The organism is Desulfosporosinus burensis, from assembly GCF_054657535.1.
Window position 1 is genome coordinate 57,417 of record NZ_BAAHYN010000001.1, and the last position, 115,343, is coordinate 172,759.

Genomic DNA, 115,343 nt, shown 5'->3' on the forward strand with positions numbered 1-115,343 from the left:
CTGGGACTAAAGGGTTTTCCCATATAATCATCAGCCCCTGTTTCTAAGCCGAGGATTCTGTCAACTTCTTCATTCTTCGCCGTCAACATGATGATAGGAACTGTAGAAGACTTCCTAATCTCCTCACAAACTTTAACACCGTCAATTCTTGGCATCATTACATCGAGGATAATGATATCCCAAGGTTCAGAGCGGAACTTTTTCAGTGCTTCTTCGCCATCTACAGCTTCACCGACTGTAAAACCTTCTTTTCTTAGATATATACCAATTGCTTGGCGTATTTTCTCCTCATCATCGGCAACTAGGATTCGTAGATGGTTCATGCTGAAATTCCTCCATGCATCTTCTTTTCCGTTAGCAAGATAATCGTAAAATATTGTTCCTTCAACTAGTTTACTTCAGACACTGATGTGGCCCCCATGGGTTTCTATTATTCTCTTGACAATTGGATAATCCCAGTCGCCTATAATATTCTTTTCGACTTATTATCTACCCTCTGGGACAATTCTAATCGGTATGCGTCTACATAAAGTTTGAATAATGGCCCTCCTTCACTGTCTAAGATTCAAAACTTCTGTTACCAAACGATCAGTTTCCTTAGAAATATTGTTAAATAGGCTTTCCGCTCTTATTAAAAAAGTCGGTAAAACTACCGACTTTCGGAATTACCAACGTCTGGAGCTGCCTCCTCCTCCACCTGAACCACCGCCGCCACCGAATCCACCGCCTCCGCCGCCTCCTCCTCTGCCCCGGAATAACATTCCCAAAATTAAACCGAAGAAGAAACCCTTAAACAAGCGCTGGTCGACATAAAACAACAGGATGATCAGGATAAAGAAAATAACTTTAGCCCAGGTTGGCAGGGGCTTATTCGCTGCGGATAAAGATGGATCGGGGAACGCTTTTGGCGAATTGATTTCTAAGATTACTTGATACTCTTTAGCCACCTCCTGAGTTAAGGCACTATATCCATTCAGGATTCCCTCGTTATAATCATTCTTTTGAAAATACGGGATCATATACTTATCCTGAATCTGGCCAGTCTTAGCATCCGGCAAGGCTCCTTCCAGCCCGTACCCGACCTCAATCCGAGAGACTTGATCCGTTGGAGACACAAGAATGAGCAGACCATTGTTCAATTTCTCATCACCGATCCCCCATCCCCGCAGGATAGCTAAGGCATATTCCTCAGGTGATGTTCCGTTGAGGCTGCTTACCGTGACAACCACGATCTGAGCTTTCGTTTTTTGCTCCAGCGCGGCAGAGGTTCGAACAATCATCTGTTCCGTAGTTTGATCCAGAACATTGGCCTGATCTAAAACGAAAAATTCACTGCTCGGTTGAGGGATGGAAAGGTTTGCTGCCCTTAAAGGGGATGCTATGGTAAGTATTAATAAAACTAACACCGCAAGAAGGGGTATCCTCTTCATGGGGCTTCATTCCCTTCGTAAAACCTTCTTTAAAATTTAACCGCTGGGGCATTGTTTACATTGACATTCGGTTTGAAATAATCTCTTTGCCCAAAGCCAAAGATTCCGGCATAAAGTGATGTGGGTAACGTCTTGATTATGGTATTGTAGCTCTGAACAGAATTGTTGTAGTCCATTCGAGCAGTAGCGATGCGGTTTTCTGTACCAGCCAGTTCATCTTGCAAGGCACGAAAGTTTGCATCCGATTTGAGCTGCGGATAGCTTTCGGATATGGCTAATAATCTTCCTAGAGCACCGGTTAATGCCTGATCGGCCTGAGCCGCATCTCCCACAGTTGCAGCACCCGCTAATTTTGCTCTTGCTTCAGCGACCGCAGTAAAAACTTCTTTTTCCTGTGAAGCATATCCCTTCACGGTCTCCACCAAATTGGGAATCAAATCTGCTCTGCGCTGCAACTGGTTTTGAACCTGACTCCAGCTCCCATTGACATTTTCTGAGATCTTTACTAGGTTATTGTAACCAGAGATCAGCATCACTGCCAAAAGGACAATTATACCTACTGGAATTAACCATTTTTTCATCATGAAAGCCTCCTATTTGTTCTACCCAGATTTCCTCTAGTTTAACATTAGAACAAAATTTTCATTCATCAGTGGTGCCGCTATGCGGCATGGGGGTCTGATATATTAAAGAAAACTTCCCCATGGGAAGTCGTAGAGCGCTCAGTTAATAATAACTGGGCGCTCTATATCGGGAGAGTAACTATTGTTAATGCTATTCAATCTTACGATTGGGATTTTTCAGGCGGCATTTGCAACACATATTTCTTTAAAAATAAGGTGTTACGGCTCGAAGCAAGTACTTTGGTCCGAGTTTATCCAGTGACATTGGCATTCTCCTTGTTATCTTCTTTTATATCACTGACTACGCTGTCCTTAGCCGTTTTGAATTCACGCAGAGCTTTCCCCACCGAACGACCCACGTCAGGCAATTTGCCTGGTCCAAAAATAATCAGAGCCATCACCAAGATAATCACCAATTCCGGAAAACCTAGACTAGGCATGATCTATACCTCCTTATTTTCATCTACCGAACCCTACTACACCGGGATGGGTGGCAATAAACTCCTTATCAATTCCTTTCTCCGGACTGATCACATGTACGGCACAACCAGTGCACGGATCAAAGGAGTGGATAATCCGTAACAGTTCGATCGGTCGCTCCGGATCCGCTACTTGAGTGCCGATCAAAGCCTGCTCTAAGACACCGGGGACTCCCTTATCATCCCTGGGGGATGCATTCCAGCAAGTAGGAGTAATTACCTGGTAGGAGCTTATTTTTTGGTTGCTAATGCTTAGCCAATGACCGAGTCCCCCCCGGGGAGCATCCGTTAACCCAATGCCAGTACCTGAATTAGGTGGAGTAGTAATCTTTTGATAAGCACTAGGCCCAGGAACAAGCTGATTCATCCATCCCGTAAGGGCTTCCGCAATCTTTTGGGTTTCCAGAGCCCGGGCTTTAATCCGGTCCATAACAGACACCTTGCCATTGTAATAACCGTTAATATTCATCCGGGCTAAGGGACCAAGTTCATACACCTGGTCTTCATAACGGGGTGCCTTTAGCCAAGTATAAGCTCCGCTTTTACCGTAAGCAGGAGTTGTCTGGCCCTTTGCCGGGTTTAATCCACTGGGGCTGGAATAGTACGAATACTGTACATACTCACTAATTTTATTGGGATCCACACTTTCACTTACACCTTTAATGAGTCGTCCGCTCTTAAACAGCACATTACCGTCTGCCTGATCAAAAACACCATAACTGAGGAAATTGCCCGGGCCTTGACCAATAGCGAAGTAATCGCTGTACGCGCTGGTTAAGGTCTCTACATCCGGCAAATATTTATTGTTTATGAAGTCCTTGACGGTTACCAAGTAGCTCTTCATTTGACTTATCAGCCCGGCCTCGAGGGGCATCGTTACGCCACCGGGTGCTATACTCATAACGTGAGGCACCCTACCGGCCAGGATAGCCACCATTTCCTGTGCCTGACGACGGACTTTTAGGCCTTCCAGGTAATTAGTGATTAGGCGTTGAGTGTCCGTACTATTGATCCGCATGTCTACATCATATCCGGGTGACCAAGGATTCAGTTGGGGACCAATAATATAATCCATTAAACTCAAATGATAAAAATGCAGGATATGGTCTTGTAAATAGTTGCCTGCCTGAATGATAGAACGTTGCAGAGTGGCTTGTGAACTAGGTGTAAAACCCATGGCTTGTTCATTGGCTTTAACCGAAGCAATGGCATGCGAGACAGGGCAAACCCCGCAAATCCGTTGCGTAATGTGGATCGCATCCCAAGGATGTCGATCCTTCAAAATGTTTTCCATATCCCTAAACAAGTTACCTGTCATATAGGCCGTAGTAACTCTATTGCTGCTGTCCAGCTCTACCTTTACTTTTAAGTGACCTTCTACCCTGGTTACCGGGTCTATAGTAATAGTATTTGGCATAATTCTGATTCCTTTCTTAACTTAAGTTAAGTTACCAATTATCTAGTTTTATACTTCTACAACTTTGACTTAGACCTGATTGTATTTACAATGCCGGAGCTCTGGTTGGAACTCGTGCCACCGGAATCCATTCCACCAGAGCCTGTTCCGCCAGAGTCCATGCCACCAGAACCCATTCCTCCAGAGCCCATTCCTCCGTAATAAAAAGGCCCTTCTGGAAAACTCGGGGAAGCGCAACTTATGCACTGCATGTCAGCCTTATCAATGCACCAGTTCACACCGTTATTCCATTTAAGGAGAGGACAACTGAAAGTGGTTTCAGGTCCTTTACAACCGATACCTCTATAGCAACCAAAAACACCGTATTGATCCACCATTTCTGTATGACGGCGAGGACAATTATTATGGACTGTCGTTGGATAATATTCGACCGGCCTACCATAACTATCTAATTTAGGAATGCCTTTGGTTAACAAAGTTACAATCGTTCCAACCATGGTTTCCGGATGAGCTGGGCAAGCCGGTAAATTTATGATTGGTTTTTGTGTTTTCCCATTCAAAACTTCTTTAACTGTCTTAATACCTGTGTAAATTGACGGTTTAACTACTCCGCCAAAAGAAGCACAGGTGCCTATGGCCAGAACATATTTTGCTTTTGGTCCTAATTCATTCACTGCATCGACCATAGTCCAATTTTTTCCTTTTTTGTCTGCAATAACACAGTAATTACCATTTGTGCTTGTTGGAATACCGCCTTCGATACAGAGAATAAATTCCCCCTTATAAGCAGTAGATGTGTCAATGATTGAAGTAACTGCCAGATCACCTGCTGCGGTGGCCAGATTAGGATGATACTTAACGCTGATTTGGTTCAACAGCACATCGTCGATTGTGGTCGGCTGGGTTGCGTTAAGTAGAGAAATAGAACAACCCGTACACATGGAACCTTGCAGCCAGATAACCGGCGGGCTGGTACTTGCAGCCAAAACCTCCTCAACTTTGATTAGATCTAAAGAAGTAAGACCTAAAGCCATAGCAGATCCGGCAGCCCACTTCATAAAATCTCGTCGACTAATTTGCATACTATAACCTCCATTTTATAAGCATTTATTAGACTAATTTGTTTTTTATCTATCTGTAAAGCTTCTTAGGGTCACCTCCCATCCATATTTAGATAATAGACTATTAGTTTGAATATCCTTTGAACAAAAGTTCACGTTTTTGTAATAATTGAGTGATTGTTACGATTAATCCTTATACATGCCCTAAAATGGAAATAAAGTTATAAGAAAAGTAGGCAAAGCTAGTTTTTTTACACAATTTTCAATAAATATATAAAGTGGCTGAGTCGCTCTGTTGAGCATAAAAAAACAGACAGCATTTAATGCTGCCCGTTCTCTTTAGCGGGGACGTTACTTATTTTGCAGTATGTCACGACGACGGTGATATTCTTCTGTATCAATTTCACCACGAGCATACCGTTCACGTAAAATGTCCAAAGCATTCCCCCGGTCACCAGTCTCATTTGGGGCATGTTTGCCTATACGCCGAAATAGATAAACCCCGAGGACGAACAAACCTACCCAAAAGATCATTTGAATTGCCATACCGATTAAGCCCATCCACCAATAACCTCCACCATAAGCACCATAAGTGCCATAGCCACCCCATCCATTCATCATAGTTTGCATCCTCCTTTATTTAACCCTAAAACTATCACATGAATTAGGCCTGCACATTATAGCTTATTTTTTACAAAGTTAACTAAGAAAATGCAGCCGATCAAAATTAATCAGGCATTTTCTAGATGCAAAACCTTCCAGAATAAGTATGAGATCCCCCAGCTAATGATGAACAAAACAACCAGCACATAACCCATATTGCCAAAGTTCAAATCCATAACCCACTTCCATTGGCCGTAGTTTAACCCTAGTTTAGCGATAAGAATTTGCCCCAACTCAATAATTCCAATAAACAAGGCAGCAATAACAGACAGTCCGGTGACTGTAAGGTTGTAATAGATTTTGCGCAGAGGAGTGGAAAAGGCCCAGTTATAGGCTGTGGTCATAAACACTCCATCAGCGGTGTCCATTAAACTCATACCCGCCGCAAACAGAATTGGCAGAGCCAAAACTGCACCCACAGGGATCGATTGAGTAGCCGCGTTAGCTGAGATTGCAAGCAAGGCCACCTCTGAAGCCGTGTCAAAGCCCAATCCAAATAGAAAACCAAGCGGGTACACATGCCAACTTTTAGTGATAAGGCGGTAAAGTGGTCCACAGAAACGGGATATTAGCCCTCTGCTTAAAAGAAGTTGGTCTAAGTTATTATCATTATATTTACCTTCACGCATTTGGCTAAACAGCCGATAAAGATCGGCCCAAATGTACAGGTTTAAAATTCCGATGAGAATCAAAAAGCTTCCTGAGACAGCTGTGCCGATCAGACTACCTACTTCCTTCAGTTGAGGAATGTTTTGTTGTGCCCAGTTCATCGATACTGCTGTGACTATGGCCATAACCAAGACGACTGACGAATGGCCCAGCGAGAAATAGAAGCCTATTCCTGTAGGGTCTGATTTTTCCTGGACCATTTTCCGTACTGTATTATCTATAGCGGCAATATGGTCTGCATCAAACGCATGCCTTAGTCCAAGAGTATAAGCTAAGAAGCCAAGTCCCAATAATTGCGGATAATTGCCAGAGTTGAAAAACAGTAAACTCAGTCCTAGTATGTGTATTCCTAATACGGCACTGCCGTAGCGGAGCCACTTGGCTCTGCTTATTCCGTCATATTTGCGATCAGTCATGATATTATCCCTCTTTCCCGCTAGTTTAAATGCTTCTGTTATTTCTTAATAAAAAGACCATGAAGGAAACACCAGGCTTCAGCCTGTTTCTCAACCTTCATGGTCTTAGCTTCTTGGTATATAGTTTATCCAGCGCCCTGTTTTTATCCTGGGGACCGTGTTCAGGAAAGCAAGCTTGCGCTTCAGGCTACTGCCTCTTTTTCAATTAAGTCTATAACCTGAGGCAGCATAGTTACCATTTCCACTGACAGCCCCAGAGATTCCTTAATCTCCTTTGGTTCAATGCCAATGATGATAACCTCGGGATTTTTCTCCATCAATCCAGCGAGTCTGACCAAATCAAGGATTTGTGTATCATGCAGGGAGATATCTGAACTGGTATAAGCACCTAACTGTTCGGGCTTAAGGCGATATACCGTACCCGGGGGATGCCCCCCAGACAGACTGTCCACAACAATGACCCGCTCATTGGTCAGAAACAAGTCTAACATATCCAGGGTGGAAGTACCCCCATCGACTAAATCTACATGAGGTAAGGATCCTTTCTCCTGCAGTGCCTGAACCACCCGTACACCTATCCCGTCATCTCTTAAGAGAATATTTCCTATGCCGAGGACTGCCGTCTTTTTCATCTGCCACCTCCATCTTGATGTTATGGGTAATTCAAATCGATACACGAATTATAATTAATCCATATGAAGAACCCTTGAATTAAAAATCACGTTTTTGTAACATAGTTTTTTCTCCTTGAATTTTAGGTTTAAAAGCAAATGACCTTATATCCTTGTTTTAGGATATAAGGTCATTGCGTAACCCCTATGTGTCTATCTAGTTTTGTGACTTTTATTCACTACTTGGTTCCAAATTTTAATATCATACTTCCTGTACAAGTGACTGTTTTTTTCTTGCGGAAACTCTTTCATAGCTAGAAATCAGCAAAATGCTCAATTCGTATAAACCGAGTACCGGAAGACTGGCTGCAACCAAAGTGAAAACATCCGGCGTCGGAGTAAGTAGAGCAGTAACTATGACAACCGCAAGGAATGCCACTTTCCGTTTTTCTTTCAGTGTTTTGGAACTAATGATTCCTACTAATGCCAGAACGCCCATGATTAACGGTAATTCAAAGACTGCCCCCATCGCTAGAATCAGCATGATTACAAAGGAAAAGTAGAGGCTAGCTGATAAGGTCGCCACCATATACTGTTGACCTGTGTTCAATAAAAACTTTAATGTCATGGGAATGATGATTATATAACCAAACAAGACACCCGCTGCAAAGAGAAGTGTGGCGACAGGGATTACCCAATAAACGATTCTCCTTTGAGCTTGGGTGAGTAAAGGGGCTGCAAGACGGATGGACTGCCAAAGGATTAATGGGAAGCACACGATGAAGGCACTGAAAAACACCACCTTTATTTTGGCCATGAACCCTTCCACAGGGCTGAGAAAAACCAGTTCCCGTTGGCCCAGAGGTTGGGTTAACAACTGCACCAAAACATCAGCCTTAAGATAGAACAACACCGTGACCACCATCAGTGCCAGCATAGACAAGGCTAAGACTTTGCGCGCCCGCTCCAACCGATCAATGATTTTAACGTAATTAATTATCAGCTCTCTCACCCCACTTTTGTTGCTATAGTTCAATAATAGCCTATTAGTTTGAAAATCTTTTGAATAAAAGTTAACGTTTTTGTAATAGTTGGTTGTAGTGAATAGCACCGAAGTCCCGATGTTCCAGCTTTAGCTGAACGAGTTCACTAACCCATGATCCTTTTCTTCACCGCCGGAATGACAATCGGCATAAAGACAATCATACTCAGGATGAAAACCCAAATCATGCCGCCAATTCGGGCCACGGCAGTGTAGGTATTTCCGTTCACCCACGTGATGCCTAGAAAAATAAGGGTTATTGCCAGCGAAAGTGCTGTATAGACCACTGAAGACTGCCTGGCGGCTTTTGCTTCTAACTCGTTCATAGTAGTATAACCTCCTCCTTAGCGTGCTGTTTGTGGTTGGGGTACTGGGTGCGTACTGGTTTTCATCTGTTCCCTCCGGAACGATGGTTGGTAGCGTTTTAAGAGTAGCGTGTTCATCGTCACGGATACCGAACTCATGGCCATAAAGAAGGAAGCTAGTTCCGGACTAACCAGAAGTCCTGTGAAGGGATACAGGATACCAGCAGCCAAGGGAATTCCAGTGATATTGTAAACGAAAGCCCATACTAAGTTCTGCTTGATCTTGCGCATGGTAGCCCTGCCGATTTCAATGGCTCCTACCACATCACGGATATCGTCCTTGATCAGGATAATGTCACCTGTTTCTTTGGCAACGTCGGTTCCAGAGCCAATGGCAATTCCCACGTGGGCCTGAGCTAAGGCTGGGGCATCGTTGATCCCATCCCCGACCATGGCTACCTTCAGACCCTTTTCCTGCAGCTTGATCACTTCGGCAGCCTTATCTTGGGGCAGCACTTCTGCCAACACTGTCTTAATCCCCACTTGCCGGGCTATGGCTTCAGCCGTTCGCTGGTTGTCCCCGGTAATCATCGCCACTTGCACACCCATCTGCTGCAAGCGCTCCACGGCTACTTTGGCGTTTTCCTTCAGGGTGTCAGCCACTGCGATGATCCCGGCTGCCTTACTGTCAACAGCGATCAACATGGCAGTCTTGCCTTCTCCCTCAAGCTGCTCCATTTTTTCACTCAAGTTTCCGATATCGATCTTCTGTTGCTGCATCAAACGGCGGTTTCCTAACAGAATTATCTGTCCTTGATAAGTCGCCCGCACACCATGTCCGGGTATAGCCTCAAATTCGTCCGTATCTCCAACAGACAGTCCTTCCTCCTTAGCCCCTCGTACGATCGCTTCACCTAAGGGGTGCTCAGACGGCTTTTCAGTGATCGCTGCCAGTCTGAAAACATCATCCCGGGCAAAGCCCTCGGTCGTATATACATCAGTCACAGAGGGTTCCCCTTTGGTCAGCGTCCCGGTCTTATCGAAAACGACCGCATTTAGCTTGCTACTCGCTTCCACGGCATCAGCTCCTTTGAACAGAATGCCGTTCTCCGCACCTTTGCCTGTCCCGGCCATAATAGCACTGGGGGTAGCCAGGCCGAGAGCGCACGGGCAAGAAATGATCAAGGTCGTCACTGACAAGAGAAGGGCGAAACCAAAGACACCTACTTCCGCTAAGCTATAGGGAGAGAGAATAAACTGGCTGGCCGGAGAAAAGAAAGCCCCGTAACCGACAAAGAACCAGAAGAAGAAGACAATCAACGCGAGGACATGCACCCCAGCGATGAAGTGACCGGCCACAAAATCAGCCAGTTTTTGGATAGGCGCCTTGGAAGCCTGGGCGTCTTCCACCATTTTAATAATTTGGGCCAGAGCGGTTTCGCCGCCAACCCTGGTTGCCTTGAATTTAAAGGAACCCGTCTTATTGATAGTGGCGCCCGTGACCTGGGAACCGGCGCGTTTTTCCACCGGCATGCTTTCTCCGGTGATCATCGCTTCATCAACTGCAGAATAACCTTCCGTAACTTCGCCATCCACGGGTATGCTTTCCCCGGGCCGCACTACCACAATATCCCCGATCTCCACCTCATCGGCGGCAATCTCCACTTCTTCAGCATTGCGGATCACCCGCGCTGTTTTGGCCTGCAAGCTCATCAGATTGCGGATCGCCTCCGAAGTCCGGCCCCGGGTAAGCGCTTCCAGAAAGCGACCTAAGACGATGAACGCCGTAAGCAAAGCGGCTGACTCGAAAAAGGTGGCTCCCCGCCCGCCAAAACCGGCATCGGGCCAAAAGGTGTTGATGGTGGCAATGATATAGGCGGCACCAATCCCGGTCGCGTAGAGTAGATTCATATCGGTCGCGCCCCGTTTTAGTCCGTTCCAACTGTGTTTAAAAAACTGCCAGCCGGGAATAAAGGCGATCGGCGTGGTCAAGGCCCAAAGAACATAGACATTCCCTAAGAATTCCGGAACAAAATAGGGAAAGATCCACATATCTCGGAACATACCAATCATCACCAAACTGGCTAAGGGCCAGGCAATCCACATATTGCGGGTTTGGAACCGGAGTTCCTTTTGACGCGCCTCTTTCTCCCTGTCTAAAGCTTCCTGACCTGTCACCTTTTCGCTGGCCTCATAACCCAAAGCTTGGATCTCTTTCTTGATCCGGGTTTTATCCACGGCTCCGGGGTAAAACGTTACCTTGGCCGACTCCGCCGGTAAATTAACGACAACAGAAGTGACTCCCGGCATTCCCTTCACGGTCTTCTCGACTTTAGCGACACAAGCCGCACAACTCATGCCGCGCACAGTGAGCAAAACTTCCTCCTCCGGCACCTCGTAGCCGATGTCTTGAATTAGTTTCACCATCTGGGGTACTCCGGTCTGATCACTCGCATAAGTCACAGCCGCCTTGCTCGAAAGCAAATTGACATGAACTTCCTGCACACCGGCCATGTTTTTTAGGGTTTTTTCCACTTTTGCCACACAAGCGGCACAAGTCATACCCTCTACCGGCAAACTTACCTGTGCCAAATGTTCGCTTCTTGTTGTTTCACTCATAACGTTTACCTCCAATCGGTAATCTGATTCAGATTCCCTTTCGCTGTTTATTCTTTACAGAAGATTATCTGATCATGCGGAACACCGTTTTCAAGACTTCGTCCACCACCTCTGTGTCACCAGCTTCCAACCGTTCCCTCACGCATGATTTCATGTGTTTTTCCAGAAGCAATTTAGAAACCCCATCGAGGGCAGACTGGGCGGAGGAGATCTGATTTAAGACGTCATCACAATACACTTGGCGCTCAATCATTCCTTTAATGCCCCGGATTTGACCCTCGATCCGGTTCATTCGGGCGATAAGCTGTTGGATCGTTTTTTCTTCATGATGACTCCTGAGGTTACCTTCTTCTTTCGTCCTATCCTGATTACAACAAATTACTTTAATCGGTTCGTTCATTGACTCACCATCCTTCCTATATAGCATAGGGGTCTACCCTATATTCCTTGTTAAAAAAAGAGACCATTAATTGGCTCTAAAAAAATCGCCTGACATGTTCTTTCTGTACCTTAGCTCCAAAATCAAACATTGTTTATTCTTGTTTACAATTTTCTCCATCTGCTACATCTTGATGTTTGTGATTATGAGACATAAATTTCATCATTACTAAATGTCCCAATGGACAAGCCAATATTAATAACACCGATAATCCACTTTTCAGACCCGAACTCTCCAAGTTTAACGATGGCAGTGCTGCTAGTAAAACAATCGGCACCAAACAGCATAGTAACATTAGGATACCATGTGATAAATGTCCACCTTTATTTTTCATTTTAAGATCCATTCCTTTCGCTGTGCTCAAGGCACAAAAATTTAGTAAATGCTCATCACTTCAATGTGAATTCTTTTGTCTCAAGCATAGTTAACATTGTCTTTCTTCATCTTGTTTTTTTCCATAAAGAAAATAATCCAGATGCTCAATTCGTAGAGAAGAAGTACTGGGGCACAGATGGCCACTAGAGTTAATACATCTGGGGTAGGTACGATCAGACCAATGAGGAGAAGGATTCCAATGTAGCCATACATTCTCGTATTTCTAAGCTTTCTGGATTTTACTAAGCCTAGCCGGCTGAGGGCCATCATGACGAGGGGAATTTCAAATAACATACCCATAGCAAATGTTAATAATAATAGGAAGGAAAAATATTTGACCCCAAGAAGCATAGGGTTAAGGTAACCCTCACCAACCCCCATGAAAAATCGTAGTACCAAAGGGAAAATCACTTGATTACCGAAGCCAGCTCCTAAAGCAAAAAGGATCAAAGCCGGTGGAATGGCAAAGAAAATTGTCTTCCGTTCTTGTCGAGTACAGCCTGGCATAATAAACGCTATGGCTTGGTAAATAAGCACCGGCAGGCTAACCATAATCCCCCCTACGACAGCTATTTGAATCGTTGTAAAAAAACCGTCAGCAGGACCGATAAAATACAGTTGCTTTCCACTTAAAGGAGCCGTAAGCCACATGATAACTTTATCCATATTTAGATAAATCACGGTGGCTCCGGCGAGCAGCGCCACCGATGAAATAATGAGACGGTATCTGAGCTCCCCCAGATGATCTGTCACTGTCATCTGCTTATCCATATGCCCCTCCTTTTCGAGGAAATTTTTCTAATGTATTTACCGAATCTCCTGTGGTTCTATGCCGATGATGGTAACCTCAGAATTTTATCGATACTTGAATTATAAATGACCAATTTGAAGAACCCTTGAATAAAATTTAACGTTTTTGTAACATTCTCCTTGATGTTTTTTAAGTCCGTTTCCTTTTCTACATTACTTGGATTAGTTTCAAAGACTAATAACCTTATATCCTTGTTTTATCAGGATATAAGGTTATTAGGTAAATATGATTCAAGCTTGTTTCTAACAAATACGCGGCAGTTGATCAGCTACAAGGACATCAACAATCCTCTTACCACCAATGCCTGTCTTAAGGTACACTTTACCGACAGGGCCATCCACCACATCACCAATTACCGCAGCATCCTGTCCCAGCGGGTGTTTTCGAAGGACATTCATAGCTGCCTCAACCTGCGGTTGCGGCACCACGGCCAGAAACTTACCTTCGTTAGCCAGATATAGAGGATCTAATCCTAAAATATCACAGGCTGACTTCACGTTTCCTTGAACGGGCAGAGAATCCTCAACTAAAGCTATACCCACACCGCTCTGCACGGCAATTTCATTGAGAGTCGTCGCTACTCCACCCCGAGTAGGGTCCCTTAGCACCCTAATACCTGGTACATCCAACAATAACTCTTGGATTAACCCGTTGAGCGGAGCACAGTCACTGCGGAGATTATTGAAATTAAGTTCCGAGCGTTTGGCCATTATGGTCATGCCATGGTCGCCTATCGTACCATTAATGATGATCTTATCCCCTGGCCTGGCGTTACTTCCTGACACATCTGCTCCAGGAAGTATGACCCCAATACCTGCCGTGTTGATAAAAAGCTGGTCAGCACAACCTTTAGGCACGACTTTCGTGTCGCCGGTAACAATTAGCACACCGGCTGCTTTAGCCGTATCCGCCATAGACTGGACAATCTGCCTAAGCCTTGCCATTGGGAACCCTTCTTCGATAATAAAGCCTGCACTCAAATACAAGGGTCGGGCACCGCTCACAGCTAGATCATTGACTGTTCCACAAACGGCCAGTTTCCCGATGTCTCCGCCAGGGAAAGTCAGGGGAGAGATTACATAACTATCTGTGGTAAACGCGAGTCTCTCCCCGGGTGTCAAAAAACTAGCTGCATCGTTCATCTCGTCGAGTAAGTCATTACGAAAATAGTGATGGAAAAGCTCTTTCACGAGTCTTTGGGTGTATTTGCCGCCGTTACCATGACCGAGCAATACTTTTTCTTCTTCCATACGTTCCCATTCCTCCTTGTAAAAACTAGTAATACCAGAACACTCGTCTGTGTCCACTTTAATGATGGTACTTATAATAAGCACCACAGGTACCCTCTGAGGAAACCATGCACGGCCCTACAGGTTTTTCTGGATTGCAGACGGTTCTAAATAAAGAGCAATCGGGAGGAGTCTTTTTCCCTTTAAGAATCTCGCCGCATAGGCAACCTGCTGGACCGGCGTTTTGGCTTTCCTCCAGACCAAAAACTAAGCGCGCATCGTAGTTCGAGTATTCCGGCTTGAGTACCAGGCCGGAGCTAGGTATTGTTCCTATACCACGCCAGGTGACGTCTGCTAAAGTAAATACCTTTTCGACCAAAGCCTGGGCCCGGATGTTTCCTTCTTCAGTCACCAATCCCCCGTACACATTGACTAACGAAGGTTGTTTATTCGCCGCCAGGGTACTAAGTTTTATTAAAGCCGCTAACATCTCGACGGGTTCGAAACCTGCCACGACAGCCGGAATTCGGTATTCCTCCCGAAGGAAGCTAAATAGGCCAAATCCTGTAACAGTAGAAACATGGCCTGGTAAAAGAAACCCATCCAAGGATATTTCCGGGTCATTCAACAGGGCTCTTAAGGCATTCGGCACTACTTTATGCGCAGTCAGAAATGTTAAATTCGCGAGACCTTGCGTCGCTGCCCGCTCGATCGTAGCCGCTACAGTAGGAACCGTCGTTTCGAAACCAACTGCTAGAAATATTATCTTTTTGGCAGGGTTTGATCTTGCTATCTCAAGCACATCGAGGGGCGAATACACAATTCTGATATCCGCTCCATTCGCTTGGGACTCAAGTAACGATCCTTTACTCCCCGGCACCCGCATCATATCTCCAAAGGTCGTAATGATCACATCGTTGTAGCTGGCTATTTCCTGAGCCAAGTCGACATAACCCGGCGGAGTTACACAAACAGGGCAACCCGGTCCGGAGATGAGTTTTATTTCAGGCGGCAACAGAGACCGGATACCACTGCGAAATAAGGCATGGGTATGAGTTCCACATACCTCCATTAGTGCTACAGGCCTCGTTAATTTAAGCTGACGGAACTTTTCCCCAAGTTGTGCTCCTACTTCCCGAGCCTGTTGTTTGCTAATTATGCTCATTTATTGCCAACTCCTTAATAAGCTCCCAAGTTAACGAGGCCTCATGTGCATCAATGACTTGAACAGCGAAACCGGCATGGACCAACACGTAGTCCCCTACTCTTACCGGAGAAACCAAATCTAATCCCACTTTGATTTGCGTATCGCCAATTTTTACGGTTCCAATAGTCTCATTAATTTCAATGATCTCGCCCGGTACTCCTAGACACATTAAAACGACACCCCTTTCCTTATCTGCCCGGCGATGACTGCTTGACCTAGAGAAATCCCTCCATCATTAGCCGGTACCTTACTGTGCGTATAAACTTGGAATCCATCCTTTTCTAAGCATTTCACAGATTGGTCTAAGAGCAGAAAGTTTTGAAAAACCCCACCGCTTAGAACGACATTATCGATTCCTGTATCCTCCCGAATAAGCTTACAGGTTGCCAAGATTACATCAGCTAGAGTTTGATGAAACCGCGCAGCCATAACCTCTATAGCTTCGTTTGCCAAAATTTCACGGATGAGCTCTTCAAACATGGGCTTAAATTGGATAGTCCAAGGTTTTGTGACTCTATTGAGTATGAACCTGTACCCGTCACAATGGAGTTCAGGTAATGCCAGTTGCTCCAATTCAATCGCCGCCTGGCCCTCATAGCTGATTTCCTGGCGCACTCCCACTAGGGCAGCTACCGCATCAAAAAGTCTACCGGCACTAGACGTCAAGAGGTTAGTCCTGCCATTTAGAATTAAATCTTTAACAATGCCCAGCTTGTACGAATCAAGATCCTGAAAAGGCGGCAGTGGCATTTGCGTGATGTTTTGGTCAAACATAGTCAACAGATAACTAAGAGCCATGCGCCAGGGTTGTTTTATAGCAGCACTTCCTCCAGGTAATGGTACATACTCGAAGTTCGCCCTACGAACAAAACCATGATAGTTTCCGGTGAAAAACTCCCCTCCCCAAATTGTGCCGTCAGTTCCATAGCCGCTGCCATCAAAAGCAACCCCAATGACATCACTCACCACCCCATTTTCAGCCATACATGAAGCGATGTGGGCATGGTGATGTTGTATAGGAAACTTGTCCAATCCATCGATATCTTCAGCGTATTTAGTGCTCAGATAGTCAGGGTGTAAATCATAAGCCACAGCTTGCGGGGTAAGGTTAAATATTGTTTGTAAGTGATCAACGGCTTGTTCGAAAGCAAGCATATTACTTAGATTCTCTAAATCTCCGATATGCTGACTTAGAAATGCTGAATTTCCTTTCGTTAGACATACAGTATTCTTCAACTCAGCCCCTAGAGCCAAGATATTATCGATCTCAAATGGCAGTTTCACAGGCAGAGGAGCGTACCCCCGGGAACGCCTAAGCAATCTTTGGCGCCCTTTGAAAAAACGGACAACCGAATCATCCGTGCGGATATGAATCTCCCTGTTATGGGTTAAAAAGTAATCAGCGATGGAACCGAGATTTTCGAGTGCTTCATTGTCTCTGTATTCAATGGCTTCCCCGCTGCTATTCCCGCTAGTCATGACTAAAACTTCCGGACCGTTTTGGAACAACAAATGGTGCAACGGCGCATAGGGTAACATCACTCCCAAGTAACGGTTCTTGGGTGCTACATCAAAGGCTACCGCCGAATCATCCTTTTTTTTCAACAAAACAATGGGGCAACGTTCGCTTATTAGAGCGATTTCTTCCTCGTTTGTTACATCGCAGTACTTCTTAACAACTTCAATATCAGGCATCATTACCGCAAACGGCTTTGCGTCCCGATTTTTCAGGTTTCTCAGCCTTTGCACGGAAGTCTGGCTTAAAGCATCACAGACCAGGTGGTAACCCCCCAACCCTTTGACGGCTAAAATATACCCTTGCTTAAGCAATTCTACTGCTTTCTCTGGTGCATCCTGAGCTGCAACCTGCTTGCCTTGACGGTCCAACAAAACAACTTGCGGGCCGCACACCGGGCAGGCATTCGGCTGGGCGTGAAAACGGCGATTTTGAGGATCATCATATTCTTTGCGGCAATCAGGGCACATAGGAAAGTTGGCCATGGTAGTGTACGGCCGATCATAAGGGATATCTTGAATGATAGTAAAACGAGGGCCACAGTTCGTACAATTGATCAACGGATAGCGGTAACGCCGGTTCTCAGGATCATTAAGTTCAGCCAAACACTCAGGGCATATGGCCACATCCGGAGAAACAAGCGTGAATTTTATTTCTCCCTTCGCGCTGTCCTTAATCACAAAATCCTTATAATCGGATGGTGGTAACTTCGTTAACATAATTTCTTCGATTACGGCTAAAGGTGGGGCCTCAGAACTGATTTGTTTAGCAAAGCTTTCCAGAAATACTTCGTTTCCTTCTGCTTCGATTTCCACACCCTGGGCAGAGTTATTAACCCACCCTGTTAGATTTAATGTTCTCGCTAGGTTATAAACAAAGGGACGAAAGCCAACTCCTTGGACTACCCCTTTGATCGTCATATGAATCCTAGTTCTATTAGGCATCATTGACATTTTCTTTCTTCTTTATCTGTTCTAAGAGATATTGAGCTAATTCTGGAACACCCTGACCGGTGCGACAGGAAAGAGTAAATGCTTCGAGGCCGGGATTAATAGTCTTGATGTCTCCCAGGGCTTGTTCGATGGAAAAATTAGTCTGCTCAATAAGATCTATTTTGTTAATAACTACTACTTTGGCCCTCTGGAACATGGCCGGGTACTTAATAGGTTTATCATCCCCTTCAGTTACACTCAGAGCTACCATTCTAATCTCTTCACCCAAATCATAGCTTGCCGGGCATACCAAGTTGCCAACGTTTTCAATGATCAGCAGTTCAATTCCATCCAAAGGAAAATTATCGAGGAGTTGTTTAATCATGGTACTATCCAAGTGACAACCACCACAGGTGTTAATCTGGATTACCGGTATTCCCTGCTGTTCAATACGTTCTGCATCCTTAGAGGTATAGAGATCCCCTTCAATGACTGCCATTTTAACTTTATCTTTGAGTTCTTTAATGAGGTTTTCTAAAATGGATGTTTTCCCTGCTCCAGGTGATCCCATAAAGTTAATAACATAAACTTTTTTACTTTTAAATTCCCTCCTTAACTCTGCAGATAGCAGGTCATTAGCTTTCAGAATATTTGAAACTACTTGAATTTCTTTGCTCGATTCACTCAATTCTATCCCTCCTCACTTTCTCCGGTTACTGTGTTTACATATAATTCATTACCGGTCAGCATCTCGTACTCCGGTCCTTCTTGACATTTACAGTTTAAATTCACGATACCTTTCAATGACTCTCCACAACGGACGCATCTCCCAGTCACCGGCACCTGGGTAATCGTGAATTCCGCCCCTTCCGCTAAAGAACCTTGGGCAAAATAATCAAAGGCAAAGTCTAGTGCGGCAGGTTCTACGCCGGAAATTTCCCCTGCTATAACATTGATCTTGGTAATAGTTCTTAAACGATGTTTGGCAGCGTTATCGATTATGATATCGAAAATGCTCTGCATAATAGAAAGTTCATGCACTGGTGACATTCTCCTTGTTATCTTCTTTTATTTCACTGACTTCTACAGCATTGACTACACTGTCCTTAGCCGTTTTGAATTCCCGCAGAGCTTTCCCCACCGAACGACCCACGTCAGGCAATTTACCTGGTCCAAAAATAATCAGAGCAATCACCAAGATAACTACTAATTCCGCAATACCTAAACTAGGCATAATCTATTCCTCCTTGTAAAACTGTTTGTTTGTTTCACTCCAGCAGGTAGGGCCTCCATTTATAAGCTGTTTGTCTTACTAATTTGTTTTTATCGATCTGTAAAGATTAGCACCCCCCCATCCATATTTAAATAATAGGCTATTAGTTTGAATATCCTTTGAACAAAAGTTAACGTTTTTGTAATACTTAGGTGACAAGATCAATGCAATGTAAAGAAAACTTGGCTGGCACCCGAAGACACTGTCTTCGCACGGCTTAGCTTAGCGGAGAAGCCGCAGGCGAAGGCGGCAGCCTTAGTTGCACTTATGCTTAGACGAAGACACTGTCTTCGCACGAATTAGTCTTCTTGCAGTATATAACGCAAGTTTATACTTTCTGATAGTACAAAAAATAACTGGGCTGTCTCTATTGTTTCAGCCCAGTTAAAACTTATTCAGTAGATTTTATCATGGCTACTGCCCATTACCATTTACTACTCTGGCCTTCCATCATTCCCGTATCCACCACCGTATCCGTTACTTCCCTGACCTCCCATCATTCCGTATCCACCACCGTATCCGTTACTTCCCTGACCTCCCATCATTCCGTATCCACCACCGTATCCGTTACTTCCCTGACCTCCCATCATTCCGTATCCACCACCGTATCCATTACTTCCCTGGCCTCCCATCATTCCGTATCCGCCATTGTATCCATTACTTCCCTGGCCTCCCATCATTCCGTATCCGTTATTGTATCCATCGGAATCCGGATTAGGAATAGCCGCATTAGAGTTGGTATTTTGGGAAGATGGCGTTGAAGTTTCATTCGGTTGACTTGTCACAAGTTGATTTTGGGGTGTATTAACGACAGGAGTCCCCGTGGTAAGGGCAAAAGCCGTACCCGTAAGTGCCATTATCCCTGCAATTGAGAGACCTACAATCCATTTAGTCTTTTTCATTATTTTTCCTCCTTTAATTTTACACAATACTATTCTTTCAACCTTCATATCTCAAATTATACCCAACCAATTAGACTATGCTGTGAATGAGTTATGAATTTCTTATGAATTTGAGAGAATGTTGTAGATAGACTTTATAGTCAAAGAGATGGGCTAATGAAAGACGAAAGGCATTGTCATGAAGACATCGAAAAAAGCCACCATTCTTTACACTGCATAAAATCAAATATCTTGGACAAAATAACTCTGGATAATAATTAGGGAGGTGCATGATTATGGCTCCTAAAATAGAAATAAAATGTAGCGTAGACACCTGTCATTACTGGAAAAGTGATTACTGCCATGCCAATAACCTGGAAGTAAACGCCCAAGGCGATGGCATAGCAAATTCCAGTGACGGAACATGCTGCACAACCTTTAAAAAAGCTTAAAAAACGGGGAGGCAATTTAAAAATGTCTCCCCGTTTTTTTTATAGTTTTGGATATCTCCAAGCTTAGCTAGACTTGAGAATGGAAAATACCATCGATGGCTAGCTGAATTTGAAAATAACGAACCGTTTTTTGTCCTATCTCCGTGGAATCAGAACAATTTAGTTAATAACGAGTATGGGAAGTTAAATAACCCGATTCTCAGTGATTATTGAGAGTCGGGTTATCTTTTTTACATTGCAAATGCTCGACATTCCATGGCACAGTGCAAACAGATGTGGGCACATTTTTGAGACTCCTTGTCGGTAAATCGTGCACATTCATTGCCACATGCTTCACATATACTCGCGCAAAGGCCTGCTAGTGCTTTGCTAAATGAGCTATAGCGGGCAAGGTATTTGGCAGTCAGTGTACAAACGTCAGCACAATCTCGCAGTAGTTGTAATTGTCTATGCCTTAAATGGAGATCTTGGGAATGCATAAGAAGATGAGTAACCATGTGTTCACACGTTACTTCACAATCTTGAACAGTTCTTGTGATATTAGTATGGTGCATTTGATGTGTATTCATAGGAACCATCCTTTCACACTTCTCTGATTAGATTATGATTTGCACTATTATTTGTGTATGTACAATTTAGTGGTTATCGAAGATTTAAATCATAGTTGGATCGATTTAGCATGTTATTAGGACTGTGTTATTGGTCTAGACAAATATCCATTTCTGCAGTATTCTTCAGTTATGATTCATATCCTAGTATTTCTCTATGTTTATAAGTCTTAGACTGTGAATAAAGTTTGGGCAGTGAATTATAATGAGCTAAATGTAACGTACCAACTGAAAATTTAAAGGCTCTCCTGAGTTACACACCCAGAGAGGTTCACAAGATATTCACATTTAATTCACAGGTTATTTAGATGAATGATATATATTAGTTAAATAAGTCCTTTACCTCTCCTCTTTTGTATAAGGCTTTCTTCGGAAAGCCTTGTCAATTCTCAGAAATAAATTTGAAAATGTTACAAGGAGGCGACCATTTGAAAATAAAAGTAATCATGGGCGTACTGATCCTGCTGTTAGTAGGCGGTGGCTATTGGGGTCTGAATGCAGTAGAACAATTGAAGCCTGATAGAGCGGTAATGGTATCTAACAATTATTAATGGAGTGAAATATATGAATAAAACAAAAAAGCAAACAAAATCTTTTATTTATTATTCTGTAGTCGCAATGCTGATTTTGATGCTGTTCAATGCATTTGTATTTCCAACATTATTGGAACAACCGGTCACGCCGGTTGACTACAGCACCTTTCTAAACCAAGTAGAACGTGGAGCTGTAAGTGAGGCAAAAATACAGGATACTCAGATTATTTTTACTGCCAAAGATGAAGCTGAACAGAGCATCACATATTCCACAGGAACTATCAATGATCCGGATCTGGTTAATCGTCTGTACAGTGCAGGCGTAAAATTCTCTCAGGTCATTCCGAAAGAGAATTCCCCTCTGTTTAATTTCCTTTTGACATGGATACTGCCCCTAATTCTCTTTATCGGAATCTGGCAACTGTTAGCAAGTCAGATGCAAAAACGTATGGGCGGCATGAAAGGCATGGCTTTCGGTAAAAGCAATGCTAAAATCTATGTTCAGGCCCAGACAGGCAAAACCTTTGCCAATGTAGCCGGACAGGATGAATCGAAAGAGGCACTCGCTGAGATTGTCGATTTTCTTCACAACCCCAAAAAGTATTCTGAAATTGGTGCAAGTCTGCCTAAGGGCGCATTGCTTGTAGGCCCTCCCGGAACAGGTAAAACTCTACTGGCAAAGGCTATAGCCGGAGAAGCAAAGGTTCCCTTCTTTTCGATTTCAGGCTCTGAGTTTGTAGAAATGTTTGTGGGTATGGGCGCTGCTAAAGTGCGTGATCTATTTAAGCAAGCCAACGAAAAAGCTCCCTGTATAGTATTTATTGACGAGATTGACACGATCGGCAAAAAACGGGGTAACGGCGGAATCGGAGGAAACGACGAACGTGAACAGACCCTAAACCAGTTGCTCACCGAAATGGACGGTTTCGATGGTAAAAAAGGTGTTGTCATACTCGCTGCTACCAATCGCCCCGAAACTTTAGATAAAGCACTGCTGCGTCCGGGCAGATTTGACCGCCGAATCCCAGTTGAACTTCCTGATCTTGCAGGCCGTGAGGCAATTTTAAAGGTTCACGCTCAGACGATTAAAATGGAAGAGACTATCGATTTTAAGGCTATTGCACGTGCAACCTCAGGTGCTTCGGGTGCGGATCTGGCTAATATCATCAATGAAGGGGCACTGCGCGCAGTTAAATATGGCAGAACACGTGTCGAACAGGATGACTTAGAAGAATCTGTTGAGGTTGTGCTTGCAGGTTATCAACGTAAGAGCGCGGTGATTTCGCAAAAGGAAAAAGAGATTATTGCCTATCACGAAATTGGTCATGCTCTGGTTGCTGCAAAGCAAACTGATTCAGCTCCTGTGCATAAGATTACCATCATTCCAAGAACATCGGGTGCACTTGGCTACACCATGCAGGTGGAGGAAGGCGAGCGTGTGCTGATAAACAAGGAAGAGGCGTTTAATAAGATTGCCACCTTTGCCGGAGGTCGCGCTGCTGAGGAGTTGGTTTTTGGTACTTTTACATCAGGAGCGTCTAATGACATCGAACAGGCAACTAAGATTGCTCGCTCGATGGTCACCCGGATGGGTATGAGCAAAAACTTTGATATGATGGCCCTGGAGACTGTGAATAACCCATACCTTGGAGGTGATACTTCCCTTACCTGTTCTGCTGAAACGGCGGCAAAAATTGATGATGAAGTACTAACCATTATTAAGAGTGCTCATAAAAAGGCAATCAGTATTCTGAAAGAAAATACAGATAAGCTGCACGAGTTGGCGCGTTATTTGTTGAATAAGGAAACCATTACTGGAGAAGAATTCGTGGAGATTCTTTCACGTTAATTTTTGTCGACACAGCGAATCCTATAGAGAATAAAATATTATTGGACACGTAAATATTGTAGAACTCTGCCACACAGTGCAGAGTTCTTTCTATAAGGATTGCCAATGTTCTTCACTAAGTTGCAACAACAGATGTTTTACGGTTCTGCCACGATTAGCTTCAGTATCTTTACATTCTGGCTCTCCATATTCTTAATGTTTAGCCCTGCTGCCCTAACATTCTCTACTGTCCGGCGGTTGATATGTGGGCCTATCATCCGCACAGTTAAGGGATCCAAAATATCCATTATCTTACCCAGGATAGGGTTATCGCTTCGGACATGTTCTAAAAGAATAACTTTGCCGTTAGGTTTACATACCCTTTTAATCTCCTTCAGCCCCATAATGGGGTCTGGTACAGAACAAAAGACGCACGTAGCGATGACTGTATCGAAAGTATTGTCCGGAAATTTTAGATTCTGCGCATCCATTTCCATCAGTTTAACAGGTATTTTTGCATCCGAGACTTTTTCTTTCGCTTTTTTCAACATACCAGTACTAAGGTCGATAGCGGTCACTTCACAACCGGGTGGGTAAAAGGCCAAGTTACTTCCGGTTCCCACGCCTATCTCCAAAACATTTCCGGAAGCTTGCCCGATCACCTTCGTACGCAAATTAGGTTTAATCATCCGATCCATCAAGTCGTAGAACCGGGAAGTCCGGTTGTAACGTTTTCTAGTCAATTCAGTTTCTTTATCCATACTATCCCTCGAATTACTCTTTTTTTCATTATTATCTACCCTCTTGATTAATTCTAATCTTCAATAGTGAAATTCTTAAACATCGAAGTACTTAAATGATAACGAATTCCGCCAAAGGCCCTACTCCAGGCTACTTCTGCCCGACCGTTGTAAACACTTAACTCTTTACGATATAGAGGGTTATTCCCGCTCGATTTTCTACACGGTAATTGTCCAGCGGACGTCGTGATGCCCAAGTTCCATGTCTGAGCTTAGTAACGTGCCCCCTCAGCATCCAGCCAGAGTGCCGTTGCAAGATTGTTATCTCTCCGCCTTTACTTTGAATGTTGTCCATTCCTTAATGCCCCAGATTAGAACCTTGATCCGATAGAGTGGCTTAAACACAGGAAAAGAGGGATAGGAGGCTACCCTATCCCTTGGTCCAAAATTTTTATACCAAAGCATCACGAAACATGAACTTAGGCTTATTTACTCTTATGACCACCGCAGCAACCCGCATCACCTGTACTTTTACTTTTAGTCTGTAGATCTTTCTCAGGACTATCGTGCCGTTGCCCATGTTTCTTCCCACCGCCACAACAACCCGCTCCTGACCGATGCATAAAGAACATTATCGCGATGAACAAGAAAATCCACCAGTTTTGACTAATAAATTGCCACATTTCAATTCCTCCCAAAATAATTTAATTCCATTAAACTAAACCCACTATAAGAAATAAGCGTTCACATGCCCAGAGGCAAACGAGGCAGGAACTTAGCCAAGAAACCCGTCAGTTGAGTCAATTTGTCAGCGTAAATCACATACGAGATATAAAGCATTAGGAGGCCGGCTAGCCGTTCAACAACAATTTGCCAGCGACGCACCCTCTGCAAACTCTTCATAACCCAATTAAATGACATCCCTGCGATCATATACGGAATAGCCAGCCCTACGGAAAAAATAAACATAACTAACATTCCGCTGAACGGATTTTGAGTAGTGCCTGCTAAAGCTAGAATAGAGTAGAGAGTCGGGCCAATGCAATGGGAACAAGCAACGGCGAACAACAAGCCGACAACAAAGGATGACCAAGCACTGTATTTAGCCTTATTCCTTAACTTTTCGTAGAAGGCTGGTTCCCAGTGTAATTTAGCAAGAAACGACAGATTAAAAACGCCAAAAAGCTTAAGCGCTAAGATAAGGACAACTGTGCCACCCAAAATATTGAGCACGAACTGCCATTTACTGAGAATTGCGCCAAGCTCTCCCGCAGCGGCTCCGGCAGCAGTAAACACCAGAGCAAAACCGCCGATAAAGGCTAGGGTATTCTTCAGTACTCGACGGCGCAGAAGAGCGTCCATAGCCGTCTCTTTAAGTTGATCAGAAGTCAGCCCTGTAATCAGAGAAAAATAGACTCCTAACATCGGAATGATGCAGGGCGAGAGAAAAGAAAGAATTCCAGCAGCAAAAGCAATTGCTAATAACGACGTAGTCAAAGAATCACCCTGCTCTCGGTTTTAGTAAACCCATGTGAAGTTACGCATCGGAACTCTGACTAAATTCTTAATGACAAGTGTAACCTGGCTGCCGGGTTTCAGTTCGCTTAAATCTGTACTTTGTACTCCTATTTCAGCCGAAACGTGATGACCCTCTCCGCTTTTGTTTAAAACTTTAACGACAGCTGGCACAGTGGTTCCACTAATCTTTAGTTCAGTATTCTCAGTAAAATCGAAATCATCCAGATTGGTCATATGATTGCTCATCGATACCGCAAATTTCTGCATCGAAGAATTTGAACCTTCTTTTTCCCAGGTAACGGTAACATCTACTCCTCCTTGGGTATCAAATAGCGGTGCACTCTCCGAGCCAGCGACCGAAGGGCTGGAAGAACCGGAGTTGTTAATACTGGTTGTATCAGGAGCTTGCTGCGCTTGATTTTGCGTAGCTTCAACTGTTTGGAGACCCCACCAAACACCTGCCCCTAAAATAATAATTAACGCAGCTGCAAGTACTCTTACCTTCAATCGTCTCTCCCCTTTACGAATAACAAAATTCCTACAGCCAAGACATTTCTCCCTAGCAACTTGTCTTACTATCCCTAATAATACTTACACAATCCGACTAAGCTGTGAATGAGTTGTGAATTTCCTATGAATAAAATAACTATTTTTTGTTTGATTTGTTCTAGACATAACACATAAATAATATAATGCTTACTAAATGCCAAAAGGGCAGTTTCTCCCTGTGAAGGAACTGCCCTTTTCTAGCCTACCCTCTAGGGGCCTGCTGACCTCGTGACTTCCAAGTTAAGACAACGCCACAGATTAGCGCTAGAATAATCATCGCTGCACTGCTCCATTGTGCAGCCGTCCAATTTAACCAATAGCGCCCCCCATCCCCGCGCAAAAACTCCAAAGTAAATCTACCGAGGGAATATAGCGTAATATAGATCAAAAACAAAATCCCTTGAGGCAATATACGCCAACGAGAGATAATCAGAATCAAGGCAAAAACAACTATGTCCCATTGCCCTTCCCAGATCTCTGCCGGCCATAAGGGTTGGTTCCCGTATACCTCATAAGCACTGGTCCCCTGGGGATAAACGATACCAAATCCGGAATTTGTCGGAGTACCAAAGGCATCCCCGTTGAGAAAACAGGCAATTCTTCCGATACCCTGGCCAAAAATGAGGCCGGGTGCCGCCAAATCTGCCAAGCGCCAAAAATTGAGACGATGCACTCTTGTGTAAATCAGGCCAACTAGGAAAGCTCCAACCAACGAGCCTTGAATGGCCATGCCGCCGTGCCAGAGCATCAAGATCTCCGCGGGATGTAGGGAATAATACCCCCACTCGTAAAAAAAGACTTGCCAAAGACGGGCGCCGATAATTGCGCCAAGTACCCCGTAGAGCAAAACATTGATTAAATGTTCACGATATTCTTTGTCAGATGTTAAAAAATAAGCTACGCCTACACCCAACAGGATGGCTAAAGCCACAATCACACCATAGGAACGCTGAGTGTACCCGCCGAGGGTAAAAAGAACTTGCGCCATTCTTCAATCTCCCTTTTTAACACAAATCTTCATTCAATGGCTCCAACCGGTAATTTGATTCAGATTCCGTTTCGCTGTTTATTATTTACCAAAAATTATCTCATCATACGAAATACCGTTTTTAAGACTTCGTCTACTACCTCTGTGTCACCAGTTTCTAACCGTTCCTTTACGCATGATTTCATGTGTTTTTCCAGAATTAACTTGGATATCCCGTCGAGGGCAGACTAGAGCCTTAAAATGTGTGGATAACTATTCACATAAAACCCGATTCTCAGTGCTTATTGAGAGTTGGGGTTCCCTTAAATTACTAGTATAGAATTCCTAAAAGGATTGATACTAGTAAGGAAATTTAAGAAAAGATGGAGGTAGGTTTAATGCCTATTGCTACCAATGCCACGGAATCGATGCAAGCTTGTATTGATGCTTGCAATGCCTGTATGCAGGCATGTGAAGAATGTTATACTGCTTGCCTAAATGAACCAGATGTTCAAGCCAGAATGCATTGTATTCAGCTACTTCGTGATTGTGCCGATATTTGTTCCATGTCTTCACAGTATATGGCTAGAAACAGTGAGTTTGCTAATCAGATATGTAATATCTGTGCAACAGTCTGTGATGCTTGTGCTGTTGAATGTACAATGTTTAAGGATACTCACTGCCAGAAATGTGCTGATATGTGCCGTAAGTGTGCAGATGAATGCCGTAAAATGGCTGGAAAAGCCTTAGCTGCCAAATAAAGTAGTCTTACCAAGAAGGAGGACATAGGTGCCTTCTTCTTTTATTGTATTCTAAAGTGCCTAAGCAGTGTTGAAATTACTGCATGAGTTATTCATAGCTAACCGGAATATATTACCAAATACCAGACTTATTGGGAGACGGCGATTCATCCCCTCCCTAAAGAGGAAGGGGACTTCTCACGAACTAGGTTAAAAATTCCTCCCACAGAAGAGGGAGGAATGCAATAAGTCTCAAAGCACATTAATGCCCGTGGATATCTTTCTGTTGTTGCTGAGATGGTGGCATGACGGCTGAGATCGCTTGCGGCAAGGATGTAATAACCAAAATAATCGAGATAATGGAAGATATAAGATATACCCATGCAGCAGGACGGTCATAACTCCACTTACGTTTAGCAACGCGAATAAACCACGCTGAAATAACAAGGGAAACTAGTAAAAAGATAATCTTTGTTGACGGAGATAGAGATAACAGACCTGAGCTTAGAGTGGTTAGACCCAATGCGATCAAAAGAGTATGAACCCAGTGGTGGGAAGAAGCTATAATTGCAAAAAGAACTGAACCAATTGCTTTGATTATGCCTCTATCCTTTTTTGCTTTTACGTTCTGAACTACTTCGCTTTTGCTCATATGTGACCCTCCTTAGTAACTTCTACATCCTCAGTGTAACTCTCTGATTCGAGGATCTCATGAAAAAGTTATGAATTTCTCATGAAAATTACTGTACCACCATTTTCTTCGGCAAGATAATCGTAAATATTGTTCCTTCACCAGGTTTACTCCAGACACTGATGTGGCCCCCATGGGTTTCGATAATTCTCTTGACAATGGCTAATCCCAGTCCAGTCCCACCCTGAGATCGACTTCTGGATTTGTCTCCTTTATAAAACCTCTCCCAAATCATCGGTAAATCCTCGGGTGCAATCCCTATGCCTGAATCTTTTATTTCAATTAGCACATTATCAGCCTTGTGAGCTATGGTAATTACAATTTCTCCCCCTTTAGGAGTATGGCGGACCGCGTTATCCAGAAGATTGATAAATACTTGCTTAATCCTGTCACTATCTCCCCAAACAAGCGGAGTTTTTCTGCTGATGTGAAATGTCAACTTGACTCCTTTTTCTTCAACCAACGTACTAAAATTACTTTGCACGGAAGAAGCAAGTAATTTTAGGTCAACATCATTCATTTTAAAATCTTCATATCCCTCTTCCATTTTCTTTAAATCTAAGATATCTGTGATCAAACGTTTGAGACGTGCAGTTTCTTCATAAATATTATTTAAGTAAGAATTTTTTTCATTGATATCAACTGCAAGGTCATCCTGTAAAGCTTCTGTAAAGGCTTGGATAATGCTTAACGGAGTTTTCATCTCATGGGAGAGATTGGAAACAAACTCCCTGCGCGTCTGATCTAATCTTTCCAGCTGGGCCAGCTTTTCCTTGAGTTGACCGGAAACAGTATTCAACGAATCGGCCAGAAGGCCGACTTCATCATTGGTGTTAATAGTTATCCGACGGGAAAAGTCTCCGTTGGCCATCGCCAGAGCAACCCGGCTCATGCTGCGTAATGGCTCGGACACCTTTTTCGAAAAGAGGTAACTGAGAGTTATTCCGAGGGCGAGCCCACCCACAGTCGAATAAATTGTGATCGTCTTAAAAACAGCCAGTTGCCCGGCCAATGGTTCGATTGGAACATGAATTACGACCGCCCCTATCGAACTTTGGGGATCCGTCACCGGAACACCTACCGTAAGAACCTGGGTATTGAAGAAGGGGTTATTACCTTTGTGAGTAACCGTTTCTCCGCTCAACAGCTCTTTTATATCATCTTTAGTTAAAGGACTATAAGTAGGATCAGTACGTACTAAAGATGTGTCTTTGGTACTTTTAGCAAAACCCTCAAATGTTTGGACAATACCATTCTTGTCATAAACCATGATATTTCCTTCAATTAAGCCAGAAGCTAGTTTTACTTTTAAATCCATCGCCTGACTGTCATTTTCAGTGCTAGCAAAGTTGGCCACCTTTTTAGCTAAAGACGTTAATTGTTTAAATTGTACATCGTAGTAAATTTTATCCATAATGCTCATATGAAGAATCCCAGCTACCCCAATGACGATTAATGTGAGGATATTTATCACTATCCAAAGCTTTGTTACAATGCTGTTTGCCTTCATCCTCATCCCCACTTCATCAATCTTCGTCTGCACTTTGAGTTCGAGCTTGCCAAAGTTTATCACCTAGGTCAACATATTCCATCAGCATTTTCAACTGTCAAACTCAATAACGTTCGAACATCGTTTTTTTTTAATCCTCGTAGTACTTAAATGATAACGAACTCCACCAAAGGTTTTTCCCCAGGGTTACTTCAGCCCGACCATTGTAAGCACTTAACTCATTATCGATATAGAGGGTTATTCCCGTTCGATTTTCTACACAGTAATTGTCCAGTGGACGACGCGGATGCCCAAGTTCCATGTCTGGACTTGGCAACGTGCCTCCGCAACATCCCGACAGGGTGCCGCGAAAGATTATTATTTCTCCACCTTTGCTTTGAATGTAACGTGCCGCTTCCGGCGCAACATCGACTTTCAACACTGTTTTCCCTCTCTTTTTACCAAACTGATTCGCTAGTGATAAGTTTTTCCCAGAGCATTATATTCTAACCTCCACCTATACCTTTAACTTCCCACTAAAACATAGTTCTATCTTTGAACTAGAATTCGTCTAAGCCATAAAATCAGATATGAGTAACTCATGAAACATGCCTCCGGAACCTTTCCCTTTGGACTCAACGACACAATAATCCATCATGTCTTCCCCCCTCGCCTGGATGCTTGTTGCAGGGCTACAGGCTATTAACCATTTTTAATACTTGAGATCTTTTCCTATCCTGCTTAGGTCCAAAACAAATGACCTTATATCCTTGTTTTTTTTGAATATAAAGTCATTTCGCAAATCCCATTTGTCTTTTTAGTTGATTTGTTATTCTCTCTAAGTTAGCACCAATCTCGCCGTGTGCATTGTGTTCGCGACTCCTCAACAGCCTATGCCGAAAACAACCGTCTTTTTCACTCGTCAACCACAGATACACTGGAATGGGTGGTAATAAACTCCTTATCAATCCCTTTCTCCGGACTGATCACATGTACGGCACAACCAGTGCACGGATCAAAGGAGTGGATAATCCGCAACAGTTCGATCGGTCGCTCCGGATCCGCTACTTGGGTGCCGATCAAAGCCTGTTCTAAAGCACCGGGAACTCCCTTATCATCCCTAGGGGATGCATTCCAGCAGGTAGGGGTAATTACCTGGTAGGAACTTAATTTTTGGTTGCTAATATTTAACCAATGACCCAGTCCTCCCCTAGGAGCATCCGTCAAGCCGAAGCCGGTACCGGAATCAGGAGGGGTAGTTATCTTTTGATAAGCACTTGGCCCAGGAACAAGCTGATTTATCCATCCCGTAAGGGCTTCCGCAATCTTTTGGGTTTCCAGAGCCCGAGCTTTAATCCGGTCCATAACGGACACCTTGCCATTATAATAACCGTTTATATTCATCCGGGCTAAGGGACCAAGTTCATACACCTGGTCTTCATAACGGGGTGCCTTTAACCAGGTATAAGCTCCTTTTTTACCGTAAGAAGGAGTTGTTTGACCCTTCGCTGGGTTTAAACCACTAGGGCTGGAATAGTACGAATACTGAACATACTCATTAATTTTATTGGGATCCACACTTTCACTTGCACCTTTAAAGAGTCGTCCACTCTTAAACAGCACATTACCGTCTGCCTGATCAAAAACACCATAGCTGAGAAAATTGCCCGGGCCTTGACCTATAGCGAAGTAATCGCTGTACGCGCTGGTTAAGGTCTCTACATCTGGCAAATATTTATTGCTTATGAAGTCTTTGACGGTTGCCAGGTAACTCTTCATTTGACTTATTAGCCCAGCCTCGAGGGGCATCGTTACGCCGCCGGGAGCTATACTCATTACGTGAGGAACCCTACCAGCTAGGATAGCTACCATTTCCTGAGCCTGACGACGGACTTTTAGGCCTTCCAGGTAATTATTGATTAGGCGTTGAGTGTCCGAACTATTGATCCGCATGTCCACATCATACCCGGGTGACCAAGGATTCAGTTGGGGACCAATAATATAATCCATTAAACTTAAATGATAAAAATGCAGGATATGGTCTTGTAAATAGTTACCGGCCTGAATGATGTTACGTTGTAAAGTGGCTTGTGAACTAGGTGTAAAACCCATGGCTTGTTCATTGGCTTTAACCGAAGCAATGGCATGCGAGACTGGGCAAACCCCGCAAATCCGTTGCGTAATGTGGATCGCATCCCAAGGATTTCGATCTTTCAAGATGTTTTCCATATCCCTGAACAAGTTACCTGTCATATAGGCCGTAGTAACTTTATTGCTCTTGTCTAGCTCTACCTTTACTTTTAAGTGACCTTCTACCCTGGTTACTGGATCTATTGTAATAGTTTTAGGCATAATTCTTATTCCTTTCTCTTATTTTCCGTTCGCTACATCTCAACCCAATCCGACCTAATCCGTTAGAACACGTAGAACTTATGCTACCTTAGCTTATTTTTTCGGAACCAATACCGCCAGAACCCATCATTTCCTCTTCGCCATTGTAATAAAAGGTCCAAATACCATAATGATTGGACTTTCGCTTAGCATACTCTGAAGCTGTTTGGCTTATTCGCATGCTAGGGGTCGTATTCTTGACATTCCTCATTCAGATCTTAGTGACACAGTATGGTGGAAACGTCTTTAAAACAGCGCCTCTCGAATTTGATTTGTGGATGAAGATCATTGGATTCACATTTAGCGTTGTGATCTTTAGTGAATTGCTAAAAGTTATAATGAGAGCCTTTCAAGGAATCGTTCCTAACACTAAAGAGAATTAGAATTCTACTGGTTTCAAACAGTGCTAGATTTAATGCGCTGAAGAGAAGACATTCTCTCTAGCGCATTTTTGTTTGTCCATAGGTCAAACATCCAATCCTACCAGGAAGATGCCAATGACCTTACCCCAGATGTCCCAAAATTGACTAATTGGAAGTGGGTTCGTCCCACGCCCGCATTCCACCGTAAATCCAGGGCGTCGCCAGTCTTGAATAAACCAGTCCTTGTACCCGGCATCACTTTCGATATACCTAATAGACTGGTAGCCGCTAACCTCAACGAATTGTTGTACAATACGAAGTGATTCGGCCGGTTCTAACCCTCTGTAGCCCCAATAGATTTCCTCTCCTTGTGTATGAAAAGCGATCACTAAGCGAAAATTGTGAGAACGGGTAAAGTTGGCCATCGCTCTTGATTCCGGTTCTGAGAGGGGCGAAGGCCCCGGATAGTCGCGAGGAGCTGGGTCCGTGGCTGCCCGCCTGGCAACCTCCACTTCCCATCTTGCTGGAAACTGGTCATTCAAGTCAACACCCCGGAGATTAGCTTTCCATCCCCTAAAATCGCTGGAACCTCTGTTTATCCTCATGACTGAATCATAAAATGGATCAGTTGGCTGAATGCCGTTTTGCACAAGTTCTACCCCGTCTGGATTTACCATAGGGACAATCCATAAAGAGGTTTTCTCAAAGAGATTCTTAATATTAAAATGTCCAATGTATCGTCCTTCTTGATAGGCTTTAGCATAAACCTCTAAAAACTTCATTAACAGCAACGTTGTTATCGATTCATTGGCATGGAATGACCCGTTATAATGAACTTCCTTTTTGCCTTTACCAATCTGAACTGCAGGAATGGAACGTCCTGCCACTGTTTGCGCAATAGTGCTTACTTTAATGAATGGATAAAACTTTGATAGAGCATCCAAATCAGACATCATTTCATCATAGCCATAACTCTCTTGAGGGACTACAATGGTTTTACTAGGAACATTTATTACCTGCCCGGGCATGATTAGAGATGGATTCTTAATATTGGGATTGGCAGCTAGCAGCACATTAACAGTTAGTCCATATTTCTTAGCAATTTGATATAGAGTTTCCCCGCGCTGCACAACATGCTTAATTGTCGGGTTCATAAACATTCCTCCTCCAGTAGCATCTTATTCATGCTTTGAAGGAATGAGTTTATCTAACAGATGTTTTAAAATTGTTATCCAAATAACGTTAGCGCAAGCGAAAAAAGGCCAGCGATAATTTGTAAGGCTGACCCTTTTCGTTACTTTTACACTTTTATCTTTTACTGAGCTTCTGGAGTTTCAGGTGTTACCTCTGCTTCTACTACCGTGACACTCACTGTTTCACTCATGGCCTTGTCTGGTGCTTTGGCAATGATCGAAAGCTCATCGCCTTCGGCTAGGATTACTCCTTCGTCTAAGGTTACCGTATAGGCACCTGCTTCATCTGCTGTCGCTGTGCCAATGACAGTTTCGCCTCTCTTGACGCATACAAATGCCCCAGCTTCAGTAGTTCCTGAAATCGTGGAATCTCCAGCTCTGACCGTTCCTGTTACTATCGGTGCTGTTGTCAGCTCTAGCGGTGCGGCTACTGTGACACTCGTGGCGTTACTCTCGCTCTTGTCTGGTGCTACGGCAGTTATCGAAAGCACCTCGGCTTCGGCTAGGGTTACTCCATCGTTTAAAGTCACCATGTAAGTGCCTGTAGTTTCATCAGCTGTCGCTGTGCCAATTTCGATTTCGCTTCTTTTGACACTTACCGTTGCCCCTGCTTCAGCAGTTCCTAAAATCATAGTTTCTCCAGCACCGACGGTTCCCATGACTGTCGGTTGTGTTGTTTGCGCTTCGACTACTGTGACACTCACCGCTTCACTTATGGCCTTGTCAGGTGCTTTGGCAATAATCGAAAGCACTTCGTCTTTAGCCAGGATTACTCCTTCGTTTAAGGTCACCGTATAGGCACCTGTTTCATCAGCTGTCGCTGTGCCAATGACGTTTTCGCCTCTCATGACGCAAACCTTTGCCTCAGCATCAGTAGCTCCTGAAATCATAGTGTCTCCAGCCCTGACCATTCCCGTTACTGTCGGTCGCGTTGTCGGGTCTAGCGCTGCGGCTACAGTGACACTCGTGGCATTACTCTCGGTCTTGTCTGGTGCTGTGGCAGTTATTGAAAGCACGTCGGCTTCGGCTAGGGTTACTCCGTCGTTTAAAGTCACCATATAAGTACCTGTGGTTTCATCAGCTGTCGCTGTGCCAATTTCGATTTCGCTTCTTTTGACACTTACCGTTGCCCCTGCTTCAGCAGTTCCTAAAATCATGGTTTCTCCAGCACCGACTGTTCCCATGACTGTTGGTTGTGTTGTTTGCGCTGCGGCTACCGTGATACTCGATACGTTACTCTCGGTCTTGCCAGGTGCTACGGCAGTTATCGAGAGCACTTCGTCTTTGGCCAGGATTACTCCGTCGATTAAGGTCACCGTGTAGTCCCCTGTGTTTCCATCAGTCGTCGCTGCTCCAATTTCGGTTCCGCTTCTCTTGACACTTACCGTTGCCCCTGCTTCAGCAGTTCCTGAAATCATGGTGTCTCCAGCTCTGACCGTTCCCGTGATTAAGGGTTGTTCTGTTTTTTGAATGACCTCTCTATCTCTATCACGAGTCGTTCCACTTCCATCAGATACAACTGGGATATCGCCTGGTTCTGTAGGAGTATCAGTCGTTGTTTTACCGTTTACGGTTCCACCGCCACTTACTTTAGTACTCCCAGTCGCAGAACTCAAAACCGTAACTTCTACACCGCTTTTTACGACAATTTCGGATGTTCCCTTTGTCTCCAATTTTTCGATTTTGCCTGATAGTACGGTAATTGACGAGTTATCATCAATAGTTACACTAGGGAAGTTACCTGCTAACTGAATTAAATCTGGAGTCGTCGCCCCAGTCACCTTAACAGTAGGAACAACCGCGCCATCTGCGGCCGTTAGCTTTACGCTCCCGCTCAGGGAAACATCGTTAGAGAATGTTCCTTGGAGTTGTACATTAATGGATGCTTCTCGTTGAGGCTGCGCGACCAATGACCCTACGTTCGCTCCACTTTGTGATTCTACCGTAGCAGTGGATTGAACTAATGTAGACCCTAAAATTGTTCCTGTTTCTGCCACTACATGGACATCAGAGAAACTTGACACGACTAGACTATCTGCTTTAGTTTCTTTCAAGTAAATACTGCGGTCTGCACCCGAGAGAACAACAATTCTAGTGGCTTGCACACCGTCTAGAGTAGCAGAGCCGTCCTTGCCTGGATCAAGAAATAACGTACCCTTGATACGGATATTCTGTAACGTAACGCCTTCTGCATTGACTAGAAGGTTCCCGTTGACTGTTTTATCCCTAAATGTTGCATTGGGAGTGCTTAATTCCACAGCCCCGTCTAAAATGTCAGACTGACCGGGCTGGACATATCCTAAGCTTTGTATGGCTGAATCCGACATTACAGCTGTTCCACCTAGAACTACTGGATTCTTTAGGGCTATGTTTGTCTGGATATACCCTTTAGTACCGTCTGGAACTGCTTCTTTATTGGACAAGACAATTGCACCGCCCAATTTGGCTGCCATCGGAGCACCTGTCAACGAGTCAATAAGGCTTGTATCGTTCCCATTTGCGAAGAACATGCTGCTACCGATAACAAGGTTTTCGAATTTCTTTAGCACTTCTGTGTTTGTATCAAAACGATCATATCCACCGAGTCTCGTCGCGTTTGGCAGTGTATCCTTTACAAAGTCGGATACAACCGCGGTTCCGCCAATAACATAAGTATTTTTTATTCCTGATGATTTGATGAAATCCGATACAACTTTTGGAACGGAATCCTTGTTAACGAGCAGAACTGGGATACCTTTGGCAGCCGCAATTGGGGCAATAGAAATTGCGTCGACATTTGCAAATGCATTAGTTACTACTACTTCTTGAAAGGGTTTAATCGTTTGGATTTCCTTTGCGATATTTACAGCCGTTTCATACCGATCATAACCACCTATCCGCACAGCTTGAATACCGACAGCGCTAAGGTCACTCTCTACTTTAGCCGAAATGACTGCTGTTCCACTTACCAAATAAACTTTTTTTACTCCTAGCTTTTCTAATTCTTTCATTGTGTCAGAAGGTACTGAGTCTTTGTCTGCAAGAAGTACTGGTCCATCGACTGCTTTGGCAAGACTTGACGAAGCAAGTGCGTCTACCATGTTCAGATCACCAGACGGTGCTAGGACTGCTGTGCTGGCCGACTGCCACCCATAGTCTGCGATCTGAACTGCTGTGCCATACCTGTCATACCCACCAAGACGAGTAAGAGTATTGATTAAGCTCTGAGTGGATTGAACATTGTACGTTGATTTTACTTGCGCCTCGCTTGCCATAGCAACTACAGGAGTTAATCCCGCAGTTACTGTGAGTGCTGTGATAGCTAGTGATGCGACAAACTTATTAGGATAAAATCTTGACACCTAATTTCCTCCTTTTTTTCTTATCTTATCTATATCCAGAGAGATTCCCTAGATATGGCAATTTTGTCTTGCCACTGAGTAATGATACCTAATCAATTCGACAAAGCTACGAATTTCTTGTGAATTTCTTGTGAATTTAAAATTACAATATTGTCATTTTCTTAATCCACAAATGGGAGTAAGATTTACCTGCATTGCACATAAACTTTACTATCTCCAAAGCGCAAATAAGCGCACGCGCAAAAAGTGGCTGAGATTTTATCCTCAGCCACTTTATATAACAATGTCAAAGGGCAGTTTTTCCCTGTGATGCCACTGCCCTTTTTTATCAATAGATTCCCTTCTATTTAACCGTCTCCAAATCTTTTTTCCGGCTTTGATACTCCGCTGAATCTATCTCGCCACACGCATACCGTTCACGCAGGATATCCATTCCACTATACTTACCTAGCGTTCCTGTATGAACCTGTGAGGCACTGCGACGAAATATATAGATACCCAATAGAATTATCCCAATCCCTAAGATGAGGAACATTCCCATACCCATCCACCCATATCCACTGCTTCCATAACCACCGTATCCCCATCCGCCCATCATGTTACCCCAGCTACCCATTAATGAATTCCTCCTTCAAACTGATTTTCTATAATACAACATTAGATATCGACTTTCATCCTACATTTTCTAAGTTCTCCCCTCTCACTCCCGTTCCTAAGCAATAAACTGATTCAATTATTCTTAATAAAAGAAACGACGCGGTTAAGTTAGGTCGGAGAAAATTTGGCTTGGTTATTAAACATCCTCAGCATACAAGTCATCACAACATGATCACCCTCTACCAGGACCAGTTCCTGATCTACTTGATTCTGCGCAAGATATCTTTGAGCGTCGGAAAAGATCTTTCGAGCATCGATTATACTTTTGTATTTTCCAACGATGCCGTTTGTCTTCTTTCCCTTCAAGATAAGCATAAATAATCGTCCTTTCGTAGGCTACCTTTCGAATTGCTTCTGAGCACCACTACACCGTAAGATCTTAGTGAAAATCCCCCAATGCTAAGTGAATAATATTTGTTGCCTAATTCACGTTCCCCCTCTGAGAATAATAATCAAACTTGTAAATTACCATGTATAAATCCTACTATATCAATTGGATTATTTGATGAATAAACTGTGAATATCTTATGAAGAAGGAACCCTAATTGATGTGCTTGCAGATCATTCCCTTAACTCTAAGGACCATTTGCTGCCCAGAATAAAACATCTTTTTCTAATAGCTGCTTCCCGAACAACAAATTTACTTGAACAAATGCAGGATATTTATTTTGGGCGCAGAATAATACAAAATTAAAGAGATTTGTAGAACATAAAGGAGTGAATTGTTTGAAATTGGAGAATAAAGGGCTGGGCTTTCAGGTCACAGTCTTGATGCTGTTTATTGCTTTGGCAGCAGGGGTTGTCGGAACCATCGGAATTTACGGGATGTATCAAATGAATGATACTTCGAATATGGTTTATGAACAAGATGTGGTTCCATTAAACCAACTCTCGTATATACGTTACGATGCCCAGGTCTATCGGTCGGATGTCGCATTAGCAGTCGGCGCGCGCACCCCCGAAGAACGGCAAATTTTCTTAGCTGATATTAGCGAGAAAAGTAAGGATATAGAAGAACATATGGGCCAGTATGAAGCTATTTCAAAATCTGCCCAGGAGTCAGATTCTTGGAAACAGTTTAAAGCCGCCTGGAATGATTATGTAGAGGCATCTAAAATTACCATTCAAGCTGCAGAAGAAGGTCGGATGGACGATGCTAAAACCAATATGTATGAGGTCGCTGGAACCAAACATCAGTTAGCTGGGGATATCCTTCAAAAGATAGTGGACTCCAAAATGGATGCAGTAAACATGCACAGTACTATGACCACAAACGAGATCTTCAAGAAGGCAACACGCATTTCAGTCATTCTTGTCGTAATTGATGTCTTAGTAAGCTTCGTCATTGGCTGGTTTTTGAGCCGGGCCCTCGGCAATATGATGCGTAATTTTGTACTCAATGCCAACGAAATCGCCTCGGGGGATATTGGTCGGAAGAAGAAGGCCCCTTGGAAAGCTTGGAACCGTGAAGGGGCTGAACTTCTAAAAGCCTTTGGCGATATGGTGATCTCCTTGAGAGATACTATTACGAAAGTTGTCGACATGGCCAGTCAATTGGCACGAACTGCTCAGGAAATGCGCTTAGGCGCCGAACAATCAGCTCACGCGGCAGAACAGGTCGCCTCCTCGGCAACTGAAATTGCAACCGATGCTGAAATGCAAGTCCAAGAGATGACGCAAAATCATGAACGGATAAGTCTAATGATCGATGAGCTAAACCAAACAGAACAAGATGCCGAAAAAGTAAGCCTAGCATCCAGTCGTTCCGCTGAGCTTTCGCGCAATGGAAATATCGCCCTCGGACAAGTGGTCAAGCAAATGGATGAAATAGAGAGTCAAGTTCATAGTCTGAGCCAAGTGATTGGAGACGTGGATGAAAAGTCCGAGGAGATCGCTAAGACGGTGCAAATCATCGACAGTATTGCGCAACAAACCAACCTCTTAGCATTAAATGCTGCGATTGAAGCCGCACGTGCTGGAGAAAACGGTCGCGGATTTGCGGTTGTTGCAGAAGAAGTCCGCAAACTTGCCGAGCAAGTTCAAACAAGCTTAGTTGATATTTCTCAGCGAGTACAGGAAATGCAACGGGCTTCCCGGAGCGCCCATCAAGGGATGAAAACTAGTGTAGATAGTGTAAATCAAGGAAGTGCCTACTTAAAAGAAATTTCCAATCAATTTACCGTAATCCTCGGTTCAGTGGAAGAGAGTGCTGGATTGGCTCAGGACATTGAAACCACTGTGCAGAAAGTACAACAGGACGGTGAACAAATAAAAATTGGCATGCAAACCGTCGTAAATCAAGCTGAATCCACCTCAGCAGGCACACAGACCACAGCTGCCGCTGCAGAGGAACAAAACGCCTCTGTCGAGGAATTGTTCGCCTCGGCAGAAAGCTTAGACGATTTAGCTAAAGATTTGAAGAAGTTAATGGATTACTTTAAACTATAAAACCTATCAGATTTTAAGACTTAATGAGCATTTTGCATTGTCTGAGAAGCCAGATATCCCATGATCTTTTTCTTTAATGCCAGAACTCCCGAGTCCTAGGTTTCTTTCTGTTCCCTAACCGAAATAGCAATCTTATAGAGGATTGTAAGGAGCAGCATCCCAATCGCATAGACCCCCAGTGTCACAAGTATCTCGGTGTAAGTTATCACATATTCAGTGACTCTATCAAAAGGATTTGGAATAAATCCGCCAATCACCAAACCCATTCCTTTGTCAATCCAATTAGCTGCAATGATCGCTATAAGGGCCACGGGCAAGATTTTGTCATTCTTTCGTGTACTCGGAAAAAGCAGCAATCCGATTCCTACAAAGGCTAGAATAGTGGCTGTCCACATAAAAGGAACCAGTTTTGTATGGCCCTCAAGCCCGACGAAGAGATATTTAAGAGGAGCCTTGGCTTCGGGTATATTACTATAAAAGGCTGTGAAAAACTCAAGCCCGTAAAAGAAAACATTTGCTATCATAGCATAGGTAACAATTTTGACTAGCGCTTGAATGGCACCAACGCCCGGGTCTGGGTCAAATCTACTGACTCTTCTTACCAATAAACACAAAAGAATCAGAATTGCTGGGCCAGCTGCAAAAGCGGAGGCCAGAAATCGTGCTGCCATAATTGCGGATAACCAAAGATGCCTGCCCGGTAGACCAGCGTATAAGAACGCTGTCACCGTATGAATACTGACTGCCCAAGGGATGGAAAGGTAAATGATCGGTTTTACCCACGCCGGCGATGGACTTCCTTTGCTCTCAGCGCCTAGTGTCGTCCACCCAATCACAATGTTAAGCACGAGATATCCAGATAAGACCAACATATCCCAAAACATCATGGAATGGGGGCTTGGATACAAAATGACATTCAAGACTCGCAGTGGTTGACCCAAATCGACAATAATAAATAGCATACTCATAATCACAGAGGAGATCGCTAAAAATTCACCGAGGATGACCATCTTACCGAATTTCTTAAAGTCATGAAGATAATACGGCAAGACAAGCATAACGGCAGAAGCAGCGACACCCACGAGAAACGTAAACTGGGCGATGTACAACCCCCACGAAACATCCCTACTCATGCCCGTTACTCCCAAGCCGTAGCTATATTGCTTAAAGTAAGAGTAGAAGCCTACCGCGATGACAGCAAGTAAGAAAAAAACCCATGTCCAGTATCGTCGACTACCTGTCAAAGCTCTTTCAAGCAAGCTCCCCACCCCCTACTAGGTAGTACACGCTTGGTTGGGTACCCAGCTCAGGTTTACGCCGAATCGTGTACTGCGAACTAACAATTTTTTGCACCTCAGATTTGGGGTCATCTAAGTCTCCGAAAATTAACCCTCCGTTGGACTCTTCCACACACGCTGGCATTAGACCTTTTTCCAATCGCTCCACGCAGAAATTACATTTTTCCACGACCCCCTGTGTTCGTGTGGGAAAGTCTGGATTTGTTGTCTTGATAAAAGGCCTTGGATCCCTATAATTAAAGCTTCTCGCTCCGTAGGGACATGCCGCCATGCAAAATCTACATCCAATACAACGATGCATGTCCATGTCGACAATCCCATCGGGTCTCTGAAATGTAGCCTCAGTGGGGCATGCCCTAACGCAAGGAGGATTCTCACAATGATTGCACAAAATTATAAAGGGATAGTTTTTTACACTTTCTTTCATATATCTGCTATTCTGACTAGGAAATGCATGTTCATAATCCTCATTCCATATCCATTTGATCTCCTCCTTAGGATTTCCTAGGGATGGAACGTTATGGACACTATGACACGCCTCAATAACTCGATTATAGTCTTCTTTGGTTTTAAATTTCCTCATATCTACAACCATAGCCCAACGTTTCGCTACCAGACCTTGTTGAGGTGCTTCATATTCGGAAGCCTCCACTTTCCTGTGGAGTTCGGTAATAACAAATGTTCCCCCAATTCCTAATGCAGTAACCATACCAGCTTCTCTTAAAAATCGCCTTCTGCTTATACTCATTTCGTGGGGTCCTTTGGCCAAATATGACAAATCCAACAGTTCGGATTTACGGCTGTATGTGTATGGCATGAAACACAGAATTGGTCAGACTCTTTTGAAGCCGGATCAAAATGACAGTTCACGCACGTTTGAAGACTATTTTCGAATGACTTTCCTTGACTATTAATATATACCGTTTTGCCATTGCGCACGGCTTCCTCTCTCCATTGGCTCAGAAGTTTCATATGATTGGGCCTCATCCATTCCACAGGCTCGACACACTGCTTAACCGCTAGTTTCTGTATAGCTGGAGTATTCAGATTTACTACAGGTCCCTTGTTGGATTTCCCTATATTATAGAAGAACGGTAAGCTCAGTAAAGCAACAAAGACAACAAGCGACGCAATTATTTTTCCTCCTTTGTACATTATCCATTACCCTCCTTTTGCGGTGTGTTGGATTCCCCCTTTAAATGATCCTCTCTTTCTCACAACTTTATCAGAGACCTTGTAACCACAACTCTTATATACCATTAATCCCTACATATTATCTCTAAATTGTAGTCGATTATGTAAAATGAGTTCAGGTAAGATCAGCATACAAAGCAAAGGCGCACGAAGGACTGAATTCACTATCTAGTTTCTAAAGAGATAAAAGTGGCCGAGGAATAGATCCTCAGTCACTTTTATTTTATCAATATTGAACTCTCTTCGCTCGATGATCAAAGCCAAAGAAAACTGCTTCGATTATTCCAACTTAACAATTTAACAATTTAACAATTTAACTTATCCGCAAATTCACAAGAAATTCATAAGTTTTTCATAGTAAGTTCATAAAGATATGCTATCTTGATCAAGCAGGTGACAACTTGTAAAAAAGAAAGGAGATGTCACATGAAAAAACTAATCAGCTTAGCAATCCTTGGTGCTTTTCTAATGCTAGCACCAGCCCAAACAGTTCAAGCTGCAGTGGGGGATACCTTGTTAAAGGTAGGAACAACCAGTTCAGATGTTGTTCAGCTACAAACTGAACTTAACTATCTAGGTTATAACGTCGGCATAGTCGATGGAATCTTTGGATCAAATACTCAGGCAGCAGTAAAAGCTTTCCAATCTGCTCAATCTTTGAGCGTAGACTGAATCGTAGGTCCCATTACTGGAAACAAGCTTAACACTCTTTATGCAACCAAAGTAAGTCAAAAGAATAATACCCAATCCCGACAAGAGAAAGCAAATGCTATTATCACAACTGGTAAAAAGTATATCGGTGTTCCATATTTATGGGGTGGGACATCTCCTGGGACAGGTTTTGACTGTTCAGGGTATGTGCAGTATGTCTTTGCCCAAAACGGGATTTCTTTACCAAGAGTTTCCCGAGATCAGTACTTGGTCGGAACTTCCGTGGACTTTAATAACCTCCAGCCGGGAGACTTAGTCTTCTTTTCCATAGCCGGAAATGGAAAGGTCGACCATGATGGGATCTATATTGGTAATGGTCAATTCATCAACTCTTCCAGTTCTAAAGGTGTCGCCATTTATAATCTTGGTCCCTATTGGAAATCTGTTTATGTTGGCGCTAAACGAGTATTCTGATCGTTCCAAGCAAACTTGATTGGATTTTTAACTTGGGGAGATAACTAAAAGCACAGACCCTTAATAATCGGTCTGTGCCTTTCTTTATCTTATCCTTGGCATCCGTTTGAAATAACAATGTCACTGCCATTGTTATTGCCCATGTATCTGCCCTTTCCGACTACTCACTGCTGGGTGAGTAAAACGAACCTCACTCGCGTGTTTCTTTATTTCATTATAATTCTTTCTTAAAATATCCGATAACAACTCGTGATCATGGAGTAGATTGATTAAAACGTGCTCATCTTTGGTCTGGGTGGTTTGTGTATTGGTGAGAATACTGAAAGGTCGATAAACGAGTGCATCTTGAATTTTTAATGTCTTGAATATTTTCCGGTCGCATTCACTGCTGACAGTCAACGAAGAGATAATGCTAATTCCAAGTCCTGCCGAGACCACTTGTTTAATTGCCTGAATACTTTCTAGCTCCATCGTTACATTCAATTGATTCAGATCAAAGCCTCTCTCTTTAAGGGCTGTCTCCAACACCTTGCGAGTCCCGGAACTTTCCTCTCTTGTCACCAGACGCTCATTTGGGAGTTCAGCTAAGGTAATGCTATTCTTTGAGGCCCAGGGGTGAAAATGAGGAATCACAACTACCAATTCGTCATCCCAAAAATTCTCGACTTTAAGGTCTTTATGCTGAGGGGCTGTCCCCTCAATTAGGGCTATGTGCATTTTTTTCTCTGAAACATCTTGAGTAATCGACTCCGTATTACTGATCTTTACTTTGAATTCCACGTTTGGGTGGGTCTTAGACAAATACGCCATAATATTGGGAAGAATATACTCTCCGATCGTTAAAGTCGCACCGAGATAAATAAGTCTTCTCTGATTAAGTCTTCTCTGATCTTTTGCCCGGGCGCTCATCTCCTCTTTTAAACTCGCAAGAATGTCCAAGATACTTCGAATACACGCATAGAAAATTTCACCCTCTTTGGTCAAAGTAACCCCTTTATTGGTACGGTCGAAAAAACGAACACTATACTCGTTTTCCAGACTCTGAATCTGCAAACTGATACTGGATTGACTCATGTGGAGATTCTTAGCTGATAACGTAATGTTATTGGTTTCTGCCACCTCTTTAAACACAAGCAAGTGTTGTTCCATGATGATGCAGCTCCCTTCCTAAATCCTATATCCACTATATCTATAATTTAAGTTCTCTCCACTTACTGGTGCATCCACCTTAATTTCATTGTCCGACTTTTAGATGCACAATCCCTCACTAAACATGGTTTTCTTAATGTACTAAAACTATACCTTAGGCCGTTATTAAATAAAAAAATTAAGACGTGCCCTTTTAACAGACAAGCCTTAACTATTTTTCATTATATTCCCATTTCAACCTCAACGTTAGAGCCCTTTTTCTGCAGAAGGCTCCATAATGACCGAGCGCGTTATGTTTGGCAAAAAATATGACGCGCTTTTAGTCTATTGCTGTTGCCCACCTAAAATGAGCAGTCGATGCCCCCCATACAAACCATTAACGCTAATCATTTTTAATAAGCTTTTTTTCAATCAAATCACATAATTCATTAAACAATACACTGTCTTCAATTTTCATGTTCACTTTACGCAAGTATTTTAAAAACTCAATAGGAATGCTTTCTTTCGAATTAACCTCATTTGCTACTATGAATTCATTTATTATAATTGTAATTGTCCCAATATCTTCCTTAATAACTATTTGCATGTTTTAGCCTCGGTTCTTTTAAAATAATAATATGATTCCACTGCATAAACCCCGAAATTGCAAAAAAGGTTTTCTTACCATTTGAAAAAGTCATTCGTCTATTCACACTTCCTATCATTGAGCCATTTCCACTCCGTTATGCAAAATTTATTATCATCTATTCGTCACTGGTCTTTCAGTGATCGCTGCTTTATGTATGGTTTGATAGAATTAACTCAGAAACTTTCCCTCTTAATATCAAGGCGATGGTATGCTATCCTAAAATAGAGGATTATACATCTACTGAGTGAGGAATAATCCTTGAATTTGCAAAATTCCCAATGAAAAGGGGCTGTAACAAAACAAGTTGCAACCCCCTTATCAGGTTATATAATTGGCCCACTTCCAGTTACACAATGTCTGGATCCCCTCAATAGAGTAGTGCTCTCCTCTCCTAAACATAAACAAACTTACTAATTATTGATGACCCTGTAACCAGCCTCATCAACAGCTTTTGCAAGGGATGTACGATCAGCGGTTCCAATAACCACTGCCTGTTTATGAACTAAATCCACTTCTGCTTGAGTAACTCCAGGAACTTTCAATAACGCCTTCTCAACTGAACTTTTACAGTGCCCGCAAGTCATCCCCTCAATTTTTAATACAATCCCATCTTGTGGATTCAAGGTATTTCCCCCAAAATGGCCTTTATTCGAATGTCCACAGCAACCACTCATTTAACATCGCTCCTTTTTATAACCTAGATATAATCTTTAGGTCTTTTCCTCAACTAAGGTAGTGCAAAATACCATTTTAGATCCAGTAATTCCCAAGCTTTAAAAATTCATCATGTTGCTACCTGTATTAACTGTTCCACTTCCATTCATCATCGAGCTTCCAGAATTGGTATTCCCACTTCCGTTGGTCATCATGTTTCCTCCGGAATTATTCATGAATTCGTTCATTTTATCAAGGTTATCTTGTCCCATTTGGGCCTTAACATTCGGATCTGAATTCATGAGATCTTGCATCGCCTTAACATCCCCTGTTTGCATGGCGTTCTGCATCCCCGATGAATTATGGAGATCTTGCATAGTCGTTGAATTCATCAAAGTTTGATGTTGACCTGGTGAAAAGGTTTGCTGCATGAAGCCTTGCATTTGACCCATCCATCCGCTGCCTTGCTGAGTCGTTCCAGCTAGAGCTGGTAAAGCTATTAGCCCTACTGCTAAGGTTGCGGTCCCTACGATTGCCGTGATTTTTTTACTAGTTTTTTTCATTAAATATTCCCCCTAATTTTAATCTTCATTCTATAGCTTTGCTTCATTTGGATTTGCTGATCTTCCATGTCCTTAGTGTAACTCTTGGATACGATCATCTCATGAAAAAGTTGTGAATTTCTCATGAAGAAGGGACCCCGATTTAGATTCAGGGTCCCTTCATTTCACTTATAAAATTTGCGTCAGAGGAGCATTGTCCCTTGGGATTTATTTTTCACCTAGAGCTTCCTTTACCAAGGGTTGTAGTGCTGGATCTTTTAGCATAGCCTCAAAGGTCGCTTTCATTTTAGGATCAGACATGATCTCTACCATAGGCTTATACATAGATGGATTAGACATGATATTCACCATGTTATCCTTGTTTTGGCTACTCCCCATTATACCCATCATATTCTTTTGTACATCGCTATTTTTCATCACATCCATCATCACAGGCATCATTTGTGAAGACCCCATTATTTTTACCATGGACTGGCGAGTATCCGGTGAACTTAAAACATTCATCATTTCGGTAGTATTGCTCGTCATATATTGGGTCATGTTGCTGGTGTTCATCATATCCTTATTTTGACTGCCGCAACCAGCTAGACTTAACATGGCGATAGAAATTATAGCTACAAGCATTATCAATTTAATATTCTTCTTCACAACCATCATCTCCTACTCTTTAAATCACTTTAAATAATTTCCGTTAATTAAACAAGCTCAACCATAGGGGCAAGGGCTCTCATCGATTACAATCCAAAAAATGAGCGACTACCAGAGGACAATAAGTACAAAGAATGTCCTAAAAGGCTGAATATTACGAGACTAACACGTTAATTTATAATAGCTCCTATAAACGGTCACCTCCTTAAAACTAAAACGCTAGCTCGATATTGAACAATTCTTACCACTATGTTTAGCTTTTAAAAGCGCTTTGTCAGAAGCAACAATAACATCATGAATATATCGCCCATCGTCCGGATAACTCGAAACGCCCAAGGAAACAGTTATCTGGGGATATGGTTGATTATCAAGTCGACTTATTTCCGACCTAATTTTTTCAGCCATCTTCATCGCGTTCTTTTTATCGCAATCTAATAAGAGCAGGGTTATTTCCTCCCCACCATATCTGTATACTCGGTCGGTCGCGCGGACACAGGCTTTAATAGTCTCTCCTACCTTTTTGAGTACATTATCTCCAATGTCATGGCCAAAGTGATTGTTGAAATCTCTGAAATTGTCAATATCGAGAAATATAAGGGAATACAAACCACTATCGTCAACATCTTTAATATCCTGATCAAAAGCCCTTCGGTTTAGAAGTCCCGTTAAGCTATCCGTCTTTAGGTTAAACTTCAATTGCTGGTTTAAGCTTTTTAGTTTCTCATGCCTTCTATAAAAAAGAACAGCCACAATAAAATTCGTTAACCCAAACAAAGTCCCCGTTATGATGCAATGCAAAACAAGGTTATTGAATAATGGCATAGCCATGAAATACAAGAGTACTACTGAATAAAGTATCCCGGTAAATACCATAGCTATTAACAACCATAATTTACTCATACGGTAAAAACTCCCTCTTCTTAAGTAATCGCCAAAAGTTTCTCTTCACATTCTAAAAAAGCTTCTACCACATCCGGATCAAAATGCTGGTCTTTATCCGCTACAATTCTATTCATCGCTTCTAGATGGGAGAGTCCTTCTTTATAAGATCTCTTAGATCGGATTGCATCATACGCATCGCAGAGGGCGAAAATCCTTGCTTCCAAAGGAATCTCCTCACCTACAAGTCCCTCTGGGTATCCTTTTCCGTTAAATTTCTCGTGGTGATATGCGCAAATATTCATCCCCATTTCGAGAAAAGACTCCGTTAAATGGTATTTTTCAATCGTCTCTCTGAGTACATTTTGACCAGTGAGTACATGTTTCTTCATTTCATCGAACTCTATATCCGTCAGTTTGCCATTTTTCAATAAAATGGCATCTGGTATTGCTACTTTACCAATATCGTGCAACGTGGCCGCGTAATAAAGGTTGTCTAAAAAGTCACGAGTAATAATCTTTTTATACCTTTTATGCGTACTTAATTGCCGGGCTAAGATCACAGCATAATCTCTTGATCTTTCTAAATGTTTCCCTGTCTCTGGATCACGCCCCTCTGCCAAAGTAGCAAGTGAAAAGACGATAGCCTTTTGTGTATTAATCGTTTTATTCAAGACTGAAAAATTTGTAAAGATGCTGACCACAACTAAGCTGAGAAATAGCAGAAATAAGGCTCCGAACAGATAAATTAGTTTACCTAAGGTAACTTTCAATAAAGGATATTGATGATATGCTGCAATAATAAATGGTTGATCAGCAAAGATCTTAACATTGGAATAATGGATCATTTCCAGCTCGGTAACTGGGTACCAACCAGAATTACCCGTTAAGTCATAACCAAGGTTTTTGATATTGAACGTTCCAACTTTCTGATCGAAGAAAACATCTACACCATCATCCGTATGAATAAACAATTGGTTGTTGGGGAGTATCTCAAAAGCGTTGATTAAATCAAGATCAATGAACAAGACTCCTTTTTTCACCTCTTTATCATCGGATAAAGGCAAGGCAAGTGTCATTAATACCCGCTTCGTTACGTTAGTCCCTTCTTCTTCTGTCGCGAAATAAATTGGAGAAAGTGCTATCTGCTCTTTCTCCAATGCAAGAGCTTTTTCGAAGAGTTCGCTATGTATCTCACGATTACTTAAACCATTAGGCCAAAAAAGTGGCCTTTTCGTTTCGCTTTCTACCTTTAACATCTCTGCACCAGACAGATTTGTGACCGTCATCTGGTACGATTGTTTACCCTCCAAAAAACCCTTGAGCACTTTCTCTGCTCCACTTTTTTTTAGCGGGTCAAATTCTTTGGCAAAGTACGATTTTATATCTGGTAGCGCTAAGACAAAGTCTAAGTCCCGCTGAAGGTCTGAAAAATAATTGCTTACAATCGTTTTCCCTGAAGTTACTTCAGCCATGGTTTTTTGACTTCTCCATTGCGCTTCCTCTTCATAGACCTGTCTCGTCCCTAAGTATAAAGATATTCCGAAACTGACTAACAAAAGGAAGATGACTATAAGATATACCAGGTTCTGGCGTATTAATTTTCTTATTAAGAATGAATCTCTTCCTAGCTGAGTAGGGAAACGCATCATAATTTTTGTTATCCTTTGTCCTTAATTTAATAATACCAATGGTTCCCACTTGACATAACCTATTATAGCAGTTATACAGCCGAAGTTGTGAATAAGATATGAATTTGTCTAAAAAAATATAATAATGGGAGTTGATATGGTTCAGTAAAAAGAATAATACCCAACCCCGCCAGAGAAAACAAATGTTAATATTGCAACTACTAAAAAGTATATCGGTGTTTCATATTTATAGAGTGGGACATCTCCTGAGATGGGTCTTTACCTTGGGGAGATGACATAAGGCTCAGACCCTTAATAATCGGTCTGAGCCTTTAGTCATCTAAGCTCTTATACCCTGTTTCCTTCCATTTTTGGTTTAGTGGGGGAATTTGTAATTTGTTTTTATCGAGCTACTTTAGAAATTATCTGCATGGCAATGATCTCCCGAGGCATAATAATGGCTTGTGTTTACGACACATTTGATTCCTTATCACCTTATTCTCAACGCAAATCTTATTTCCATATTGTTCCATTTAATCCACACTATACATATTATGAACTATCTCTTAACAAAGGAGGAAATGCAAATGGCATTCGTTGGTACTGGTGTTGATGGAGCCTGCGGTTGTGGAACTGGACGTGGCTTTGGTGCAGGAATCGCTGCAGTTGTCGTAATTATTCTTTTGCTTATAGCAATGGGAATCGTATTCTAATTTAGGAAGGAGGAAATGTAATGTACGGAATGGGTTATGGTGGATATGGTGGAGCTTGCTGTCATGTTCCTGTCGCCCCAGTTGCACCAGTTGCTGCTTATGGCGGCGTTGGTGTTGGGGTTGGCGTGGGAATTATCGCAATTGCAATTCTAATTCTTATTGCTTTAGGTGTGATTTTCTAACAAATACTATTAAAAGGCTATCATCTTTATTGGTGGTAGCCAGTTCATTATTGATACCTCTTTATAAGGAGTTGATATATGTTTGGTTTTGGATTTCTACCCTTTGCTCTGGGTTTTGGTTTAGGGGCTACTATAGCGAGACCTCGCTATTACCCATCCTCATATCCCTATGCCTATGCACCATATCCTTACGGATGGTATTAGTAAGTCAAATATACAAGCTCATCGCTTAAGCAGTTATCCTAAAAACACCTTCTAAAATTTATTAAATAAATAAAGTAAGGAGAGGTTAAAACTCTCCCTTTTACATCTTAAACATGAACCAATTTGCACGCATTCTAAATTTCCATATTACTATTAAATTAGCTATTTTAGTGCTGAACAAAAAAATGAATCCTCCAATTATAGGATTACTCATTGAAATCAATCCACTCACTCCTCTGAATAAAGCTTCAGAGGGATTGGATTGCGTCTTTTCCTTGCTCGAAACATTGTAGCCAAGCTTGGATTGGCCAGTATAGATAAGCGAAGAAGCTCTGCTCGTATCTCTCTAACAATACTTTGATTTGACTCTCTGTTATTAGCGACGATAGAGTCAAAAAAATCCTGGTAATAAGTAATCTGATCGCTCATCTGTTCAATTGATTTTTTATTTTCCCTTTGCATATTGTTCATTTTCTGTACTTCCTTCAAAACGAGCAATAGCTTATCGTCCTTTTCCACAAGGCTATCCCTCCTAGACTCAGCTCTAATTTCATTATATTCATACATCACTTATCGTGTAACAGATAATAATCACTGTCGATGTGTAATTTTTATTCCAGTCTGAAGGAGCTGTATCTTTAGGTTTATAAGTTTTTTCAGTTGTTCATTTAATCCCTGAACAATTTCGTTAGTAATTTTCAGGGTTAAATACTTATAGATCTAACCCCACTATAGACCCTCCACTTATGCGGAAGGTCTATCAGTCTTGACTTACTGCTTGGTTTTATGACAACTGATACAGTTAGGCCGGTCTAGATGCTTTGTAATCTTTGCACCATTAGCCCCGCTTTCATGGCAGGACTTACAGTCCATATCTTGGGTAACCTCATGAGGAATAGCAGGAATTTTAGCCACTTTTGTGGCTGGAGCTGGGGCTGGGGTTGGTTCTTTGGTTCCACTGCACCCCGCCAGAATAGCTGCTAAGAGAACCGCCAGGATTAAAAGAAGTCCGCGTTTTTTCATGCGATATGTGTCAACCTTCCATGTTCTAGTCTTACTCTCCGCTGCGCCAGTTCCCCTACTTCATTGTCATGGGTAACCATGACAATCGTGTGCCCTTCCCTGTGAAGTTCTTGGAATAGTTCGATCACTAATTTTTCATTGTCTTCATCCAAATTCCCTGTCGGCTCGTCAGCTAAAATTAACGCAGGATAGTTAATTAGCGCCCGTGCAATGCACACCCTCTGCTGTTCTCCGCCAGAAAGCTGGCTAGGCAGGTGTTTGGCACGTTGAGCTAAGCCTACCCGCTCTAAGGCTTTGAGGGCTTCCAGTTCGTCGGTGAGACTATGGTAATACTGGGCCACCATTACATTTTCCAAGGCCGTTAGGTGAGGAATAAGGTGAAACTGCTGGAATACTAAACCTATTTTTTCCCTGCGAACCTCGGTTAATTCTTTGTTTGACCGGGCTGTTACCTCAATTCCATCGATTGAAACAGAGCCACTGGTAGGCTTATCCATACACCCAATAATATTAAGCATGGTACTTTTTCCGGATCCGGATGGACCCATTATGGAAACCCATTCCCCCGGGGCGACGCTTAGATTAAAATCCTTTAAGGCGTGGACATCGCCGTAGGATTTGGTTACATTCTTTAATTCTAAGATGTTCATACGTTTCTCCTTTCTACTCCCCTTTAAGTACCAAGGCTGGTTCAATGTTGGCCGCTGTCCGTACCGGCATGATCACTGCAACCCAGGCTACCAGAACAGATAAGATGATTACCGCCAGAAGCACTGAGGGCCTAAGCGTAATATAGGCTTTAAATACACTCAGCCCGATAACTTGGGCAATCCCCCAACCCACCAGCGAACCCAGCACCCCGCCAGTCATACCCAGGAGAGCGCTTTCCCCTAAAAACTCACCGGCAATGGCTCGGTTGGTTGCGCCTAGGGCCTTGCGCAAGCCGATTTCCCTTCGCCTTTCCATGACCATTGCCATCATGGTTGTGGAGACACAGAGCAAGGTTGAAGCCAGGATTACTATGACTACTAAGTAAACCAAGGTTCTAATTTTCTCAAGGATAACGCCCTCTGAACGGGCAATTTGCTGGATAGGGTTTGCTTTAATGCTCGGCTCGACCTGGCTAATTTTTTCTGCCAAGGTAATCAACTCTGCCGAATTTCCCATAATGCTTAGATAGGCAGTATGAATTTGCCCTTCTTTGCCTAGAAGTCCCTGGGCTTTTTTTAATTCCAGAAACACCTGATAATCTTCCGTGCTGCCGGTGGAAACCATGCCCACCACTTGTACGCTCTCAGTTTTCCCTGTTTCTTCCGCGGTTATGCTCAGTTTCTGGCCAACGTTCAATTCCAGCTGTTCCGCCAGGGCGGAACCCACCACGATCTGGTTATTTTCGCTGGGCCAGGCTCCATCTAATCTCCAGTAAGGACTAACCTTTTGGATCCCGGAAAAGTCTACTCCAACCGCCACGAATCGTTGCTTGTTGCCTGTGACGATCCCATATAGGTAGGGAGAATAACCAATTGTTTTTTCTTGGGGTACCTGCTCCAACACCCGGTTTAGTTTTGCTAACTCCAGGGTGCTGCCTTCTTGCTGCCGGGCAGGTACCAGCACTAGATTTGCACCATAACTGCGCAGTTCTTTGCTCATTTTCAGGGTAATATCTTTATAAACACTTAATAATCCGGAAATCACCCCAATGCCCAGCACTAGGGCCAGCAGGGCAATCGCTACACGAGATTTTCGGTTTTTCAGGGCTGCTGTCACCATTCGTAAATACATTGCTTTTTTAGTCATTTTTAACCCCCTTACCTGCCGTGCAGAACTTCTGCGGGGCGCAGGTTTACCAGCATGCGCATCGCGGATAGGCTGCCCAAGAGGGCAACTCCCACAGACAAGATTAGTACAATGGGAAGAACCATTATTTTTATTGACAATCCGGAACCAAATACCGCTTGACCAATAACCTGGGCGAAACCTAAGCCCATCAGGTAGCCCAGTACCCCTCCGATAATTCCGCTAATGACTGACTCCGCTACAAACAGGGCGATAACCTGCCAACCCTCCGCTCCTAGGGCCTTAAGTAAGCCGATTTCCTTGCTGCGCTCCAAGACCTTGGTGGTCATTAGGCTTGATATCCCCAGGGCGGCGCTGAGCAGGGCCGCTGCCGTTAAGAGCAACATGAGCAGTTGAATCTTTCCTAAGATCAATCCTTCCGATTCAGCAACCTGACGGATAGCATTGGCCCTTACCCCAGGCAGAATTTCTTCGATCTGATAGGTTATGGCCCCAACATAGGCTGTACAATACCATCGTTCATACTCTTCGCTGCTTAAAGACTTAGGATCTTTTGCGGCCCGACGGGCCAGTTCGTTTTCCGGAGTGGTCAGAGCACTTACCTCTACCTTACTCACCTTACCCGAGGTTCCCTGTAGTTTCTGGATGAGGGCTAAAGGCACAAATACCTTCTGGTCATCACCGCTCCCACTGTCAAAAACCCCTGCAACCTTAAGGGCTTGTTCCTTGCTTCCAGACGGAGTGTTTACCAGAACTTTTATGTTGTCTCCCTGTTTTATCCCGGCCTTTTTAGCCAGTTCCGTCCCTACCATGGCCTGATTTTCCGAGCTGTCCTCTGCCCACTGGCCGTTAACCTTCCACCATGCTTTAAGGCTGGCGGCACCCGTAACTACCTTTTCCCCTGCGGGAGTCGTAATTTCTTTGTTAAACCAGGTTCCCACCAGAACGATGTCTTGATTCCCCGTTGTTGCTGGCTGTTCTAGGTACGGAGTAAAGGACAGAATATTATTGGCCCAAAAGATGGTTTTTAAACTGCTTAAACTTGCTTCTTCAAGGAAAGACTGACCCTGCAAGGGATTGTATTCTACGCCGCCGATGTTCAGCGGGACAGTTTCCACCCTGGGTTCTACCAAGATGTTGGCTCCGTAGGTTTTAAGCTCCCGGTTTACCTTATCCCCGATATCCAGGGAGATATTAAGCATAGAACTAGCCAGAGATGCACCAAAGGCGATAGTTACTACTGCCAAGAGTTTGCCCTTTAGACCTTTGGAGAACGACTTTTTCAACATACGCCAGAACATGGTGTCACCCCTATTCTATAAACACTTTTTCTTTTTGCATTAAATCCGCTGTTTTTATAAGAATACTACCGTTTTCCACCTTGTTGAGGAAAGGAATAGGATTACAGCCCCCGGGGAAGCCAATGGTTTGCTTATTGATGATTACATCACAATTTAGGCAGACCACGTTATCACCCCGCTGGTAATATCCCACCACCCCGCAGATTTCGCAGGCATCCAACCCTACGCCAAACAATCCATTCCCTTTGCCAACAACGATAAAGCGCATAGTTACATTATTCGGTGTAACAAAGGTAAAGCGGTGCAGCTTGTTATCATTTACCTGAGTCACCGGAATTGTAATTAGCCCGTTTTCCGCCTGCACAGGAACTGGAGGGGAAAGTTTAACTTTTTTATTAGAGTAAACGTGTCCCACCCCTAAGAGCGCCCCCGTTGTTAAAATAAGCACTCCGGTAACTGCCAGCCAACGAAGCTGGTTACGATATTCCGCTAGGAACTTCCGCCTTAGAGCAGGGTTTTCATATTCCTGCTGAACAGGTTTCTTGCTACCAAGCCTAGCCAGTATAACCTGCACTGCTACCAGTAACACCAGAGCATAGAAAAAGAGCGGGTAGTAGGTATTGATCACTGGGGCTACCACAGAAACTAGCACCGGGGTTACCGAGATATATCCCAAGGTCATTCCTAATTGTAACAAGCTGATCAGATGACGAGCCAAGACAATCGTTACCAGAGTTGCCGCAGTGATGATCACCAGTTGCTTATTCATTTTCCTGGTTGACTTAAAATAGGACCAGCCGAACAGGGCTGCCAGAAAAATTCCGAACAGTGCCCCGATTACTTTCAAAATCAATTCCGTATTGATAAAACTGCGAGCCTGCACGAAAATTTTCATCGGAAAGCCCACCAACTCTATGCCTTCAACTGTAACCAGTAGGACTGTTGTCAGTAACACCAGAGGGCCCACCGCAAACTGGGCGGACTTAGACTTTGAAGTAAAGCGACTTGTTAAAATTAACAACACTAGAATCGGAAATATACTGCTTAACCAGGCAAACTCAAACAGCTCTCGGTTTCCCCAAAAGTCGACTCCATACACAAGGACAGTGGCAAAAACCAAGGCTAGGCTGGTGCCGGTCCATACATAGTTAACTTTGCTCTTCATGTTAGGTGACGTTAGGAAAAGGTTAAGGTAAAGCAAAAGCGAAACAACCAACAACCCCGCCTCAAAACTACTCTTTAAGGTATAGACCAAAATCCCTAGCAAATTTTCTCACCCCTAGCCAATTAAAAATTAATGAAAAGAGCCCGGTCAATAAACCGACCGGGCAATGCCTAATTACCACTTACGGGGTACGAAAGAAAAGTCCCAAGATACCTCGATGGGCTTAGTCCAGAATTTACCCGGAACCCCGGTAGCTTTATCCGTATGAATTAAGAAATCCTGTTTTTCTGGAGACTCGATAATGAACTTTACGGTATAGTTACCTGCTCCCAGCATCTTCACGTTAGCACCATAGTGGGAGCCGTCTGAGGCATTCATGGGCATAAAGCTACCGGACTGTTCCTTACCGGTATCCTTATTTTTCAATTGGTATTTTACAGTTAAGTTAGGTATGAACTCCCCATCTCCAAAGCCCAGGGGATTGTTCTTTATGGCTGAGATATCCGCTTCCAGGTGAATATCAGATTCGGTAGGCTTTAGGCCTGCTTTTTGGACAGGTTCCATTTCTACGGGCTGGAGATATACCGCACCTATGCTCATACCCTCAACTTCTTGTGCATCTCCAATCGGGTATTCCCGGAAGGAAGCATCGCCCGCTTTGGCCTCCTCCTGCTTTTGGGTTGAGTCAGATTGGGCAGTCTTCTGTTCAGAGGTGGCAGCAGGTTTATTTCCTGCTCCACAACCTGCCAGGGTTAAAACTCCTATCATTAGAATGGCTACAAGGCTAAAGTATTTATATTTTTTCATCGGTTTTTCCTCCAATTTCAATTTTAATTGATTTTCATATTCATTTATTTATGGCTGACAATTGTTCCATCTCTTTCATTTTCCTTGAATTGTAATGATATCTTTTCTCATTTCAAGTGAGCCTTGCTTTTCTATTTTTGGCTTGAAATGCGAATCCAGCGACAGCAATGGCCAAAAGTAGCAGTTGCGGGGCCAAGGTTTCCCAGGTGGGGTAAATCCCCAGCCAAGCTACGGTGGGAATGTTTACACTAGTGGAGCTTATTACACCGGCAGTCTGCAGTTCACCTACTCCCTGACCAGCAAACACAAAGGCTAGGTAATAGAGCAGGAAGCTCGTCCCAAGGAAAAAGGGTTTCATGGGAAGCTTAACACTGCCGTAACGAATGATGGTAAAGATTAAACCCAAGGCCAGTATACCTACCCCCAGACCGGCCAAAACCATGCTCAAGTCTGTAGTTCCACTCATCATGGCTTGGTAAAACAACACGGTTTCCGCTCCCTCTCGGTATACCGCTAGGAAAGCTGCGCTCCATAGGGCAAACGTGCTGCCCTTATTAAGTGAACCCTGTACCTTGCCATTTATGTAGTTCTGCCAGCGTTGGGCTTCGGACTTACTTACTAACCAGTAGCTGACTGAAAACAGTACCACCACTGCCAGCAGCATGGTAGCTCCCTCCAACACTTCCCGGCTAGCCCCACTGATACTAAAAACCTTGGTCAGAACCCATGCGGTTAGCAAGCTTGCCACTAGCGCAGCAGCCGTACTCTGGTAGATTACTTTAACCTTTTCTTTGTACCCGGATTTAACCAGGTAGGCGATAATTGCCCCAATGACGAGGATCGCTTCAAACCCTTCCCTGACGATAATTAAGAAGGAAGCTAAAAACGCTCCGAATCCGGTGGAACTCTCGCCCAGATCCCCGTCAAGGGTTTTTGCGTCAACCTGCAACCCGCTAACCAGCTGTTCAATCTGCTGCTTGATTTGCGAGGCAGGCACCCCTTTGACCATGTCCTTTTTTAGCTGTTTGAAAGCCGTCTCCACTTCCGCATTACGCTTAGCGGAGATATTCAGTCGGACTGCCTTCTCCATTTGACCACTTTCATAGGGTCCGAAGTAAGCCTCATCCACCAGGTTTTTCGCACCAGTCATATCGCCCTGCTTATAAGTGGTATAAGCATCCTGCAAATGTTTATCGATTTCCTCGACCACACCGCTAAAGGACTGACCTGCTGCCATAGCCGCAGGTGCTAAACCCAAGATAAGTATTAAACCTAACAACACTACGGCTAACTTTTTTCTCAAATGTCAATCTCCTCCCCCAGATTCAATAATGATATTCATTATCAATTGAGCTAATATTACTGAACTTATGTCACAGAAATGTCACAGGTTTTTAACATTTTTGTGACATAAACTCTAGCAAAAAAAGAGCATCCTTTTACAGATACTCTGACAAAACTAATATACTTTTACATGCCGTTATTAAAGTGGTTCATCGCTCAACAAAATCGATTACAGCAAGAATCTCAATGAGTTCTTGCTCTGTCATTCGCGCTTCTCGCAACTGTTTTGCGTACAGTCAATGATTAACTTAGGGGGTTTTATAAACGAACTTTTAAAAAACAGCCGACTATGAGTACTAAAACTCTCTGTCGGCTGTGCTCCTGATTCACTTTTCTCCTAACACCATTTCCAACTGTTTCAGCTGTGCCTGAATAGTTCTTTGTCTAAAATCCAGGTAAATGACATAGCCAAATAGTAATACCCATATCACTATATATCCCCAAAACAAATAATCCATTGGAACCTCCTTAATAGGCTTTAAGAGCCTCACTTTTAAGATTTTGTATTTTGCGTTCCACTTGCTCAATCTTAATGCTTTTTAATAGTAGTACGAAATAAAGTAAGGTAAAGGTTAACAAGCATACCATTAAGGTAGTAAGCATAGAGGGGGGCAGGCCAATGTTATTGGCTTCAAAAACGACCGGATGGATGGTTCGCCACCACCGAACCGCCATGAACACGATAGGGACGTCTATGAATCCAATGATCCCAAAGACAGCAGCTAGTCTAAGATTTTTTTCATGCCCTTTCGCCGAATTACGGATAATTAAATAAGCTAGATAAATAAACCATAATATCAATGTGGTGGTCAACCTAGGGTCCCATGTCCACCAGGTTCCCCACGAAGCCCTGCCCCAGATTGGACCCGTAATCAACACAATAGCCGTAAAAACAACCCCTACTTGGGCCGAGCTTCCGGCAATAATATCATATAGTTCTGATTTCGTTTTCAAATACATTAGGCTTGCTATAAAAACTATGAAAAACGCGAAGAACGCAACCCATGCTGATGGAACGTGAAAATAAAAAATCTTCTGGACTGGCCCCATTTGCCTCTCTACGGGGACCCATTCAAACACTAAATACAAAGAAACTCCCATTGAAACAAAGGTCAAAGCCAGCAGGACCCTCTTCAGCAAAGAAGTATAGTTCATCAGTCCACCTCCATAAGGTAATCAAACAGCAATAAAGGCACCACTAGAAAAACAATATCGTAAACCAGAATTAGTTTAATCCACGGAAGATATTGCTTAAGCATTAATCCAGCAAAAATTGCTGAAGTTGCCTCTATTGAAGCCAATAAAACTGGCACAAGTAACGGAAATAGGATAACCGGCAGCAGAGCTTCGTTAGACCTGAGATTACTGGTTAACGCAGCAAGAAAGGTTCCCACTAAAATAAAGCCCACCGAACCGAGTAACATTGTTAATAACAAAATCCCTATAGATCCCTTAATTTCAAGATCATAAAAAATAAAATACAAAGGAAAGGTTATTATTTCCACAAAAAGAAGTTGTACCAGGTTGCTTGCCGCTTTACCGATATAAATGTGGTAAGGAGCAATTGGAGATGACAAGATACCTATTAAACAGTCATTAAATCTCTCCCTAGCATAGGTACGGTTGAGACCCAGAATTCCTGAAAAAATCAGACTCATCCAAATAAGTCCGGGCAAAATTTCCCTGACAGTCTGTCTTGACGGTTCGAAAGCCATGCTGAATAGGACTAATATCAGAACCGAAAAAGTAACCATGGTTATAACAGATTCTTTAGCTCGGAGCTCGCTGACCAAATCTTTTTTAAAAATGGTCATGATTAAAGCCAGCGCCCTACTCATTTAACAGACCACCTTTTCATGGTAGATTCTTAGTAAATCTCCAGCTTGAAGATCCTCTGTGGGAAAATCGGCTGCTATCTGGCCTTTATTGACAATTAATATCCGATCAACGTCGTCCATACCCTGTTCAAAACTATGGGTAACCATGAGTATCGTTTTGTAACTAGACTTTAGATCTTTTAATACGTCTTCAAGTAAACTTATGCCCTGCTGGTCTAATCCTGTAAAAGGTTCATCCAGCAATATTACCTCAGGGTTATGAATTAACGCCCTTGCTATGGATAGTCGCTGAAGCATGCCTCGTGAAAAGGTATAGACTGGCTCATTTAATGCTAATATGAGACCTACCTTTTTAATAATCGTAATTATTTGCTCTTCCAGATTGTCAATACCATATAAACGTCCGTAAAACTGAAGATTTTCATAGGCTGTAAGCTCTGGATACAAGAAAGAGCTATGTGAAATGATGCCAATTTTATGTTTCAATTCATCTTTAATGTCAACTAAAGATTTGTCCCCAATTTTAACTTCTCCTGAATCTGGTTTGGAAATTAAAGCCAGTATTTTCAGGAGCGTCGATTTCCCAGCCCCATTAGGTCCTAAAACCGCTACGAACTCTCCCGTAGGAATCCTAACTGAAATGTCCCTTAGTACATTTTTTCTACCATAAGTTTTACATAAATTAGTCCCCTCTATCAATGGTCTTTCCCCTCTCTTCTTCTTCCATTTTCTTAAGAAGAGCCTTGTAACTAGTTAACGTCTTAGTATATTCTTCCTGATTTATCTTCCCTTGGGCAAATTGTTCTTCGAGTTGGCTAGTTTTGGCTAAAATTATTCGCTTTTTGATCTCTGCATTAGCCACATCAACTTTTGGTTCTCGCTCTTGAGCCTTGGATTGGTTTTTACGTCCTCTGTATAGGAAGGTGCCTGGAATAATAACGAGCATTAAGCCAATAAAAGCTACCAAGACATGCGGATCAAAGCCCTTTAACGTGCCTTTATTCCACTTTGCTATATGGCTCGGCGTATGAAACACTACTTTATCCTGGTATCCTGAGGTAAGGGTGGGGGTTGCCTGAACCCCCAAAGCAGGAAGAAGGGAGAAAACTGTAAGGCCACCTAAAACCAGAAGCATTTTAACCTTTTTCATCGGCATCTGATCCCTTAAGACTTTTTAAGTCAGCTTCGATTTCTTCTTCTAATTTTCTAACCAGATCCATTTCGTTTACCCTAGAAACTTTGTCATTATCTTTGAGTAGCCGTACAGCTTTTTCTTTATATAAAGCTTTCAATTCCTGATAATCATCGACCGTTAGCTTATTCATATTAAAGTCAAATTCGATTTCTCCTATGGAGGACATGACTATTTCTTTTTGCTGTTCATAGCCGAGGGGTTTATTTTTCGCCGTCTTAACTTTCAAGTTATGAATATCCTTCTGAATTAAAGGGTATCCGATAATTACTAAAGCGCCTGCAAGCATGACTAACCCTATAACCGCTTCCAATCCGACCCCTCCTTTATAGATACTTCTTAAATTCTTCCTCTACTCTGGCATCATAATAATCATCCAGAACCCCCGGTTTAATTTTTGCATGACCTTTTTTTACACTTGGAACTTTGACCCATCTGCTTAGAGCCAAATATATTAAGGCTCCCCCCATTACAATCCCCAGGAACGGTATAATCCAAGCCATTAGATTAAAACCTTTTTTGGGAGGGTTGGTTAAGATTTTTTCTCCGTACTGATCCACATACGTTTTAATAATTTGTTCCTTGGTCTGCCCTGAGGCAAGTTTTTGGCGAATTTCTTCTTTAATTCGCTGGGCTGTAGAATCTTGACAAGCTGCTACAGACATACTCTCGGCAAAACAAGCTGGGCATATTAAGCTGTTTTCAATATCGCTTTGCGCACTTGCCAAAGCAGGGGAAATATTAAGAAGTACAAGGCTTGCCAAGACTAAACAGGTTAGGCCTATCTTTCTAACTAACCCTCTTGCCATAGGACACCTCTCCTCTCCCAATATATCGGCTTCCAACTCCACTACCCTTTCCGGGCCATAGAGCAAATATAACTCCTACTACAATAACCCATCCCCCGGTCCACAGCCATTTTATCTGAGGGTTAATATGGATTTTAAAAATTGCTGATCCGTCATCCTCCCATCCTGTTAAGAGAACGTACAAGTCTTCTTTAAACGTTGAGATAATTGCTGGTTCCGTCATGGGTTGTTCTGATTTTGAGTAAAAAACCTTTTCCACTTGTAAATTTCCCATATAGTTATTATTGTGGATCACGCTCAAATTTGCGTAAACAACCTCCATATTATCCCTTGTGATTTGCTGGAGTCCCTTAAAGGAGATAGTATAGCCTTCGACAACTGCAGTTTCTCCTGGCTTAAAAGTTTTGATAGTTTCACTGTTAAAAATATTTGAGCCTGTGATCCCAATAATCATCATTACAATTCCCATATGAATTATATAGCCACCATAGCGTCGTCTGTTTTTGCTTAATAGCCTTATTAAAGATACTATAAGGTTTTCTCCAGTAAGTTTTTTCCTTACCCGCACACCTTTTAGAATATCCTGGAGGGTGGAAGAGATTACAAAAACGCTGATAGTATAGGCAATTAAAGCGTAAGGCTTGGTAATTCCGCCTATAAAAACGATCACTAACAAACCTATTATCGCAATGATCCATGGCCACATGAAATTTTTAGCGATATTATCGAAATTGGCCTTCCGCCAAGCAATCAATGGACAAATTCCCATGAGCAAAGTAAATGCTAGACCTATGGGCGCGTTGACCTGATTAAAGAAAGGGATTCCCACGGCAATTTTTTGGCCCACTACCGCTTCTGAGACAATGGGGAATACAGTTCCCCAAAAGATACTAAAGGCTGAACCCACGAGGAGTAAATTATTTAACAAGAAGCTGCTTTCCTTAGAGATATAGGATTCAAATTGATTTCCTTGTCGAAGCAGGTTGATTCTGTCAGCTACCAGATATAAGGCCGCTAAAATGATTAAAGAAGTAAATATGAGGAAGTAAGCTCCCAGGCTAGAACTACCAAAGGCATGGACCGAGGCGACCACTCCACTTCGTACCAAGAATGTGCCAAAGAGTGTTAAGCCGAAGGTAACGATAATTAGGACCATGTTCCATATCTTGAGCATATTTTTGCGTTCTTGAACCATGACCGAATGAAGGAAAGCAGAACCGGTTAGCCAAGGCATTAACGAAGCATTTTCTACGGGGTCCCAGGCCCAGTACCCTCCCCAGCCTAGTTCTACATAAGCCCACTGGGCTCCAAATAAATTACCCAGTGTTAAAAACAACCATGAAATAAGTGTCCATTTTCTAGTTAATTTAATCCACTGGTCACCGGGATTTTTCATAATGAGGGCTGCCATAGCGAAGGCAAAGGGGACTGTGAAGCCGACATAACCCAGATATAAGGTTACTGGATGAATCACCATCCCCGGGTTCTGAAGCATAGGGTTCATACCCATCCCATCAAGTGGCGGGTTTATTAACTGGGCAAAGGGCTGAGAAACAAAATTAATCATAAACAAGAAGAATACACTGACCACCATCATGATAGGGCTGGCGTAGGGAATAAACTCTTTATTTTCTTTAGATGCCGTAACAATGGCTGCTAACAAAACAAGTATCCAAGCCCAAAATAGTAGTGAACCAGCATTTCCTGCCCACAGGGCTGACAGTTTATAGATTGTAGGCAGATCCTGACTTGTATATTGAGTTACATATTCTATCGAGAAATCGCCAGTCATCAAAGCATAAAGCATAGCCACTACGCTAATCGTCGTGAAAAGTGCCGTTCCATAGACTGCATTTTTAGCACTTAGAAGATATTTCAGTCCTTTATTACTATTAAACAAGTAGAAAGCAATTAGAGAATATAGACTTAGCCCTAAGGCAATCAACGAACCAATAGTACCTATACTGGCCACACTTTTGTCCTCCCGATTTCTTATTTATTTTTGTTCTTCATATTTTGAAGGACATTTAGTCATGACTTTATCTGCTAGAAAAATTTGTTCAACGGTGTATTTCCCATCCACTATGACATCAATTCCATCATTAAAATTATCAGGCTTAACTCCTTTATATAAAACAGGCATAGTTTCTTTTTGATCTTCTGAGATTATTTCAAACCTTAATTCCACCTTTGAGGGGTCCCATTTAACACTTTGGCCAACTAATTTACCACTTACTTTAAGATTTTGTTCTCCTAATCTTCCTTTATCTGCGCTAGCCGTCACTTCATTAATGGTCATGTAATACGTTTTGGCATTGTTAAAACTACTAAACATTAGATAGCCAAAGGCACCTAGAAGAACAGAAAGGGCTAGTATAAGCTTTATCTTCTTGTGCATTATCCTCCCTCCTCCTAAGAATCTTCCTCTTCGTTAAGTTCAGCTAATAATTGATGATAGGTTTCCTCGCTAATCCTTCCACTTAACAAGGCCTCTCTTAATTTCTTTTTTTCTGCCTTAAGTTTGCTGTTGCTTGATTGTTTTTTATTTGAATTTTGTATTTTCCTAATTTCCTTATCAATTACAAACTCATCATCTTCATAATCCTCAAAATCCTCTTCACTGTTTCGATTTGCAGGATTATGCTTACTATTCATCGCTTTATAGATGATAAGCCCTAGGACTGCTACAAAAGCGGCTAAGAAGAACAATACAACAGCAGCGCTAGTCCTTTTACTCTGTGGTGATTGAGTCGACTGACCACTTTGGCCTTGCTGCTCGCTTTGGGGGGCAACCGAGGGGTTGGGATCAGACTTAGTGTAGCTGGCCTTTATTTGTACATTATCTCCCGGTTTTAGGTTCTTAAATTCTTTCTTGTAAATGCTAAAGCCATCGTACCCAGTTTGTACTTGTCCAAAATCAGGGGTGACCACCATGTTCGAGGCTTTTTTGGGCTGGAATACGATTACTTCGGCCTGGGCGATAGAATATTCAGGAATATATTCGTAAGCGAAGGTTTTATCCGGGTTACCCTGCAAATTGTTGTAATAATACTCTATTTGAACGGACTTTATTTCACCGGGCTGTAATGGGGTAGGAAACTTCCAGACAATCTGATCATTTTTTTCGCCTTGTTTTATCGTGGGTTCGACATGATTATCTCCCTTACTCTTATCTGCTACCGTATATTTTTTTGAACCCTTAGGAAGATTCCAGACAAACTCACCTGAATAGGGCTGGTCTGACGTATTTTTAAAGTCGACAGAATAAATTATTAAGATATCCGGTGTATCGAACTCTGGCATCACATTAATATCCATATTAATAATTTCAAGTTTAGCCGTTTCAGCAAAAGCAGTTTTTGTACCCATAACTAAGCTAAGAAGGATCATCAGTGCAAAAATCCATTGTTTCGCTTTGTATTGCCTCATAGTTCATACCTCCAAGATTTAAATCTACTAAATAAACTTACCTTAGTCATGTGTCAGGAGTATGTCAGACGTTTGTCAGAAATGTAACATTTAAACGAAGGCTATGTTTTAAGTCAATGTTGTGAATTAATATATTTTTGTAGATAGGTTATATAAAGGGAATATGGATGTTTGGAGGCCGCATTATGATAAACTATAATTACTATTAATTTAGTACACACTTGTATTTTAAAATGAAATAGGGATTATTTATATTAGGGTTATAGACAAAGGAGTTGACGACGATGTATGTTTATGCTGGCAATGGCCATATTGCTGCTATTACAGATAAAATTGATGCAAATATTCATAACCATCTTATGCTTCAAATATCTATTTCCTTTCACAATGAGTTTAGTATATCAGTTGCTGAAAAACAGTTTACCTGCAAGGGCATCATTATAAGTTCAAATACAAATCACACCTTTTATAGTAATCAAGATGCACAAATTTTCTTTTTAATTGATAACACCTCTGTCATTGAGAAACAACTGAACCAGAAGTATTTAAGGGGGCAGTTGTATTATGTTATTGAGGATGAGCTAATAAACTTAATCCGGTGCTTACTGCAGCAGTATTATCCTATTCTGGATAAAGAGAATTACCTTAAGTTTTATACACAACTGCTCCAAGTATTGCAGATAAGCACAGACGTCAACACCGCTATGGACGAGAGAATTACAAGCCTGCTTTCTCAAATTACAACCTGTACCAATCCGGAGCACAACCTTGAAGTAATGGCAAAAAGCGTGTTTTTATCGCAAAGCCGATTATCCCATTTATTTAAAAAGGAAACAGGTATGCGCTTAAGCTCGTATATAGTGTTACATAAATTACAAAAAGCGTTGTTCTACATATTTTCTGGCAAAAGCATAACCGAGGCCGCAAACATGGCAGGCTTTGACAGTTCATCACACTTTGCGGCGGTATGTAAAAAGACCTTGGGGATGTCTGCAAGAGAATTGAGCGAAGATAGCGTTTTTTTGAAAGTAACCACATACTAAAAGACTTATAATCTAATAAAAGGAGGCGTTAGTTTGAAAAACTATTTAAAGGAAACGCATTTATTAGATTATAATCATCCAAAGATACAACAGCTTATTGCCGAGAGAAAATGGGCTAAAAACGACGAGTTTGAAATAATCAAACAAATTTATAACTATGTGAAGGACGAAATCGTTTTTGGCTACAATTCAAAGGACGAATTTAAGGCATCTGAAATTTTTGAGCAGGGTTATGGTCAGTGCAACACCAAATCCACCTTACTTATGGCCTTACTTAGGGGCGTTGGCATACCAACAAGGATACATGGTTTTTTGATTGATAAAACTATGCAAAAGGGTGCACTGGTGGGCTTAACCTACCTGATGGCCCCTGCTAAAGTAAGCCACACATGGGTAGAAGTGTACTATAACGGCAACTGGATAGCACTTGAGGGTGTTATTCCTGATAAGAGCTATTACAATGCGGTTAAAGATAAACTGCAAAAGCGTGATGGCGGCTACTACGGTTACGCTATTGCCGTAAAAAACAACTGTGCGGATAACTTTTGCTTTGTAGGTAAAGATACCTACAGCCAAAGCCTTGCAATTACCGATGATGTTGGCATTTTTGATTCGCCAGAGCTTTTTTTCGAAAAATACAACAATACTCCGTCACCTTTGAAACAATTTTTGTTTGGGAAAATATTATCCAAAAGGCTGAATAAACGGTTACAGAAAATCCGAAATAGAAAATGAACTATAATTACACCATTTTGCAAATGAAACAGTAGTCCCAACACACCAATTCTCAGGATTTTAGCAGAAAAACAGACGGCTTCTAACATACCTATGTTAAAAACCGCCTGTTTTATAATGCGCTTTTGTTCAGTTCAGTAAAAAATCAAGTGCGTTGATTTGACGAATCCCGTTATGGGAAGTGGGAGGGTCGTCATCCAACGTCAGGAGATATTTTGGAAAATGGTCGGCAATTTTCTTTAATGGCTTAAGTTCTCTATCCAAGGTATCTACATCTCTAACAGTAGCAGCTACTTGGTAGTATTCAATCCCATCATTATTCGATACGATGAAATCCACCTCCATATCATCTACCTTCCCTATAGACACTTCGTAGCCCCTACGGAGAAGCTCTAAATAGACCACATTTTCGAGAATATGACCCATATCTGCGCCTTTATTGCCCAAAAGATAGTACCGCAGACCAATGTCAACGATATAATATTTTTCCTGCGTTTTGAGAATCTGCTTACCCTTAACATCATAGCGTTTTGCATGATAGATGATATAGCTATCGATTAGCGCAGAGAGATAGCTGTCAACTACTGTATGGGTTGAGATTTTTCTTCCATCGGAAGTCATTGTGTCACTGATTTTTTTTGTTGACCAACGGTTGCCTATGTTATCAAACAAGAAACGAATAACGCTCTCAAGCAGCATCACATCAGATATTCTTTTCCTCGACACAACATCTTTGAGGAGCACGGTGTTATAGATTCCACTGAGATAATCACGTATCAAACTCCGGTCATTTTTTAGGCTGACGTCATACGGAAATGAACTGAACTAATAAAATTTTTCAATGTTTTAGAAATTTATTTCTAAAACTATATCATAAAAGTTGCCTCTTCTACCGCCTAAACCTCTTACCAATGTCACTTTTAATAATTCGCAATAGGTAAGGAAAAAGCACAATTCCAACAATAGCAGCCGCTACCAACCAGAAGAATTGGAACACTACATTCTCCACAGGGTAAAAGGGATCAACTAAGTCAAAGATCGTCACGTAGACTAAGCATATTAGGAATAATTGACGCCGCGCACCTTTAATTTTTGATTCTTTAAAAGCAAAAATAGATACCATTGCCAGTACGATGGTATCTAGCAAATTTATTATCAGTCTCAAAATTACTCCTCCTTTTGAAAATTTATGACCTAGCAGTTTCGTATAATTGCTATCGGCATGGATGCCATGAAAAAGGGCCATAGGCTTTGCTAATCACAGGGGTGGTTGAAGTATATAAAATCTACTCCACCCTGTTCCCTCGGTATTTTCTCACTACTCCCATCGACACTAATGAAGTTTTCCTTTCCCTGGAGCTTTAGTATGAACTTTTGCAGTACCTCCCTGTTCTTGAACTCTTTCTCCTTGCCCACCAATTGACCTTTTCTATTAACCTCAGTCCATTTTAAAACTATCATCTTTTATTCTCACCCTTCATTTTTTCTTTAGGTTTCTGTCAAGGTGATCTAATGTGTTTTGCTTTTCTAAGGTGATCAGAGTTATCTAATCTTTCGGTTTTTTAATATCTTATTAAGGAAAAGGCCTTCGGGGAAGCATAGACAGGCCTGCTCTGCTTTCTAGAATACATTTAAATCCACTTTCTTTTAGGCCCAACCTTTACTGATCAATTCCCCAGTTAACACCGTAAATCAATTTCATCAGGCTTAGGAAGATCAATAACAGACCAAATAATAACATTCCTAAAACCGAAGAATCAAATGCTCCTATGATAAGTGAAAGGATCGAATCCCAGATATTTTCGCGAACAGAGTTCGTTCTCCATATTTTTACTCCCCAAATAACGAACCCTATTCCAACAATTAGCATAAAAACGTAGAGAAGTATCATAGCTAATTCCTCTCGTAATTTTATTGATTATTACTTGAACCACTTATCTTCGAGTTTGCGGATAAAGACTATTGCGATGAATAAAGCAAGATAGCCTAGCCAGTTATTCAATCGTTCCAAAGTGCTTACAGCTACAACGAGAATAATCACAATTAGAATTAACTTGATATGTCTCAACTGCTTCACCTATTTCATTGCATAATCTACTTAAAGTATATTATGTCTCTCAGTGTAAAAACTTTATTGATAATCCCAAGACGCTGAGCTGGCGTTTCAACTGCACCATTCTTAGTCTTTACCGTCAGACAGAAATTATAAAAGGTCCTTAGAATTGTCAGTGCATACTGAGCATACTTAGGATTACAGTTGGCGTAAATATAGCTTTTGCCTTCTCCACGAGCAGTCATAAGAGGTCTTTCCAAGACGGAAAAAACCCGCTGGTCAAAATTACTTCATGGAGAAGAGGGCGAAAAAAAGGCAGCACGGTGGTGCGAAAGGTGTGGGCACCAGCGGCGGTATCGTAACTGCTCCGGCTTACGTTATATTTGGTTCAGGAGATTTTAGCAAGCTCAAACCTGGCGATGTATTGGTTGCCGTAACGACCACCTCGGCCTGGACTCCATTGTTTGCATCGGCTTCCGCAGTCGTCACCGATATCGGAGGGCCGCTCAGCCACAGCAGTATTGTAGCTCGCGAGTATGGCATCCCGGCGGTCATGGCCACTCGCTCAGCCACCCGTTCCATCAAAACCGGACAGATGGTTACTGTAGATGGGACCAAAGGAACGGTGACATTGGATGAAAACTCGTAACCCTATGGATTTTAAGATTAATCTTCTGGTATTTTCCTCAGCTACGGATTGGTATTGCCGGTTATGCTGTTTGTTTCCCGTAAAATAAACATATCGTTCATTACGATTATCGGAATTTAGTGTTGCATAAACGTCAGATTATGTCTTGTTACTTCGTCTTAAATAACTAGAAGGAGTGTGTTATGAAGAAACTTAGAATCGTTTTAGTGATGCTTATACTTGCATTGATTGTGTCAGGTTGCTCTAATTCTGGGGTTAGTCCACAAATTGAATCAAAGGGAAATACGGTTACTGCTCAGTACGCTATCGATTATGATACTTTTACCACTGCCATGAGAGCAAAAGGTTACTCGCTTGAGGAACTACAACCCTCTCAGAATGAGATTAAGTTCTTCAGTGTGACTGCAAAATCTATCAAGGTTAATGGCGACCTTATTTTTATCTACGAGTTTACAGATAACGCCACTGCAAAATCCGAATCACAAAGAATTACTAGCGATGGACAAATTGGCAACAGTATGATTGATTGGATTGATAAGCCTCACTTTTATCTACAAGGCAGAATAATTGTAGGTTATATCGGAAGCAATAAAACAATATTGGATGATTTGGCAAAGATTATCGGGGACCCGATTACTGCTACCTAATTTGACAATAGCAGAATGGTGAAAAGTGTACTAATAGGGGGTAAACCCTATTAGTCATGGAGAAAATCAACAGTAGAATATAACTGAGCCAAAAAGAAAAAACCAGATAACTGCTGCCTGGTTTGATTTTATTATGAGCTAATTAGCTTTTCAGTTTACATCAATTTTTTAGAATCTTACGCTAAAAGTAGAACCTTTGCCTAGGACGCTTTCTACCTCTACTTGGCCGCCATTTTTTTCAGTTAACTGTTTAACAATGGCTAATCCTAGACCTGTACCACCCGTTTCACGGCTTCGGTCCTTATCTACTCGGTAAAACCTGTCCCAAATATGGGGCAGATCTCTTTCAGGAATTCCGAGCCCAGAGTCACTTATTGATATGCTAATCATTTCCGCACACTCTTTTAACAATATCGATACATTTCCGCCTTGTGGTGAATACTTAAGAGCATTATCCACTAAGTTTACTATGATTTGCTTGAAGGAATTTCTATCGATTTTTAAGAAAATAGATTTTTCTTCAGATATGACTTCAATACTGATAGAATTTTCTCCAACCCTTGCATTGAAGCTTGTTAACACATTTTTAATAAACTCTTTTAGCTCGATATTCTCAGGGTACAGAGGAATCTCCTCTTCTGATCTGGACAAAATTAGAAGGTTATTAACCAACTGAGCTATCCGATCGGTTTCATCATTAATAATCGTTAGAAATCTTTGCTGGGCCTCGGGGGTTTTGCCCTTGTTATCAATTAATGCTTCAACAAATCCTTTGATCGAGGTTAAGGGGCTTCTTAATTCGTGAGATACATTGGCAACAAATTCTTTCATTCTTTCCTCATTGGCTTCAACCTTACTCGACATATCGTTAAAAGTTTTTCCTAGCTGGTTTATTTCTTCAATTCTCGTATCCGTCGGAACAGTGACCTGCTTTTGACCTTTTGCTATTGATTTTGAAGCTTCGGTAATGGTCAATATAGGCCTAGAAAGACGCCTCGATAGTATTACCCCTATTAGAAAAGCAATGGCTAACGAAATAATCCCCGCTGTCAAGACCATTTGAGAAAGGCTGGCTAAAGCTTTATTAATTCCTTGAATTGGAGAGTAAAGAATTATGGCCCCGATTACCCTTTCCTCTTGTAAAATAGGGATTATTACCCGAATAACTGGTTCCTGAAAATATTGAGATTGCCCTTTACGTACAGATATACTGCCTGATTGCAGGTTGCTAAGTTCTGAAGCCTCTAAATAATTCCCTTCGCAGTAGTCATGATTTGCGGCGGCAGCTATAACCGCTCCTTTTTTATCGACTACCCAGACCTCAGTCCCCAAGTTCAAGTCCAAACGGTTAACCAGATTGACAAAATCATGGGGGTCCACTTTTTCAACGAGAAAGGGCTTAACCACCTGGGCCATATCCTGCCCTTTAATAGTTAGCTCCCTTTCTTTCTGTTCAAAAAGGTAGTTATTAAACATAAACGATAAGCTTACCCCTATGACAACCAAACTTATTACGACGATAAGGGTATAGGAGCCAATCAGCCTCGTAAAAATGGTTTTCATTGATTTGGCACCTCAAAGCTATACCCAATTCCCCTCACTGTATGAATGAAAATGTGGTTTTTTTCTTCATTATTGATTTTTTTCCTCAGCCGTTTTATAGCTGAATCGACTGCCCTAGTATCGCCTGCATAGTCAAAACCCCAAACCTTATTTAATAATTGTTCCCGAGTAAAGACTTGCCCCCTATTGCGGGTTAAAAAAGCCAATAAATCAAATTCCTTAGCGGTTAATTCAACCTCCAGCCCGTTTAAGAGAACCTGATACTTTTTAAAATTAATATGAAGCCCAGGTAAGTTAAGAAAATCATCGGAAATACTATTCCCTGTATCGGTGGACTCCGCAAATCCTTTTTTTGCTTCCTTACCTATTAAGCTTCTTCTAATTTGCGCTTTAACCCTAGCCAAGAGTTCTCTGGGACTAAAGGGCTTCGTTATATAATCTTCCGCTCCTAATTCAAGGCCAAGTATTTTATCGATTTCTTCTCCTTTTGCTGAAACCATGATAATTGGCACTTGACAGAAGGTCCTTATCTGCTTGCAGACTTCCCAACCATTTAGTACTGGCAACATTATATCTAACAACACTAAAGAGGGTTTATCCGTTTGGACTTTCTCTATTACCTGAAGACCATTTTCAGCATGAATAACCATGAATTCTTCTTCCAAATAAACCTGTATTAATTCCCTAATTAAAGGGTCATCATCCACTACGAGGATCTTTAACCTGTCTTCCACATTAAAACCCCCTTCCAATAATACTACTCAAGGTGGACTCGACGGCCAATTGCTTATAAGTGACCATGAAGTTATTTCTTTCTTCACTGATCCGATTCAGCCCATATCCTCTTGCATATTTTCGTTACTATTGCCTTGGTGCCCAGAGCATTACAGAGACACCAATCATACAGATTAAAGCTCCAATCCAATCGTAAACATCAGGTGTTTTACGATCTATACCCCAACCCCAAAGCACTGAAAGAATAACAAAAACACCACCGTAGGCAGCATACACTCTTCCAAAACTAGGAAACTTTTGAAAGGTAGGAATTATCCCGTATAGCACAAGAATAAGTCCACCGATAATTCCGTACCATACTGGCTTGGCCTCACGTAACCAAAGCCAAACTAAATATCCCCCACCGATTTCTGCTAACCCAGCTAGAAGAAATAGAATTATTGTATTAAACATAAAATTCAACCCTTTATAATAGCATATTTTATATATTTCTATTATAAGTTATCAGCTCAACTATTACCAAAACAATTACTCTCGCTTATTTTTTACTCCACCCGTAAATTCAGCTTGCGATCGGCCCAATTTAATAACAAGCACTTGCCTAAAGAGTTTGTTAACCCTACTAATACTCAAGAAATCAGAAAAATAATCTTTAAACACATAACATAAAACACGGAAAACCCTAAATGGGTTCCCCGTGTTCGCTCTCTATATGGATCTTTCTAAAGCGAAGTTCTTACCACATTCCTCCATAGTAACTAGCTCCGCCCCAACCACATCCATGACCGTAACCGTTGCCATAACCTGGAGCAAACCCAGGATTTGGCGCAATCTGACCCTGTTGTTGGCTAAACTGTTGACGATATTGGGCAGTAGCGTCGATGTTGGCTTTTGTGGCATCTGCCTGAGCCTTTGAGATCTCTCCTGCTTCTGCATATTTATCCACGATCTGCTTCTGAGTCTCTGTTATTTGTTTGTTGAGTGCATCGATTTCCGCTTTTTGTTGATCCGAAATAGCTGCATATGTAGGAACAGCAACCAAAGCGAGAATAAATACCGAAGCAAAAATAATTGATAACCTTCTTTTCATTTCATTGCACCTCCTTTCCATTGTCTTTATAGTATAAACAAGTTTCTTTACAGGAAAATCACGGTAGATTAACATTTTTGTAACATTTTAAGTTCATAAAACAAATTCAAATATAAGGCAAAAAAATAACTGGGCATTTCGCCCAGTTTAACTTATCAGCAAGTTTTATCATTCATGACCAGATTGGCTACCTGACATATGATTCTCAGACATATTAGTATTATGGTTCTCGTTGTGATTAGTGTTATAACCATTTCCGTTCATACTATTATGCAATTGTTGGTGTTGTTGGGGATTCATATTAGAATGTCCATCATTATAATGATATTGATTGGGTTGCCCTGTGGTGACGGGTGCAGGGGTAACGGTTTTTGCGGGAACGGTTACAGGGGTACTTGCTGGGGTAGCAACCGGAGCAGCAACTGGAGTAACAGCCGGAGCAACAGCCGGAGCAGCGGCCGGAGCAACAGCTGGAGTAGCAGCCGGAGCAGCGGCCGGAGCAACAGCTGGAGTAGCAGCCGGAGCAACAGTCTGTGCAACAGCCGGAGCAACACCGGAATTCGTGTTCATGACCATTGGATTAGGATCGTTTTTAATCCATTCGGCTATCTTCTGCTGATAGTCCGTGGAGGTGGCAGCGCCGGCCACACCGACTGCACCAACTATTAAACCAAGTGATAAGGCACTTACCAAGAATGTGTTTTTAATGTTTCTCATGAAAAATCATCCTTCCATTTTCAATCTTTGATTACAACAATGTTTTGTCTCATCCAGTTATTCGTTAAGGCAGACTATTTTTTGAGGGTAGGTAAAAAAACTTTTTTACATTTCAGATAAAATAGGGCTATTTTCTCTTTCTACGTTGTTAAGCAAAGTATAGAGTTGTCATTATACCGCCCACGTCACAGATTCTTAACATTTTTGTTAAATAGTCTAGTATATTGATCACGGTACTTCAGAAATCGGGTTAACCGCACATCACCTGTTCCTGGGAGCGCATCTAGAGAGGGCTCGTTTGCTATAAATTACGGGAATACCAATAACTTTAGCCTGTCGTTTTACACTACTCATCGTATTGTGATTTATATAGTCGCAAAAGACAATAACTTTCTCTATATTCTTTGGCACAACCTTTTTGCAAGATGATTTATTACGACCGCTCCAATGAATTATTTCCTCAACACCTTCTTGTCTAAGCACTAACGGTATTTTACCAAGACGATCTGCACCGACAACTAGGACCTTCATTAATCGTACCTCCTCATCGCTCAAATTAGGGTTCCGCTAAATTAATTATCGTTGATTTTTACAACCTCACCAATTTTGTAAATTGACATGTTATCACAGCTCACTTTCTTTCCATTTCGCAACCATAACTCATTGAATAGATTCTGTTCACTAAACAATTCGTAAGAGTTTAATTTATTTTGGGGGTAGGACATTTTAGAAAATCTTTACCTAGCACCAGCGTAACTTCTGTTTGCTGTTCTTATGCAACACAAAAGACACATTAATGTGACAATGCTGTAACATTCTACACCCATAATGGGAGTAGAATGTTTTTTTCTACCCCTTGAAACTGCTGCATACTTACGAATAACTATCAAGCGGAGTGATGAAAATGCAAGAACAGGTTTCGAGAGAGACCCTAATATCAGCCAAGAGCGGTGATCCTCCCGTCCGAGAGGAACTTATCAGATCTCATAAAGCATTTATAGCTAGGGTAAGTTCCAAAATCTGCAGTAGGTATTTAACCTGGGATAATGACGATGAGCTCAGCATTGCTCTTTTAGCCTTTAATGAAGCGATTGACAGCTTCGACCCCCATGGAGGAGCTTCTTTTCATAGTTTTGTTCAAATGGTGATCCGCCGAAGATTAGTGGACTATTTTCGCAAAGAAGGCAAACATCAACATCTTTCCCTCTCGCCCATGAACTTAGAGGATGAAGAGCTAAGCCGCTACGATCTTGATACTTCCCAAGAGAAATATCAAGAAATCGAGAAGCAAGATGCCTTAGCAGAAGTCATTGAAAACTACGTCCGCGTGCTATGTTACTATAAAGTGACGTTAGATGATTTACTAAAAGTCTCCCCGAAACAAAAAGACAGCAAGCAAACTCTCCTAAAGGCAGCCTTGGCTCTAAGCAATAACCCTGGCCTTATGGCATATCTTAAAACTTATAGACTTTTACCCATTAAAGAACTGGAGGTATTGACCGGCGTGAAACGCAAAGCCCTGGAAAAGGGGCGAAAATATCTTATTGCACTGGCTCTCATCTTATCTGAGCCGGCATTTTATCCGCTAAAAACTTTCATGCAGATTCCAGTAGAACTAGGAGAGTAGGTGAAGAAATATGGAGAAAACCAAAGGTGTCGTGATGCGAACCTCACCAAAGCTTACTGTCATCTTCACAGAAAAAGGCGACTTTTTAGAAATCTCTACTCCTAAAGAGCCGCCTAAAGTAGGGCAGACGATTGACGTGATTATAAAACCTCAACGGATACCATCATTCCATAATTCCTGGCTTAAATATTCTACTACAGCAGCGGTTTTATTATTTGTATTTATCACTGCCTTCTACCTCCTATTCATTCCTAATATGGCGGTTGCATCCGTTGCTCTGGATATCAACAAAGGTATCGAGCTGCTCGTTAACAACCAAGGTAAGGTTATTAAAGTGCGCGATGTCAATGGTGCATCAAGTTTATTAGAAGGAATATCTATTGAAGGGTTAGACGTTTATCAAACCGTTAATTTAATCGTAGAAAATGCCAACAGCAAAGGAATGTTAAATGAAACACAAAACCTGGTTTTAGCCAGCGTGGTACCGATCAATAGGTGGGGAAACCAATTGATTGATACCGAAATACTCCGAAACACAATCCGTGATGAAATGACTCGCAGGAACCTGTCCGGAAGTGTGGTTGTCGGTCAAACGAACCAGAAAATCCAACAGGAGGCCCAACAACAGGGAATGACGGTTAACAGTTATCTAATTTATGATCGATGTGAAGAGAAAGGTATCACTGTTCAACCCGATACCCTCCGCAATGATGTGCAAAAAGCTCTGGTGGATGCGAATGTTAGTGTATCCAGCCTTTTCCCTGAAGAAAGTTTGGAGGTAAGAGCACAAAACTGGAAAGATAACTCCGCAGATACCAAGCCAGAGCCAAATGTTCAAAAAAGTCCAGAGCACAGCCAACCTTCAGATATGGAATCAAAGACTACCGAGAACCATAGTTATACGGACCGTTCCAAGAACCAGAGCCAGTCATCCGCCGGCAGCACCTCTAGTAATTGGAGCGAACCCAATGATTCCAGCCATTCTGCTGTAAATCAACCTCCACAAGGAACAACCCCTGAACCTCCGCCAGAAACATCCCATGATTCGACCGAACCGAGTTCCGGCGAAATATCCCCTGACTACAGCACGCCGGAAAGTTCTACACCACAACAACCTACGAACCCTCCCTATAACGGGGAAACAGAACAAGATCAAGAACGAGAACAACCCATAGAAAAAGAAGATGGATTTAATACTCAGCTTCAGTCCAAGTGGCCGCAGAGTTCGGGTGAGCACACAGAGAGGGATAGTAGGGATAGTAGGGATAGCAGGGATAGCAGGGATTCGTGATAAAAACCAAACGAGAAGACAAGCGAAATGCTTGACCTTCTCGTTTGGTTTATGCGTACTAAGATTAATCAGCGTATAACGGATAATCCATATACCTTTTTAACATTTTTGTTACAATTATCTTTTCAACAGGACTACAGAGGCTTCATGTCGAATTGTAATATTTATAATCGGTATTTATGCAAATGTTTGGAGGTTTGTCACTGTTGCGTAATCCTTGGCTTATAGCACTTAGTATTACAATAACTTTAGTCAGTTCCATGGTTGTTCCTGCCAGAGCAAATGAGCTTGATGATTTTATGGCTAAGCAAACGGAAATTGAAAAAGCCCAGGATAAAGCGAAGAGCCAGATTAAAGATCTGCAATTCACTGAGGAACAAAAGAAACAGAATCTTAAGGAACTGGCGAGCCAAATTAGCGTAGCTAAAATAGCCCTGTCCCAAAAAGATACTGCCTATCTTGAAGCTAAGACTAGCGTGGAAGCAGCAGAAAAAGAGCTCCTTGCCAAACAAAAGGACCTTGAAAACAGACAGGAAGCCCTTAGCAAAAGGGTTCGGGCAATTTACGAAGAAGGAAACTTCAGTTACCTAGATATACTTTTTCAAGCAAGGGACCTCAGTGACTTAATAACTAGGCTCGATTATTTCGAAGCGCTGATTCAAAACGACCAGGAGCTACTCGAAACGCTTAAAATTGAAAAAGAAAAAGTCATTCAAAAAACTGAAGAACTTAAAGAAAAACGGGATTTAGCCGAAAAAACAAGACAAGAAGCTATCGCCGCTAAAGGCGTTCTAGAGAGCAAAAAACTGGAAGAGCAGAATTCTTTGGCAGAAGTCACTCAAGCACAAAACGAACTCTTTACCCAAATCAACAAACTCGAAAAAGATTCCCAAGCCTTGGAACAAAAGATTCGTCAGTTACAAGCCGAGCGCACCGGCGGTGTGGTTGGCAGCATCAGTTATTGGCCTTTGCCAGATTATCACACCATTTCCAGCCCTTACGGCTGGCGTATTCATCCAATTACTAAAGCCAAGAGCTTACATACAGGAGCAGACATACCTGCGCCGAACGGGACTCCTATCTATGCTGCCGGTGCAGGTACAGTAATATACTCCGGCTGGTATGGAGCCTATGGCAATACAGTGATAGTCGATCATGGTAAAGGGATATCCTCGATGTACCCCCATCAGTCTAAAATAGCCGTTCCAAACGGCCAAAACTTAAATGCAGGCGACCTAGTCGGTTATGTAGGGTCAACTGGTTGGAGCACTGGTCCACACCTCCATTTGGAGGTCCGAATAAATGGTAAACCTACTGATCCCCTTGCTTATTTTCGCTAGAAGTTGTCAGATATTAAATCAAATAATTAAATAACAAAAGAAAAGTAGTCTTTGCATTGCCGTAACAAAATGTTACAGATAGTGCAAAGACTACTCTGGCTAGACAGGACCTAATATGATATCAAAGTAATCTACATCGTTTGTGGAAAAGGTCTTCATCCCCCTATTTTTATAGACCTTTATAAAAAAGGAAAGAATACATTTGATTTCAAATAAGGAGATACCCATGGACAAGAAAAAAATACTCGTCGTGGATGATGAAGAACACATCTGTAATTTGGTAAATCTATACTTAAGCGATGATTTTAATATCACCTTAGCATATGACGGTCAATCTGCCCTTTCAGCCTTCTTACAAAAACCGTTTGATTTGATCGTGCTGGACATTATGTTACCTGGATTAAGCGGTTGGGAGTTGTGCCGAAAAATTCGTCAGGTCACCAATACACCAGTCATTATGCTTACAGCCAAGGACGACCCTTATGATAAAATCCTCGGGTTAGAACTTGGTGCAGATGATTATATTACTAAACCATTTATTCCTGGCGAACTTTTAGCCAGAGTTAAAGCAGTTTTACGACGCTTTAATTCTGCTCCTGCGGAAAACCTTCAGATCATTGAGTATCCAGGCATCTACCTAAACAACGCAACCTTTAAAGCAGAAATTCTTAACCAACCCTTAGAACTTACGTCCAAAGAATTCAATTTACTCTGGTTTTTTGCCAGTAACCCCGGAATAGTCCTCCAACGAGAAACTATTATGCTGAGAGTATGGGGATTCGACTATATGGGTGATACTCGAGCCATCGATAACACTATCAAGAGATTAAGAAGAAAACTAGAGTCTGTTTCTGGGGCTCCCTTATACATTCAGACAGTCTGGGGACTTGGTTACAAGTTCGTGGCTCCTCAAGATGAATAAAAGTATTTTTTCAAAGTTATTGGCCAGCTATATCGGGATAGTCCTGGTAGCAATTGCCATAGTCGGCAGTATGCAAGTCTATCTGGTACAAAACTATCTGATTAAAAACAAGGAACAAGAACTTGTAGTACGGAGTCAAGAGCTGAGCGATATAGTTAAACCATTTCTCACGTCAAACTTAGACCCTCGACCTGTGATACTTACAGTTAATCGGGCAGATAGAGTATTGGGAACAGAGGTTTGGATCATAGACAAAGATGGCAAAGTAATTGTTGCTTCGGCAGATCACTTATACTGCCTGGGAAATACCTTAGAGGAGATGGACCTTGATCAACTGAAATCCGGCAAGGTCAGTATTCGAACAGGACAGACCGAGTATTTCAAGAAAGCTATGATACGAACGATAGCCCCCATTTTTGACGAAAATGAGTTTATCGGCGGAGTCATCTTATACTCACCGGTAAAAGGGGTGAATGATACAACCAAGACAATGAGCAAACTTTACCTTGGTGCCGCCTTGATTGGAATTCTCATCTCAATTTGTATCGGCTTTCTGTTAACTAAACAGATTACCAGGCCTATTAAAAGAGTATGTGAAATAACTAAGAACATTGCCGATGGTAAATTTGATGAGCGAGTGGAAATTAATTCCAAAGATGAATTAAACGTGCTGGCCTCATCGATCAATCACATGACTAAACGGTTATCTGAACTCGAGAAAATGCGACGCAACTTTGTAGCCAATGTTTCCCATGAACTTAGAAGTCCTCTAACCTCTATCCATGGTTATATCGACGCCCTAATTCAGGGAAAAGGAAAAGACAGGCAAGACGAAACCAGATATCTTCAAATCCTTCAGAAGGAAACTCATCGTTTAAGCCGTCTTGTTAATGACCTCTTGGAGATTTCTCGGTTCGATTCTCAAACAGCTAATTTTGATATAGATGAATTCCCTTTACGTTCAATTGTAGACAGAGCATTAACAAGTCTTAAAATTCAGTTGGAAGGTAAGCATTTAACCGTAAATATCGATATTCCCCAAAACTTGCCTTTCTGCTATGGAGACGAGGATCGAATAGAACAAGTAATCTACAACCTTTTAGATAACGCTATCCACTATTCTTCTCACGGGGGAGCAATCATTATCTTCGCCACTTCCCTGAACGAAGAGATTATCGTTGAAATTACCGATTTTGGCCAAGGCATCCCTCCTCAGGACTTACCCTTTATTTGGGACCGTTTCTACAGAGTGGACAAGGCACGGTCTAGAAGCGAAGGTGGAACAGGGTTAGGCTTAGCAATTGTTAAGGAAATTGTAGACAAACACGGCGGACAAGTCATGGTAGAAAGCAGGCTTGAAGAAGGAAGCAAGTTTAGCTTCACCCTGAAACAATCTGAACCTGAAACAGAAACTTAGCCACTTACTATTTCTGAGAGTTGCAGCAGGGAGGAGATATTATTTTAAGCCAGAAAAAAGTTGCTTCTGTAGTTACTATATGTTTATCTTTAGCTCTGATATGGTTCCTTTATCCACATCTTCAAAATGCAAGAGACTTACAGATTCTAATTAATTCGCTAGGTTGGAAAGGGATCTTTTTAGATTTTTTAATAATTTCTGCTCAAACGCTTTTTCCAATCGTTCCATTTGCATTACTGGCAGGTATAAATGTTATCCTTTTTGGACCAATAGCCGGTTATTTCTTATCCTTGACCGGCAGTGTTTTTGGTTCCTCATTAGGTTTTTGCCTCGCCAGATCTTTAGGGCAAGAATGGGCTAAACCTAAACTCCAAAAACTAGGAAGATGGGCAGAGTTGCCCGAATCACGAAGCTTCTTTATGGTCATGATTGGACGTATGATTCCAGTGATTCCAGCAGCAGCAATTAATTACGCCGCTGGACTGTCTCTTATGAAATTCAGGTCATATTTTCTTGCCACTCTTTTAGGCAAAATACCAATGATTGCTTGGGAGTCATGGATAGGCCGTGACTTTTGGTATATATTTAAACATCCCCAGAGTTTTATCAAAGCTTTGATAGCAGGTTTACTTTTATTCGGAGGAACATCTTTAATTTGGTATTTCTCCTCAAAACGCAAAATAGTGAAAAAACAAATTAGTTGATTACTCTCGTTCAGCTAAAGCTGAACATCGCGACTTAGGTGACGAAAGCGCACAGCCCTCAACGAATAATATAGCGCTGGATGATGGGTTTCGGCGAAACCCTCCACTGGAGGCTTTCGTCACCGACGCAGAGCATGAAGGGGCTGAAACAAACTTGAAAACAAGTTTTGTTTCAGCCTCTCTTGAAAGTAGAAAAGTTTTTAATTTTTCTGGCTGGTAGCTTGGTCAAAAAGCCTTAAGTTAATATTACCGTCCGAGGGATTAACAATAAATTTCTTGACCTTAGGTAATATTTTTTCCATCGTTTCTAGGAACAGACGGTATTTTGTGGTATCCTGCGAATATATTTGGCTGTTTTTCTGATATTCTACCAGCATTGTCTCAAATTTTTGGGAATCACCCTTCGCTATGTTTACTGCTTCCGCTTTATAAGACTCAGCCTTGGTGATTTGTTCGTTGGCTTTGCCTCGAGCTTCAGGAATCAGGCTGTTGTAGTACCCTCTGGCTTGATTGATTTGCTTCTCTTTATCTTCCTTTGCTGTTGTAACATCCCGGAAAGCATTGGCAACCTCATCCGGGGGTACAATCGCTTTGATATTAAAGGTTGAAACCTGTAGCCCTGAATTATAGCTATCAAGGATAGCCTGTGCCTTTTTCATAATCATGTCCTGCGCTTTGACTTTTTCACTGGTCAAAATCTCATCCACACCCATGCTTGCTGTCAGATAAACCATTGCAGCTTCTACACTATTTCTAACTAAACGTTCCTCATCGGAATTTACATTATATAAATACTTAGGAGCATCAATAATTTTATAGTGCACAATAGCTTCGGTACTGATAATGTTTTCATCACCCGTCAACAGCTGAATGTTTTGGGGAGGGTTGTCTTTGTGTACATGGTCGGGTAGACTGACCCCCACATCCGCTCTGCGGACCTCCGATACATTAACCTTTTCCACCTTGTCTATAGGCCACGGCAAACGGTAGTGGATTCCCTCAGAAATGGGTTTATCCAAGACGCTGCCAAATCTCCTGATCACGGCTTGTTCACCTGGATTAACCATATAAATACCTGTCAGAACGTATACTAACAGAAAGCCTAATCCCATTGCTAGCGCAGTTTTTTTAGGATTAATATGATTAAACGCTTGGGCAATATCCTCTACAATTGAGATTCGTAACTTGTTATTTTGTGCATTATTATACTTACCGCTGAAACGGTTCTTGAGCATATGGAATAAGGCTGAAAACCTATCCTTTATGATTTTGTAGATTAAAAGAAGACTATCTTTGATAGCTCTTTTAGGGGGCTTATTATCTCCTTCATTCACAGTAAATACCTCCTTCAGTTAGAATTTTACAAACGATCATTTTCCAACCTTGCCATTTTCCAGGTATTTAAGAATTTCGGAATTTGAAGGGAGTACAAGGGTTGTTTTTTCATCAATAGTTTTTTCATAGGTTTCAAGGGCACGAGTAAATTCATAGAATTTTGGATCCTTTTGGAATGCTTCCCCATATATTTTTATAGCTTCAGCATCCCCCTCACCCTTTAGTTTCTGTGCCTGTTTATAGGCTTCTGAAAGAAGTATCTTTTGTTCCTTTTCAGCATCCGCCCTTATTTTAGCCGCTTCTTCGCTTCCTTCAGAGCGATATTTCTTTGCCATTTGCTCACGCTCAGCTTTCATTCTGGCAAATACGCTCTGCTTGTTCGCTTCAGGGAAATTCAAAACCTTTATTTGAGCATCTACCACTTCTATGCCGTACTCTTTAGCTTTTTCCTTAGATTTCTGAACAGTATCCTGCATCATGGCATTGAGTTTTAATTTGTTAGTGTCTACACTTATTAGCTCATCTAAATTATACTGACCCAGTTTAACACCCAAACTTGATGAAAATACATCCTGTAATCTCGCTTCTGCTCCAACTTTGTCCTTGACTGTTTTCAGGTAAGTAACAGGGTCGGTGATCCGCCACGTCCCATAATAGTCGACCTTAACACTCTTTTTATCTGAAGTCAGCAGTTCCAAAGGCTCGGCCTCATAAATCTGAACTCTATTATCAAACCGTTGTACAGATTGTATAGGCTCAGGCAGCTTGATTCTTAAACCGGGTTGAAGCACCGTGTTTACAGGATTTCCGAATTGAGTTACCACGGCATACTCAGTGATGTCGACTGTATAAACTATAAGGTTTAAAGTCAGTAAAACCAGGCCAAGTATTACACCTACTAAAATTTTAGGTTTTATTTTTAACGTTTCACTCATCTTAACACTCATTCTTTCCCGCCTCCTCCATTAATAATAGGATTTCCTACTCCATCATTCGTCAGCCATAAGTCGGTGCCCTCGACTTTGATATTACCGCCCAGCAGTATCTTCTTGACCTTCGGCAGGATTTTATCCATTGTCTCCATATAAAGCCTGTATTCAGTTACTCCCTTTGATTTTTGATATTCTTCAAATTTTTGAACAAAAAGTAAAGCGTCCCCCTGGGCTGTTTTAACTTTCTCATCCTTATAGGCTTCTGCTTCTTTAATGGTCTTATATGAATTTCCCTTTGCCTCGGGTATGACTGTATTGCTGAATGCCAGTGCTTCATTTATATAAGTTGCCTTATCCTGCCTTGCACTAGCCAAATCTTGAAAACTGTCAATAATCTCCTTCGGAGGGGTCATCTCTAAAAGCTGCAGGTTTACAACCTGCACGCCTGTATTGTTTCTATCCAAGGCCTCTTGAAGTAGTTTCTTTGAAGACACTTCCACTTCATCTTTTCCAGTAGACAGTAAAAAGTCAATATTCTTTTCACCCACCACTTGGCGAATGCTTGTGGTGGCCACCGCCTTAATCAAGCTGTCCAGATTGCTGACTTTAAGCGAATAATTTACAACGTTAGAAACCTTGTATTGGATTCCCATGTTTACATTTACAAGATTCATATCCCCTGTCAGTAACAAATTTGTTCCGCTCTGTACATTCCTAATGTTGTCCTTCTTCACCAGCACCACTTTCTCGATAGGAAAAGGCAGCCTATAATGCAGCCCGGGGGATACATTTTCTCGGGTAACCGCTCCGAATCTCCTCACAATTCCCTGTTCATCCCATTTTACAAAAAATATCCCGGACGCCATGTACACTGCAGCAAAAACCAAACAAACTCCTGCCAGCATTTTCTTATTTCTGAAAGAAAACTTAAAGTGTGAATGCTCGTGGCCATCCCTGTGAGCCTCTCCTGAACTGAGCGTTTTTAGATTAGTTGTGAAGATTTCATAAGAGGCTATAAACATAAATACCATAGCTATGATAGCCGTTATTTTATCCAAACTGCTCATACCGAATAAAGAACCCGTCAGGCCAACTAAAACTGCAATAGAACAGTACATATCCATCTTGGAATGGTAACCATCGGCAATAAGGCTTTGGGAGTTGGTCTGCATTCCTACATACAATTTATAACGTGCCATAAAGTAGTTTATTATTACACCTAGGAATGCCCCAGCAGCCGTAACGGCAACATATTTCAGTTCTTTTCCTTCATTTCCTAAGGCTTCAAATAATATCTCAATACCCATATAGAAAATAAAAACAGATACAAACAAGGCAAGAATATTTTCCAGCCTGCTTATGACCTTCGTTGCCTTCGTTACCTTCCTTGCCCCGATACGCCCTATGAATAGTCCCAGGAAAACCACTGACGATACAAAAACGTCTGTAAACGAGTGCCAGGCATTCGCTTTCAATCCCAGACTCCCAGAAATATTTGCCAGGAAAAAGCGTAAAACAATGAGAATCAAATTTGCAATAACGGCAATTAGAATTGTACGCTCTTTTCTTTCCACGACCATCACCTTCCTTCACTTGATTATTTCTTAGTTTATGGTTGCTTCCTTCAGCATCTTTCTAAGAGAAGAATTATAAATCACGAGCTGCGACTTCTTAAGAAGTTCATTCTCCAGCTCCGCTTCCTTCACATGGTGCTTTTCGTCCAACAAGGCCTCTTTTAATTGCGCTTTAACCTCCTCAAACGTCTTCTGCTTTTTAGCTTCCTTCTGCCGCAACTTTACTACATAGTACCCGCCTTCATATTCAAAAACACTGCTTATTTCGTCAGGTTGGAGCCTAAAGATATTTTTTTTCAGTACTTGGTCAAGGAGATCATTATCATAGAGCCATTCTTTTATTTCACCCCCAGCCGATGCTGTCGGATCATTGGAATACTCTTTCGCGATCGCCGCAAAGTCAGCCCCCTCTTTAAGTTTTTGCAGCGCTTCATCAATCCGCTGGCGGGCCCTAGTCTTTTCTACATCCGATGTACCCGTTTCAACCCTGATCAAGCTGATTAGTGCTTTAGGCGGATCAAACAATAAATTCTTTTTTTCTTCGTAAAATTTCTTTGCTTCTTCGTCCGAAATTTGTCCTATTTTTTCGTCTATTTCTTCTTTATGCAATATCTGGCTTATATACTGGCTTTTCAGTTCCTCTATTTCCTTGCTGCTTTCCTTATCCGCTGTATCGTCCCCTGATTCCTCAAGGAGTAGCTCCTTGGCTATTAACTGGTCTATCAAGTCTTTTTTTGCTTCAAAGCCTGCAAATTTAGCTTGAGTTTCAGGAGAAAGCTCCTTGAATTCTGCTTTAAATTCACCTAAAGTAAATCGTTTACCGTGAATACTAAATAATGCTTCATTTTTTCTTAATTCATACTGCTTATCTTCCTTTTCACTCAGGACGCCTGCTTTAATCTCGTTTAGCGCTTCAGCAAAGGTTTTCTGTCGTTTTTCCTGTTTTTCAAGGCACTTCACAATATAGAAGCTGTTCCCATCTTTAAAAACAGAACTCATTTCGTTAACTTGGAGACTGAATACCTTGTCTTCAAAATTTGTTCCCTTCTCGCCCTGCTTTACATAGAAGGCATCTAACTGTTTACTACTAGAATACCTTTTAGAGACCTCCTCAAAGCTTTCACCGCTCATTATCTTGCTCAATGCCTCATTAGCCTTTTTAAGAACCTCACCCTCTGATCCGGATATATCCAACTGAATAGCTAGTATTCTAGCTTTTTTGGGCTCAAAGAATTTTTCCTTGTTTTTCTCATAGAAGTCTCGCATTTCCATTTCCGTCGGGTCATCTACCTTCAAGATATTATAATTCACATCCAAGGCTGCGTTCTTTTTTAGCCTTTCAATGTATTCGGGAAAGAATTGCTTATCCTTCTCAGCGGCTAGATTAGTTCTAATTTCACCCTCAATTTCACTAAAAGGCCTATCCTTGTATTTATCTTTGTTGGCATCATAATAATTTTGTATTTCCCCCTTCTCTATCTTGTCAGGAGAAAGCTGGTCTTTGTGCACTTTATCCACTAGATTATCCAAGCTGACCTCTTCCACAAGATGTTGGAAATCATGCTTCACCTCATTTTTCTGAGTAACGCCTTTCTCCTTTGCCCAATCATCCACAATTTTCTGGACTGCCATCATTTTTATGATCTGCTGGTATGCTTCCATACTGTGTATAGGATGGGTTTCACACACCTCGGTCTTGTCGCATTTACTGTGGTCGAACCCATGTTTTTCGCATAAACCGTGTTCTTTGTCTTTATATCCCTTTAAACTGATATAATTAGATAGCTCTTCTTTAGTAAGGTATTTACCGCTGAAAGCAGCTACTACCTCTTCACTGGGGGGCTTTGGCTCGGTAATAAATCCATATAATTTATAGCCGGGCAATGATAAGATAACTAGAATCGGGATAATAAGGAGCTTTCTAAAGCTCTTTTTTGCAGGGATTTTTCCTACTTCCGAGCCCTCGACCTCTTCTAAAGCAACTTCTGTGCTTTCCGGGCTATTTTCCACTTGATATTCTTTGATATTTTCAATTCCGCAGACAATTTTTTCTGCCTGATTTCCCAAATCGTGCCCTTCGGAATTTTTCTGATCTTCTGCCAAACCTTCATCTAAAATATTTCCTTGACTGCCTTCCTCCAGATTGCTTAAACTTACTTCTGAAGTAGCTCCATCAGCTTTGTCTGGTTTAGGTTCACTGATACCAATATCTTTAACTTGCTCTAAAGGAGACATCCTTTTGGGACCCCAAATCCAGAGTCTAATAGTCTCGAGCAAGTCCTGTGTTGCGCTGGTGTCGGATTTCTCCTCAGTATTTACCGGCTCGGCTTGAGAAGGTTCTCCTTGTCCTCCCTTGAGATTCTTCAACACCATTGTCTTCTCCCCTTCATCCGTGATTTGAGTCCCACTTCCTGATTCCGTTTTATTTCTCGATTTCGTCCATCCTGAATCTTCCTTTGATTAGCCTTGGGCTATACTAGCTTAGTCCTAAATTGTAACAATTCAATGTCCAAAACTTAAAGAATATGTATCAAATATGTAACAAATATGTAAATAAATTTTAGGGAGTCAAAACACTTATAGAATCATCGCCTTATGTAACATAAAAGAACATTAATGTGACAATGCTGTAATTCATAATAAAAAACCAAACGAGAAGGCGGGCGAAATGCTTGGCCTTCACGTTTGGTTTGTCTTCTTTTGTAGAAGGTGCTGACAACATGAATTATACTCAAAAACCAAACCATGTCACTGGAGACTATCCTATCTGAAGCCTCAATGCTCAGCTTTATTTAAACGAGTATACTACGTCTTTATAGGAATATATGTTCATGTATTCATAAATCAATAACGTTATAATACACTATTAATGGAGTGAGATAGTAATGTTTTTTCGACTAAGGAGGGGTACTCTAGGGCTTGTTACTAAAGCGCTTGGATCGGTAAACTTCGACCAAAGGAGGAAGTTTATGTCTAATCGGTGGGGACGTCTGACGCACGACTTAATCCGCCAAACTATGCTGATCTTGTTTAGTAGAGAGCAAACACGGGGAACCCGCTTAGGGTTCTGAGGAGATGAAGCTATGAAACCGCTCAATAACCCAAATTTTAACTTTTATCCTTACATTCTAATTCTTGGTTTTGGATTCGTCTTATTAATTTGGCTTTTTAGCACCAATGTTTCAAAGGCTTTTTTTACTATAACACCGATCAAAGGCTGGAATACAATAGATCCTGACGTCACTACAAATGGCAACACCTTACGCGCCTTAACTTTACTTCAAACGAAAAAAGGCTATTTAACTCCCACTACCCCCTTACCCAGTTTGGTATTTAATAAACCCTCTAACTATTACGGTAAGTACCTTCAGTTTTCCGGCAATGTTAAATCGGTTCAGCCATTTTCTCCAACAAGCAAGCTTGAAAGTATAACCATTGGGAGTTCATCTGAAATAATCGTTTTGGCAAATGACGGAAGAACTATAATCGATTTTTTTCTGATCGGTCGAAATCAAAATTTCTCTTTAGGAGCCCCCATAACGTTTTACGGTTATTCTCCAGGAATTCGATATGTACAGAATGCCCAAGGCGTTGTTACTCCAGGGCTTGTTCTCATAGGTAGCTTGCAACGTTAAATTTCTGATGGAAGGTGAAGATAATGTCAAATCAGTGGGGCAGTATGCCGAGAGTCAAAAAGCGCCAATCGATAGGGAAATTAGTTTCAGTTATTGTACTTATTGGCATAATAGCGTATCAATTCTTCCCTAAATTTATAAATAAGATGTATTCTGTAATCAACCCAACCTATGCAGCAACGAATTCTAATAACTATAGCCTTCCTAATACAAATAATTCTTCAGCTCTGAAATCGCCCACATATTCCATACAAAATTCCCCCAGTACTTACAACATATCTAGTGACAAGAAAAGTGAAGTAACAACTGGATATTGGCTGCTCTTTGTAGTAAATGGTCAGATGAGTCAACTTTCAGCTGACGTTGAAACAACTACTTTTATCCGACAGTTGATCGAAAGCGATCGTAAAAGTACAGGTAATAATACACTCTTTCTGGTCGAGAATGGCCGCTTCCGTCAATACATGGTCAGTAATGAAATCTATTCGGTTGTATCTAATCTATCGGTCATAGATGCCAGAGTGTCTAAGGGTTCGACAAATTCGAATCTAAATAGTTCCGTAAATTCAAGTCTCAATGCTTCTGGAAATCTTGATGTTCCTAAAAATTTAAGCCCGAACAATTCTGTGAATTCGAGTTCTTCTGCTCCGTCATCGGCCAATCAACCCTATAATTCGTCTACCAATACGAGCCCAAATACTTCGATCAATTCGAGCTCCAATATTCCCAATAATTCAGTTAAATAATCTATTCTTGCGGTGTTTCCTAACCTAATGGGCTTAGAAATTCAAGTAAATAAAAATGAAAGGAGGAGGTTTATGCAAAACCAGAGAGGGCGTATACCCTATGGGATGAAACAACAAGAGATAGGTACTTTAGTTTTTGTCATAGCGATTATAATAATATTATACCTTGTTTATCAATTTTTTTTCAAAGGGGGTTCTTACGCTCTGCGCTCCTCCCTTGCCGCAACAAGTCAGATATACCAACCTAGCACTTATCCAACTAATAATTTGAATTCATATAGCTATCCAAGCCCAAGCTCCTCTAACATATATGATTCTTCAACATTTAGTTCATTTGATTATTCTAACCAAAATTCTCTCACGACTTCCGAAAAAAGTGATATCCTGACAGGCTATTGGATATTATTTGATAATAATGGAGTAATTACTCAATTTAACTTAAATGCAAATGATTATGCCTTTATACAACGGTTAATTCAAAATGACAACAAGGGGATTCCGAAAATTAAAATTTTCTTAGTTGAAAATGGACGAACGCGTAAATATATAGTCAGTAACGAACTATATTCAATTATTACAAATATGAATTATATTCTTGACTCAAGGATTGTCAATAATTCGGTAAATTCATCAACCAATGGTTCTCCATATACCCCCCAAAATTCTTATCCCAATTCATCGATTCCTAATACCTATCCTAATTCATCGATTCCTAATTCATCTAATTCATCTAATTCAAATTCCACTTACAACCAGGGTATTAAACCCTAATTATTTTGTAGACATTAGCCCCAGGAACAAGGAAGCTTTTGTACCAGACCCCCCAGCCGGACTGACCCATATTCCAATCATTATTACTGCTCCGGCGGGCATTTCCGGAGTATTAGGTTTTAAGGGAAAATGTGTTACCAACTGATCCTTAAAAGGATTTCCGATAACTACTCAAAATAATAATAATGCGCCCAGTCAAAACGACCGGGCGCATTATTATTATTTATCATTCATGACCGGATTGGCTACCGGACATATGATTCTCACCCCTATTAGTATTATGATTCTCGTTAGAATTGTGATTAGTATTATAACCATTTCCGTTCATATTTGTGCTTTTACTCGTACTGGATGGTTGAGCACTTTGGCTTGGTTGCGTACTATGCATTTGCTGGTGTTGTTGGGGATTCATATTTGAATGTCCGTCATTGTAGTGATAATTGTTTTGTGCAGGGGTGACGGGCGCTGGAGTGACAGGTGCTGGAGTAACTGGTGCCGGGGTAACTGGTGCTGAGGTAACTGGTGCTGGGCTAACTGGTGCTGGGCTAACTGGTGCTGAGGTAACTGGTGCTGGGGTAACGTGTGCTTGGGTAACGTGTGCTGGGGTGACTGGTGCCGGGGTAACAGTTGCAACTGGGTCAGTTGCTGGGGTGACAGTTGTAGCTGGGTCGGTTGCCGGGGTGACAGTTGTAGCTGGGTCGGTTGCCGGGGTGACAGTTGTAGCCGGGTCAGTTGCAGGAATGACAGTCGTAGCTGGGTCAGTTGCAGGAATGACAGTCGTAGCTGGGTCGGTTGCAGGGGTACTGGTTGTTACAGTTGCAGTAGTGCTAGGGTCCACAGACGTTCCTGATGTAGCAGCACTCACTGCAGCTACGGCTCCCATTATCAGACCTAGAGACAATGTACTTACCATTAACGTATTTTTTAAACTTTTCATTAAAATCATCCTTCCAAACTAATTACTAAAATTCACAAATTAACTACAATGGCGCTGCTTTATTGAATAATCTTACATTCGATTCTTTTCCACTGACCACCCCCTGTCTTCACTGAGTTATTCGCAACAGATCATTACTTTTTGAGGGTAGCTTTTAAAAATAAATCATAGATTTCTTCTTAATCCAACTTTGCACCAGCCTTTCATTTAAAAGCTTCAAACGTCTCGTAAAATTCGTACTCCACTTCTAAAATGCTTTTATACCTTTGCTCTACACCCATAAGCCTTTTTAAAAATAACAGTTCCTTTTGATGCAAATGCAATTCATCATACCAGGGACGTTTCTTGTCACCTTTGAATTCAAAAGAAGAGTAATACAGATGAAGAAGGAAATCTCCTAAAAATGCAAAGTCCATGTCTGCCCTGTATTTCTTGTTATTAATCCAGCGGGCAAGCCCAAAATCAACAAGGTTAACCTTTTGACCATCATACAAGGTATTTGGCACCCTTATGTCTCTATGGACTATACTTTTTGAATGCAAGTACTTTAAAATCCCGACAAGCTGGCTTCCTACTCGATATATCTCTTCTCTTTCAAACACGCGCTTGTCAAGATAAATAATATCCTCAAAAGTTCTACCTTCCTTGAATTCAAGTACATAGCCGCAGAAGTCCTCATGCTCAATCTTTTTAATAAACCGGGGAACGCTCTCATGCTGTAAACTCTTTAAAATATCTTCCTCAAACTGGGCCTTTGCTCCTGCTTTCTTCAGCATTCCCCTTTTTAGTTGCTTGAGTATATATGTTTTCTGACCATGAGAAACCTGATAACAGATACCATACCGGCCTTCTCCTATTATTTTCTCGACGTAATATTCAGCTATCCGGTCCGAGGGCATAAATAGTTTATCATGTCTAAATAGGTTCAAGACCACGAGCTTTTACGGTGATGCCGGTTTGGATAATGCACGTTGTGGCGGTTTGAGTAGGACTGAAAATGCCTTTTTGAACCTGTTAAGGCATCAAAGATTTTTCCAAGTATTCCTCCCCTGCCATGTGGTCTTTTATAATGGCCACCACCATGATTTTGATATGGGTAATGTCCTTTACTTCTTGATCTTGAAAAAAAACTCATACTGAATCCTCCTCGTTAATCGTTATTTACCTTCTCTGATAACCAGCTTAATTTTGTTGTAGCCTGCAAATGTGTAAGTTTAAGTTCTTTCTTCAGAAGTTTTTATCCTTTTATTATTTATAAAGGTAGCCACTCCCGGCAATAAAGAAATAAATATGATTGCAAATATTACAAGGGTAAAATTCTCTTTAACAGTAGGTATATTGCCAAAGAAGTACCCTCCGGCTATAAATAATGCTACCCACATCACTGCTCCAATAATATTGTAGCTGATAAACCTCCAGTAGGTCATCCTTCCCATTCCAGCCACAAATGGAGCAAAGGTTCGGATTATCGGTATGAATCTGGCAATTATGATAGTCTTGCCCCCATGCGTCTCATAAAACTCATGTGTTCGCACGAGATATTCTTTTTTTAAAAACCGTACATTTTCTTTATGGAAAATCTTTGGGCCTATGCGCTTGCCAATATGATAGTTTACCGTATCACCCAGAATAGCCGCCAAAATCAATACAAGTGTAATAGCTGCCAAATTCAGCTCACCGCTCGCTGACAAGGCACCAATTACAAAAATCATAGAATCTCCCGGCAGGAAAGGTGTAACAACCAACCCAGTTTCACAAAATACAATTACAAATAGAACAAGATATGTCCAAATACCATAATTTCTAGCCAGTTCAGTCAGGTTGTTATCGAGATTCATAACAAAATCAAACAGGTTCATTATTAAATCCATTGCACACTTCCTTTGTATTTTTTAAATCATTCAGTTCAAGTCATTGTAGACCTCCCAGTTTCAATTAACAAATAGAATCTACCATATGAAAATTACATGAACTTAACGGATTTTTAACATTTTTGTTAAAATACCATAGAAGCAACCGGGCTACACTAACAGCTTCCGGTGCAAAAACGGCTACAGAAATAATACTAAAAAAAGCCCCTCAAAACGCTTAACTGTTCGGGAGAGGCTTGTTTAATACAAGAACTAATAATTGTTTAGTGATCAAAAGTTATAGACTATGTGTCTTAGTGCTAATGTGCATGTCTATGGTAAATGTCAGGAGTATGTTGGTGTTCATGAATTATTGATTCGTGTTCATGAACATGGGAGTGGTAGCCACTTTCTGGTATTTTATCACTAGAATGGCAGTGTGTATGGTGTGCTTCGTTGTGGTAATGCCTATGCTCGTGTTCAGTTAATTCGTGTTCATGTAAATGTTCATGCTCTTCCTTGAACAAAAAGACTGCCCCAATAATCATGATAGGAAGAGCAAAGAAAAACAACATGCCCTGGCTTTCTCTGAACAAGAGCAAAGATAGTACTGCTCCAACAAAAGGAGCCGTTCCGAACAAAGCACTTGTCCTAGCAGACCCTAATTCTCTCATGGCTCGAATAAATAATACGATACTCAACCCATAACTAAAATAGCCTAAGAGCATTGCCAAAAGAATGAATTTGAAAGAAGGCAACGAAAAACCCAAGATAAAGGATAGAATTAAGGAGAAAGTACCGGCACTTAATCCTTTGATTGTTACAATCGAGAGAGGGTCTTTGTCCGAAACGTTTCGTGTGAAATTGTTGTCTATCCCCCACAGAATGCAAGCACCAAGTACTCCAATAGCACCCAATGAAAAACCCCACTGCCCGGATGAACCCCATGAAAGCAATATACTTGCCATGGTAATCAATAGTACAGCCATCCATATCCTTTTCCCAACAGCCTCTTTGAATGCTACAACAGCAATTATGGTAGTTGCTACACCCTCGAAATTCAGCAAAAGGGAAGCCGTAGACGCCGGTGTATTTTTCAGGCTAAACATCAGCACAATGGGGGCTGCTATCCCGCCTATACATACAGCACCAATTATCCAGGGCCAATCATTTCTGGTAAGTCTTGCCTCATCACTGAAACGATTGTCTAAACTTCGGTAGTATCTCTGTACGTAAAGCCCGATACCACTGCCCAGATATAGAAAGGATGCCATTAGAGTTGGGGCAATTTCACCCAAAAGTAGTTTTGAAATTGGGGCACTTGCTCCAAACAAAGCAGCAGCAATTATGGCTTTTAGTATTGGGGCAATATTTCTGTTCTTCATTCTTATTCAAACCTCTCTTGTATTCCTGAAAAATTATGGGTTACTGTATCATTTGTAGATTGGTAAGATAATAATCATACAACGTTTTTTGTATTAATGTAGCGCTAAATGCCATAAATAGCTTATTAAGTATTAACTTCTTAAAACAAAGACCAATATCAGCTGTCACACTAACATAATACCTTGTGTTCAAACTAATAACATCAGTCCTCTCAAGTGCATATTAATTTTCCTCGCTTTTCAGTTCCCATTCGTTGACTTTTAACGCTGAATCGAGTTTCGAGAAGGTCAATAATGAAATTCCCCAATTTAGCGATATCGGGCAATGTGCTGTCTTATGAGCTTGTATAGCTCCAACTTCTTGGGTTTGTCTAAGGTTCTAAACTCCTTAAGCGTTCATAGTATCCATTTTGCGCTACCTCACATCAGGCTATTACGCTATACACTATGTCCTAAAAAAACAATAAATCTACTAACAAAGCCATTTTTTATACACCCCCCGATCTTTTATAGATAAGACGGGGGTTTTCGCTTATTTGGTCTTTGTTATTACGGGGTCGGAGGCGGAGTTGGTGGAGGGGGCGCAGGTGGCAACGGTGCGAATTTAACTTCAACGATAGCTCCCTTAGCCACCACCTTGCCTCCGACAGGGTTTTGCTCAATAGCAAGCCCACTATCACTAAAGTTGAAATGCAATGCCGACTTGCTTAACGTTTCTCCAACCTGTCGCATCGTCATTCCGATAAGATTAGGAACAACAACCTCGCTAGCTAGTGGTGGACGCTCAGGGACGCTCTGTGATGAAACAGATCTAACAGGAACATCGTTTTCGGTGACTGCAATGGTGCTTGTTGCATCATTAGAAAAAGGTACATCAAATTCTTCAAGAGCTCCTTGTATAATTATTTTAGCAACAGGACTACACAGTGGTCCACCCTCATATTCCACACCCTTAGGACTATCCGCAATCACTAAAACTGCAATTTTTGGGTTATCGACTGGGGCAAAGGCTTCAAACGATGCTATAAACGTATTAGGGTAATAACTACGAGTTACAGGATCAATTTTTTGGGCAGTTCCTGATTTACCACCCACCCTAATCCCTGGGATTATCGTTAATTTCCCCGTTCCGTTGATAACAACGCTTTCCATAATCTTTGCCATCTCATCCGATGTGCTTTTAGAAAGAACCTTTCGAATAACAGTCGGCTGATTTTGCTGAACAAGAACCCCCTCTGGTGTGGTAATTTTATCAACGACATAAGGCTTATATAGCGTACCCCCATTAACGATAGCACACAAGGTCGTCAGTAGTTGAATAGGGGTTACCATATTAGATTGTCCAAACGACATGGTTGCCAGTTCGATATCTTTTACATTTTCTTGAGGAATGACTAAGCCTCGTTCTTCTCCCGCTATATCAATACCCGTTTTGTCACCAAAACCAAAGGCTCTAAGATACTTATAAAAACTCGCCAATCCAAGTCTCAAGCTCACCTGAGACATGACAACATTAGACGATTGTTCCATTCCTTTGGTAAAGGTAATACTGCCAGCAGGTCTTACTCCAAAGTCCCAGTTTCGAATCGTTCGGTTTCCGAAAGTTATGTATCCTAGGTCTACAAATAATTCATTGGGAGAGATTAGCCCTTCTTCTAAACCAGCTGACCCCGTTACTATTTTAAAAGTTGAACCAGGCTCATAATTCATACTGATTGCTCTGTTTGTCCAAAGCTCAGGAGCGACATCCCCGTACTTGTTAGGGTCAAACGATGGGGTTGTTCCCATTCCTAAAATCTTACCCGTTTGAGGGTCCATGGCTAAAATAGTAACGCTTTCAGCCTGAGTCGTTGTTTGTAAAGCGACTAATTGTTGTTCTATTATCGTTTGAATCTTAGTATTTAGTGTTAATTCCAAGTTGTTTCCGTGCCGTGGCGGTTCGATGCTAGAATTAGCATCGAGAATCTCTTGACGACTTGTGGTCTTTTCCGACATGGATTGCCCAGGAGTGCCGTAGAGTGTTTTGTCATAATAAGCCTCGATACCCCCTATCCCATGACCCGTCTGATTGACAAACCCTAGGACAGATGAAGCCCATGTACCTAAGGGATAGATTCGTTTGGATTCATTAGCATAACCAAAGCCTGGAAGTTTGAGTTTGCGAATTTGTTCTATTTTTTCAAGGTCTACTTGACGAGCTATATTAATCCACAACACATCTTTGTTGAGTTTGGCGAGAATAGATTTCGAATCTTGACCTAGAATTTCTCCTAACGATTTGGCAATCTCCTCTTTGGTCATTCTGGTGAACTTCTTCGTTTGGATAAGAGTTGTAAGTCCCCTTGGATTTGCATAAACTTCTTGAGCCAACACACTCCGACTTAAGACATTTCCCTTGCTATCAGATATAGTCCCTCGTTCAGGTAATAATGTTTGACTTGTCGTTCGATTGGAAATCCCTTTAGCAGTTAAGGTTTCGGAATTATAGACCTGCATATAAAATAATCGTCCAACGATACAGATAACCATAAATACAAGTGGAATGTAGACTAAGAATTCTCTGGAAAAATAGGCTAGTTTCCTTTTTTTCTTCTTTGGTTTTCTCACATGTACACCCTTCTCTGCCACTTGTGCTAAATCTCTGTTTCCATCCTCTGCCTGGGAACTCCCTATGGACGTCATACAAACGAAAACTTATTCTCACAAAATCAACCATAGGTTGATTTTGTGAGATATCTTAAATCAGCGAAATAAAAGTAACTGGGCGATTTGAATTGTTTCAGCCCAGTTACTTTTTCAAAAGATTTTATCATTCGTGATCGGATTGTCATCGGACTCGCTTTTCATTTCCCATTCGTGGACTTCCAACCAAAATACTTCATGAATGCCGCCTTTGCCACATAGCCTGCTGTACTTCCACCGCTCTCCCCAAACTCGACCACCCCAGCGAAGGCAATCTGAGGATTATCATAAGGGGCAAACGCCACAAACACCCCGTTGTACGTCTTCCCTAAAGCCGTGTTTACGTTTCCAAGCTGGGCTGTTCCTGTCTTAGCCCCACCGGTAAATTCCGGTAGATCTGCGAAGATCCCCTAAGCCGTCCCAGGATCATCTCCTGCACCAGTAACTACACCTCGCACCCCTTGTTTGACCGCCTCCAAATTATCTGGAGAAATTGTTATGGTGTTGATAACCTTGGGTTGGTACTGTCGAGTTACCTCTCCTGTGATCGAATTCAATAGTTTATCGACCACATACAGAGTATAGCGCTTACCGCAGTTCTATAGACATTTGTCGATTTGAATGATCTTAACTACCCCCTTGAATAATTTATATGTTATCTACTTCAAAAACCTTGCCTTCCCAATTTCTGAATACTGCTTTATCTTTATGGGTATAGAGCAAATATTGAGGAAGCATTGGCATTTTGCCGAGTCCATCCGGTCCATTGAATACATAATACGGGACTGCCATACCTGATGTATATCCCCGCAATCCATCCATTATATCAAGACCTTCGTCAATACTTACCCAGAAATGCTTTGTACCCTTTACCTGCTTAGGGTGAAAGATATAATATGGCTTTACTCTTAACAATAAAAGTTGTTGGTTAAGCTTTCTTACTATGTTTTTATCATTATTAATCCCGTTTAAAAGAACCATTTGATTACCAAGGGGAATCCCTGCATCTGCAAGCATTTTGCAAGCAGCCTTGGACTCATTAGTTATCTCTAAGGGATGATTAAAATGTGTGTTGATATATACAGGGTGATACCTTTTTATTATATTTGTAAGCTTTTTAGTGATTCTCTGTGGTAGTGTAACAGGAGCCCGTGTACCCAACCGGATAATTTCGATATGTTTAATTTTTCTAAGTTCGGACAGTATCCACACAATTTTCTCATCCGAAACAAGAAGCGCATCGCCTCCTGTTATCAACACATCCCTGATTTCTGCATTTTCTGTTATGTATTCTAGTGCTCTTTGTATATTGTTTTTGGATATAACACTTTCACATTCTCCAAACAAGCGTTTTCTTTGGCAATGCCTGCAGTATGTACCACACATATTCGTAATATTGATAATCAATCTGTCAGGATACCTGCGAGTTATGATCCCCTCTATAGATGTACCGTTCTCATTGACGGGGTCCAAACTTCCCGTTTCATCCAGCTCCTCCAGGGAAGGTATGCACTGTTTTCTGACAGGACAATTGAGATTTTGAGGGTCAATGAGTGAAAGGAAATATGGTGAGATCAAAAACCTAAATTTTTTACTAACAGCCTCTATATTGAGTGCTTCATCTTTATTTAAGTTGAGAAAATTTGAAATATCTATAGCTTTTGAAAAGGAATTTTTAAGTTGCCATTGATAATCATTCCAGTCTTTCTCATCTGAATTAAGATAGTTAAGTATGAGTTGTTTTCTCTTATTTATTGCACCTTCCATTTCAATACCTGTTTTTATTCCATCTTTTACGTCATTATAGTCTAAATTCATTTTTTTTAACTCTTTAAATCTATCTTCATTGTGCTTATGCGTTTCTCTAAAGCTCTCATGCACCAGTATTCATCCCCCACACTCAAGATGTTATCGCCTTAACAGAAATTTCCACATTTTTTTGTCAAAAACATAGCGCATACACGCTGCAAAGAAACCCACAACAGGCATAGGATCATCCTTAGCTATGATATCATCTTTTATTTTATAACCTTTTCCGCTCCAGAAAGGAGGGTTCATACTTTTTCTGTCCTTATTGAAAATAAAGTGAAGAATATCACCCGGAAAAAGATTTCGACACATGATTCCTGCTTTGTATTCTGCAACAGGCTCAACGTCTCCATCTACAACAATTTTGTACAATAGCCATGGAAAATCCACACCTGCATATATGCCCATCTGAAGCGAATTCCAGAACTTACAGTTTAATTCGATAAACTTGATTTCTCCGGTTTCCCTCTGAACCATAAACTCAAGATCTGCAATACCGTACCATTTGAGTCCTTCCATATATTTAAGTGCCAATTCAAGCATTTCAGGGTAAACAACACTTTCCTGAACCGTACTTGGTCCAGTAACTAGAGGATATTTTCGGACATGCCTTTGCACAAATGAAGCCCTCAACTCGTTGCGAGAATTATATAGAAGTACAACATCATATACCTCTCCTTCTCCGAGATGTTCCTGAATAACAGGGTAAGGATAGTGCTTATGAACCTCAAGATACGTTTTTACTAGGTCTTCCTTGGAAGACACAATTTTTATACCCCTTCCGCCATTACTTTTTACAGGCTTCACCATCAACGGATATTTTAAAAGTGCTGTTATTTCATTAAGTTTGTATGCTCCGTTTGGAAAAACGGTTTTTGGGATATCAACTCCAACAGACATGGCATGCTTGTATGCTTTTCCCTTATCGGATGTTGTTTCATAGCTTTCATTAGACGGCAGTGGCACTGAACACAGCTTCTCCAATTCTTCCTTATGTTCCATGGCGACTGCTACTGTGTCCTCATCCATTGGGAAAAACACTTCACATCCATACTCTTGTATTTTACTTTTTATAAAATTATAGAAATGCTCTGGGTTTTCTGATGCGTTTTGACAAACCAAAGATTTAGTACAATATTTTGAAAAAGCTGCGGGCGAAAACCTTGTTTCTTCTACAACTATTGTTTGAATGCCTTTTTTGCCCAAAGACCTAACGGCTGCTAGCGTCTTTCTTAGCTGTGCATTAGTTAATAATACCTTGTGCATACTTTCTCTCCTTTAACTCCTCATCAGTATCACAAAATTAATTTCACCCACGCTTTTCAGTTCCCATTCGTGGACTTCCAACCAAAATACTTCATAAAAGCCGCCTTTGCCACATAGCCTGCTGTACTCCCACCGCTATCTCCAAACTCGACCACCCCAGCGAAGGCAATCTGAGGATTATCATATGGGGCAAACGCCACAAACACCCCGTTGTACGTCTTCCCTAAAGCCGTGTTTACGTTTCCAAGCTGGGCTGTTCCAGTCTTAGCCCCACCGGTAAATTCCGGTAGATCTGCGAAGATTCCCGAAGCCGTCCCAGCATCATCTCCTGCACCAGTAACTACGGCTCGCATCCCTTGTTTGACTGCCTCTAAATTAGCGGGGGAAATTGTTACGGTATTGATAACTTTGGGATCGTACTGTCGAGCCACCTCCCCTGTGATCGGAGTCAACAGTTTATCGACCACATACGGAGTATAGCGCTTTCCGCCATTCACCAAGGTCGCCGTGTAATTTGCTAATTGCAACGGGGTATAGCTGTTATATCCTTGCCCAATGGAATTGTTGAAACTATCATAGACCTTCCAATCCACATTTTCATAAACCTTTTGCTTATACTCGACGTCAACTGCTTTTTTCTCAGCATCTTTCTTCGTTTGCAGCTTCTGGCGACTTAACGCATCCGGGGCCTGCTCCAATTTGACTGCGTAATCGGCCTCAATGATTGCCAACTTTTTATCGCGTGCCTTCAGAAAAGTAGGACCAAAATACGCTTCCTTCCATTCCGCTGAAGGTGCGATTCCTTTTACCTCTCCCGGCAAATCTACATTACTTTCGACACCTAACCCGAATTCATGGGCAATTTGGCGTATAATTTCCGGATTGGAATCAAACACTCGGCGACCAATAACTTGAAAATATATATTAGAAGATTTGGCCAGCGCTCGAGAAAGATTGATAAGACCAAAGTCGTTCCCTCCCCATTCAGCAGTACCTTGTTGCTGAGCAGCGAGATTTCCCAATGAGGTTTTTTCATCATCAATGAGTTCAGTCGGCGTCGTCAATTTGAGTTGCAAGGCTGCCATGGCTGTCACCATCTTGAAGGTTGATGCCGGTGGATATAACCCGGACAACGCTCTATTCAGGGAAGCAGCAGGCGCTATTTCATTCGTGAAATACTTATCAAACATTGCCTCGGAAATAATGCCGGTCAAATCGTTAGGGTCCATCCCAGGTCGAGAAGCCATCGCAAGAATTTTGCCTGTATTTACATCCATCACCACGGCAGCTCCTGACTTGGCATTGGGATTAGTGTTCTTTTGAACATCTGCAATAACTTGATCGAGGCTTTCTTCCACAACCGTTTGCAGGTCTGCGTCAATCGTCAGTTGGACCGTCATTCCCGGTTCCGGTGGTTGGATTAACTGTTTAGAAACTGGGCGGGCGCGATTATCGACTTCAACTTGTTGAATGCCCTCTTTACCTCTCAACCAGAAATCATAGGATTTCTCTACCCCCATCTTTCCAATCATATCCCCTTGAGCGTACTCGAATCCCGCCTTTTGGGCATCCTCATTTTGATTGAACTGTTCAATCTCCTTGTCCCCTATCTCACGAACATACCCCATGAGCTGACCACCTAGGATTTTTTGAGGGTAGGAGCGAAGCGGAATTGCATCCACACTCACGCCCGGGAGCTCATTCTGATGCTCGGCTATAATGGCTTGGAGCTCTGGAGGAACCTTATCTAGAATCATAACGGGGCGATAGCGTTCCCACTGATGATTCTGAGTATTAACGAATATATCTTCAGTAATCGACTCAATCGATTGATTGGGATTAGGCCAATACGGCTTAATGTATCCCGCTAATCGCTTAATAACATCTTTCCAATCGCTAACTTCGGATTGTTGCAAACCCATCAAATCTAAATTAAGAACAAACTCTGGAACACTTGTTACGAGAATCTTTCCATTTTTGTCTACAATATCTCCTCGTGTTGGGGGAACCTTGACAAGCTTCATGTAATTCCCCTCTGCCTTGGCGGTATAATATGAGCCTTCGGAAATTTGTAAACCCCAGATATTTACACCTAAAACCGTGAAAATGAGGATCACTACGATGTTTAAGCCCCAAAGTCTATATACATAAGGTTTTCGTTCTCTTTTATTGATCTCTATTACCCTCCTTGCGATGAGAGACACGAGCTCTGCACTGATGATCAACTCGAATTTCCACTCAAACTAACGACCAAGTATATGGCATGCCCTTTCATACCCTTTAACAATTAATCCCGAAGAATCTTTTTTTGAGATTATTTTTGCCGGTATTCCTCCAACAGTAACATTGCTCGGAACGTCTTTATTAACGACAGCGTTAGCCCCGATCGTTACATTATCACCAATCGTTATTCCCCCAAATAATTTTGCGCCAGGGGCAATATAGACATTATTACCGATGGTTGGGCTCTTTCCATTAAATACCCCGATGTTGACCGCTGAATGAATTCTACAGTTATTTCCAACCCGCACATCTGGATGTACAACAATACTTCCCCAATGGGCAATACTAAGTCCTGGACCAAAGACGTGCCGTGGAATCGTAAAGCCCAGCTTCGTCGAGAGCCTCATTAGTTTTAGTTTTAAAAGGACTAAAAAAATTCGCCCTAAAATATCTTTCCTGCAGTTTTCATAGTATTCCGCTTTCCTTAACGTCAGCTGAAAATAAATGAGTGGTTGAGAAAATCTAAACACCCATCTGTACCGTGTTTGATAATGAGCAGCTAAGTCTGCTGTAACATAGATCTTATAATCTTGCTTGGATTGAATGATCTTAAACTACCCCCTAAGTCATGTGATCTATTTAAATAGCAACCGACGACTTCTCAGATTAATATTTAGTAAGAGTCCTATTGAGATCATATTCGCCCACATTGCACTTCCGCCATAGCTGATGAATGGCAAGGGTATCCCAGTAACCGGCATAATACCAGAATTCATGCCAGCGTTGACAAGAATGTGAAATGAAATCATAGTTATTATTCCCGATGCTATTAACACACCATACAAATCTCTCGCATGCATGGCAATATTAATACCGCGTAATAGGAATATTAAAAAGAAAAATAGTAGGGTAATTACTCCGATAAATCCAAACTCTTCACTGAAGACTGCAAAGATAAAGTCAGTATGATGTTCTGGAAGGAAACTTAGTTGTCCCTGTGTTCCTTGACGATACCCTTTACCCCAAAATCCACCCGAGCCAAGTGCCCACATCGATTGAAGAATATTATAACCATCTCCTGCACTGTCTGAAGCCGGGTTCATAAAAACAGTCAGTCTTTTCAACTGATAATCTTTCATTGGAAGAGGCAACCCCTCGGCGAATTTGAGCCAACTTGGAAGGTTTGTTGAAAAATGTAGCCATAGTGCTATACCGACAGCAGTTACCCCTGTGAGTAATAACCCGCCAAACTTACGAATATTCGCTCCTGCTATAAACATCATCCCTATAAATATTGCCATAAACACTAGGCTTGTCCCTAGATCAGGTTGTTTGAAAATAAGGAGCATAGGGACTAATACATATAAAAATGGCGCGATAAAATCTCTGAAACGATTCAGTTTACCCTGACGCTTTGCTAAAAAATCCGAAAATGAAAGGATCATAAATATTTTTGCAAATTCCGAAGGTTGGATTGAAAAACTTGAAGTAATGGGTATCCAGCGAGTGGCACCTTTCGCTTCACTTCCGAAAATAAAGACTGCCAAAAGCAATAGGATATTAAACCCATAAATATACCCGCTGAATTTCTGTAACCTTTGGTAATCAATTCGAGTAACCATAATAGCTAAGAAAATTCCGCTTAAAATCCAGATGGTTTGAAGTTCGACATAATAATAGGGTTGCCCTTTCACAAGATTGTAAGACGCAGTGCTTAAGACAATAAGGCTCGTCGCTAATAATAAGAGCACTGCCAGTACAAACTGTAAGTCTATATTTCTTAAATTTATCTTGTCAAACATTCCATCATTCCTTCTCTCCTTCAATGGTGAAATTCATACAACGGAAAAAAAATATCTTCAATCCGTGAACTTTCCAAATAGAGTAGTAGAAGAGACAACCTTTATCGAGGTAGTCTCTTTTCTTGTTACCTGGCGACACTTATCAAGAATGATAAACTGATACCTGCAATTAAGCTCATCATTCTTCTAAAAAATATTAAATAATTATTGATAACTCCTGTCATAAAGCAAAGCAGCATTCAGCACGACCAAGACCGAACTGGCATTGTGAACCAGCGCGCCTGTAATATGTGTGAGCAATCCTATTACTGAAAGCACGATGGCAATAGCATTAATTGCCATAGACGCACTAATATTAAACTTGATTGTCTTAATTGTTGCATTGGAAAGGCGTTTGATGTACCAATTTTCGAAATATCATCACCCATAAGGGCAATATCAGCGGCTTTAATTGCAATATCACTTCCCATCGTTCCCATTGCGATACCAATAGTTGCTGCTTTTAAGGCAGGGGCATCGTTTACACCGTCACCAACCATACAGATAAACTGACCGTCATTTTGCAATAAAGCTACGGCTTCTACCTTACCCTCAGGCAAGAGTGAAGCACGGACTTCAGTTATACCTATTAGTTTGGCTATATGCTGCGCAGTATTTTCATTGTCACCTGTGAGCAGGATGGTTTTTGTGATGCCGTTTTCAGCAAGCTTGGCGATGACCTGTGCAGATTCCTTTTTCAAAGTATCGGTATCCGAGAGTGCAAGAATACCAATCACTGCATTTTCATCAGCAACGACGATAACTGCCTTGCCTTGCTCCCGTAAAGCCATGATGGCGGCATTTACGTTTTCACTAATGGTGATGTTATTTTCTTCCTCCACAAGCTTTTGTTGCCGCAAAGAATACGTCTGCCCTCAATAGAAGCCGCTACTCCCTTGCCAATGGTCATCGCAAAGATATCAAGGATATCTGTATTGTGAGATGCAAGACTACTTTTTGAATGCATTTTCTACATAGCATGGGGAAGTACAAACCAAAATTCAATACCATCATCAAGACGGTTGATACCATATTGCCCGCCATGTGCGTTGATAATGGTTCGAACAATATATAAACCAAGCCCGGCATGAGTCTGAACAGTCGGAGTATGCGCCTTGTCAATCTTATAAAAGCTTTCCCATATCCTGCTTTCGTCATCAATCGAGATAGTACTGCCTTCATTAAAAACGGAACAAACCAAGGACGCCTTTTCTGTATAAACGGATACCTTGACTATTTTTTGTGATGGAGTATGGGCTATTGCATTATCTAGATAATTAGTTAAAGCTTGCTCGAGATAAAAAGCATCGCCTAAAACAAATAAATCATCCTGAATGCTTTTGAGCAACGTGATCTTTTGATTATCAAATAGGACCTGTTTCTTCGCACAAAGCCTAAGGCACAAATTTGAAAAGTTAAATGTATCATATTGCATTTTTGTAAGACCGTTTTCGAGGGATGATATATCCAATAGTTTTTTCACTAGTCCACTTAATCTTTTACTCTCGTCTATAATTACATCATAGTAAAAATACTTATCGATATTTGGCAAATTGTTTTTTAGATTTTCACAATACATAACCATTAATCCTAATGGAGATTTTAACTCGTGAGAAACATTAGCTATAAATTCCTGGCGCATATTGTCAATCTGCTTTTGATGACCTAAGGCTTTTTCCAGTTGAGCATTTACAGTTTGCAGGCTGCCAATCATGTCAGATAATTGTTCAGACATGGAATTAATATTTCTGCCAAGTCTTCCTATTTCGTCATCAGAGAAAGGCCCTTGCAGCTTTTGGGAGAAATCCAAGGAAGATACACTTTTTGCCACATGATCGATTTGTATAATAGGCTTTACAAAATGCTTGCTCCAAAACCACGTAAAGATTCCACCAATGATTAAAGCCACAATAGCAATATATATATTTAATTCACTGATCAGTGCAGCACTTCGCTCTACCGCTGAAATAGGAGTATCTAAAACCACAAAAATAGTATTATTTGATGTCTCAATTTTTCCAAACAACATTAAGTTTTCCTTTTCAGAACGCGGGTTAACTGAATATTCTACCTCAGGTGTTTGCGAAAAAACATAATTGCTTTTTTGATAATATGTTATATCAATATTATTGCTATTATAAATTGCTTGATTATATTTGTCCCAAACTGAAACATTTATATTTTCATCTTCCTCATAATGCAACATTGCTTGTGCAATATCATCATGCGATTGAATACTACTTTTAAGTATTGCGAAACTTTCTTCCATCTGGTGTGTTTTCTTATTAATAAAATAGGGCTTAACAAAAAACAGGTTGCAAACAACTTGAATTGCAATAACCGAAAAGATTATAATGACAACAAAAATTACTAGTTTTATTTTTATGGTTTTTTTCATTACTCCACCTCAAAACGATAACCCACACCGTGCACTGTCTTGATATATGGACAGCTTTCCGTTAATTTGGCACGTACTTGTTTTACATGAGTATCTACCGTTCGTCCATCTCCTTCATAGATATAATTCCATACGGAATTGAGCAATTGCTCCCTGCTTAACGTCATATTTACATGAACAGCAAAATGCAGTAATAAATCATACTCCCGCTGTGTAAGACAAATAATATTATCTTTAACATATACAGCTCTTTTGGCTGTATCAATTGTCAGATTGGCAAAAACAATAGGCTGAATTTGAAACTTTCCAGTCCTTCGTAATACAGTTTCAATTCTGGCTATTAGTAATGACGATGAAAACGGCTTTGTGATGTAGTCGTCAGCACCATTTGTAAGTCCTTTGAGCTGGTCACATTCCGCTTCTTTTGCTGTAAGCATAATAATTGGAGTAAGCGAGCTCTCGCGTATTTCAGTAAGAACCGAAAAACCATCCTTTTGCGGCATCATAACATCAAGTAGAATAAGATCGATACTGCCACTGTTGGCATAAAATATATCTAATGTATTTTGTCCATTATCAGCCTCAAAAACAAAATATTTATTCGATTGCAGTAAATCTTTTATTGCTCTGCGCATGCGCATATCGTCGTCAGCTACCAGAAGGCATATTTTATTATCTAGCATCCAAGCCACCTCCCATTTTTTAGTAATTGTGCAGTGCCTTTAATATTCCATTCTCTGAATCTTTACCCTTTTGCCAATGAACGGAAAAATGGATTCCAGGCCCACCGCCAGCACTTTTCCCGTATATAGCGACGGCCTGATACATAATTGTATCAGGCTGTTTCTTACATTTTAAAGAAAAGCCTTAATAACAAAAAAAGCAGGATTAAATGTGCTGGATAAAATATATAGAATCCCCATTTTAAGGTCTTTGAATTTTTACCTTGCCTTCCCTTATATAATGATAATAACGGAATTGCTAATGCGATAGCAAATTGATAAAAATGTGCCCAATCCCAATCCAGTAAGGAAGGTATAGCAATAAAGAAATATCCTATAACAAGCATAGCGGTCATTTGCTCCTTAAACTGTCCCCTGAATACACCAAAACATACGATCCACAGTACCGTGATGTAGTTCCAATCAGCAGGATAAGCAAGTAAGCAGCAAACGCCTACAGCCAAGATTTTTTTCCATGTATCAAGCTTGTCACTTTTTACTGCTGTTAAAGCAATCAGCCCTAAAGCAAGACCCCAAAATACGCTTGTGGCTTTCCACCACGGAAGCTGAAGATACATCACATATGGAAAATGAGATATAATGGCGAAAAGCAAAAGCCGGGAAATGTATTTTTTAACGTTAGATGTATAGTGATACCCTTCTGCTATAAAAAAGCAAAGTGTAGGAGCCACAATTCGCCCTGTTATTCGTGAGATTACCCCGATCACACTTTCGTGCGGTAAAGCGACCAAAAAAAAGTGATCGGCAAACATAGCAATCATAGCTATTATCTTCAACGCATTAGCAGTAATATCATGTGTGTTTTTTGAATTTATTGTTATCTGGTTGCCCATGTAGCATACTCCTTCAATCTTATAATTGATATTTCCTGTCATAAAGAAAAGCGGCATTAAATATAACAATCACCGAGCCGACATTATGTACCAGATGGTGATGGTGATGCAGGCGTGGGAGCATTGGCTTCGCGGTATTGCAAATAATCGTCAAATTTTACGTCAAGCCGCTCGTAATTCATGTAAGTGGGCAGATAGTAGTGCCACCACTCGACTGACAACACCTTAAACCCAGCCTTCGCCATAATACTCTTGAGATAATCACGGTTTTTGGTCTGCGTCTCACTGGCGCCCTCATAATTGGGATACGTCGCCTCGGTAAACTCGCAATAATCGGTAGGCATGTCAAGTTCAACGCCATTTTCGTCTACCAAAGTTATGTCCACGGCGATGCCTCTGCAATGCTGCGAATTGTTCGACGGCGCTGGAACAAAGTGCTTCTTGTCATCGGGCAGGCTTGCATTCATCGCTACTTGCACAGACAGTGGACGGTACGCATCCCAAATCTTGATTCTGTAACCGTCTGCCATTGCAAGCTCTTGCGCTTTCATGAGCGCCTTTGCTGCGTCAATGTTAATCAAACACAAATCGTGCACATACTGCACCATGCCTGTTATATTGTCGGCAGTTGCATTTTTGAGGTCGATAACAAAGCTCGGGTCCACTTGTTTAAGCTCAATGAGCCCAGCATACGCGTAAACCTCGTCAAGTGACTTAGGCAGCGGTGGTTGCTCAACGGATTGCGCCGTCGGAGTCGGGATAGGGTCTTCATTCGACTGAATAGATGTATTGCAAGCACTAAGTGTGGCCACAAGGAGCGTCAAACCCAGTATATACATCACCATTTTAAGGAGACTATTATTTATCATAATTAACACCTCATTTTGTACTACTGTTGCAATACTGCCAAAACTATCCAAAGCCCATAAAACTTAAAAGTTACTTCTTGCTGCAAGTTCATTTTATTATAATTATAAGCGGAAATTGTGAGGTTATTGTGAGGTAAAAGATTACTTTTAAATGGTATTTTCTGAAAACAACTGAAAATGTAAAAATAGAACTCAATCTCACACTCAGACAATTCATATTTTGCTATGTGTACAGATAATGTAAGTATTATATTCCGCTATAGGGGTGATATTACACCTTTTGTATTAACAGTGTTTCGAGCAAATCGCGATATGGATTTTGTAATAACCATATCTATGTAGACCTGCACGGCAATCCGCGAGAAGTCTTTGATTTGTTCTCGGTCATCTTTTGTCCCGGTTAATGCTTCATCAGTATAGACTCCGACATATTGCCAGTCTCTATGCTTCAAAGTACTTTATCTTTATTTTGCTCCTTGGGTCTGATAATTAGCGTTTTAAAAAGAGCTGCCATTACACTTCGGCAGCTCTCATTTATTAAAATTGGTAAGTCTCCCTTGGGCCAATATGCAGTATGTCTATCCTGAAAACAGAGTACTAGGGCCATAAAACCTGAGATAAGGAATGCGCCGCTGTTCACACCATTGGCGTAACGGGGCAAACTTTACAATGCTGGAAGGAGGGCTGGCATCAAGGATTAATGAAGGCGTCTTCAAGCAGGTCTTCTCTGTCCAGGTTTGCAAACGCATAAACTCAAGCCCTCTAATATCCAGACATTTACTAATCTCACGTGCTGCCGCCGTTTCTCCCAAAAGCATGATCATTTTTGTTAACCTCCATAGCCGTTATAAATAACTAAAATATTCAATCCTAATGTGTATGGGATATATGACAACTTTGTTTATTACTAATGTGCATGTCTATGGTAAATGTCGGGAGCATGTTCATGGACATGAATTATAAATTCGTGTCCATGAACATGGGAGTGATGGCCATTTTTTGGTATTTCATTATCAGAATGGCCGTGTGTATGGTGCGAGTCGTTATGGTTATGCCTATGCTCGTGTTCCGTTGTTTCGTGTTCATGTAAATGTTCATGCTCTTCCTTGAACAAAAAGACTGCCCCAATAATCATGATAGGAAGAGCAAAGAAAAACAACATGCCTTGGCTTTCTCTGAACAAGAGCAAAGATAGTACTGCTCCAACAAAAGGAGCCGTTCCGAACAAAGCACTTGTCCTAGCAGACCCTAATTCTCTCATGGCTCGAATAAATAATACGATACTCAACCCATAACTAAAATAGCCTAAGAGCATTGCCAAAAGAATGAATTTGAAAGAAGGCAACGAAAAACCCAAGATAAAGGATAGAATTAAGGAGAAAGTACCGGCACTTAATCCTTTGATTGTCACAATCGAGAGAGGGTCTTTGTCCGAAACGTTTCGTGTGAAATTGTTGTCTATCCCCCACAGAATGCAAGCACCAAGTACTCCAATAGCACCCAATGAAAAACCCCACTGCCCGGATGAACCCCATGAAAGCAATATACTTGCCATGGTAATCAATAGTACAGCCATCCATATCCTTTTCCCAACAGCCTCTTTGAATGCTACAACAGCAATTACAGTAGTTGCTACGCCCTCGAAATTCAGCAAAAGGGAAGCCGTAGACGCCGGTGTATTTTTCAGGCTAAACATCAGCACAATGGGGGCTGCTATCCCGCCTATACATACAGCACCAATTATCCAGGGCCAATCATTTCTAGTAAGTCTTGCCTCATCACTGGAACGCTTGTTATAACTTCGGAAGTATCTCTGTAAGTAAAGCCCGATACCACTGCCCAGATATAGAAAGGATGCCATTAGGGTTGGGGCAATTTCACCCAAAAGTAGTTTTGAAATAGGGGCACTCGCTCCAAACAAAGCAGCAGCAATTATGGCTTTTAGTATTGGGGCAATATTTCTGTTCTTCATTTTTATTTCCTCTTATCCAATTTTAACCCGCTAGATCATTCTTTACAGGAATGCTTCTAAACAAATCTTCCCTTGTTTTTGGCAACGGGGTAGACGGAGGTAACCATCCTTTTTGAACCAACTCAATATGCATTTCTATCAGCCATGGAAGGGCTAAATCGGCACGTTTAACAATCTCTGGGCGCAGGAATAGTTTCCCAGGTTCTCCGTGGGCAATGATCTCTCCACTGTACATTATTGCTATCCGATCTGACCAGGTATAAGCTAAATCGACATCGTGAGTCGATAGGATAGTCGTTATACCCTCCCTGCTCAGCTTTCCTAGAAGCTGCATGAATTCCTGGGAGTGACGCGGGTCCAGCCCTGCTGTTGGTTCATCAAATATTATGACTTCTGGTTCCATCGCCAGAACGCCAGCGATAGAAACTCGTTTCTTCTGCCCATAACTTAACAGGTGAGTGGGTTTATCTTCAAGGTCTGTCGTTTCCGTATCTGCCAGGGCTTGTTTAACTCTCTCTGTCACCACTTCTTCCGAAAGTCCGAGATTGAGAGGACCAAACGAGATATCTTGATACACACTAGCGGAAAACAACTGACTATCCGGATCTTGAAAGACGATTCCAACTTTCTTGCGTAATTCGATCAGAGCCTTGTTTTTATAAGAAATATCTTGTCCGCGATACTTGATAGAACCTAAGTTCGGACGATAGATTCCGTTAAATTGCATGAATAACGTGGATTTACCGGCACCGTTTGAACCCAGAATCGCTAGCTTTTCTCCTTTTTCAACCTGTAAACTCACTTTGCGCAAGGCCTTTGTACCATCAGGATAAGAATATTCTAGGTCAACCGCTTCAAGTATAATTTCCGGCAAATTTATCCCCTCCCTAGTAAATTCAACAAGATCAAAGGAATCTCAAAAACAGTTATAATCATGTAATTTCTAAGATTAATTGGATATTTCTTGGTCAGCACCTTAATCTCTCCCGTGTAACACCGCGCTGCCATGGCATTGTATAGTTCTTGAGATTTGACGAAAACCTTCCCCAGAAGCGCAGAGAAGAGCCGACTCATAGAACGGAAAGAACTTTTCATTGAGATAAAGCCTGAACGAGAGGCCTGGGCACGATGAATAGTGGTAGCTGTTTCCATAAAGACAAAGATAAAACGATAAATCAGCACCATTAATTCAGTAATAATACTAGGAACTTTCATCTTATGGAGTACTGTAATTATTTCAGTCATGGGAGTGGTTAGGGCTAGAAAGTAAAGACAGGAAACAGCCCCTATCGATCTTAGAAAGAGATGAACTGCGGTGATCAGATCTGGGTAGTGTATTCCTACTGTTAGGCCATTAATAGTTTGAGCTAACCAAAACCCCGAAGGATTGGTCGAGACTGAAAAAGCAATCGTTAAAACGCTGATCAGGAGAAACGAAAGAGGAACAAGCATTAGCTTGACAAAAACTCGGGCGGGGATGCCTGCTTTGCAGACTATCCCTATAGCCATTATGGCTAACACAATAAGAGGGGTGATTACTGTAGGAGAAGTTAGGCACACTACCATGGTGATTATCGCAAAAAGAGACTTTTCCACCGGGTGAACTGTTTTTAGATTATTGCTATAGGCGTAACAATCAATGCTAATCATGCTTGATCCTTCTTGCAGACACTGTGTTTACCCTTGGCATAACCTATATAATAGAAGAAAAATCCGCTTCCGAGGGCTGCCTGCAGGGCAAACAAGAAAGTTTCGACTTCTCCGCTCGGCGGTTCATATAAGGGTTTAAACCAAGATTCATAATTAGGAGCGAGAGTGCTGATAGCTGCTGAGGCTCGTTGATCAGCTCCGGCGAATTCGCCACCACGTACCAGAAAAAGGGGACCAAAGGCCAGTAAAACTACAATTAACAGTAATATCCCATTCTTTACAATCGGTTTCATGCTTTTACCTCCCGTTTGTTGTTAGGTAATTCTTTTCCAGTAAATACGCCTAAAAACTGCAACTCTTTTTTACTGTAGGTACTTAGAATATTAATCACCAGAACAGTAAGGATACCTTCGCTTATGGCTAAGGGAAGCTGAGTGAACGCAAAGATGCTCATGAATTTTAGTGCGGAAGCCATTACTCCGCCCGAAGCCGCGGGAAAAGCCAGCCCCAACTGGAAAGAGGTTGTAATGTAGGTCATTAGATCCCCCAAAGTGGCTGATAGAAAAACCGATAGCCACAGGGGAGCTCCCAATTTATTACAACCCTTATAGATACCATAAGAGACAAAAGGTCCCACAATCCCCATAGAAAACGTGTTTGCTCCGAGGGTCGTTATTCCACCATGAGCTATTAGAAGGGCTTGAAAGATTAAGACAATCATTCCCAAGACGGTCATCGCTAAAGGTCCGAACAGAATGGTACCTAGACCTACGCCTGTCGGATGCGAACAACTACCAGTTACCGACGGAATTTTCAGGGCAGACAAAACAAAAGCAAAGGCTCCGGCCATACCGAGCAGCATCTTTAAACTGGGATGGAGAGTCACTGTTTTCTTAATGGAACGTACCCCAGCAATAACAAACGGAATCATAACAATCCACCAGAAGGCGGCCCAGTTAAAGGGCAAGAATCCTTCCATAATATGCATAGCATAAGCATTATTAGGAAAGATCATATAGACAACCAGAACGTAGGTTATTAATAGGCCGATATTCTTAAACTTGCGTAGACCCATAAAATTAACAACTCCTTTTGATTTCTAACCCATTATCTTCTAATGAAGAATTTGTCCCCCACTGATCATAACACCGTACCCTATACCCCATGCTTTGGTTAATAAAAACAAAAAAACCCTTCACCAATAGAAGGGTAAAAAGCTTAACCAGTATCAGGTAACAATAGCAGTCCTGAAGACACAGGTATCCACCCCCTAACATTCCC

The 115,343-nt window shown here is 41.7% G+C and carries 125 protein-coding genes and 3 pseudogenes (1 of these 128 only partly in view); 23 read left to right on the top strand and 105 right to left on the bottom strand.

Annotated elements, in window-relative coordinates; translation table 11 throughout:
• The 23 genes from ACYQ3Q_RS00325 to ACYQ3Q_RS00435 form a co-directional block, all read right to left on the bottom strand.
• A protein-coding gene (locus ACYQ3Q_RS00325; protein ID WP_459926688.1) for a response regulator crosses the window boundary here: on the bottom strand, positions 1-323 show its start. Its footprint begins 370 nt before the window's first position; only the first 323 of its 693 coding nucleotides appear in the window; it begins with the start codon at positions 321-323; its stop codon lies beyond the left edge, outside the window.
• A gap of 342 nt (positions 324-665) precedes the next feature.
• Positions 666-1,430 (bottom strand): TPM domain-containing protein, encoded by a 765-nt coding sequence (locus tag ACYQ3Q_RS00330; RefSeq protein ID WP_459926689.1) that lies wholly within the window; start codon positions 1,428-1,430, stop codon positions 666-668.
• A gap of 29 nt (positions 1,431-1,459) precedes the next feature.
• Entirely contained in the window at positions 1,460-2,011 is a 552-nt protein-coding gene (locus ACYQ3Q_RS00335) for a LemA family protein (protein ID WP_459926690.1), read from the bottom strand.
• Between the two features lie 293 nt (positions 2,012-2,304).
• Positions 2,305-2,493: a twin-arginine translocase TatA/TatE family subunit gene (locus tag ACYQ3Q_RS00340; protein ID WP_459926691.1), complete on the bottom strand. Its 189-nt coding sequence runs from the start codon at positions 2,491-2,493 to the stop codon at positions 2,305-2,307.
• 19 nt (positions 2,494-2,512) lie between these two features.
• On the bottom strand, positions 2,513-3,949 hold the full coding sequence (locus tag ACYQ3Q_RS00345; RefSeq protein WP_459926692.1) for a nickel-dependent hydrogenase large subunit: 1,437 nt from the start codon (positions 3,947-3,949) through the stop codon (positions 2,513-2,515).
• Positions 3,950-4,005: 56 nt separating this feature from the next.
• The gene (locus ACYQ3Q_RS00350) at positions 4,006-5,031 is read right to left on the bottom strand and encodes a hydrogenase small subunit (protein WP_459926693.1); all 1,026 of its coding nucleotides are present in this window, start codon (positions 5,029-5,031) and stop codon (positions 4,006-4,008) included.
• Positions 5,032-5,361: 330 nt separating this feature from the next.
• Positions 5,362-5,631, bottom strand: a complete 270-nt coding sequence (locus ACYQ3Q_RS00355; protein WP_459926694.1) for an SHOCT domain-containing protein — start codon at positions 5,629-5,631, stop codon at positions 5,362-5,364.
• Between the two features lie 110 nt (positions 5,632-5,741).
• Positions 5,742-6,758, bottom strand: a complete 1,017-nt coding sequence (locus ACYQ3Q_RS00360; RefSeq protein WP_459926695.1) for a HoxN/HupN/NixA family nickel/cobalt transporter — start codon at positions 6,756-6,758, stop codon at positions 5,742-5,744.
• Positions 6,759-6,940: 182 nt separating this feature from the next.
• Positions 6,941-7,390 (bottom strand): HyaD/HybD family hydrogenase maturation endopeptidase, encoded by a 450-nt coding sequence (locus tag ACYQ3Q_RS00365; RefSeq protein ID WP_459926696.1) that lies wholly within the window; start codon positions 7,388-7,390, stop codon positions 6,941-6,943.
• Positions 7,391-7,631: 241 nt separating this feature from the next.
• Positions 7,632-8,381, bottom strand: coding sequence for a twin-arginine translocase subunit TatC (tatC, locus tag ACYQ3Q_RS00370; protein ID WP_459926697.1), 750 nt, complete (start codon positions 8,379-8,381; stop codon positions 7,632-7,634).
• A 137-nt stretch (positions 8,382-8,518) separates the two neighbouring features.
• A complete protein-coding gene (locus ACYQ3Q_RS00375; RefSeq protein WP_459926698.1) occupies positions 8,519-8,737 on the bottom strand; it encodes a hypothetical protein in 219 nt (72 codons plus the stop codon).
• Between the two features lie 18 nt (positions 8,738-8,755).
• The gene (locus tag ACYQ3Q_RS00380; RefSeq protein ID WP_459926699.1) at positions 8,756-11,335 is read right to left on the bottom strand and encodes a heavy metal translocating P-type ATPase; all 2,580 of its coding nucleotides are present in this window, start codon (positions 11,333-11,335) and stop codon (positions 8,756-8,758) included.
• A 64-nt stretch (positions 11,336-11,399) separates the two neighbouring features.
• On the bottom strand, positions 11,400-11,735 hold the full coding sequence (locus ACYQ3Q_RS00385; RefSeq protein ID WP_459926700.1) for a metal-sensitive transcriptional regulator: 336 nt from the start codon (positions 11,733-11,735) through the stop codon (positions 11,400-11,402).
• A 133-nt stretch (positions 11,736-11,868) separates the two neighbouring features.
• Positions 11,869-12,138: a DUF2933 domain-containing protein gene (locus ACYQ3Q_RS00390; RefSeq protein WP_459926701.1), complete on the bottom strand. Its 270-nt coding sequence runs from the start codon at positions 12,136-12,138 to the stop codon at positions 11,869-11,871.
• Positions 12,139-12,188: 50 nt separating this feature from the next.
• On the bottom strand, positions 12,189-12,920 hold the full coding sequence (tatC, locus tag ACYQ3Q_RS00395) for a twin-arginine translocase subunit TatC (RefSeq protein WP_459926702.1): 732 nt from the start codon (positions 12,918-12,920) through the stop codon (positions 12,189-12,191).
• 282 nt (positions 12,921-13,202) lie between these two features.
• Positions 13,203-14,210 carry a hydrogenase expression/formation protein HypE gene (gene hypE, locus ACYQ3Q_RS00400; RefSeq protein ID WP_459927178.1) on the bottom strand — a complete coding sequence of 336 codons (1,008 nt, stop codon included), beginning with the start codon at positions 14,208-14,210 and terminating at the stop codon, positions 13,203-13,205.
• Between the two features lie 58 nt (positions 14,211-14,268).
• Positions 14,269-15,354 carry a hydrogenase formation protein HypD gene (hypD, locus tag ACYQ3Q_RS00405; RefSeq protein ID WP_459926703.1) on the bottom strand — a complete coding sequence of 362 codons (1,086 nt, stop codon included), beginning with the start codon at positions 15,352-15,354 and terminating at the stop codon, positions 14,269-14,271.
• Positions 15,341-15,565, bottom strand: a complete 225-nt coding sequence (locus tag ACYQ3Q_RS00410) for a HypC/HybG/HupF family hydrogenase formation chaperone (protein WP_459926704.1) — start codon at positions 15,563-15,565, stop codon at positions 15,341-15,343. The genes hypD and ACYQ3Q_RS00410 overlap by 14 nt, the downstream gene beginning before the upstream one ends.
• Positions 15,565-17,832 carry a carbamoyltransferase HypF gene (gene hypF / locus ACYQ3Q_RS00415; protein WP_459926705.1) on the bottom strand — a complete coding sequence of 756 codons (2,268 nt, stop codon included), beginning with the start codon at positions 17,830-17,832 and terminating at the stop codon, positions 15,565-15,567. Before hypF ends, ACYQ3Q_RS00410 begins: the two co-directional genes overlap by 1 nt.
• A gap of 16 nt (positions 17,833-17,848) precedes the next feature.
• Complete coding sequence (gene hypB / locus ACYQ3Q_RS00420) at positions 17,849-18,532, bottom strand: hydrogenase nickel incorporation protein HypB (RefSeq protein WP_459926706.1); 684 nt, start codon at positions 18,530-18,532, stop codon at positions 17,849-17,851.
• Between the two features lie 2 nt (positions 18,533-18,534).
• Positions 18,535-18,885, bottom strand: coding sequence for a hydrogenase maturation nickel metallochaperone HypA/HybF (locus ACYQ3Q_RS00425; protein ID WP_459926707.1), 351 nt, complete (start codon positions 18,883-18,885; stop codon positions 18,535-18,537).
• Complete coding sequence (locus ACYQ3Q_RS00430) at positions 18,878-19,078, bottom strand: twin-arginine translocase TatA/TatE family subunit (protein ID WP_459926708.1); 201 nt, start codon at positions 19,076-19,078, stop codon at positions 18,878-18,880. The genes ACYQ3Q_RS00425 and ACYQ3Q_RS00430 overlap by 8 nt, the downstream gene beginning before the upstream one ends.
• 473 nt (positions 19,079-19,551) lie before the next feature.
• Positions 19,552-20,019, bottom strand: a complete 468-nt coding sequence (locus ACYQ3Q_RS00435; protein ID WP_459926709.1) for a hypothetical protein — start codon at positions 20,017-20,019, stop codon at positions 19,552-19,554.
• A gap of 275 nt (positions 20,020-20,294) precedes the next feature.
• Here ACYQ3Q_RS00435 and ACYQ3Q_RS00440 point away from each other — a divergent pair, with 275 nt between their 5' ends.
• Positions 20,295-20,450: a DUF1540 domain-containing protein gene (locus ACYQ3Q_RS00440; RefSeq protein WP_459926710.1), complete on the top strand. Its 156-nt coding sequence runs from the start codon at positions 20,295-20,297 to the stop codon at positions 20,448-20,450.
• Between the two features lie 230 nt (positions 20,451-20,680).
• On the opposite strand, the gene ACYQ3Q_RS00445 is transcribed toward ACYQ3Q_RS00440, so the two are convergent.
• Positions 20,681-21,019, bottom strand: coding sequence for a four-helix bundle copper-binding protein (locus ACYQ3Q_RS00445; protein WP_459926711.1), 339 nt, complete (start codon positions 21,017-21,019; stop codon positions 20,681-20,683).
• A gap of 467 nt (positions 21,020-21,486) precedes the next feature.
• On the opposite strand from ACYQ3Q_RS00445, the gene ACYQ3Q_RS00450 reads away from it, so the two are divergent.
• Entirely contained in the window at positions 21,487-21,609 is a 123-nt protein-coding gene (locus tag ACYQ3Q_RS00450; RefSeq protein ID WP_459926712.1) for a hypothetical protein, read from the top strand.
• A 13-nt stretch (positions 21,610-21,622) separates the two neighbouring features.
• Positions 21,623-23,440 (top strand): ATP-dependent zinc metalloprotease FtsH, encoded by a 1,818-nt coding sequence (gene ftsH / locus ACYQ3Q_RS00455; RefSeq protein ID WP_459926713.1) that lies wholly within the window; start codon positions 21,623-21,625, stop codon positions 23,438-23,440.
• A gap of 137 nt (positions 23,441-23,577) precedes the next feature.
• Here the strand turns inward: ftsH and ACYQ3Q_RS00460 are convergent, their stop codons facing one another.
• The 7 genes and pseudogenes from ACYQ3Q_RS00460 to ACYQ3Q_RS00490 form a co-directional block, all read right to left on the bottom strand.
• Entirely contained in the window at positions 23,578-24,180 is a 603-nt protein-coding gene (locus ACYQ3Q_RS00460) for a class I SAM-dependent methyltransferase (protein WP_459926714.1), read from the bottom strand.
• A 157-nt stretch (positions 24,181-24,337) separates the two neighbouring features.
• Positions 24,338-24,514 (bottom strand): hypothetical protein, encoded by a 177-nt coding sequence (locus ACYQ3Q_RS00465; RefSeq protein ID WP_459926715.1) that lies wholly within the window; start codon positions 24,512-24,514, stop codon positions 24,338-24,340.
• A 130-nt stretch (positions 24,515-24,644) separates the two neighbouring features.
• Positions 24,645-24,842, bottom strand: a complete 198-nt coding sequence (locus ACYQ3Q_RS00470) for a hypothetical protein (RefSeq protein ID WP_459926716.1) — start codon at positions 24,840-24,842, stop codon at positions 24,645-24,647.
• A gap of 61 nt (positions 24,843-24,903) precedes the next feature.
• On the bottom strand, positions 24,904-25,656 hold the full coding sequence (locus tag ACYQ3Q_RS00475; RefSeq protein WP_459926717.1) for a cytochrome c biogenesis CcdA family protein: 753 nt from the start codon (positions 25,654-25,656) through the stop codon (positions 24,904-24,906).
• 21 nt (positions 25,657-25,677) lie between these two features.
• Positions 25,678-26,184: a hypothetical protein gene (locus tag ACYQ3Q_RS00480; protein WP_459926718.1), complete on the bottom strand. Its 507-nt coding sequence runs from the start codon at positions 26,182-26,184 to the stop codon at positions 25,678-25,680.
• 244 nt (positions 26,185-26,428) lie between these two features.
• Positions 26,429-27,214: a prolipoprotein diacylglyceryl transferase gene (gene lgt, locus ACYQ3Q_RS00485; protein WP_459926719.1), complete on the bottom strand. Its 786-nt coding sequence runs from the start codon at positions 27,212-27,214 to the stop codon at positions 26,429-26,431.
• A gap of 95 nt (positions 27,215-27,309) precedes the next feature.
• Positions 27,310-27,441: pseudogene (locus ACYQ3Q_RS00490) on the bottom strand (metal-sensing transcriptional repressor); the annotation flags it as partial.
• 150 nt (positions 27,442-27,591) lie between these two features.
• Between ACYQ3Q_RS00490 and ACYQ3Q_RS00495 the strand changes: the two are divergent.
• On the top strand, positions 27,592-27,954 hold the full coding sequence (locus tag ACYQ3Q_RS00495) for a four-helix bundle copper-binding protein (RefSeq protein ID WP_459926720.1): 363 nt from the start codon (positions 27,592-27,594) through the stop codon (positions 27,952-27,954).
• 241 nt (positions 27,955-28,195) lie between these two features.
• On the opposite strand, the gene ACYQ3Q_RS00500 is transcribed toward ACYQ3Q_RS00495, so the two are convergent.
• The 5 genes from ACYQ3Q_RS00500 to ACYQ3Q_RS00520 form a co-directional block, all read right to left on the bottom strand.
• The gene (locus ACYQ3Q_RS00500; protein WP_459926721.1) at positions 28,196-28,585 is read right to left on the bottom strand and encodes a hypothetical protein; all 390 of its coding nucleotides are present in this window, start codon (positions 28,583-28,585) and stop codon (positions 28,196-28,198) included.
• Between the two features lie 88 nt (positions 28,586-28,673).
• Entirely contained in the window at positions 28,674-30,167 is a 1,494-nt protein-coding gene (locus ACYQ3Q_RS00505; RefSeq protein ID WP_459926722.1) for an ATP-binding protein, read from the bottom strand.
• 97 nt (positions 30,168-30,264) lie between these two features.
• A complete protein-coding gene (locus tag ACYQ3Q_RS00510) occupies positions 30,265-30,555 on the bottom strand; it encodes a CC/Se motif family (seleno)protein (RefSeq protein ID WP_459926723.1) in 291 nt (96 codons plus the stop codon).
• Between the two features lie 473 nt (positions 30,556-31,028).
• Positions 31,029-32,465 carry a nickel-dependent hydrogenase large subunit gene (locus ACYQ3Q_RS00515; protein ID WP_459926724.1) on the bottom strand — a complete coding sequence of 479 codons (1,437 nt, stop codon included), beginning with the start codon at positions 32,463-32,465 and terminating at the stop codon, positions 31,029-31,031.
• 88 nt (positions 32,466-32,553) lie between these two features.
• Complete coding sequence (locus ACYQ3Q_RS00520) at positions 32,554-32,685, bottom strand: hypothetical protein (RefSeq protein WP_459926725.1); 132 nt, start codon at positions 32,683-32,685, stop codon at positions 32,554-32,556.
• A gap of 16 nt (positions 32,686-32,701) precedes the next feature.
• Between ACYQ3Q_RS00520 and ACYQ3Q_RS00525 the strand changes: the two genes are divergently transcribed.
• A complete protein-coding gene (locus ACYQ3Q_RS00525) occupies positions 32,702-32,887 on the top strand; it encodes a cation transporting ATPase C-terminal domain-containing protein (RefSeq protein ID WP_459926726.1) in 186 nt (61 codons plus the stop codon).
• An 83-nt stretch (positions 32,888-32,970) separates the two neighbouring features.
• Here the strand turns inward: ACYQ3Q_RS00525 and ACYQ3Q_RS00530 are convergent, their stop codons facing one another.
• The 4 genes from ACYQ3Q_RS00530 to ACYQ3Q_RS00545 form a co-directional block, all read right to left on the bottom strand.
• Positions 32,971-34,020 carry a M14 family zinc carboxypeptidase gene (locus ACYQ3Q_RS00530; protein ID WP_459926727.1) on the bottom strand — a complete coding sequence of 350 codons (1,050 nt, stop codon included), beginning with the start codon at positions 34,018-34,020 and terminating at the stop codon, positions 32,971-32,973.
• A 161-nt stretch (positions 34,021-34,181) separates the two neighbouring features.
• Positions 34,182-37,400, bottom strand: a complete 3,219-nt coding sequence (locus tag ACYQ3Q_RS00535; RefSeq protein WP_459926728.1) for a cell wall-binding repeat-containing protein — start codon at positions 37,398-37,400, stop codon at positions 34,182-34,184.
• A 343-nt stretch (positions 37,401-37,743) separates the two neighbouring features.
• A complete protein-coding gene (locus ACYQ3Q_RS00540) occupies positions 37,744-38,016 on the bottom strand; it encodes an SHOCT domain-containing protein (protein WP_459926729.1) in 273 nt (90 codons plus the stop codon).
• A 149-nt stretch (positions 38,017-38,165) separates the two neighbouring features.
• Complete coding sequence (locus tag ACYQ3Q_RS00545; protein WP_459926730.1) at positions 38,166-38,372, bottom strand: hypothetical protein; 207 nt, start codon at positions 38,370-38,372, stop codon at positions 38,166-38,168.
• Positions 38,373-38,774: 402 nt separating this feature from the next.
• On the opposite strand from ACYQ3Q_RS00545, the gene ACYQ3Q_RS00550 reads away from it, so the two are divergent.
• The gene (locus ACYQ3Q_RS00550; RefSeq protein WP_459926731.1) at positions 38,775-40,505 is read left to right on the top strand and encodes a methyl-accepting chemotaxis protein; all 1,731 of its coding nucleotides are present in this window, start codon (positions 38,775-38,777) and stop codon (positions 40,503-40,505) included.
• Positions 40,506-40,600: 95 nt separating this feature from the next.
• Here ACYQ3Q_RS00550 and dsrP read toward each other — a convergent pair whose 3' ends face one another.
• From dsrP to dsrJ, 3 genes are read right to left on the bottom strand one after another with little or no spacing between them, the layout of a single operon-like run.
• The gene (gene dsrP, locus ACYQ3Q_RS00555) at positions 40,601-41,764 is read right to left on the bottom strand and encodes a sulfate reduction electron transfer complex DsrMKJOP subunit DsrP (protein WP_459926732.1); all 1,164 of its coding nucleotides are present in this window, start codon (positions 41,762-41,764) and stop codon (positions 40,601-40,603) included.
• Positions 41,757-42,551, bottom strand: a complete 795-nt coding sequence (gene dsrO, locus ACYQ3Q_RS00560) for a sulfate reduction electron transfer complex DsrMKJOP subunit DsrO (protein ID WP_459926733.1) — start codon at positions 42,549-42,551, stop codon at positions 41,757-41,759. The genes dsrP and dsrO overlap by 8 nt, the downstream gene beginning before the upstream one ends.
• On the bottom strand, positions 42,548-42,958 hold the full coding sequence (dsrJ, locus tag ACYQ3Q_RS00565) for a sulfate reduction electron transfer complex DsrMKJOP subunit DsrJ (RefSeq protein ID WP_459926734.1): 411 nt from the start codon (positions 42,956-42,958) through the stop codon (positions 42,548-42,550). The genes dsrO and dsrJ overlap by 4 nt, the downstream gene beginning before the upstream one ends.
• Before the next feature lie 465 nt (positions 42,959-43,423).
• On the opposite strand from dsrJ, the pseudogene ACYQ3Q_RS00570 reads away from it, so the two are divergent.
• Positions 43,424-44,122 (top strand): annotated as a pseudogene (locus ACYQ3Q_RS00570) (C40 family peptidase).
• Positions 44,123-44,254: 132 nt separating this feature from the next.
• On the opposite strand, the gene ACYQ3Q_RS00575 reads toward ACYQ3Q_RS00570, so the two are convergent.
• The 7 genes from ACYQ3Q_RS00575 to ACYQ3Q_RS00605 all read right to left on the bottom strand — a co-directional run bounded on the left by ACYQ3Q_RS00575 (position 44,255) and on the right by ACYQ3Q_RS00605 (position 50,118).
• Positions 44,255-45,271, bottom strand: a complete 1,017-nt coding sequence (locus ACYQ3Q_RS00575) for a LysR family transcriptional regulator (protein ID WP_459926735.1) — start codon at positions 45,269-45,271, stop codon at positions 44,255-44,257.
• 382 nt (positions 45,272-45,653) lie between these two features.
• The gene (locus ACYQ3Q_RS00580) at positions 45,654-45,857 is read right to left on the bottom strand and encodes a hypothetical protein (protein ID WP_459926736.1); all 204 of its coding nucleotides are present in this window, start codon (positions 45,855-45,857) and stop codon (positions 45,654-45,656) included.
• A gap of 452 nt (positions 45,858-46,309) precedes the next feature.
• Positions 46,310-46,573 carry a CopZ family metallochaperone gene (locus tag ACYQ3Q_RS00585; protein WP_459926737.1) on the bottom strand — a complete coding sequence of 88 codons (264 nt, stop codon included), beginning with the start codon at positions 46,571-46,573 and terminating at the stop codon, positions 46,310-46,312.
• A gap of 99 nt (positions 46,574-46,672) precedes the next feature.
• The gene (locus ACYQ3Q_RS00590) at positions 46,673-47,116 is read right to left on the bottom strand and encodes a hypothetical protein (RefSeq protein ID WP_459926738.1); all 444 of its coding nucleotides are present in this window, start codon (positions 47,114-47,116) and stop codon (positions 46,673-46,675) included.
• 207 nt (positions 47,117-47,323) lie between these two features.
• Complete coding sequence (locus ACYQ3Q_RS00595) at positions 47,324-47,764, bottom strand: hypothetical protein (protein ID WP_459926739.1); 441 nt, start codon at positions 47,762-47,764, stop codon at positions 47,324-47,326.
• 219 nt (positions 47,765-47,983) lie between these two features.
• A complete protein-coding gene (locus ACYQ3Q_RS00600) occupies positions 47,984-48,664 on the bottom strand; it encodes a GGDEF domain-containing protein (protein WP_459926740.1) in 681 nt (226 codons plus the stop codon).
• A 20-nt stretch (positions 48,665-48,684) separates the two neighbouring features.
• On the bottom strand, positions 48,685-50,118 hold the full coding sequence (locus ACYQ3Q_RS00605; protein WP_459926741.1) for an HD-GYP domain-containing protein: 1,434 nt from the start codon (positions 50,116-50,118) through the stop codon (positions 48,685-48,687).
• A gap of 743 nt (positions 50,119-50,861) precedes the next feature.
• Between ACYQ3Q_RS00605 and ACYQ3Q_RS00610 the strand changes: the two genes are divergently transcribed.
• Positions 50,862-50,987 carry a hypothetical protein gene (locus tag ACYQ3Q_RS00610; RefSeq protein ID WP_459926742.1) on the top strand — a complete coding sequence of 42 codons (126 nt, stop codon included), beginning with the start codon at positions 50,862-50,864 and terminating at the stop codon, positions 50,985-50,987.
• 20 nt (positions 50,988-51,007) lie between these two features.
• A complete protein-coding gene (locus ACYQ3Q_RS00615; RefSeq protein ID WP_459926743.1) occupies positions 51,008-51,169 on the top strand; it encodes a hypothetical protein in 162 nt (53 codons plus the stop codon).
• A gap of 432 nt (positions 51,170-51,601) precedes the next feature.
• Here the strand turns inward: ACYQ3Q_RS00615 and ACYQ3Q_RS00620 are convergent, their stop codons facing one another.
• The 18 genes from ACYQ3Q_RS00620 to ACYQ3Q_RS00705 all read right to left on the bottom strand — a co-directional run bounded on the left by ACYQ3Q_RS00620 (position 51,602) and on the right by ACYQ3Q_RS00705 (position 66,078).
• Positions 51,602-51,892, bottom strand: a complete 291-nt coding sequence (locus ACYQ3Q_RS00620; protein WP_459926744.1) for a hypothetical protein — start codon at positions 51,890-51,892, stop codon at positions 51,602-51,604.
• 252 nt (positions 51,893-52,144) lie between these two features.
• Positions 52,145-52,396, bottom strand: a complete 252-nt coding sequence (locus ACYQ3Q_RS00625; protein WP_459926745.1) for a hypothetical protein — start codon at positions 52,394-52,396, stop codon at positions 52,145-52,147.
• Positions 52,393-53,046 (bottom strand): ABC transporter ATP-binding protein, encoded by a 654-nt coding sequence (locus ACYQ3Q_RS00630; protein ID WP_459926746.1) that lies wholly within the window; start codon positions 53,044-53,046, stop codon positions 52,393-52,395. Before ACYQ3Q_RS00630 ends, ACYQ3Q_RS00625 begins: the two co-directional genes overlap by 4 nt.
• 13 nt (positions 53,047-53,059) lie before the next feature.
• Complete coding sequence (locus tag ACYQ3Q_RS00635) at positions 53,060-54,193, bottom strand: ABC transporter permease (protein WP_459926747.1); 1,134 nt, start codon at positions 54,191-54,193, stop codon at positions 53,060-53,062.
• An 11-nt stretch (positions 54,194-54,204) separates the two neighbouring features.
• The gene (locus tag ACYQ3Q_RS00640; RefSeq protein ID WP_459926748.1) at positions 54,205-55,494 is read right to left on the bottom strand and encodes an ABC transporter permease; all 1,290 of its coding nucleotides are present in this window, start codon (positions 55,492-55,494) and stop codon (positions 54,205-54,207) included.
• 10 nt (positions 55,495-55,504) lie between these two features.
• Complete coding sequence (locus ACYQ3Q_RS00645; protein WP_459926749.1) at positions 55,505-56,761, bottom strand: Fe-S-containing protein; 1,257 nt, start codon at positions 56,759-56,761, stop codon at positions 55,505-55,507.
• Positions 56,762-56,833: 72 nt separating this feature from the next.
• Positions 56,834-57,466, bottom strand: coding sequence for an iron transporter (locus ACYQ3Q_RS00650; protein ID WP_459926750.1), 633 nt, complete (start codon positions 57,464-57,466; stop codon positions 56,834-56,836).
• 112 nt (positions 57,467-57,578) lie between these two features.
• Positions 57,579-58,769: an FTR1 family iron permease gene (locus tag ACYQ3Q_RS00655; RefSeq protein WP_459926751.1), complete on the bottom strand. Its 1,191-nt coding sequence runs from the start codon at positions 58,767-58,769 to the stop codon at positions 57,579-57,581.
• A gap of 367 nt (positions 58,770-59,136) precedes the next feature.
• Entirely contained in the window at positions 59,137-59,268 is a 132-nt protein-coding gene (locus ACYQ3Q_RS00660) for a CcmD family protein (RefSeq protein WP_459926752.1), read from the bottom strand.
• A gap of 10 nt (positions 59,269-59,278) precedes the next feature.
• Positions 59,279-59,965, bottom strand: a complete 687-nt coding sequence (gene ccsA / locus ACYQ3Q_RS00665) for a cytochrome c biogenesis protein CcsA (protein WP_459926753.1) — start codon at positions 59,963-59,965, stop codon at positions 59,279-59,281.
• Positions 59,965-60,648 carry a heme exporter protein CcmB gene (locus ACYQ3Q_RS00670; RefSeq protein ID WP_459926754.1) on the bottom strand — a complete coding sequence of 228 codons (684 nt, stop codon included), beginning with the start codon at positions 60,646-60,648 and terminating at the stop codon, positions 59,965-59,967. Before ACYQ3Q_RS00670 ends, ccsA begins: the two co-directional genes overlap by 1 nt.
• Positions 60,649-61,347 (bottom strand): heme ABC exporter ATP-binding protein CcmA, encoded by a 699-nt coding sequence (ccmA, locus tag ACYQ3Q_RS00675; protein ID WP_459926755.1) that lies wholly within the window; start codon positions 61,345-61,347, stop codon positions 60,649-60,651.
• Positions 61,331-61,798, bottom strand: coding sequence for a hypothetical protein (locus ACYQ3Q_RS00680; RefSeq protein ID WP_459926756.1), 468 nt, complete (start codon positions 61,796-61,798; stop codon positions 61,331-61,333). Before ACYQ3Q_RS00680 ends, ccmA begins: the two co-directional genes overlap by 17 nt.
• Positions 61,785-62,153 (bottom strand): hypothetical protein, encoded by a 369-nt coding sequence (locus ACYQ3Q_RS00685; RefSeq protein ID WP_459926757.1) that lies wholly within the window; start codon positions 62,151-62,153, stop codon positions 61,785-61,787. Before ACYQ3Q_RS00685 ends, ACYQ3Q_RS00680 begins: the two co-directional genes overlap by 14 nt.
• A gap of 13 nt (positions 62,154-62,166) precedes the next feature.
• The gene (locus ACYQ3Q_RS00690; RefSeq protein ID WP_459926758.1) at positions 62,167-62,649 is read right to left on the bottom strand and encodes a cytochrome c-type biogenesis protein; all 483 of its coding nucleotides are present in this window, start codon (positions 62,647-62,649) and stop codon (positions 62,167-62,169) included.
• Positions 62,630-64,621 (bottom strand): heme lyase CcmF/NrfE family subunit, encoded by a 1,992-nt coding sequence (locus ACYQ3Q_RS00695; RefSeq protein WP_459926759.1) that lies wholly within the window; start codon positions 64,619-64,621, stop codon positions 62,630-62,632. Before ACYQ3Q_RS00695 ends, ACYQ3Q_RS00690 begins: the two co-directional genes overlap by 20 nt.
• Before the next feature lie 24 nt (positions 64,622-64,645).
• Positions 64,646-65,047, bottom strand: a complete 402-nt coding sequence (locus ACYQ3Q_RS00700; RefSeq protein WP_459926760.1) for a cytochrome c maturation protein CcmE — start codon at positions 65,045-65,047, stop codon at positions 64,646-64,648.
• Between the two features lie 14 nt (positions 65,048-65,061).
• On the bottom strand, positions 65,062-66,078 hold the full coding sequence (locus tag ACYQ3Q_RS00705; RefSeq protein WP_459926761.1) for a hypothetical protein: 1,017 nt from the start codon (positions 66,076-66,078) through the stop codon (positions 65,062-65,064).
• A gap of 284 nt (positions 66,079-66,362) precedes the next feature.
• On the opposite strand from ACYQ3Q_RS00705, the gene ACYQ3Q_RS00710 reads away from it, so the two are divergent.
• Positions 66,363-67,121 carry a helix-turn-helix transcriptional regulator gene (locus ACYQ3Q_RS00710; protein ID WP_459926762.1) on the top strand — a complete coding sequence of 253 codons (759 nt, stop codon included), beginning with the start codon at positions 66,363-66,365 and terminating at the stop codon, positions 67,119-67,121.
• Between the two features lie 33 nt (positions 67,122-67,154).
• A complete protein-coding gene (locus ACYQ3Q_RS00715) occupies positions 67,155-67,856 on the top strand; it encodes a transglutaminase-like domain-containing protein (protein ID WP_459926763.1) in 702 nt (233 codons plus the stop codon).
• A gap of 129 nt (positions 67,857-67,985) precedes the next feature.
• Here the strand turns inward: ACYQ3Q_RS00715 and ACYQ3Q_RS00720 are convergent, their stop codons facing one another.
• The 4 genes from ACYQ3Q_RS00720 to ACYQ3Q_RS00735 all read right to left on the bottom strand — a co-directional run bounded on the left by ACYQ3Q_RS00720 (position 67,986) and on the right by ACYQ3Q_RS00735 (position 69,933).
• On the bottom strand, positions 67,986-68,582 hold the full coding sequence (locus ACYQ3Q_RS00720) for an ATP-binding protein (protein ID WP_459926764.1): 597 nt from the start codon (positions 68,580-68,582) through the stop codon (positions 67,986-67,988).
• Between the two features lie 163 nt (positions 68,583-68,745).
• Positions 68,746-69,021 (bottom strand): hypothetical protein, encoded by a 276-nt coding sequence (locus ACYQ3Q_RS00725; RefSeq protein WP_459926765.1) that lies wholly within the window; start codon positions 69,019-69,021, stop codon positions 68,746-68,748.
• 89 nt (positions 69,022-69,110) lie between these two features.
• Positions 69,111-69,317, bottom strand: a complete 207-nt coding sequence (locus ACYQ3Q_RS00730; protein WP_034142094.1) for a hypothetical protein — start codon at positions 69,315-69,317, stop codon at positions 69,111-69,113.
• A 460-nt stretch (positions 69,318-69,777) separates the two neighbouring features.
• Entirely contained in the window at positions 69,778-69,933 is a 156-nt protein-coding gene (locus ACYQ3Q_RS00735) for a hypothetical protein (protein ID WP_156146518.1), read from the bottom strand.
• 268 nt (positions 69,934-70,201) lie between these two features.
• On the opposite strand from ACYQ3Q_RS00735, the gene ACYQ3Q_RS00740 reads away from it, so the two are divergent.
• The gene (locus ACYQ3Q_RS00740; RefSeq protein ID WP_459926766.1) at positions 70,202-70,558 is read left to right on the top strand and encodes a PEP-utilizing enzyme; all 357 of its coding nucleotides are present in this window, start codon (positions 70,202-70,204) and stop codon (positions 70,556-70,558) included.
• 182 nt (positions 70,559-70,740) lie between these two features.
• The gene (locus ACYQ3Q_RS00745) at positions 70,741-71,205 is read left to right on the top strand and encodes a hypothetical protein (RefSeq protein WP_459926767.1); all 465 of its coding nucleotides are present in this window, start codon (positions 70,741-70,743) and stop codon (positions 71,203-71,205) included.
• A gap of 168 nt (positions 71,206-71,373) precedes the next feature.
• Here ACYQ3Q_RS00745 and ACYQ3Q_RS00750 read toward each other — a convergent pair whose 3' ends face one another.
• From ACYQ3Q_RS00750 to ACYQ3Q_RS00775, 6 genes are all read right to left on the bottom strand, one after another.
• Positions 71,374-72,768, bottom strand: a complete 1,395-nt coding sequence (locus ACYQ3Q_RS00750) for a sensor histidine kinase (protein ID WP_459926768.1) — start codon at positions 72,766-72,768, stop codon at positions 71,374-71,376.
• Positions 72,765-73,502 (bottom strand): response regulator transcription factor, encoded by a 738-nt coding sequence (locus tag ACYQ3Q_RS00755; RefSeq protein WP_459926769.1) that lies wholly within the window; start codon positions 73,500-73,502, stop codon positions 72,765-72,767. The genes ACYQ3Q_RS00750 and ACYQ3Q_RS00755 overlap by 4 nt, the downstream gene beginning before the upstream one ends.
• 127 nt (positions 73,503-73,629) lie before the next feature.
• Positions 73,630-73,956, bottom strand: coding sequence for a YnfA family protein (locus ACYQ3Q_RS00760; protein ID WP_459926770.1), 327 nt, complete (start codon positions 73,954-73,956; stop codon positions 73,630-73,632).
• 283 nt (positions 73,957-74,239) lie between these two features.
• Positions 74,240-74,593 (bottom strand): YckD family protein, encoded by a 354-nt coding sequence (locus ACYQ3Q_RS00765; RefSeq protein ID WP_459926771.1) that lies wholly within the window; start codon positions 74,591-74,593, stop codon positions 74,240-74,242.
• Between the two features lie 168 nt (positions 74,594-74,761).
• The gene (locus ACYQ3Q_RS00770) at positions 74,762-75,310 is read right to left on the bottom strand and encodes a hypothetical protein (protein WP_459926772.1); all 549 of its coding nucleotides are present in this window, start codon (positions 75,308-75,310) and stop codon (positions 74,762-74,764) included.
• 261 nt (positions 75,311-75,571) lie between these two features.
• Positions 75,572-75,841: a DUF2325 domain-containing protein gene (locus ACYQ3Q_RS00775; protein ID WP_459926773.1), complete on the bottom strand. Its 270-nt coding sequence runs from the start codon at positions 75,839-75,841 to the stop codon at positions 75,572-75,574.
• A gap of 373 nt (positions 75,842-76,214) precedes the next feature.
• On the opposite strand from ACYQ3Q_RS00775, the gene sigI reads away from it, so the two are divergent.
• From sigI to ACYQ3Q_RS00805, 6 genes are all read left to right on the top strand, one after another.
• On the top strand, positions 76,215-76,937 hold the full coding sequence (gene sigI / locus ACYQ3Q_RS00780; RefSeq protein WP_459926774.1) for an RNA polymerase sigma-I factor: 723 nt from the start codon (positions 76,215-76,217) through the stop codon (positions 76,935-76,937).
• A gap of 10 nt (positions 76,938-76,947) precedes the next feature.
• Complete coding sequence (locus ACYQ3Q_RS00785; protein ID WP_459926775.1) at positions 76,948-78,228, top strand: anti-sigma-I factor RsgI family protein; 1,281 nt, start codon at positions 76,948-76,950, stop codon at positions 78,226-78,228.
• 179 nt (positions 78,229-78,407) lie between these two features.
• On the top strand, positions 78,408-79,568 hold the full coding sequence (locus tag ACYQ3Q_RS00790) for a murein hydrolase activator EnvC family protein (RefSeq protein ID WP_459926776.1): 1,161 nt from the start codon (positions 78,408-78,410) through the stop codon (positions 79,566-79,568).
• Positions 79,569-79,794: 226 nt separating this feature from the next.
• Positions 79,795-80,490: a response regulator transcription factor gene (locus ACYQ3Q_RS00795; RefSeq protein WP_459926777.1), complete on the top strand. Its 696-nt coding sequence runs from the start codon at positions 79,795-79,797 to the stop codon at positions 80,488-80,490.
• Complete coding sequence (locus ACYQ3Q_RS00800) at positions 80,483-81,907, top strand: sensor histidine kinase (RefSeq protein WP_459926778.1); 1,425 nt, start codon at positions 80,483-80,485, stop codon at positions 81,905-81,907. Before ACYQ3Q_RS00795 ends, ACYQ3Q_RS00800 begins: the two co-directional genes overlap by 8 nt.
• A gap of 20 nt (positions 81,908-81,927) precedes the next feature.
• Positions 81,928-82,611 carry a TVP38/TMEM64 family protein gene (locus tag ACYQ3Q_RS00805; RefSeq protein WP_459926779.1) on the top strand — a complete coding sequence of 228 codons (684 nt, stop codon included), beginning with the start codon at positions 81,928-81,930 and terminating at the stop codon, positions 82,609-82,611.
• A gap of 200 nt (positions 82,612-82,811) precedes the next feature.
• Here the strand turns inward: ACYQ3Q_RS00805 and hflK (ACYQ3Q_RS00810) are convergent, their stop codons facing one another.
• From hflK (ACYQ3Q_RS00810) to ACYQ3Q_RS00825, 4 genes are read right to left on the bottom strand one after another with little or no spacing between them, the layout of a single operon-like run.
• On the bottom strand, positions 82,812-83,945 hold the full coding sequence (gene hflK, locus ACYQ3Q_RS00810; RefSeq protein WP_459926780.1) for an FtsH protease activity modulator HflK: 1,134 nt from the start codon (positions 83,943-83,945) through the stop codon (positions 82,812-82,814).
• Positions 83,946-83,981: 36 nt separating this feature from the next.
• Positions 83,982-84,893: a protease modulator HflC gene (hflC, locus tag ACYQ3Q_RS00815; protein ID WP_459926781.1), complete on the bottom strand. Its 912-nt coding sequence runs from the start codon at positions 84,891-84,893 to the stop codon at positions 83,982-83,984.
• On the bottom strand, positions 84,890-86,452 hold the full coding sequence (hflK, locus tag ACYQ3Q_RS00820; RefSeq protein ID WP_459926782.1) for an FtsH protease activity modulator HflK: 1,563 nt from the start codon (positions 86,450-86,452) through the stop codon (positions 84,890-84,892). The genes hflC and hflK (ACYQ3Q_RS00820) overlap by 4 nt, the downstream gene beginning before the upstream one ends.
• 30 nt (positions 86,453-86,482) lie before the next feature.
• Positions 86,483-88,825: a peptidylprolyl isomerase gene (locus ACYQ3Q_RS00825; protein ID WP_459926783.1), complete on the bottom strand. Its 2,343-nt coding sequence runs from the start codon at positions 88,823-88,825 to the stop codon at positions 86,483-86,485.
• 710 nt (positions 88,826-89,535) lie between these two features.
• On the opposite strand from ACYQ3Q_RS00825, the gene ACYQ3Q_RS00830 reads away from it, so the two are divergent.
• From ACYQ3Q_RS00830 to ACYQ3Q_RS00845, 4 genes are all read left to right on the top strand, one after another.
• Positions 89,536-90,087 (top strand): hypothetical protein, encoded by a 552-nt coding sequence (locus tag ACYQ3Q_RS00830; protein WP_459926784.1) that lies wholly within the window; start codon positions 89,536-89,538, stop codon positions 90,085-90,087.
• 23 nt (positions 90,088-90,110) lie between these two features.
• Positions 90,111-90,833, top strand: a complete 723-nt coding sequence (locus ACYQ3Q_RS00835) for a hypothetical protein (protein ID WP_459926785.1) — start codon at positions 90,111-90,113, stop codon at positions 90,831-90,833.
• A gap of 72 nt (positions 90,834-90,905) precedes the next feature.
• Positions 90,906-91,604, top strand: a complete 699-nt coding sequence (locus tag ACYQ3Q_RS00840; RefSeq protein ID WP_459926786.1) for a hypothetical protein — start codon at positions 90,906-90,908, stop codon at positions 91,602-91,604.
• A 440-nt stretch (positions 91,605-92,044) separates the two neighbouring features.
• Positions 92,045-92,563: a hypothetical protein gene (locus ACYQ3Q_RS00845; protein ID WP_459926787.1), complete on the top strand. Its 519-nt coding sequence runs from the start codon at positions 92,045-92,047 to the stop codon at positions 92,561-92,563.
• A gap of 181 nt (positions 92,564-92,744) precedes the next feature.
• On the opposite strand, the gene ACYQ3Q_RS00850 is transcribed toward ACYQ3Q_RS00845, so the two are convergent.
• The 23 genes and pseudogenes from ACYQ3Q_RS00850 to ACYQ3Q_RS00960 all read right to left on the bottom strand — a co-directional run bounded on the left by ACYQ3Q_RS00850 (position 92,745) and on the right by ACYQ3Q_RS00960 (position 115,137).
• Positions 92,745-93,476 carry a protein kinase family protein gene (locus tag ACYQ3Q_RS00850; protein ID WP_459926788.1) on the bottom strand — a complete coding sequence of 244 codons (732 nt, stop codon included), beginning with the start codon at positions 93,474-93,476 and terminating at the stop codon, positions 92,745-92,747.
• Positions 93,467-93,676, bottom strand: coding sequence for a hypothetical protein (locus ACYQ3Q_RS00855; RefSeq protein ID WP_459926789.1), 210 nt, complete (start codon positions 93,674-93,676; stop codon positions 93,467-93,469). Before ACYQ3Q_RS00855 ends, ACYQ3Q_RS00850 begins: the two co-directional genes overlap by 10 nt.
• A 79-nt stretch (positions 93,677-93,755) precedes the next feature.
• Positions 93,756-94,412: a DedA family protein gene (locus ACYQ3Q_RS00860; RefSeq protein ID WP_459926790.1), complete on the bottom strand. Its 657-nt coding sequence runs from the start codon at positions 94,410-94,412 to the stop codon at positions 93,756-93,758.
• A gap of 299 nt (positions 94,413-94,711) precedes the next feature.
• On the bottom strand, positions 94,712-95,776 hold the full coding sequence (locus ACYQ3Q_RS00865; protein WP_459926791.1) for a DMT family transporter: 1,065 nt from the start codon (positions 95,774-95,776) through the stop codon (positions 94,712-94,714).
• 549 nt (positions 95,777-96,325) lie between these two features.
• Positions 96,326-98,383 (bottom strand): penicillin-binding protein, encoded by a 2,058-nt coding sequence (locus tag ACYQ3Q_RS00870; protein ID WP_459926792.1) that lies wholly within the window; start codon positions 98,381-98,383, stop codon positions 96,326-96,328.
• 236 nt (positions 98,384-98,619) lie between these two features.
• Positions 98,620-99,057 (bottom strand): annotated as a pseudogene (locus ACYQ3Q_RS00875) (penicillin-binding transpeptidase domain-containing protein); the annotation flags it as partial.
• A 49-nt stretch (positions 99,058-99,106) separates the two neighbouring features.
• Complete coding sequence (locus ACYQ3Q_RS00880; protein WP_459926793.1) at positions 99,107-100,339, bottom strand: KamA family radical SAM protein; 1,233 nt, start codon at positions 100,337-100,339, stop codon at positions 99,107-99,109.
• Positions 100,340-100,366: 27 nt separating this feature from the next.
• Positions 100,367-101,533 (bottom strand): carboxylate--amine ligase, encoded by a 1,167-nt coding sequence (locus ACYQ3Q_RS00885; protein WP_459926794.1) that lies wholly within the window; start codon positions 101,531-101,533, stop codon positions 100,367-100,369.
• 56 nt (positions 101,534-101,589) lie between these two features.
• Complete coding sequence (gene mrdA / locus ACYQ3Q_RS00890; RefSeq protein WP_459927179.1) at positions 101,590-103,707, bottom strand: penicillin-binding protein 2; 2,118 nt, start codon at positions 103,705-103,707, stop codon at positions 101,590-101,592.
• Positions 103,708-103,776: 69 nt separating this feature from the next.
• Positions 103,777-104,163, bottom strand: coding sequence for a serine O-acetyltransferase (locus ACYQ3Q_RS00895; RefSeq protein ID WP_459926795.1), 387 nt, complete (start codon positions 104,161-104,163; stop codon positions 103,777-103,779).
• Positions 104,164-104,391: 228 nt separating this feature from the next.
• Positions 104,392-105,558: a rod shape-determining protein RodA gene (gene rodA / locus ACYQ3Q_RS00900; RefSeq protein ID WP_459926796.1), complete on the bottom strand. Its 1,167-nt coding sequence runs from the start codon at positions 105,556-105,558 to the stop codon at positions 104,392-104,394.
• A 305-nt stretch (positions 105,559-105,863) separates the two neighbouring features.
• The gene (locus ACYQ3Q_RS00905; protein ID WP_459926797.1) at positions 105,864-106,457 is read right to left on the bottom strand and encodes an HAD-IC family P-type ATPase; all 594 of its coding nucleotides are present in this window, start codon (positions 106,455-106,457) and stop codon (positions 105,864-105,866) included.
• A 110-nt stretch (positions 106,458-106,567) separates the two neighbouring features.
• Entirely contained in the window at positions 106,568-107,995 is a 1,428-nt protein-coding gene (locus ACYQ3Q_RS00910; RefSeq protein WP_459926798.1) for a HAMP domain-containing sensor histidine kinase, read from the bottom strand.
• Positions 107,995-108,678 carry a response regulator transcription factor gene (locus tag ACYQ3Q_RS00915; RefSeq protein WP_459926799.1) on the bottom strand — a complete coding sequence of 228 codons (684 nt, stop codon included), beginning with the start codon at positions 108,676-108,678 and terminating at the stop codon, positions 107,995-107,997. Before ACYQ3Q_RS00915 ends, ACYQ3Q_RS00910 begins: the two co-directional genes overlap by 1 nt.
• Before the next feature lie 164 nt (positions 108,679-108,842).
• The gene (locus tag ACYQ3Q_RS00920) at positions 108,843-109,571 is read right to left on the bottom strand and encodes a TraX family protein (protein ID WP_459926800.1); all 729 of its coding nucleotides are present in this window, start codon (positions 109,569-109,571) and stop codon (positions 108,843-108,845) included.
• Positions 109,572-109,654: 83 nt separating this feature from the next.
• Entirely contained in the window at positions 109,655-110,491 is an 837-nt protein-coding gene (locus ACYQ3Q_RS00925) for a M15 family metallopeptidase (protein ID WP_459926801.1), read from the bottom strand.
• Positions 110,492-110,697: 206 nt separating this feature from the next.
• Positions 110,698-110,892, bottom strand: a complete 195-nt coding sequence (locus ACYQ3Q_RS00930; RefSeq protein WP_459926802.1) for a recombinase family protein — start codon at positions 110,890-110,892, stop codon at positions 110,698-110,700.
• A 126-nt stretch (positions 110,893-111,018) separates the two neighbouring features.
• Positions 111,019-111,264, bottom strand: a complete 246-nt coding sequence (locus ACYQ3Q_RS00935) for a hypothetical protein (protein ID WP_459926803.1) — start codon at positions 111,262-111,264, stop codon at positions 111,019-111,021.
• 83 nt (positions 111,265-111,347) lie between these two features.
• On the bottom strand, positions 111,348-112,412 hold the full coding sequence (locus ACYQ3Q_RS00940; RefSeq protein WP_459926804.1) for a DMT family transporter: 1,065 nt from the start codon (positions 112,410-112,412) through the stop codon (positions 111,348-111,350).
• Positions 112,413-112,434: 22 nt separating this feature from the next.
• Positions 112,435-113,286 (bottom strand): energy-coupling factor ABC transporter ATP-binding protein, encoded by an 852-nt coding sequence (locus ACYQ3Q_RS00945; RefSeq protein WP_459926805.1) that lies wholly within the window; start codon positions 113,284-113,286, stop codon positions 112,435-112,437.
• A gap of 2 nt (positions 113,287-113,288) precedes the next feature.
• Positions 113,289-114,062 carry a cobalt ECF transporter T component CbiQ gene (cbiQ, locus tag ACYQ3Q_RS00950; protein WP_459926806.1) on the bottom strand — a complete coding sequence of 258 codons (774 nt, stop codon included), beginning with the start codon at positions 114,060-114,062 and terminating at the stop codon, positions 113,289-113,291.
• Complete coding sequence (locus tag ACYQ3Q_RS00955; protein ID WP_459926807.1) at positions 114,059-114,355, bottom strand: energy-coupling factor ABC transporter substrate-binding protein; 297 nt, start codon at positions 114,353-114,355, stop codon at positions 114,059-114,061. The genes cbiQ and ACYQ3Q_RS00955 overlap by 4 nt, the downstream gene beginning before the upstream one ends.
• Positions 114,352-115,137 (bottom strand): energy-coupling factor ABC transporter permease, encoded by a 786-nt coding sequence (locus ACYQ3Q_RS00960; RefSeq protein WP_459926808.1) that lies wholly within the window; start codon positions 115,135-115,137, stop codon positions 114,352-114,354. Before ACYQ3Q_RS00960 ends, ACYQ3Q_RS00955 begins: the two co-directional genes overlap by 4 nt.
• Positions 115,138-115,343 lie beyond the last annotated feature (206 nt).

Coding starts and splice junctions, on each gene's coding strand:
- ACYQ3Q_RS00330 (WP_459926689.1), bottom strand. CDS start 1,430: ATGAAGAGGATACCCCTTCTTGCGGTGTTAGTTTTATTAATACTTACC.
- ACYQ3Q_RS00345 (WP_459926692.1), bottom strand. CDS start 3,949: ATGCCAAATACTATTACTATAGACCCGGTAACCAGGGTAGAAGGTCAC.
- ACYQ3Q_RS00575 (WP_459926735.1), bottom strand. CDS start 45,271: ATGGAACAACACTTGCTTGTGTTTAAAGAGGTGGCAGAAACCAATAAC.
- ACYQ3Q_RS00335 (WP_459926690.1), bottom strand. CDS start 2,011: ATGAAAAAATGGTTAATTCCAGTAGGTATAATTGTCCTTTTGGCAGTG.
- ACYQ3Q_RS00545 (WP_459926730.1), bottom strand. CDS start 38,372: ATGCTTATCTTGAAGGGAAAGAAGACAAACGGCATCGTTGGAAAATAC.
- ACYQ3Q_RS00680 (WP_459926756.1), bottom strand. CDS start 61,798: ATGAAAAAGGTTAAAATGCTTCTGGTTTTAGGTGGCCTTACAGTTTTC.
- ACYQ3Q_RS00350 (WP_459926693.1), bottom strand. CDS start 5,031: ATGCAAATTAGTCGACGAGATTTTATGAAGTGGGCTGCCGGATCTGCT.
- ACYQ3Q_RS00470 (WP_459926716.1), bottom strand. CDS start 24,842: ATGTGGCAATTTATTAGTCAAAACTGGTGGATTTTCTTGTTCATCGCG.
- ACYQ3Q_RS00515 (WP_459926724.1), bottom strand. CDS start 32,465: ATGCCTAAAACTATTACAATAGATCCAGTAACCAGGGTAGAAGGTCAC.
- ACYQ3Q_RS00360 (WP_459926695.1), bottom strand. CDS start 6,758: ATGACTGATCGCAAATATGACGGAATAAGCAGAGCCAAGTGGCTCCGC.
- hypF (WP_459926705.1), bottom strand. CDS start 17,832: ATGACGATCAAAGGGGTAGTCCAAGGAGTTGGCTTTCGTCCCTTTGTT.
- ACYQ3Q_RS00600 (WP_459926740.1), bottom strand. CDS start 48,664: ATGAGTAAATTATGGTTGTTAATAGCTATGGTATTTACCGGGATACTT.
- ACYQ3Q_RS00435 (WP_459926709.1), bottom strand. CDS start 20,019: ATGAAAAAGACTAAATGGATTGTAGGTCTCTCAATTGCAGGGATAATG.
- ACYQ3Q_RS00895 (WP_459926795.1), bottom strand. CDS start 104,163: ATGAGGCTCTCGACGAAGCTGGGCTTTACGATTCCACGGCACGTCTTT.
- ACYQ3Q_RS00430 (WP_459926708.1), bottom strand. CDS start 19,078: ATGCCTAGTTTAGGTATTGCGGAATTAGTAGTTATCTTGGTGATTGCT.
- ACYQ3Q_RS00935 (WP_459926803.1), bottom strand. CDS start 111,264: ATGATCATGCTTTTGGGAGAAACGGCGGCAGCACGTGAGATTAGTAAA.
- ACYQ3Q_RS00955 (WP_459926807.1), bottom strand. CDS start 114,355: ATGAAACCGATTGTAAAGAATGGGATATTACTGTTAATTGTAGTTTTA.
- ACYQ3Q_RS00630 (WP_459926746.1), bottom strand. CDS start 53,046: ATGAACATCTTAGAATTAAAGAATGTAACCAAATCCTACGGCGATGTC.
- ACYQ3Q_RS00910 (WP_459926798.1), bottom strand. CDS start 107,995: ATGAAAAAAACCATAAAAATAAAACTAGTAATTTTTGTTGTCATTATA.
- ACYQ3Q_RS00610 (WP_459926742.1), top strand. CDS start 50,862: ATGGCATTCGTTGGTACTGGTGTTGATGGAGCCTGCGGTTGTGGAACT.
- ACYQ3Q_RS00765 (WP_459926771.1), bottom strand. CDS start 74,593: ATGAAAAGAAGGTTATCAATTATTTTTGCTTCGGTATTTATTCTCGCT.
- ACYQ3Q_RS00635 (WP_459926747.1), bottom strand. CDS start 54,193: ATGACTAAAAAAGCAATGTATTTACGAATGGTGACAGCAGCCCTGAAA.
- ACYQ3Q_RS00825 (WP_459926783.1), bottom strand. CDS start 88,825: ATGGTGTTGAAGAATCTCAAGGGAGGACAAGGAGAACCTTCTCAAGCC.
- ACYQ3Q_RS00790 (WP_459926776.1), top strand. CDS start 78,408: ATGCAAATGTTTGGAGGTTTGTCACTGTTGCGTAATCCTTGGCTTATA.
- ACYQ3Q_RS00495 (WP_459926720.1), top strand. CDS start 27,592: ATGCCTATTGCTACCAATGCCACGGAATCGATGCAAGCTTGTATTGAT.
- ACYQ3Q_RS00580 (WP_459926736.1), bottom strand. CDS start 45,857: ATGCAAATAGTTATTAAGGAAGATATTGGGACAATTACAATTATAATA.
- ACYQ3Q_RS00465 (WP_459926715.1), bottom strand. CDS start 24,514: ATGGACAACATTCAAAGTAAAGGCGGAGAGATAACAATCTTGCAACGG.
- ACYQ3Q_RS00940 (WP_459926804.1), bottom strand. CDS start 112,412: ATGAAGAACAGAAATATTGCCCCAATACTAAAAGCCATAATTGCTGCT.
- tatC (WP_459926702.1), bottom strand. CDS start 12,920: ATGGATAAGCAGATGACAGTGACAGATCATCTGGGGGAGCTCAGATAC.
- ACYQ3Q_RS00670 (WP_459926754.1), bottom strand. CDS start 60,648: ATGAGTAGGGCGCTGGCTTTAATCATGACCATTTTTAAAAAAGATTTG.
- ACYQ3Q_RS00795 (WP_459926777.1), top strand. CDS start 79,795: ATGGACAAGAAAAAAATACTCGTCGTGGATGATGAAGAACACATCTGT.
- ACYQ3Q_RS00590 (WP_459926738.1), bottom strand. CDS start 47,116: ATGAAAAAAACTAGTAAAAAAATCACGGCAATCGTAGGGACCGCAACC.
- ACYQ3Q_RS00605 (WP_459926741.1), bottom strand. CDS start 50,118: ATGGCTGAAGTAACTTCAGGGAAAACGATTGTAAGCAATTATTTTTCA.
- dsrO (WP_459926733.1), bottom strand. CDS start 42,551: ATGAGTATAAGCAGAAGGCGATTTTTAAGAGAAGCTGGTATGGTTACT.
- ACYQ3Q_RS00375 (WP_459926698.1), bottom strand. CDS start 8,737: ATGAACGAGTTAGAAGCAAAAGCCGCCAGGCAGTCTTCAGTGGTCTAT.
- ACYQ3Q_RS00770 (WP_459926772.1), bottom strand. CDS start 75,310: ATGAGAAACATTAAAAACACATTCTTGGTAAGTGCCTTATCACTTGGT.
- dsrJ (WP_459926734.1), bottom strand. CDS start 42,958: ATGTACAAAGGAGGAAAAATAATTGCGTCGCTTGTTGTCTTTGTTGCT.
- ACYQ3Q_RS00740 (WP_459926766.1), top strand. CDS start 70,202: ATGGAGAAGAGGGCGAAAAAAAGGCAGCACGGTGGTGCGAAAGGTGTG.
- ACYQ3Q_RS00460 (WP_459926714.1), bottom strand. CDS start 24,180: ATGGATAAAGAAACTGAATTGACTAGAAAACGTTACAACCGGACTTCC.
- ACYQ3Q_RS00760 (WP_459926770.1), bottom strand. CDS start 73,956: ATGTTTAATACAATAATTCTATTTCTTCTAGCTGGGTTAGCAGAAATC.
- ACYQ3Q_RS00860 (WP_459926790.1), bottom strand. CDS start 94,412: ATGGATTTAATAATGAACCTGTTTGATTTTGTTATGAATCTCGATAAC.
- ACYQ3Q_RS00640 (WP_459926748.1), bottom strand. CDS start 55,494: ATGTTCTGGCGTATGTTGAAAAAGTCGTTCTCCAAAGGTCTAAAGGGC.
- ACYQ3Q_RS00865 (WP_459926791.1), bottom strand. CDS start 95,776: ATGAAGAACAGAAATATTGCCCCAATACTAAAAGCCATAATTGCTGCT.
- ACYQ3Q_RS00745 (WP_459926767.1), top strand. CDS start 70,741: ATGAAGAAACTTAGAATCGTTTTAGTGATGCTTATACTTGCATTGATT.
- rodA (WP_459926796.1), bottom strand. CDS start 105,558: ATGTTTGACAAGATAAATTTAAGAAATATAGACTTACAGTTTGTACTG.
- ACYQ3Q_RS00660 (WP_459926752.1), bottom strand. CDS start 59,268: ATGGATTATTTGTTTTGGGGATATATAGTGATATGGGTATTACTATTT.
- hypD (WP_459926703.1), bottom strand. CDS start 15,354: ATGAGCATAATTAGCAAACAACAGGCTCGGGAAGTAGGAGCACAACTT.
- ACYQ3Q_RS00530 (WP_459926727.1), bottom strand. CDS start 34,020: ATGAACCCGACAATTAAGCATGTTGTGCAGCGCGGGGAAACTCTATAT.
- ACYQ3Q_RS00830 (WP_459926784.1), top strand. CDS start 89,536: ATGAAACCGCTCAATAACCCAAATTTTAACTTTTATCCTTACATTCTA.
- ACYQ3Q_RS00440 (WP_459926710.1), top strand. CDS start 20,295: ATGGCTCCTAAAATAGAAATAAAATGTAGCGTAGACACCTGTCATTAC.
- ACYQ3Q_RS00355 (WP_459926694.1), bottom strand. CDS start 5,631: ATGATGAATGGATGGGGTGGCTATGGCACTTATGGTGCTTATGGTGGA.
- ACYQ3Q_RS00750 (WP_459926768.1), bottom strand. CDS start 72,768: ATGAAAACCATTTTTACGAGGCTGATTGGCTCCTATACCCTTATCGTC.
- sigI (WP_459926774.1), top strand. CDS start 76,215: ATGCAAGAACAGGTTTCGAGAGAGACCCTAATATCAGCCAAGAGCGGT.
- hflC (WP_459926781.1), bottom strand. CDS start 84,893: ATGAGTGTTAAGATGAGTGAAACGTTAAAAATAAAACCTAAAATTTTA.
- ACYQ3Q_RS00540 (WP_459926729.1), bottom strand. CDS start 38,016: ATGGGTAGCTGGGGTAACATGATGGGCGGATGGGGATACGGTGGTTAT.
- ACYQ3Q_RS00520 (WP_459926725.1), bottom strand. CDS start 32,685: ATGCGAATAAGCCAAACAGCTTCAGAGTATGCTAAGCGAAAGTCCAAT.
- ACYQ3Q_RS00960 (WP_459926808.1), bottom strand. CDS start 115,137: ATGGGTCTACGCAAGTTTAAGAATATCGGCCTATTAATAACCTACGTT.
- ACYQ3Q_RS00410 (WP_459926704.1), bottom strand. CDS start 15,565: ATGTGTCTAGGAGTACCGGGCGAGATCATTGAAATTAATGAGACTATT.
- ftsH (WP_459926713.1), top strand. CDS start 21,623: ATGAATAAAACAAAAAAGCAAACAAAATCTTTTATTTATTATTCTGTA.
- ACYQ3Q_RS00920 (WP_459926800.1), bottom strand. CDS start 109,571: ATGGGCAACCAGATAACAATAAATTCAAAAAACACACATGATATTACT.
- cbiQ (WP_459926806.1), bottom strand. CDS start 114,062: ATGATTAGCATTGATTGTTACGCCTATAGCAATAATCTAAAAACAGTT.
- ACYQ3Q_RS00730 (WP_034142094.1), bottom strand. CDS start 69,317: ATGATAGTTTTAAAATGGACTGAGGTTAATAGAAAAGGTCAATTGGTG.
- ACYQ3Q_RS00800 (WP_459926778.1), top strand. CDS start 80,483: ATGAATAAAAGTATTTTTTCAAAGTTATTGGCCAGCTATATCGGGATA.
- ACYQ3Q_RS00690 (WP_459926758.1), bottom strand. CDS start 62,649: ATGGCAAGAGGGTTAGTTAGAAAGATAGGCCTAACCTGTTTAGTCTTG.
- ACYQ3Q_RS00885 (WP_459926794.1), bottom strand. CDS start 101,533: ATGCACAAGGTATTATTAACTAATGCACAGCTAAGAAAGACGCTAGCA.
- ACYQ3Q_RS00775 (WP_459926773.1), bottom strand. CDS start 75,841: ATGAAGGTCCTAGTTGTCGGTGCAGATCGTCTTGGTAAAATACCGTTA.
- ACYQ3Q_RS00585 (WP_459926737.1), bottom strand. CDS start 46,573: ATGAGTGGTTGCTGTGGACATTCGAATAAAGGCCATTTTGGGGGAAAT.
- ACYQ3Q_RS00915 (WP_459926799.1), bottom strand. CDS start 108,678: ATGCTAGATAATAAAATATGCCTTCTGGTAGCTGACGACGATATGCGC.
- lgt (WP_459926719.1), bottom strand. CDS start 27,214: ATGGCGCAAGTTCTTTTTACCCTCGGCGGGTACACTCAGCGTTCCTAT.
- ACYQ3Q_RS00835 (WP_459926785.1), top strand. CDS start 90,111: ATGTCAAATCAGTGGGGCAGTATGCCGAGAGTCAAAAAGCGCCAATCG.
- ACYQ3Q_RS00445 (WP_459926711.1), bottom strand. CDS start 21,019: ATGAATACACATCAAATGCACCATACTAATATCACAAGAACTGTTCAA.
- ccsA (WP_459926753.1), bottom strand. CDS start 59,965: ATGAACTATACTTCTTTGCTGAAGAGGGTCCTGCTGGCTTTGACCTTT.
- ACYQ3Q_RS00380 (WP_459926699.1), bottom strand. CDS start 11,335: ATGAGTGAAACAACAAGAAGCGAACATTTGGCACAGGTAAGTTTGCCG.
- hypE (WP_459927178.1), bottom strand. CDS start 14,210: ATGGAAGAAGAAAAAGTATTGCTCGGTCATGGTAACGGCGGCAAATAC.
- ACYQ3Q_RS00385 (WP_459926700.1), bottom strand. CDS start 11,735: ATGAACGAACCGATTAAAGTAATTTGTTGTAATCAGGATAGGACGAAA.
- ACYQ3Q_RS00785 (WP_459926775.1), top strand. CDS start 76,948: ATGGAGAAAACCAAAGGTGTCGTGATGCGAACCTCACCAAAGCTTACT.
- ACYQ3Q_RS00340 (WP_459926691.1), bottom strand. CDS start 2,493: ATGCCTAGTCTAGGTTTTCCGGAATTGGTGATTATCTTGGTGATGGCT.
- ACYQ3Q_RS00855 (WP_459926789.1), bottom strand. CDS start 93,676: ATGAGTTTTTTTTCAAGATCAAGAAGTAAAGGACATTACCCATATCAA.
- ACYQ3Q_RS00700 (WP_459926760.1), bottom strand. CDS start 65,047: ATGCACAAGAAGATAAAGCTTATACTAGCCCTTTCTGTTCTTCTAGGT.
- ACYQ3Q_RS00500 (WP_459926721.1), bottom strand. CDS start 28,585: ATGAGCAAAAGCGAAGTAGTTCAGAACGTAAAAGCAAAAAAGGATAGA.
- ACYQ3Q_RS00615 (WP_459926743.1), top strand. CDS start 51,008: ATGTACGGAATGGGTTATGGTGGATATGGTGGAGCTTGCTGTCATGTT.
- ACYQ3Q_RS00625 (WP_459926745.1), bottom strand. CDS start 52,396: ATGAAAAAACGCGGACTTCTTTTAATCCTGGCGGTTCTCTTAGCAGCT.
- ACYQ3Q_RS00650 (WP_459926750.1), bottom strand. CDS start 57,466: ATGAAAAAATATAAATACTTTAGCCTTGTAGCCATTCTAATGATAGGA.
- ACYQ3Q_RS00705 (WP_459926761.1), bottom strand. CDS start 66,078: ATGAGGCAATACAAAGCGAAACAATGGATTTTTGCACTGATGATCCTT.
- ACYQ3Q_RS00840 (WP_459926786.1), top strand. CDS start 90,906: ATGCAAAACCAGAGAGGGCGTATACCCTATGGGATGAAACAACAAGAG.
- ACYQ3Q_RS00710 (WP_459926762.1), top strand. CDS start 66,363: ATGTATGTTTATGCTGGCAATGGCCATATTGCTGCTATTACAGATAAA.
- ACYQ3Q_RS00365 (WP_459926696.1), bottom strand. CDS start 7,390: ATGAAAAAGACGGCAGTCCTCGGCATAGGAAATATTCTCTTAAGAGAT.